Origin of the sequence: Nitratireductor sp. B36 (assembly GCF_020833685.1) — a bacterium.
Classification (GTDB): Bacteria; Pseudomonadota; Alphaproteobacteria; order Rhizobiales; family Rhizobiaceae; genus Nitratireductor.
Genome location: NZ_JACKZY010000001.1, coordinates 1,247,656 through 1,362,998 on the forward strand (window position 1 = coordinate 1,247,656; position 115,343 = coordinate 1,362,998).

A 115,343-nucleotide genomic window follows, 5' to 3' on the forward strand; every position below is an offset into this window, starting at 1 on the left:
GGGCATTCTACCCGTTCTGTTCGAAACGCTGCAAAGATGTAGACCTCAATCGCTGGCTTTCGGGCAGCTATGCAATCCCCGGTCGCGCGGTGGACGAGGAAGACGGCGACCCCGCCTGATCCGTTTGTTCCATTTCGGCAAAAAAAGCCCGGTCCGAGGGACCGGGCAATGTGCAGGCTGCCGGGGGGAAGCCGGCCTAGCGGGAGTCATGCCTGCATAGGGAGCTGAATCTTCTTGCTCTCAGAATTTCGGCGCTGTCAGGCTCCAGGCGTCGCCCCGCCGTGGAGCGCGCTCATGCGTGTGCGTTCATGTGCGATTTCCTGAAGAGCCTGCGTTGCAAGCTTTCGCGGTGCCCGCAAAGTCACCATGTCCACATCGCTTCGTGTCAGACCGATGTCGGCGAGTTGCCAGTCGGACATTTCCGACAAATGGCGCATCGCGGTTCGCGCCTGCCAGTAATTCTTTGTCTTGGCCAGAATCGACACTGCAATCGCGCGCACCACGCCGGCCGGCTGTGAAACAGCGGTCATGGCGAAGGTCTGGGTCTCGGCGCGGGTCATCGTTCTGATCCTTTGTGTCTTGAACGAAAGTGATGAGCGGGCATCCCATCCGGCAGATCCGAAGGGCCCGTCTCGTGAACGATGGCAGAGTGACAAACTGTTATTGATTAGTCGAACGAATGTTTTTAATCTCTGTCATCAACATCTATGATAGGTTCTACCATGGCGGCCCCGCTCGACCTCGACCAGCTCTCGACCTTTATTGCAATTGCCGACACGGGAAGCTTCACGCGGGCGGCCGAAGAAGTGCACCGCACCCAGTCGGCCGTCTCCATGCAAATGCGTCGTCTTGAAGAGCGGATTGGCAAGACGCTCTTTCAGAAGGATGGCCGGACCAATCGGCTGACCGAGGAGGGCGAGCGGCTCCTGACCTATGCGCGCCGCATGTTGCGCCTCAACCGCGAGACCTTGGCGGCCTTCGACGACGCCAGCCTTGAGGGCCACATCCGCATCGGTACGCCGGACGACTATGCCGACCGTTTTCTGCCCGAGATCATGGCGCGCTTTTCCCGATCCAATCCAAGGGTCGAACTTTCGGTTGCCTGCGAACCCACAACCAATCTTGTGGAGCACATCAGGCGTGGAAACCTTGATCTTGCGCTTGTGACCCATGACGATTCCAAGGGTGGTTCGGAGCCGGTCCGGCGAGAGCCGGTGCTATGGGTGAGCTCGGCAAATCACACGGTGCACGAACGCGATGTGCTGCCCATGGCGTTCGGACGACCCAACTGCCTGTGGCGACGCACCGCCTGCGCTGCGCTGGAAGAGGAAGGCCGGCAGTATCGAGTCCTGTTCACCAGTTTTTCGGCCACGGTGATCGCCACCGCCGTTCTGTCCGGGCTCGCCGTCTCTGTGTTGCCGGAATGCGCGTTGCGGCCCGGCATGCGCGTTCTGGGCGAGGCTGATGGTTTCAAGCCCCTGCCCGATTGCCATATCGGGCTCATGCGCGGACATACCGGACAGGTGGAGATCATCGATGCACTCGCGCGGCATATCAGCGAGAGCCTGGACAATCTCTCCGTCCCGGCATTCATTGAAGAAAACGGCAGTTTCGACTTTCAAGGCGCGTTTCTCAATTCGCGCAGCAAGCGGCTGCGGCCCGGTCAGGTGATGAACGGCTGGTAGGAGAGCCATGTGGATGGATTTGGCTTGCGGGCTTGACCCTGCGGGTGCGGCCCGTCTCAATTCCGTACCATGAACACATCCCGCCCAGCCGATTCGCAGAGCAATGTCGCGGAATTTTCCGTCAGTGAAATTTCCGGTGCGCTGAAACGCACAGTGGAAGACGCGTTCGGCCATGTGCGCGTGCGTGGTGAAGTATCCGGCTATCGCGGGCCGCATTCCTCCGGCCACGCCTATTTTGCCCTCAAAGACGATCGCGCACGGATCGAAGCCGTGATCTGGCGCGGGGTTTTCTCCAAGCTGAAGTTTCTCCCGCAGGAGGGCTTGGAGATCATCGCCACCGGCAAACTGACCACGTATCCAGGCTCCTCGAAATATCAGATTGTCATCGACAGCATCGAGCCGGCCGGCGCCGGCGCGTTGATGGCACTTCTGGAAGAGCGCAAGAAGAAACTTGCCGCCGAAGGCCTGTTCGATGACGCCCGCAAGAAGCCGCTGCCGTTCATGCCGCGTATCATCGGCGTGGTCACCTCCCCCACCGGCGCCGTCATCCGCGACATCATCCACCGGATTTCCGACCGTTTCCCCGTTCATGTCATGGTCTGGCCTGTGCGTGTGCAGGGAGAGACCACGGGCGAAGAGGTTTCCAATGCCGTTGCCGGCTTCAATGCTTTGCCACAAGAAGGCCCGCTGCCGCGGCCGGACCTTCTGATCGTTGCGCGTGGGGGTGGCAGTCTTGAAGATCTGTGGGGCTTCAACGATGAAGCGGTGGTTCGGGCCGTTGCTGCATCCGACATCCCGGTCATCTCCGCTGTCGGTCATGAAACAGACTGGACGCTGATCGACCTCGTTGCCGATCGACGCGCGCCCACGCCCACGGGAGCTGCGGAAATGGCAGTTCCGGTCAAGGCGGAGATGGAAGCCTCGCTTGCGCGGCTTTCGGCACGGTTAAAGGGTGCGATCTCCCGTGAGGGAGACCGCAAGCGGCAGGCTTTGCGGGCGCTTTCACGCGCCTTGCCTTCGCCCGACCAGCTTCTGGCCCTGCCCCGGCGGCGCTTTGACGAGGCAGCGGGCCGGCTAGGCCGCGCCCTCTCGGGAGCCACGCAGCGCAAGCGCATTGCCTTCAACAGCCTTCGCCTTTCGCCAGCGACCCTGGAACGCCGATTGAGCGAGGCGCGGCGTCGCACCAACGTCTCCGGCGAGCGGCTGCCGGGCGTTTTTCTCGCCCTTGTGCGCGCCCAAAGGACTCGCTTCGATCGCGACGCAGCCCGCGTGTCTCCCGTTGCCCTTAACCAGCGCATCGCCCATTGGCGTGATCGTCTTGCTCAGACAGGGCGGCGCGCGGACACTCAGGTCGATCTGCTGTTGAAACACGGGCGCGCCAGTGCGGATCAGGCCATGCGGCTTGCCAAGTCGCTTTCTCACGAAGGTGTTCTGGAACGCGGGTTTGCTCTCGTGCGGGGGCCAGACGACCTGCCGCTGAAGCGCGCGAGCGAGATTCAACCCGGTCTCGAACTGCAAATTCAGTTTGCCGACGGTGTGGCACGTGCCGTTGCCGCCAGCGATGGGCGAAAAACAGCGGCAAGCGCGAAGAAAATCAAAGCTTCCGAGGACGGACCGAAGGGTCAGGGCAGCCTCTTCTAGCGACGCCACAGGAAGCCCATGATTGGGGCTTCCTTTACCCCATGGAAACCTTGAGGGCCTACCGTTCCCGCAGAATGAGGGCGGTAGAATGACGACAGCGCTGCTGGTTTCCGGCGTATTGCAGAATTTGGGGATCGCGGCGATTGCCGCATTGTTTTACGATATCGTCCTGCGCAGTTGTCCTACGCCCAGTGTTCGTCACACGCTGGTTGCGATGGTTTTCGGTGCCGGCGCTGTCGGCTCGATGATGCTTCCGGTGGAGGTAGCCCCAGGCATTATTTTCGATCTGCGCAATGCATTCGTCATTCTTGCGATGACTTTCGGTGGATGGCTCGCCGTCGCTGTTACGACCCTTGCAGCCTTTTCCTATCGAGTGTGGCTGGGCGGCGCTGGCGCAGTTCCCGGTGGTGTCGGCATATTGATGTGCGCAAGTGCCGGCATTGCCTTCGCCCTCTACTTCAAGGGTCGACGCACTGGGCTGGTCGCCTTCGCCCTGCTCGGTGTTTTCTGCGCGGCTTCGCTGGTCTCGATGTTTCTTCTGCCATTCGAAACAGCGATAGCCATCTTGAAAAAGGTCGGCCCCGTGATGCTGGTCATGAATATTCTGGGCACAATGATTGTCGGAGGTATCGTTGATCGGCAAAAGCGTCAGTTTGAACGTGAGAGCGTCCTTAGCCAGGAAGCTTCCACGGATTCCCTGACGCGTCTGGCAAACCGGCGCGCCTTCGATCTGCGGGGGCCGGATCTGATGGAATCAGCGAATCAGCGGGGCGACGCCTGCGCACTCATGCTGATCGACATCGATCACTTCAAGCAGATCAACGATGCGCACGGGCACGATGTTGGAGACAAGGTCCTTCAGCACCTTGCCGTTCTCGTTCGCTCCAACGTCCGCAAGACGGATCTGGTGGCACGTTATGGCGGCGAGGAGATTGCCCTCGTCCTCCCCTCTCATGACGCCAAACGCGCGTTCAGCCTGGGCGAGCGGCTTCGCAAGGCTGTCGCCGGAACACCCTATCGCCATGAAGGAAAACTGGACATTACCCTCAGTGTGAGCATCGGGCTTTACGCAAATGACGGTTCCACGGAATCGGAAGCTTTCACTACCGCCTTCAAGCGCGCCGATATGGCGCTCTACCGTGCAAAGGAAGCGGGCCGCAACCGGGTCGAGATCGCCTTGGCAGCCTGAGAGGCCAAATCTTTGCCAAGCTCATGGGCGGTCGATGTTCCGCCATCTTTGAAGCAGTTCTGCTTCAATGCCCTTGAAGCAGAAATAGAAGATCACGATCAGCAGTCCTTTCGCGAGGATTGACAGGAGCTGCAGGAGGCCACCGTCTGCAATTCCCATGAGGCCATGCTTCAGGATGAATTCGAGATTCGCCATCGCGATGTTGACGAGCTGAAACGACAAAAATGCTGTGGCGAAGGCACACAGGGCCATCACCAGGAACAGAACCACCCAGTGGTAGCGCGACAATCGAAGCAGGTCTCGCATGCTTGTCCTCGTTTGCGCCGCCGCCCGCGGTCCACTCCCATCACGGGTCGAACTAGCAGTGTCGGCCCCTAAAAGCGCCGGCGCACGACGCCGAAAATCATCAGGCTACCGCCGATCACGGACGTGGCTTCCCATGCGGCCATATCAATGGCAATCATGGCGCCGGCCCCGACCAGTTCCAGCGCGTCGTCCACCAGCTTCCTGCGTTCTGCCGGCGTGGCCTGGATCGCATCATTCCTCGCCTTCTCAGCATAGCTGCAACAGATTTCCTTGGACACCTGAAAGAGGCGGTCGAGATCTTCGGTTTCGGTGATCCACCGCTCTGCCTCGGCAGTATGCGAGACGATGCCGCGGAGCGCCGCAAGAAGTCTGTCCGCGACCTGTTCATCCATCTGGGACTGGACGAGGAGTGCGCGTTCGCGCTGTGCAAATCGCTCGAAGAACCCGCGGAAATCCTCGAGCCACCCTGGTGCGTCGGTATCCACCGTGTCACGCAAGGCGACCACCTCTTCCAGATCGCGCGCGTATTCCGGATCGGCCAACACCTCCGAAAAGGTTCGACAGCCGATCTCCAAAATTTCTGAAAGCTCCTGGTTCGAAATCGGCCGGTCGGGTGGCGGAAAGCTCAACCACATCCTGTTTGTGGCCATTACCCAAAACTTCTCATCGACCAGAACACCCATCTCTTCCTCCCTGCCTCGGGCATGGTGGCAGTCTGGGAGAAGCAACAGAGATCGGCAAATGATAAAAAGGCGTAGGCTGCCACCAGGAAACCCGCAGCACCGGGCCTGAATTGCTGTAACGCGGCGAAGAAAGGATCGAGGCAGAAGAAATTGGGAGAAATGGTACGGTTGGGTGGATTCGAACCACCGACCTCAGGAGCCACAATCCTGCGCTCTAACCAACTGAGCTACAACCGCACGTGACCGGTGACCGGCGTCCGCGTCAATACGGGCAAATGATCGCTTTTTCAAGCCAAAAGAACAAAAGAAAAAAAGACCGGGGGGAGGATCCCGGTCTTTTTCACAAGGGACCGAAGGGAGGAGGTTTCGGGCCCACTCGGCAGCGACGGGAGGAGGAAGGCGCTGCCGGACTTTCTTTTGCGCTAAACGCCTCAGGCGACGCGAAGTTCCTTGACCGTTTTCTCGAAGACATCCTTCATCGGCTTTGCAACCGTTTCGGCCGACTTCTGCGAGGTAGCCTGGAAGTCCTTCATCTGGTCCACAGCCACTTCCATGCGCTTGCGCATGAAGTTGCTCTGCATCTCGATCAACTCTGCGAAGGAACGGGCGCCAGCCAGAGCCTCAAGATGGGCCAGATTGGCTTCGGTGCCCTCGCGCAGCGCAGCAATCGACTTGGTGGTGAACTCGTTGCCAGCCGATTTGGCATTTTCAAAGGTCGCCTCGAGAGCCTTCTGGGTCTCCTCGGCATTCACCTTCATGCGAGCGTAGACTTCCTTCGTCTGCTCGGCGCTCTTTTCGGCGAAAGCGCGAAACTGCTCGCTCGCCTGCGTCGCGTCAAACGCTGGGAACTCAACGGTTCCGTTGTCTTTCTGCGTGGTCTTGGTCATATCCAAGGTCCTTTGGTTCTCGTTCATGGCGGTCTCCGTCTGGTTGACACCCGCCCGACAATTCATGGAGCGTATATAGCACCTCCTATTGTGCATTGCAACATTCATGTTGCGATGCAGCATTTTTGCCCGCAGGCGATTAACCAATCAGCGAGAATTCATAGCCATCGGCCATATGCATTTGTGGACCTCGCCGCCACATGCTTTTATTAATAAGGTGTTAACGTCGTTGTCGGGATGCCGCGTTCTGCGGTTGAGGATGGCAGCCCGATGCTGTTTGAACCGTTGCGATTGCCGTGTCCTGCGAATCTCCGGCCGGCCCGCGTGAAGAAAATTGTTTGGCTCGTTTGAATGGCGTCTGTCTCATATTCCTTTGTTGACATAGCGGTTCTGGATCAGGTGCGGGAGCGCTTTGCGGCTGGCGACGCCCTGCTCATCCTCACCACCGCACTCGACACGGTAATCTGGGCGAACGGCCCGGGTGCCGCGCTGATCGGCCATCGCAATATCGATGAAGCCATTGGCGCCGAGAGCGGCCTCTCCACGACAACCCGGCGCCAGATTTCCGCCGCGCCAGGGTTTCCGAGGATTTCCGGGGAACGCGGTGTCGCCACCCGGCTTGGGCATGGCGTCAGATCTCCGATCGTCAATCTGAGTGCGTCGACGATTGTGTTGCCCGGCGGCGAGGCGGCAATATTGCTCGCGTCCAAGGCCATTTCCACCCGCATGCGCGACGACAGCTTCCGTGCCACGGCCGCGGTCCAGGGCTTTGACGCGGCCGACCAGTTTGCCGCCCTTGTGGACGAGAACGGCTCCATTGCCGCAGCTTCCAACAATTTTGAGGCTCTCGGCATCGAGCACGAGACGCTCCGCGCGCTCGTTGACGAAGTGCGCGGTGAGAAAGACCGGTTGGTCAAGCGCATGGTGGAAGGTGGCGCGCGCCGCCGCCCCGCGGCCTTCGCAAGGCTGACTGACGACCCCGCCTGGCATCTGCTCGTGGTTGTCGACGAGCAGAACGCGGCCTTGCAGCAGGACGGGCCGCCGAGCCTGGAACCGGATCTTGCGGGTGGAGACACCGCGCCGTCATTGCCGGATCCAGCGCTTGTCGAGGCCCCGGAGGCTGAGGATCCCGAGCCCGTTTCTGACACAGAAGCGCCGACGGAGACACCTGTTGCAACCGAAGGCGAACCCTCTGGCGAGAGCAGTGGCGACAGGGAAGCCCCGCAGGAAACCCCACCGGAAACCCCGCAGGTCATTGCGGAAGCAACACCTGACCGACCCGCTGCGCACGCGCTTGAAAACGCCCCATCGGCTCCGGCTGAACGGCCCAGAGGCACGGTCCGCTTTGCCTGGCGCACGGACGCTGAAGGCCGCTTCACCGCGTTGTCTGATGCTTTCGCCGAGGCGGTGGGACCGGCTGCAGCCGATGTTATGGGCCGCCGGTTCCGCGAGGTGTCCAACGCGTTCGGGCTGGACCCCGAAGGCCGAATTTCAGCCCTGCTGGAGCGTCGTGATACGTGGTCCGGTCGCACGGTCATGTGGCCTATAGAAGGAACAGACCTGAAGGTTCCCGTCGATCTGGCCGCCCTCCCCATTTATGGCCGTGGCCGCATTTTCGAAGGCTTTCACGGGTTCGGCCTGGCGCGCATGAACGACGCTGTGACAGACCCCGAGGGCATTGGTCTCGTGCTCGCACCCGGCGCGCCCCTACCCTCACACGAGGCAGCGGAGCCAACTGCGCTGGACGTAAGCCACGAATCCCAACCGCAGCATGACAGGGAACCGGCCGCAGAGCTGCCACAACCGCCAGCCGGTTCCGCCGACGCGGAGGTCGAAATTCCTGCCACGCCTCAGCCTTCTCAGAAGCTCGATGAAGCGCAACCCGAGCAGGTGAAGATAATCCGCCTTGCCGAACACCGCACCCCGCCGATCACCGAAGGCGGCCTCTCTCCAACGGAGACAACAGCGTTTCGTGAAATCGGCGCACGTCTGCGCCGGGAAAATCTCGCAGAGGAAGAATCCGGGCAGAGAGACACACCCGCAGGCGAAACTCCTTCGCAGGCGGGCGAACCGCCATCGGAAAACACCCCAGTCGAACTGGTGTCTGCCTCCGACAGTGCGCGCGTAGACGAAACCTCACCGGATCAGCAAGAGCCTGAAGCAGCCGCGACAGATGATGTGGCCCAGCACTCCACCGAAGGTGATAAACCTGCGCCTGCTCCGACTGCGTCACCGGCAATCGTTCCCTCGGCGTTTTACACCATGCCAGCAGGCAGCGACGAGAGCAGTCCCGGTTTGCTTGCCGGGCTACCACTGCCGATCCTCATTCATGCGGGAGACAGGCTCCATTACGCCAACAAGGCGTTTTTCGATCTGACCGGCTATCCGGATTTGAAAGCGCTTGAGGAAAGCGGCGGCCTCGACGTGCTTTTTCCGGAAAGCTACGGGGCTTCCGACACCGCAACCGACGCCCAGGCGTTGACAATTCGGACCGCCCAAGGGGACGAGCACGATGTGCATGCGCATCTCCAATCCGTTCCCTGGCGCGATGGAAAAGCCCTTCTTCTCGCGTTACAGCCCATCGAAAGCGAGATAGAGGCTGCTGCCACAACGGCAGAGGCCGGTGCAGCTGACACTCAGGCGGAAGCGGTAAACGATGCCGAACTCGAGGCGCAAACCGCCGAACTACAGATGCATCTGGCCGAGATGCGGGCGATTGTCGACACCGCGACAGACGGTGTGGTTGTCATCGACAACGACGGCAATGTCCGCTCGACCAACCGCCCGGCGGAAGCTCTTTTCGGTTTCGACGCCCAGGACGTGACCGGCAAACCATTTACCGCATTGTTTGCCATTGAAAGTCAGGGAGCGGTGCGCGCGCACCTGGAAAGCCTTTCCGACAATGGTGTCGCCAGCGTTCTCAACGATGGCCTGGAGGTAATCGGACGCGAGGCTCAAGGGCGTTTTATACCACTCTTCATGACGATCGGGCGCCTGCCTCACAGCAGCGGGTTCTGCGCCGTTCTCCGCGACGTCACACAGTGGAAGCGCGCGGCCGAGGAATTGACGCAGGCGCGCGCCGAAGCCGAACGCGCCTCCTCGCAGAAAACCGAATTTCTAGCGCGCGTCAGCCATGAGGTTCGCACACCGCTGAACGCGATCATCGGCTTTTCCGAGTTGATGCTCGATGAGAAGTTCGGCCCCATCGGAAATGACCGCTATCGCGACTACCTGCAGGACATCAACCGTTCGGGCAATCATGTGCTCGACCTGGTCAACGACCTGCTCGACATTTCCAAGATCGAAGCCGGCGAGCAGGAGATGCACTATGAGGCGGTGTCCCTGAACGATGTCCTGGGTGAAACCGTCGCCATGATGCAGCCGCAGGCCAACCGCGAACGCGTCATCATTCGTTCTAGCTTCGCTTCCAATCTGCCGGATGTGGTCGCCGACCCGCGCAGCGTCCGACAGATTGCGCTCAATCTTCTGTCCAATGCGGTGCGCTATACGCCCGCCGGCGGACAAGTGATCATCTCGACAGCCTATAGTTCGGACGGCTCGGTCATCATGCGCGTGCGCGACACGGGTATCGGCATGAGTCCCGCAGAGGTTGAAGAAGCGTTGAAACCTTTCAAGCAAATCAACAGCTTGAAGCGTAAGCGCGGGGATGGAACGGGCCTTGGCCTGCCGCTGACCCGCGCGATGGTGGAAGCCAATCGCGCGGCCTTTTCCATCAATTCGGTGCCGGGCGAAGGAACGCTGGTAGAGGTTTCATTCCCCCCGACGCGCGTCCTTGCCGACTGAGCTGCCGGTCAAGCCGACATTAGAAAAGATGACATTTGCAGTTTAGAATATTTCTAAACTAATGATATTGTTTGTATTTTTCTTGACGCACGGTGTTTTTTCCGCGAGATGTCCCCGCATTGCGGAGCAAGAGCTGCGCATTCCCTGGGACCTTTAATCCCACAGGTTTGGAGACACCAATGCTGACAAACAAATTGATCGCTGCCCGCGCCGGTCTCGCCGCGCTCGTCGCAGCGGGAACGCTTGCCACCACCCTGTATGCGGCCCAGGCCGAGGGAACGGTGAACATCTATTCCTATCGCCAGCCCTTCCTCATCCAGCCGCTGCTCGACGCTTTCACCGAAAAGACCGGGATTGCGACCGAAGTCCTGTTCCTCGACAAGGGTCTTGAGGACCGCATCGCGGCGGAAGGCTCGAACTCCCCAGCGGACGTCATCCTGACCGTCGACATCGGTCGTTTGATGAACGCCAAGGAGAAGGGCATCACGCAGCCCGTCGAGGACGAGACCGTCAATTCTGAAATTCCGTCCGAGTTCCGCGATCCGGAAGGCCACTGGTTCGGCGTCACCACGCGCGGCCGTGTTGTCTATGCCTCCAAGGAGCGCGTCGAGCAGGACACGATCACCTATGAAGAGCTCGCCGATCCCAAGTGGAAGGGCAAGATCTGCATGCGCAGCGGCCAGCACAATTACAACATCGCCCTGTTCGCCTCCATGATCGCCCATCACGGCGAGGAGAAGGCCGAAGAGTGGATGAAGGGCCTCAAGGCTAATCTCGCTCGCAAGCCGAGCGGCAACGACCGCGCGCAGGCACAGGCCATCTATGCCGGTGAGTGCGATCTGGGCATCGGCAACACCTATTATGTCGGCCTCATGATCAACAATGAGAAAGAGCCGGAGCAGAAGGACTGGGCCGCTTCGATGAAGGTCCTGTTCCCCAATTCCGAGGATCGCGGCACCCATGTCAACATTTCGGGCATGGCAATGGCCAAGCACGCGCCGAACCGTGACAACGCGCTCGAGCTGATGCGCTTCCTGGGCAGCGCCGAGGCCCAGTCGATCTATGCCGAGACCAATTACGAATATCCGGTTCTTCCCGGCGCCACGGTTTCGGAAACCGTGCAGTCCTTCGGCAAGATCAAGCCGGACAGCCTGCCGCTTGCCGAGATCGCAAAGAACCGCAAGGCGGCCTCCGAAATGGTTGACCGTGTCGGTCTCGATGACGGCCCGGCGAGCTGATCCATCTTTAACATGTAAAAGCCGGGTCCTTCGCGGGGCCCGGCTTTTTGCATTTGCGGGGACACCCGCAATCATATCGCACCTGTGGTCATGACCCTCCAGCCAGCGCCGACAGCACCTCTTCGTGAACACCGTTTTCCCCGCGTTCGGGGAGAGCGCCACGGTGCCGCGCGGCTTGGCAGTCTCATAATCGCGTTGACGGTCCTTCTTCCCGTCGCCACCATACTTTTCGTTGCTCTCTCCGGCACGGGCGAAGCCTGGCCGCATCTGTTGCGCTACGTGCTGCCGCAGTCGCTCGGCACCACACTTGTGCTGCTCGGCCTCGTAGCCATGGGTACGGCATTCATCGGTGTCGGATCCGCCTGGCTGGTGGTCGGCTACGAGTTTCCGCTGCGCCGGTTCCTCTCATGGGCTCTGGTGCTGCCGCTCGCCGTGCCCACCTATCTGGCCGCTTATGCCTTTGGCGAATTCTTCCACTATGTCGGCCCCTTGCAGACCGCGTTCCGTGCCGTCTTCGGTTTCGAAAGCGCGCGCGACTACTGGTTTCCCGACATCCGCTCCACCTGGGGGGCAGCCCTCGTGGTGACGTCCGTCACCTTCCCCTATGTCTATCTCACGGCCCGCGTCGTCTTTCTCATGCAGGGGCGCAATATCGCCGATGTGGCGCGCACGCTGGGCGCGCGGCCGGCGCGTGTCTTCTTCCGCATTCTTCTGCCCGTCGCCCGCCCGGCCATCGTCGCAGGCTTGGCGCTGGTGATGATGGAGACCCTCAACGACATCGGCGCGGTGGAATATCTCGGCGTTCGCACGCTAACGCTGTCGGTCTATTCCACCTGGCTCAATCGCGGGAGCCTCGAAGGGGCGGCACAGATCGCTTCCGTGATGCTCGTCATCGTGTTCCTGCTTCTGACAGCCGAGCAATGGGCGCGCCGCAAACAGCGCTTTCACAGCGCCCGCGGCACCCAGATGCATGTGCGCCCGCCTCGTCTGCCGCTCAGAGGCTTCAAAGGCATTCTCGCAACCGGCGCCCTCATCCTGCCCATTCTGTCAGGCTTCGGCGTTCCGCTTTTCGTCTTCGGTCGCTACGTCTCGAAGCGGCTCTACCAGTTTGCAGATCCGCAGGTTCTGCAGGCATTCCTGACCAGCGTTACGGTGGCCAGCATCACCGCGATCGCGACCGTCGTCATCGCGCTGCTGCTTCTCAATGCCATGCGTCTCTCGCGCTCACCCTACACCATGGCGCTCGTGCGGCTTGCCTCCATCGGATATGCCCTGCCCGGCACGATCCTCGGCCTCGGCCTGCTTCTCTCCCTCGCCGCCATCGACAACACAGTCGACACCGCTGCGCGCACCCATGGTGGTTTTTCGACCGGGCTTCTCCTGACAGGTACGGCAGCCTCCATCGTCATTGCCTGCACGATCCGCTTTCTCGCACTTGCTGAAAGCGCGGTCCGCTCGGGTCTGGAAAAACTGCCTCCCAATCTGGATCAGGCCGCCCGTAGCCTCGGCAAGACGGCAAACCAGAGCGCCCTGACCATTCTCCTGCCGCTTCTGAAGCCCGCCATCCTGACGGCGGCCATCCTCGTCTTCGTGGACACGGTGAAGGAACTTTCAGCGACCATTCTCCTGCGCCCATTCGGCTTCCGCACGCTCGCCACGCATGTTTATGAAAACGCGTCCCGTGGCGTGGTGGAGGATGGCGCCGTGGCCGCGCTCCTCATCATCGCCACGGCCATCGTGCCGGTGATCCTTCTGTCGCGCCCACTCATGCGCGACCACAACACCTGACACCCAATCGAGACACTGGTTCGCCCCGTTGATGCACCGCATCGGCGCACAAGAATCCGGGCAAAAAAAAGCGCCCGGAAAGGGCGCCTGAAGGATCTTGAATGCTGTCAAAAACGGGGCTTGGCGAACATCTGAATGAACAGTCGGAACCTGTGTCCGGCTCGTCAAGTTAGCCGACACTATCGCGGGCAAACCCTTAACAGAACCTTACCGGATCGCGGAGAAATTTACCGAACCGTACCACTTGTGAAGTCTCGGTAAATTTCAGCTTCATCATTTGTTTACCATGCCGACCCGGCCTCAGGCGCGAAGCTCGGGAAGGTCGCGGAATAGATCCAGCGCCTCGGGGTTGGCAAGCGCTTCCCTGTTTTTCACCGCGCGGCCATGAACGATGTCGCGCACGGCAAGTTCGGTGATCTTGCCGGATTTCGTGCGCGGGATATCCGCCACGGCAACAATGCGCGCGGGCACGTGACGCGGGCTTGCTCCTGTCCTGATCTTGGTGCGGATCGTTTTCTCCAGCGCCTCGTCAAGTGCTACGCCATCGGCAAGCCGCACAAAAAGAACGACACGCACATCGTCTTCCCACTCCTGACCGATGCAGATCGCCTCGAGGATTTCCGGCAGCTGCTCGACCTGGTTGTAGATTTCCGCCGTGCCGATGCGCACGCCGCCGGGGTTCAGCGTCGCGTCGGAACGGCCATGGATGACAATGCCGCCATGCTCCGTCCATTCAGCGAAATCGCCATGGCACCACACATTGTCGAACCGGTCGAAATAAGCCGCATGATATTTTTCGCCTTCCGGATCGTTCCAGAATCCGATCGGCATTGCCGGGAAGGCGCGGGTACAGACGAGTTCGCCCTTTCCCTTCTCAAGCGGACGCCCTTCATCGTCCCACACTTCGACCGCCATGCCGAGCCCGGCCGCCTGGATCTCGCCGACCCAGACCGGCAAGGTGGGCACACCGAGCACAAAGCAGGAGACAATGTCCGTTCCGCCGGAGATCGAGGCGAGATGGACGTCCTTCTTGATCCCCTCATAGACGAAGGCGAAGTTTTCCGGCGCCAGCGGCGAGCCGGTCGACGAGATCGTTTCGACCGTTGAGAGATCGTGGCTTTCCATCGGCTTCAGACCGGCCTTGCGTACCGCATCGATGAACTTGGCAGACGTGCCGAAATAGGTCATCCCCTCGGCATCGGCATAGTCGAACAGCACGTTGCCATTGGGATGGAAGGGAGAGCCGTCATAAAGCAGCAGCGTGGCCTCGGAAGCCAGTCCGCTCATCAGCCAGTTCCACATCATCCAGCCGCAGGTGGTGAAATAGAACAAGCGGTCGCCGGGCTTGAGCCCAGCGTGGAGACGGTGCTCCTTTACATGTTGAAGCAGCGTGCCGCCCGCCGAATGCACGATGCATTTCGGGATGCCGGTCGTGCCGGAGGAAAACAGGATGTAAAGCGGGTGCGAAAATGGGAGGCGCTCGAAGGTTGGCTCCCTTGCCTCATAGTGCTCCAAAACCTTGCCATAGGCCTCAGCCTTGCCCAGCTTTGCAGCAGATTCTTCCGCATGTCCTAGATAGTCGACGATCAAGGCCAGTTTCACGCTCGGCAGTTTGTCGAGGACAGCAGCTACCTTTTCTGTAACGTCGAAAGACTTGCCACCATACCAGTACCCGTCCGGCGCAATGAAAATTGTCGGCTCAATCTGACCGAACCGGTCGAGAACACCTTGAACGCCGAAATCGGGCGAACAGGACGACCAGACGGCACCAAGCGACGTGGCAGCGAGCATCGCCGCGAGCGCTTCGGGCATGTTGGGCATCATCGCCGCTACCCGGTCACCGGCTTTCAAGCCCCGGTCGCGGAAGAGCTGCTGCAGGCGCGACACCTGCGCACGCAGGGCATTCCAGGAGAGCCTTCGCTCTACCTTGTCTTCGCCCCGGAAAACCACCGCATCATCGTTGCCAGACCTTCGCAGAAGGTTCTCGGCAAAGTTCAGCCTCGCATCGGGAAAGAAGGAAGCGCCCGGCATTTGGTCGCCATTTTCCAGAATGCGCGCACCCTTGTCGCCGATGACATCGCAAAAGTCCCAGACAAGAGACCAGAACGCTTCACGGTCTTCTATCGACCAAGCATGGAGCGCATTATAATCGGGTAGGCTACGGCCAGCCACCTTCTCTGCCCGCCCGGCGAAAGCCGAGATCGGCGCTTCGGTCTTCCGATCCTGAGATGGTGTCCAAAGTGGCTCCGATGCCTTCATTCTTTCCTCCTCACTGCCCTCCAGGCGTCTGCTCTTCTTATGCATTTCCGCCTCGCAACGGCAATGGTCTCTTGAGAAACAATTCCCCTATCGTGCATCAAACCCGCCAGGAGGCTGCAGAAAGCGGTGCAATACCCTTCCGCTACGCGACAAGTCCTTGAAATGCCATACGTCATGTTTAAACCCGTAAGGAGCTGTGAAGTCGGTTTGCCGGCATAGCTGTGTTGTGGCATTTCCGGCCATCAAGTTGACCGCGTTCACTCTGGCCCCAAAGCTGCCGGGCGGAACGCCGAGGATGAGGTTCCATGCCCTCGTCGGCAATGAAGAAAAGCATTTGGGCTCTGTTGATCGCCGCCGTGGTTGCGGCGCTGGTGGTCGTTTGCCTGCCTATTCTGGCGTCCACCCAGATTGTGCGCGACAGTGTGGCCCAGCAGCTCAGCGCCTGGAGCGGATATCGCATTCGGCTGGACGATGCCCCCCAAATCCGCGTCTGGCCTTCCTTCAGCGCCGTGCTGAATGATGTCGTCCTGTCCGACTGGAACGCCGATGGCGCGCCGGTCATGGAAGCGGAGCGTGTCGAAATCGACCTTTCCGCACTCGCAGCCCTGCGCGGCAAGGTCGTGTTCACCAAGATCCGGCTGGTGAGGCCAGTGCTGCGGCTGGATGACACCGACGGTGTGATGCGCGTTCCGACCATACCCAATTGGGGCAAGCTCGCCCAATCGGTCGAGGCGGCACGCGAACTGCTTGCGGCGGATCCGGCAGCGCCTGACAAAAGTGCATTGCCAAGCGACAGTTTCGCGACCGTCGAAGTCGAGGATGGCCGGGTCATCGCGCTCAACGGGGCCAACAAACCGCCCTTTCTCAGCGGTCTCACGGGGACCTTCAATTGGCCTGCCCTCAACCGCGCGGCCACCCTGTCTGCCAAAGGCATCTGGCATGGCGAAAGCCTCTCTGTCGATGCCTCGACCGACGAGCCGCTCTTTCTGCTCGCGGGGGGGAAGACAGCTCTTTCACTCTCGCTGAAAAGCGCCCCACTGACGCTATCTTTCAAAGGTGAAGCCGATCTCGTCGACAATGCCTTCATCAACGGCACTCTGGAAAGCTCAGCCCCCTCCCTTCAGCGTGTGCTGGAATGGACATTGCTTGAGGACTGGCCCGGCAGCACGATCAAGGCCGCGAAGCTCCGGAGCACCGTCATAGGCGACGCCAAGCGCGTCAAATTCGAGGCCACGGCGTTCAGCCTCGGAGACAGCAGCGCAACCGGTGTCTTCGACGTGGCTTTCAATGATCCACGCCCGACCATTTCCGGCACTCTTGCCTTCAACGCTCTTGATCTTGGCGCACTTTTGAAAACCCTTGCGCCCGAGCCCGACACGCCGGCGCAGGCAGTAGCGGCTTCCTGGGCGCACGATCTCAACTTCGACCTCCGCCTCTCGGCCACGCAAGCAACAGCCGGTTCCGTGTCGATGAACGATGTGGCCGCAACCGCGCAGGTTCGTGACGGGCTCGTGAGCCTTGATATTTCCGATGCCACGGCTTTTGGAGGCATGCTTCAACTCGGTGTCCGTCTCGACAATGTGGAGGGCCGTGATCACGCCGAACTTCGCATTGCAGCCGAGAACATCGATGGCGGGCTGATGGGAGAGAAGCTCCATTTCACCGCCTTCATGCCGAAGGCCAAAGGGTCGTTTTCCGTGTTTCTGAAAGGGCATGGAGAAACGCTGAACCAGGTTCTTGAAACATCCGACGGTTCCATCTCGGCCAGCTTCGGCAAGGGCAGCATTGTCGGCCTCAATCTCGAGACCTTTCGGGAGCACAATGACAAGGGCAGCTTTTTCCCCTTGCAGGACATTGCCGATGGCGAACTCCCCATCGAGGGCGCGGATTTGAAGGCCACACTGGCAGGTGGCATTGCATGGATCGATACTGCGGAAGCGCGCCTGAGCACCGGAGAAAAGATCACAATTGGCGGGCTGGTACCGTTTGCTGGCCGGGGCATTGCCCTTTCCGGCAGCATCATGCCGCCGCAAACACCGGCCAGCGGGGAGACTGCCGCGGAGGAACACAGTCAGGATCAGGGACCGCGCGAAACCTTCTTCGTCGGCGGGTCCTGGAATGCGCCCTTTATCGCGCCGTTTCTGATCGAATAGCCGGGGTCCAGCGTCTGGCTCAGGCTGCCACTCTTATGGCCGCCTGCTCGTCGCGGCGCCGCTGAACTTCCTGCCGTTTGGTGACGATCGATGCGGCAATCACGCCCATCGCCACAATCCCGATCAAAATGGTACAGACCGCATTGATTTCCGGTGTCACACCGAGCCGTACCTGGCTGTAAATCTTCATGGGCAGCGTCGTCGCACCGGGACCTGAGGTGAAGCTTGCAATCACGAGATCATCCAGTGACAGAGTGAAAGCCAGCATCCACCCTGAAATCACCGCCGGCAAAATCACCGGAAGCGTCACCTGGAAAAACGCCTTCACCGGCGTCGCGCCGAGATCGAGCGCAGCCTCTTCAAGCGACTGGTCAAAGCTCATGAGGCGGGACTGAACCACCACGGCAACGAAACACATGGAGAAGGTGATGTGCGCGATGGTGACGGTGAAAAACCCGCGATCGAAATTGATCGCCACGAAGAGAAGCAGAAGCGAAAGGCCGGTGATGACTTCCGGCATGACGAGGGGTGCGAACACCATGCCGGAGAACAAGAGACGGCCGCGAAAGCGCGTGTAACGTGTCAGCGCTATGGCTGCCATCGTGCCGAGCACGGTTGCCACCGTTGCCGAAAGGAAGGCGACCCGTGCCGTCACCCAGGCGGCGTCCATCAGGCCACGATTGGAGAAAAGCTCCACATACCACTTCGTCGAGAAGCCCGCCCACACCGTGACGAGGCGCGACTCGTTGAACGAATAGATCACCAGCAGAAGGATCGGCAGGTACAGAAAGGCAAAGCCCAGCACGAGCGACACGATGTTGAAACGTCCCCAGCTTCCGGCCATGGCTAATTCCCTGCCTCGCGTGAGCGCGCCTGTGAACGCTGGAAAAGCATGATGGGCACGATCAGGATCAAAAGCAGGATCACCGCCACGGCGGAGGAGACCGGCCAGTCGCGATTGTTGAAGAACTCGGTCCAGAGTGTCTTGCCGATCATCAGGGTCTGCGATCCGCCGAGCAGATCGGGAATGACGAATTCGCCCACCGCGGGAATGAACACCAGCATGCAACCGGCCACCACACCAGGCAACGACATGGGAAAGGTCACTTTCCAGAACGCGGCCATGGGCGGACAGCCGAGATCGCGCGCGGCCTCGATCAGAGACCCGTCCATCTTTTCCAGCGTCGAATAGAGCGGCAGAACCATGAAGGGCAAATAGGAATAGACAATGCCGATATAGATGGCGGTCGTGGTGTTGAGGATGACGAGCGGCTCGTCGATCACCCCCAGGAACATCAGGAACTGGTTGAGCAGCCCCTCCGGCTTCAGGATGCCGATCCAGGCATAGACGCGGATCAGGAAGCTGGTCCAGAAAGGCAGGATCACCAGCATGAGCAGCGTCGGCCTTATGGAGGCCGGTGCACGCGCCATGCCATAGGCGATGGGATAGCCCACGGCCAGTGTGATCAACGTGGAAACGCCGGCAATCCAGATGCTCGACAGATAGGCATTCACATAGAGCGGGTCATCGAACAGCCACAGATAATTGCCGAACGAGAGCGCGCCCAGTTTCTCAAAAAGCGCCGGAAATCCTGCAAAGAGATCGAAAACCGGTTGATAGGGCGGCATGGAAAGCGCCGGTTCCGAAAGGGAAATCTTGAAGACGATCAGAAACGGCGCAAGGAAAAAGACAAGCAGCCACAAATAGGGCAGAGCGATAACGAAACGGGCAGCCACTGCTGAGATGAAACGCGCCATCGTCAGCTACCGCGTCAGCACGACGCCGGCATCCGCCGGAAAAGAGATCCAGGCGCGATCATGCCATGTGAGCACATCGTCCGCGGCGCGGCGGCGATTGATGCTGCTGGTCTTCACAATACGACCGTCATCGAGCTTCACATGGTGAATGGTCATGTCGCCCAGATAGGCGATGTCCCAGACCTCTCCCTCAACCGCGTTGATCGCGCTCTCAGGGCGATTGCGGGATATGTCTACCTTCTCGGGACGGACAGCGAACCACACATTCGCGCCCTTCTGTGCGCCGGCGCCATTGAACACCGAAAGTTCAAAGCCGGATGCGTCCGCAATGCGGGCCATCTCGCTGTCGGCAGCCGTCACGGTTCCCTCGAACATGTTGATGGAGCCGACGAAATCGGCAACGAAACGTGAGTTCGGCGCCTCGTAGATTTCAGCCGGGGTGGCCACCTGGATGACCTTGCCCCGATCCATCACGGCGATGCGGTCGGCCATGGTCATGGCCTCTTCCTGATCGTGGGTGACAACCATGAAGGTGAGGCCGAGATCGTATTGCAGATCGACCAGCTCGAATTGGGTTTCTTCACGCAGTTTCTTGTCGAGTGCACCCAGCGGCTCATCCAGCAATAAGAGCTTCGGCCGTTTGGCAAGTGAGCGGGCGAGCGCCACACGCTGACGCTGGCCGCCCGATAGCTGGTGCGGCTTGCGCTTGGCGAACGGTTCGAGCTTCACCAGCTTCAGCATGGCAGCCACGCGGTCAGCGATCTCGTCGGCCGGCATCCGGTCCTGCTTCAGGCCGAAGGCGATGTTCTTTTCCACCGACATGTGCGGAAACAGCGCATAGGACTGGAACATCATGTTGACCGGCCGCTTGTGCGGAGGGATGCCCGACAGATCCTGCCCGTCGAGGAAAATGCGACCGGAAGTGGGCTGCTCGAAACCCGCCAGCATGCGCAGCAGCGTGGTCTTGCCACAGCCAGAAGCGCCCAGGAGCGCGAAAAACTCGCGCTCATAGACATTGAGGGACAGGTCATCGACCGCCGTGAAGTCGCCGAACCTCTTGGTGACATTCTCGAACGAAATATACGGCTTCGCCTGGGGGTCGGCCCAGGGTGCAAAGCTGCGACGTGTGCTGCCGAGCGACTTCATCGGCGTCCCCTGCCCTGAAACGGCCTACTGGCCGGTCACCACCTTGGTCCACATGCGTGTCACCTGCCGCTGTGTGCGCATGTCATAGGGGAGCGGTGCCTGAAGTTTCTCCATGGTCTGCTCGTCGGGATAGACGGCTGGATCACCAACCACCTCTTCGTCCATCTCCGCTTGGGCCGCTTTGTTGCCATTGGCATAAACGACATAGTTGGACGCCTTCGCAATCACTTCGGGACGCATGATGTAGTTGAGGAATTCGTGCGCTTCCTCGACATTCTTTGCATCAGCCGGGATGGCCATCTGATCGAACCAGAGAAGAGCGCCCTCCTTGGGGATCGCATAGCCGACGGTTACGCCCTGATCGGCTTCCGCCGCACGGTCGCGCGCCTGGAAAATGTCACCCGAATAGCCGAGCGCCAGGCAGATGTCGCCATTGGCAAGACCGTTGATGTATTCGGAGGAGTGGAATTTGCGCACGTAAGGACGCACCGAAAGAAGCAGTTCTTCCGCCTTTGCCAGATCATCCGCAGAGGGTGCATTCGGATCAAGACCCAGATAGATGAGTGCCGAGCGCACGACCTCGCTGGCTGAATCCAGCATGTAGATGCCACAATCCTTGAACTTCGCGGCCAGTTCCGGCGTGAACATCACATCCCAGGTATCAACCTTGGAGGTGCCGAGGATTTCCTCAGCCTTGCCGACATTGTAGCCGACGCCTGTCGTGCCCCACATATAGTTGATCGAATATTCGTTGCCGGGATCGTAGACCGCCACGCGGTCGTTGATCATGTCCCACATGTTGGACAAATTGGGGAGCTTGTCCTTGTCGAGCTTCTGGAAAACGCCTGCGCTGATCTGCCGGCCGAGAAATTCGCCCGACGGCACCACCACGTCATAGCCCGAGCCGCCCGCGAGCAGCTTGGTTTCCAGGATCTCGTTGGAATCGTAGACGTCATAGACGACCTTGATGCCCGTTTCCTCGGTGAAATCCTCAAGGATGGAGTCATCAATATAGTCCGACCAGTTGTAGACGTTGACGACGCGATCCTGTGCATTCGCCGCCACCGAAATCGAGAGCGCAGCAAGGGAAACGCAGGAGGCTAGAAGGGTTTTACGCAGCATGGAAATTCTCCCCAAGGGACTGTTTTTGCCGGCACACAAATCGCCGCCGACACCCGCATGTTTTCATCAACCCTATTGTCGTTTCAGGGATGCGACAAGCGGCAAATTTCTGTTCGCGCTCAAAGATAAGTCGTGCGCTCCAACGGTGTGATCTCACTCCAGAAGGCGACGATTTCAGCGCGTTTCAAATCGCGATAGACTTTCGCCAGAAGCGGTCCGAGAGCCCGATCGATGAAACGGCTTCTTGAAGCAAGTTGCAGCGCGTCATCCATGTCGTCGGGCAGTTCTCTCCCGATATCAGCCCTTTCGTCATAGGCGCTGCCTTCCACCGGCGGCGGCGGCTGCGCCCCCGCTTCGATCCCCTCGATCATGCCCTGAATGATCGCCGCCATGACGAGATAGGGATTGGCGTCCGCACCTGATATCCGATGCTCCACGCGGCGGTTCTCCTCGGTCGACACGGGGATTCGCAGTGCCACAGAGCGGTTGTTTTCCGCCCACACTGCGTGGGTGGGTGCATAGGACCCGGGCGTGATGCGTCGGAATCCGTTCCAGGTATTGATGTAGAGAATTAGCGATTCTGGCATCGTGTCGATCAGACCGGCCACCGCTGACAGTAATCGTTCGCGGCCCGTCTCGCCGGCAAACACGTTTTGCCCGTCTGCATCGAGCATCGATGTATGCACATGCATTCCATTGCCCGCATAGTCGATGAAAGGCTTGGCCATGAAGGTGGCGGTCAGCCCATGCTCACGCGCGCAGCCCATCACGATGCGACGCAGAAGGATGACATCATCTGCCGCCCGCAAAGGGTCTGCCCGATGTTTCAGATTGACCTCGAACTGGCCGGGAGCGGCCTCCTTGATGATCGTGTCTATGGGCAGGTTCTGGGCATCCGCAGCATCGCGGATCATGTCGAAGAGCGCTGCATTTTCGGCCAGATCGTCTAGCCCGTACATGCGCAGCCGGTCCGGACCTTCACCCGCGCCAAGCGGTGCCGGCATACCGGCGGCATCCGGCTTTTCAGGGTCGAGCAGGTAGAATTCCAGCTCAAACGCGGCGACCGGAAAGAAACCCTTTGCATTTGCTTCCGCCACCTTGTGCTTCAGCACCTGGCGTGAATCCGCCATGAAAGGCTCACCCTCCGGCGTGAAGGTCTGGAGCAGAACCTGCGCCGTCTTGCGTCTGGCCCATGGGACGATCGCAAGCGAGCCACGCGTTGCCCGGCAATAGCCATCCTTGTCGCCGGTTTCGATGTGCAGCCCTGTTTCCTCAACCTCGCGGCCCCATACATCGAGGCCGTGCAGCGACATGGGAAAGTTCACACCTTCCTGAAACGCCTTTTTGAGGCTGTCGCCGGGCGCCCATTTCCCGCGAATGATTCCGTTGGGATCGACAATGAGAAACTCGACCGCCTCCAGGTCTGGATGCTGTTCAACAAAAGCGCGGTATTCGGCCTCGTGGTCGGCGGAGATGAAATCTCCACAGGCAGGATCAGCTTCTGTTGAAATTTCCTCGCCGACTTCTGGCGAAACGGCAGGACTGGGCTTAACGTCTGTATCGATATTCGTTTCGGGGCGGTTCAAGATTGGCCTGTTTCATGATTGCGGATGACAAAGCCTGCGCCGGATTTTCAAACCTTGTCAATGGCTGGAGCGGCTGGCGCTGTGGCGGCGATCGGTGCGGGAGTAAGAAGTGAGAGCAGCATGGTATGAGCGCAACGGCACCGCGCGCGACGTTCTGGAAGTGGGTGACATGCCTCTTCCCGCGCCCGGCCCCGGCGAAGTGCGTGTTCGGCTGGCCACCTCGGGCGTCAACCCGTCCGACGTGAAGGCGCGGCGTGGGCGGCCGCTCAATGCCGGGCGCGTCATTCCGCACAGCGATGGCGCCGGCGAGATAGACGCTGTCGGGCCCGGCGTGGATCATGGCCGTGTCGGCCAGCGTGTCTGGGTGTGGAACGGCCAGTGGCGTCGTCCCTTCGGCACCGCTGCCGAGGCGATCGTGTTGCCGGAAGCGCAGGCGGTTCCCCTGCCGGCGAATGTCGATTACGCGACGGGAGCATGTCTCGGCATTCCCGCATTGACAGCCATGCATGCCGTCAATCTCTTCGAGACCGTGGGCGGCAAGACAATTCTGGTCACTGGTGCCGGCTCTTCTGTCGGGCATTATGCCACGCAGATTGCCAAAGCCCGCGGCGCCCGGGTTATCGCCACCGCCTCGCCCAGCCGCGCCGCCCATGCCCGCGCTGCGGGGGCGGATTTCGTGATCGATTACAAGGCCAAAGACGTGGCCGCCACGGTGAAAGGCCTCACCTCCGGCAAGGGTGTGGACGGTCTCATTGATATGGACCTCTATTCCACCACCGCAATCATCTCGAATGGCGCGCTGGCGCCCCACGGCAAGATCGTCTGCTATGGTTCCAGCCTGGCAGGCGACATACCCGTTTCATTTCCCACATTGTTGTGGAACAGTCTGACACTCCAGGTTTTTGTGGTCTATGAACTGCTTGCCCGGGAGCGAGAGACCGCGATCGGCCAACTCACCGCCATGCTTGAGAAGAACGCGCTCAAGCATTCGATCGGCGAGCGCTTCGCCCTGCGCGATATCGTCAAGGCGCATGAAGCTGTAGAACGCGGCGACGTTGTCGGGAATGTGGTGCTGGACATCGCCTGACTGCGTCATTGAAAATCGAAGGCGCTCAAACCCGTCACCATTTCGTCAAGCCCCAGAGGCCGCGTCACGGGCGGCTCGGCACGGGCGAGGCAACCTGCACGCTCACACAGACGGCAGGCCGGACCCACCGGGGCCAGAGCGTGGGTGGGTGCAGCGCCCGCCTTGCCAGGGGCCCCGGGGAGCGCATCGCCATAGACCACGCTTTCCCGGAAGCCCAGATCGCACCCCAGCAAGATTGCGGTACGGCGCGGACGCTCGGCAAAGGCGCCCTGTGGCCCCTCCAGCGTACGTGCGATCGTGAGAAACTCGGCGCCATCGGGCATTTCGACAGCTTCCACCAGCACCTGACCGGGCTGCGCAAAGGCGGCATGGATTGCAAGCTTGGGGCAGCCACCTCCAAACCGTGCCTGTGGAAACCCCTGGGCGCCAGCCTTGCGGAAGCGGTTTCCCGCATGGTCGACCTCAAGCATGAAGAAGGGTACGCCCGAAGCGCCCGGCCGGGCGAGCGTGGTCAACCGGTTCGCCGCCTGCTCGAACGACACACCGAAACGCGATTTCAGCACATCCACATCGTATCGCGCGCGTTCTGCCGCCGACAGGAATGCCTGATAGGGCATCATCAGCGCGTGTGCCGCATAGCGCCCGAGTTCAAACCGCGCGAGCCTGCGCGCCTCGTTGCTTGAGAGCTTCAGCGCCTCGATTTCCGCGGCGATCGCGACTGACATACGCAGCAGGCACGCCTCCATCGCGATCTCGCGCAGCTGATCGGCCGGTGAAAGCCGTTCGGAAATGAAAAGGCGCTGCGAATGGCGGTCGTAGCGCCGGCGCCAGTTCGGCATAGTCGCCACGGGAAGCAGGCGCACCACGATGCCGTGCTCCTGTTTCAGCCAGCCTCTGATGGCTCCGGAAAGATCGTCGCCCGGACCGATCAGCTTGTGGAAGCTTTCCGCCTCTTCTTCGAGAGAGGCAAAATGGTTTGCATGCCGCTCGAATGTCTCGCGCACCTCGTCAATCGGCAGACGCGTTGCGGAAATGGCGGTGGTGCGCCCTTCCCGCGCAAGCAACTCCGACAGGTCCGACATGCGATCCGCCTGTTCGCGATAGGCGCGGTAGAGTTTTACGAGCGCTGCCGCGGCATTGGGCGCAGCCTCGGCCACATCCACCAGTTCCTGCTCGCCTGGTAGTTCACCGGCAAGAAGCGGATCGGAAAAAACTTCACGCAGTGCGGCAAGCGATAACCCCGCCTCGCCCTGCAGTTCATCCGGGTCGATCTTATAAACGGAAGCGAGCTTCAGAATAAGCGAGACCGTAAGCGGCCGCTGGTTGCGTTCAATCAGATTCAGATAGGATGGTGAGATGCCCAGACCTTCGGCCATCGCCGTCTGGGTCAAACCCTTTGCTGTGCGAATGCGCCTGATGCGCGGCCCGGCGAATATCTTCTGGTTGGCCATGATCGAATTCCGTTGTTCTCCGCGGCCCGGCGAGCGGCGAGCGTTCCGGCATGGTTCCTCGGGTCAAGCCCGAGGATCCATGCCGGAACGGTCGTCACTTTACACGACTTTACAAAATTGTTGCACAAATCCGTCCTTACATAATTTACAAATTTACACGCCTTCTCTGTCAAATTCCAGACATGCTGACACGAAATTTTCCAGAAAAATCGGGTTTTTTCTACATCTTCACTGCGCCGCAATGTAAATCCTGTAACGAAATCGGAGCGCAAAGGCAGACCGCCAGAATGCTCCGTCAGCGAAACAGATTCCGTACGGAGGCAATCATGACGGATTTTTACAACCTTGTTCCCGGCGCAGCGGAAGGCCGCTTCGATGGCATCGAGCGACCCTACACGCCGCAGGACGTGCAGCGTCTTCGCGGCTCGGTCACCATCCGTCACACGCTCGCCGAGGAAGGCGCAAAGCGCCTCTGGAAGCTGATCCACGAAGAAGACTTCGTGAACGCACTCGGCGCGCTCTCCGGCAATCAGGCCATGCAGATGGTCCGCGCCGGCCTGAAGGCGATCTATCTCTCCGGCTGGCAGGTTGCCGCCGACGCCAACACCGCTTCGGCCATGTATCCGGACCAATCGCTCTACCCGGCCAATGCCGGCCCGGAGCTTGCCAAGCGCATCAATCGTACACTCCAGCGCGCCGACCAGATAGAGACGGCGGAAGGCAATGGCCTTTCGGTCGATACCTGGTTCGCACCCATCGTGGCGGACGCGGAAGCCGGTTTTGGCGGCCCGCTCAACGCCTTCGAGCTGATGAAAGCCTATATCGAGGCGGGTGCAGCAGGCGTCCACTTCGAAGACCAGCTTGCGTCTGAAAAGAAGTGCGGTCATCTGGGCGGCAAGGTTCTGATCCCGACGGCCCAGCACATCCGCAATCTGGACGCCGCGCGTCTTGCAGCCGACGTCATGGGTGTGCCGAGCCTGGTTATTGCACGCACCGATGCCGAGGCCGCCAAGCTGCTCACCTCCGATATCGATGAGCGCGACCAGCCCTTCGTCGATTATGAGGCAGGCCGCACGGTCGAGGGCTTCTACCGCGTGAAGAACGGGCTCGACGCCTGCATCGCCCGCGCTGTCGCCTATGCGCCGCACACGGACCTGATCTGGTGCGAAACATCGAAGCCGGATCTGGAGCAGGCGCGCAAATTCGCCGAGGGCGTTCACAAGGCTTATCCGGGCAAGCTGCTCGCCTACAACTGCTCGCCATCTTTCAACTGGAAGAAGAACCTGGACGACGCCACCATCGCCAAGTTCCAGCGCGAGCTTGGCGCCATGGGCTACAAGTTCCAGTTCATCACGCTGGCCGGCTTCCATCAGCTCAATTTTGGCATGTTCGAGCTGGCGCGCGGCTACAAGGAGCGGCAGATGGCAGCCTATTCGGAGTTGCAGGAGGCCGAGTTTGCAGCCGAAGCCAATGGCTACACTGCCACCAAGCACCAGCGCGAGGTCGGCACCGGCTATTTCGACGCCGTGTCCATGGCCATCACCGGCGGCCAGTCTTCGACCACCGCCATGAAGGAATCCACCGAAACTGCCCAATTCCGCCCGGCAGCGGAATAACCCAATGGCCGAAAGGGCCAGGAAAGGAGAACGGAAATGACACCGAACACCCGCGTCAAGGAACGAGCAGAGGAACAGGCAAGCGCCATGTCGTCCGACCAACAGGCTCTGATCCGCATGGTGGCAAACGATCTGCACAGGCTTAATCAGGCGGTCATGAAAGCGGTCGATTCCGGTGTGTCCGTGGAACTGGTCCGCTCAGCACGCCACCATGGCGGTGAGGGAAACTGGGGCGACCTCTTGGTGCCGGTCATCGTCACCAATCGTCTGGCCGGCTCCTGACACCAGCCTGACGACCTCCAGTCGAACGCCCGCGCACGGTCTCCCGCGCGGGCGTTTTTATTTCACGGGGGAGCAGCCTCGTAGCATGATCAAACAATAGAATGATTCAACTTTGATTTAGATTTCGGCGCAAGGGCGGAAGGCGGCACCGCTAAACACACCAAGCCAAGAACATGTTGATTCTGACGGAATTGTAACTTGACTTCTCAACTACAGTAATAATGATTTCTTGAACAATTCAACTGGGCATTGAAGCCCGCATTCCAGTTGATGGCGAACGTCAGATGATAGAGAAAGACGCAATCGGCAGGCTTTCAGCCGACACGGAAGGCGCGGCAGCCAGAGTCTGCGTTGCCGACCCCACGCAGGCTCTGGTGGTTGCGGCTTCTCCGGTCAATCGGATCGTTCTTTCGAGGATTGCTCAACGCGCCTATCTGAAGGTTCAGGCCATGGAGCCGGCGGAAGCGCGCCGCATATTGTCATCTTCATCGCCGCTATCCCGTCCGGGTCTCGTGATCGTGGATATCGATGCACAGGTGCAGCCCTCGGACACGCTGTTCCTCCATCTGGAGCAGCATAGAAGCGCCTCGCCGCGCCGGCTTCCTTTTGTCATCACCATCATCCCTTCCCGCCTCGGGACGGCTCCTCAGGCTGACCATGTGGACGCGCAGGTGGTCCGACCGGTAACACCAGAGGCACTGCAACCGGTTATTCAACGCCTGTTGACCGCTGTCCGGCCTTGAGACTGGGCTCTTCCCTTTCCTTCAGACCCAAGTCTATACTCCGGCATCCAAACAATAATCCCTGGTGATTGATGCCTGACAGGAAGAAGCTAGCCCGCCGCGCCGGTCGAGGTGAATCCGTACGCGCGCCCGCATTTCTGAAAAACCTTCGCGGTGTGAAGGACTGGAAGCAGGCCACGGCCTGGCTGGAATGGCGCGGCATCGAGGACATTGAGTGCATCACACCCGATCAGGCCGGTGTTGCCCGCGGCAAGATGATGCCCTCCAAGAAATTCACGTCGAACACGTCGCTGGCGCTGCCCTCGGCCGTCTTCATGACGACGATTTCCGGCGAGTATCCCGAGAACAGCGGCGATTTCGTCTATCCGGAAGACGATGGTGACCTGAAGCTCCTGCCGGATCTCTCCACGCTCTCTTCGGTCCCGTGGGAGACCGATCCGACCGCTCAGGTCATTTGCGATCTCGTGCACCAGGATGGGCGCGATGTTGCGTTCAGCCCGCGCAATGTGTTGAAACGCGTGGTGGCCGAATATGCCAAACACGGCCTGAAGCCCATCGTCGCGCCCGAAATCGAATTCTATCTGGTTCACAAGAACCCCGATCCGGACTATCCGCTCACTCCGCCCGTCGGGCGCTCCGGTCGTCCCATCGGTGGCGGTCAGGGTTATTCCATTGCCGGCGTCAACGAGTTCGACGAACTGATCGACGACATCTACCATTTCTCCGAAGGCCAGGGTCTCGAGATCGACACGCTGATCCACGAAGAGGGCGCCGGCCAGCTCGAGATCAACCTGCGCCATGGCGACCCGATCGAGCTTGCCGATCAGGTGTTCATGTTCAAGCGCACGATCCGCGAGGCAGCGCTGAAGCACGATACCTACGCGACCTTCATGGCCAAGCCGATCCAGAACCAGCCGGGTTCGGCGATGCACATTCACCAGTCGGTGGTGTCGCTTAAAACCGGCCAGAACGTCTTTTCCGATGAGAAGGGCGAGGAGACTGACACGTTCCGCCACTTCATCGGCGGGCTGCAAAGGCACATTCCCAACGCCCTCATCATGCTGGCGCCCTATGTGAACTCGTATCGCCGGCTCACCCAGGGCACGGCGGTTCCCGTCAACACACGCTGGGGCTATGACAACCGCACCACGGCGTTCCGTGTGCCGCGCTCCGATCCCGCCGCGCGGCGCGTGGAAAACCGCATTCCCTCCTCCGATGCCAACCCCTATCTGGCGCTGGCGGCCTCGCTCGCCTGTGGCCTTATCGGCATTCTGGAGAAGAACAGGCCCGATGCGCCCGCCGGGACCGCCGTCAACCAGGATGAAATCGAACTGCCGCGGGGCCTTCTGGAAGCTGTCGCCCTGTTTGAGGATGACGAGAGCCTGAAGGAGATGCTTGGAGCCCCCTTCGTCTCCACCTTCGCGGCGATCAAGCGGGCAGAGTTCGAGACCTTTATGCAGGTCATCAGCCCGTGGGAGCGCGAATACCTGCTGCTCAACGTTTAGGGTCAGGACCCATGCCCTACCAGTCGCCCGTTTCACCCGGCCTCTCCTGGTATGAAGCGACCGTTGGCGCCCGTCCAGAATATCCAGCCCTTGATGGCGACAGTCGCGTCGATGTCGCCGTCATCGGCGGCGGGTTCACCGGCCTTTCCGCGGCTGCGCATCTTGCAAAGGCAGGCGTCAACGTTGCGCTGATCGAGGCGCACCGTTTTGGTGACGGTGCATCAGGCCGCAATGGCGGGCAGCTCGGCACCGGCCAGCGCGCCTGGGCCGAGGAACTGGAAGCCGAGCTCGGCTTTACCCGTGCAAGAGCCCTGTTCGACCTCGCCGAAGAGGCCAAGGCCCATCTGCTCGATTTCGCCGCCGCCAACGCCATCGAGATCGACTATCGGCCCGGCCAGCTTTCGGTGGTTCACAAGAGGCGCTATCTGGATGAATACCGCCGACACGCGGACATCATGCGCGACCGCTTCGGCTATCCCCATATCACCTATATGGACGAGGCCCAGACCGCCCAACGCCTTGGCTCGACACGCTATTTCGGGGGCATTCGCGACACCGGCACCGGCCATATCCATCCACTCAAACTGGTGGTTGGCACCGCACGCGTGGCAGCGGAGGCTGGCGCAAAGCTCTTTGAAAACACTCCCGCCACGAAGATCGCTTCAGATGCTGGCGGTGTGCGCATTGTGACGCCCACCGGCACAATCACCGCCGAAAAATGCCTCATCGCCACCAATGCCTATGGCGGCGATCTGGAACCGAAGAGCGCGGCCCATGTCATGCCGATCGGCTCCTTCATCGGCGCCACGCCGCCGCTCGGCGACGACAGTCCGGTCCTTCCGGGAGGCGAGGCAGTGGATGATTCCCGTTTCGTGGTGCGCTATTTCCGGCGCTCTGCCGACGGGCGCCTGCTCTTCGGCGGGCGTGAAATCTATGCGCCCGGCGAAGACAAGGCGATCCACCACCACATCCGCCGCCAGATCGCAGAGCTTTATCCGGCCTTGAGCGATGTGGAGCTCACCCATGCATGGGGTGGTTATGTGGGCATTACCATGCCCAGAAAACCCTATGTGCGTGAGGTCATGCCCAACGTGATCTCCGCCGGCGGCTATTCGGGCCATGGCGTCATGCTGTCGAACTTTGTCGGCAGGCTTTATGCCGAAACCGTGTGCGGAAACCGTGATCGGCTCCACCTTTTCGAAGAGCTGAAGATACCGCCCTTTCCGGGAGGTGGGCGCCTGCGCCCGATCCTGTTGTTCCTGGCGCTCAACTGGTACGCCCTGCGCGATCGCCTTTAGAGGCAGAATGCTCACCGTTGCATTGCGGTCGTGCGTGGTTCGACAAGCTCACCATGAGGGTGGGTAGAGACCTGCAGGAACAATCCCAGCATCGCGTGGCCAGCCATTCTTGCACGCGCCCACATCCCTCATGGTGAGCTTGTCGAACCACGCACCACGCACAACGTCGTCACCACGCTACAACGGCCAGAAGAACAGGATTGCCGGCACCGACACCGCAATGATCAGCACTTCCAGCGGCAGGCCCATGCGCCAGTAGTCACCGAAGCGATAACCGCCCGGCCCCATGATGATCGTGTTGTTCTTGTGTCCGATGGGCGTGAGGAAGGCGCAGGAAGCAGCAACGGCCACACCCATCAGGAAAGGATCAGGCGAAACATCGAGCCCCTTGGCGATGGAAAGCCCCACCGGGGCGGCGATCAGCGCCGTCGCCACATTGTTCAAAAAATCCGAAAGCGTCATCGTCACGATCATCAGGATCGCAAGGATCGCCCAGGCGGGCAGAGCGCCCGTGAGCGAAAGAATGGAATCGGCAATCAGCTTGGTGCCACCGGAATCCTCGAGCGCCAGCCCAAGCGGAATGAGCGATGCCAGAAGCACGATCACCGGCCATTCGACGGATTCATAAACTTCGCGCGCGCCGACCACGTTGAACAGCGCATAGATGGCGACTGCCCCGGCAAGCGCCACGGCAAGCGGCATCAGGCCCATCACGGAAAGCGCCACCGCAGCCGCAAAAACACCAACGGCAAACAGCGCCTTGCCGCGCTGGATCACCGTGTGGCTCTTTTCAGCGAGCGGCAGCACGCCCAGCCAGTCGGCTGCATCGTTCACCCGGCTTTCGGGACCCAGAAGAAGCACCACGTCACCCGGCTTGATGACGAGCTTTCGCACCCGCTCGCGAAATCTGCGCCCCTGACGCGAGACACCCAGTAGCGTCACGCCGCGGCGATAAAGCAGCCGCAGATCGTTCGCGGTGCGTCCCACCATATGGGCGTTGTCGGGAACGATGGCTTCCACCAGCACCAGAGACTTGCCGCGAATGCCACCGTGTTCTTCGGAACCCGGTGCATCGAGGTCAGCAGCGCCGATAAAAGCTTCAATGGATTTCGGATCGCCTTCGAGAATGACGTGATCGCTCTTGCGCAATTCCTCGCCGGCGGCAAATCCCGGCAGGCGCTTGCCGCGCCGCACAAGGCCGAGAACGGTCACATCGTGCTCATCGGCAAGCGGGTAGAGTTCGCTGACGGCCTTGCCGATGAAACCGGACTTTTCCTTTACACCCGCTTCCGCAACGAACAGGCCCGCCGCACCATCTTCACCGACAGCCGCCGCCTGTCCAGTATCGGGGATCAGCCGCCACCCGACCGTTGTCACGAACGCGATGCCGACAATGGCGCACACCAGCCCCACCGGCGAAAAATCGAACATCGAAAAGGATTCGCCCAGCGCCCGCCCGCGAAACTCGGCAATGACGATGTTGGGCGGCGTGCCGATCAGCGTGATCATGCCGCCCAGGATCGTCGCAAAGGATAGCGGCATCAGCGATTGCGAGACGGGGCGCTTGGCCTTTTTTGCCGCCTCGATGTCGAGGGTCATCAGCATGACCAGCGCGGCCACATTGTTGATGACGGCCGAAAGCCCCGCGCCAATCACCGACATGAAGCCGATATGCGTGGAAAGGGAACGTCCCGACGAGAGCACGAAACGTGCGATCAGTTCCACCGCGCCCGCGTTCATCATGGCGCGTGAGACGATCAGCACCAGAGCGATGATGACCACAGCCTCGTGGCCGAAGCCCATGAATGCGTCATGCGCATCCACAACACCCGCCACCACCGCGATGATCAGCGCCGCGAAGGCCACCAGATCATAGCGAATGCGACCCCAGACAAGGAAAGCAAAGACGACGCCCAGCAGACTGAAAAGAAAGATCTGCTCATAGGTCATGCATGTGCCCCCTGCCTGCGGACGCCGATTGTCTCAATCGCGCCCGGTTAAATGAACCGACAATAAGGAATTCCTCATGAGAGGTCTGGTTCCCCAGTTTGCGGAATCCCTTTTCAAGCCCGCATGTTCAGATGCAGCGTCCGCCGTCCACTTCCAGCGCAACACCGGTGATGAATTCCGCTTCATCGGAAGCAAGCCACAGGGCCGCATTGGCAATGTCGAGCGGTGTGGAAAGCCGGCCAAGCGGAATGGAAGCGCGGAACTGTGCGCGCTTCTCCGGCGTGTCCTCGCCCATGAACTGATCGAGCATGCCGGTTTCGCCCGCCACCGGGCAAAGGCAGTTCACGCGGATGTTCTGCGGAGCGAGTTCCACCGCCATCGACTTGGTCGCGGTGATCGCCCAGCCCTTCGAGGCATTGTACCAGGTGAGACCTGGACGCGGGCGCAGACCGGCTGTCGATGCGGTGGTGATGATCGAGCCGCCGCCCTGCTTGTCCATGATCGGCACCACGGCCTGGGCTGCGTGATAGATCGCCTTCATGTTGACGGCGGTGATGAGATCGAAGGTTTCCTCATCGACCTCGAGCATGGGGCCATTGCGATGCGTATAGCCTGCATTGTTGACCATGATGTCGAGCCGGCCATGGGCCTGCATGGCGGCATCCACCATCGCGTCCACATCGGCTTTCATGGACACATCGGCGGTGACAGGCAGCGCAGCCTCACCAATCTCGCCGGCGATCTTTTCCGCACCCTTCGCATTCAGATCGGCGACGATGACCTTCGCGCCTTCCTCGGCGAAACGCTTTGCCATTCCTGCGCCAAAACCGGACGCCGCGCCGGTGATGACGGCGACCTTGCCTTCAAGTCGTGCCATTTCAAAATTTCCTGTCAGTGTTAGCCGTGGTTGAAAACGATTGTCTTTGTGGCGGACATGTCGAACAGGGCTTCAAAGCCCTTTTCGCGCCCGTGGCCGGACTTCTTGAACCCGCCAAAGGGGAGTTCGATGCCGCCGCCCGCGCCGTAGCCATTGACGAAGACCTGACCGGCACGCACGCGTTTTGCCACACGGTGCTGGCGCGCGCCGTCGCGGGTCCACACGCCGGCCACGAGGCCAAATTCGGTATCGTTGGCAAGCCGGATCGCATCTGCCTCATCCTCGAACGGGAAAAGCGAAAGGACAGGCCCGAACACTTCTTCTTGTGCCAACGCTGCCTTCGGGTCGACCGCACCGAAAAGCGCCGGCGCCTGATAATAGCCGCCCTCCGGCGCATCCGGATGCACCGTGCCCTCGGCCAGAAGCGGGATGCCGGCTTCCTTTGCGGCCGCGATAAATCCGGCGACCTTGTCGCGCTGTGCCGGGTTGACCAGCGGGCCGATGTCGAGATCGGCATCATGCGGTCCGGCAACCAGCTTCGAGAAGCGCTCGGCCAGGGCCGAAGCCACTTTCTCGTAAATCGGCTTTTCGATCAGCACGCGGCTGCCGGCAGAGCAGGTCTGCCCGCCATTCTGGATGATGGCATTGACGAGCACCGGAAGCGCCGCCTCGATATCCGCGTCGGCGAACACGATCTGCGGGGATTTTCCGCCCAGTTCCATGGTCACGCCGCGATTGTTCACGGCGGCTGCCTGCTGGATTGCCGTGCCGGTCATCGGCGAGCCGGTGAAGGTCACGTAATCGACCAGCGGGTGCGCGGAAAGGGCGGCACCGGCGCTGCGACCATAGCCGGTGATCACGTTGAACACGCCTTCGGGGATGCCCGCCTCATGCGCCAGTTCTGCGATGCGGATCGTGGTCAGCGATGCGTCCTCGGCGGGCTTCACCACCAGCGTGTTGCCCATGGCAAGGGCCGCGCCCACAACGCGGGCCAGAATCTGCATCGGGTAGTTCCACGGCGTGATGCCCACCACCACGCCATGCGGCTCGCGCAGCGTCAGCGCCGTGTAACCGTCGAGAAACGGGATCGTGTCGCCGTGGATCTTGTCGGCCGCACCGCCGTAAAACTCATAATAGCGCATGGTGGCCGTCACATCCGCCTTGCCCTGGCGGATTGGCTTGCCGGTGTCGCGCGATTCAAGTGCGGCCAGTTCCTCGCCATGCTTCTCCACCAGATGGAAAAGCCGTGTCAGGCAGCGTCCGCGCTCGACCGCCGGCATGCGGCTCCATGGCCCCTCGTCAAACGCCTTGCGGGCAGATTTCACCGCCAGATCTACATCCGCCTCGTTGGATGCGGGGATGGAGGCGAAAATCTTGCCGTCGGACGGGCAGCGAACGTCAATCCGTTCGCCCGAGAGCGAATCGACGGAGCGCCCGTCGATGAACTGCATGAAAGCGCGGCCCTCAGCCACGCTGCGCGAAAAATGGGTTCCCATCCCTGCCGCTCCGGTTTGTAATGTCTGTGTGCAAGCCTATGCTCGCGAAGGGAACCATGGGAAACCCGCCATGCGAAGACATGTCAAGGCACAAATGGTTATGCAGGCTTGGCTCAGCCTCGACATGCGCGTGCGACGGAATCCCATCTGGCTTTCTTAAATCGATTAGACTATAGGAACGGCAAGCTCTACGGACGCAGACGGAGAAACCATGACCAGCCAGACAATTCCGGTCGAACCTTTCGATCTCGTGGTGTTCGGCGCCACGGGCGACCTCTCCGAACGCAAGCTCCTGCCGGCGCTCTATCAGCGCCAGCGGGCGGGACAATTCACCGACCCGACCCGCATTATCGGTTCCTCTCGCACCAAGCTCTCCGATGAAGAGTTTCGCACCTTTGCCGAGAAAGCGATCCGCGAGCATGTCGCCAAGGACGATATCGAGCCGAAGGAACTCAAGCATTTTCTGGCTCGTCTTTCCTATGTGCCGGCGGACGCGAAATCGGGAGAAGGCTTTGCCGATCTCAAAACCGAAGTCGGTGACAGCAAGAGCGTGCGCGCCTTCTACATGGCCGTCGCCCCAAGCCTTTTCGACGACATTGTCGGACAGGTGGACAAGCACGGCCTGTCGACAGACACGGCCCGCGTAATCGTTGAAAAGCCGATTGGCCGTTCGCTGGCCTCCGCGCACGAATTGAACGACGCCATCGCCCGCGTTTTCGATGAGCAGAACGTTTTCCGCATCGACCACTATCTCGGCAAGGAGACGGTGCAAAACCTGATGGCGCTGCGCTTTGCCAATGCGCTCTACGAACCGCTCTGGAACTCCGCCCATATCGACCATGTTCAGATCACGGTGGCCGAATCCGTCGGGCTGGAAGGCCGTGCCGGCTATTACGACAAGGCCGGCGCGCTGCGCGACATGGTGCAGAACCACATCCTCCAGCTTCTCTGCCTCGTTGCGATGGAAGCGCCCGCCTCGATGGATGCGGATACGGTGCGCGACGAAAAGCTGAAAGTGCTGCGCGCGCTGAAGCCCATCACCGCCGCAAGCGCGGAAAAGGCGACGGTGCGCGGCCAGTATCGCGCCGGAGCTTCCAACGGCGGCGCGGTGAAGGGTTATACGGACGAGCTTGAAAGCGGCGAGAGCAACACCGAAACCTTCGTCGCCATCAAGGCCGAGATCGAGAACTGGCGCTGGGCCGGAGTCCCCTTCTATCTGCGCACCGGCAAGCGGCTTGCAACCCGCGTCTCTGAGATCGTTATTGAGTTCAAGCCGATCCCGCATTCCATCTTCGAGGATGGTGCCGGCAAGGTCTTTGCCAATCAGCTCGTCATCCGCCTGCAGCCCGATGAAGGCGTGAAGCAATGGATCATGATCAAGGACCCCGGCCCCGGCGGCATGCGGCTGCGCCATGTGCCGCTCGACATGAGCTTTGCCGAATCCTTCAGCGTGCGCAATCCCGATGCCTATGAGCGACTCATCATGGATGTGATCCGTGGCAACCAGACCCTGTTCATGCGCCGCGACGAGGTGGAAGCTGCATGGCGCTGGATCGACCCGATCATTGCCGCCTGGGAAGACAACGAGCAGCCCGCACAGGGCTACACGGCAGGCACATGGGGGCCGTCTTCCTCCATCGCGCTGATCGAGCGCGACGGCCGCACCTGGCACGAGAGCACCTGACCATGGTGGACTGCAAATGGCATGAATTCGCCTCACCCGAGGCGCTGGCAAAAGAGCTTTCGGCCACTGTCGCCGGAAAGCTCACCGCCGCCGTCAAGGAGCGCGGCCGCGCGGCGATTGCCGTCTCCGGTGGCCGCACGCCTGCCCTCTTTTTCGACCATCTGTCACGGTGCGACATCCCGTGGAACAAAATCACCGTCCTCCTCGTGGACGAGCGTTTCGTTCCGGCGGAATCACCGCGCTCCAATGCCCGGCTGGTCGCCCAGCATCTCTTGCAGAACAAGGCCGCCCGCGCCGCTTTCGTCGGCCTTTATCATCCGGCAAACACCATTGCCGAGGCAGCCGAAAAAGCCGCAGACATGGTCGCAAAAATCCCGGCACCGCTTGATGTCGTGGTGCTCGGCATGGGCAATGACCGGCACACCGCGTCATTCTTCCCTGATGCCACCACCATCGAGACGCTGCTCAAACCGGTGGAAGGACCAGACGTGCTCCCCGTCTCTTCCGAAAGTGCCGGTGAGCCGCGCCTGACCCTCTCCATGAACCGCATTGCCGGCGCGCGTTTCCTTGCTCTCCATATCGAGGGAGACGACAAGCGCGAGACGCTTGAAGGAGCGCTTGCCATGCAACCCGGCCCAGCCGCGCCAATCACAGCGGTGCTTGCCGGGGCAAAACACCCGGCCCGGATCTTCTGGGCACCCGCCAGCCAGAGCTGAGGCGCGGGACCAAACGTAAAAACAGGACGCAACGCCATGACCGCAAGACCCGAAATCGAAGCCGTCACAGCCCGCATCCGCGAGCGTTCGCGCGCCAGCCGCGAAGCCTATCTGGAGCGTGTCGACCATGCTGCCGGTCAAGCGGTGCACCGCTCCGTTCTCTCCTGCGGAAACCTCGCCCATGGCTTCGCCGCCTGCGGCCCGACCGACAAGGCGGCCCTCTCAGGCGACCGCGTTCCCAATCTCGGCATCATCACCGCCTATAACGACATGCTCTCGGCGCACCAGCCCTTCGAGCCCTATCCCAACATGATCAAAGAGGCCGCGCGCGCAGCCGGCGGCGTGGCGCAGGTGGCAGGTGGCGTTCCGGCCATGTGCGACGGCGTCACCCAGGGTCAGCCCGGCATGGAGCTTTCGCTCTTCTCGCGCGACGTCATCGCCATGGCTGCAGCAGTCGGCCTGTCGCACAACATGTTCGATGCGGCCGTCTATCTCGGTGTCTGCGACAAGATCGTGCCAGGCCTTGTGATCGCCGCCCTCACCTTCGGCCATCTGCCTGCCGTTTTCATCCCCGCCGGGCCCATGACATCCGGTCTGCCGAACGACGAAAAGGCCCGCATCCGCCAGCTTTATGCGGAGGGCAAGGTGGACCGCGCGGCCCTGCTTGAAGCGGAATCGAAATCCTATCACGGACCAGGCACCTGCACCTTCTACGGCACCGCCAATTCCAACCAGATGCTGATGGAGATCATGGGCCTGCACACGCCGGGTTCCTCCTTCATCAACCCCAACACGCCCCTGCGCGACGCCCTGACGAAGGAAGCGGCCAAACGCGCGCTCGCCATCACGGCGCTCGGCAACGAGTTCACGCCCGTTGGCCGCATGATCGACGAGCGCTCCATCGTCAATGGCGTGGTCGGGCTCAACGCCACCGGCGGCTCCACCAACCACACCATGCACCTCGTTGCCATGGCGGCGGCAGCCGGTATAAGGCTCACCTGGGACGACATCGCCGAAATCTCCGACCATGTGCCGCTTCTCGCGCGCGTCTATCCCAACGGGCTTGCGGACGTGAACCATTTCAACGCCGCCGGCGGCATGGGCTTCCTGATCCGCGAACTGCTCGATGACGGTTATCTGCATGAAGATGTACGCACCATCTGGGGCGAAGGTCTGCGGCCTTACACGGTCGAGGCGAAGCTTGCCGATGACGGTTCCGTCGCGCGCATACCGGTGCCGGAGTCCAGCGGCAACGAAAAGGTGCTCACCACCGCCGCCAAACCGTTTCAGGAAAGCGGCGGCATCCGTGTCCTGTCAGGCAATCTCGGCAAATCCATCATCAAGATTTCCGCCGTGAAACCCGAGCACCGTCTCATTGAGGCACCGGCCATCATCTTCAACTCGCAAGATGAGATGCAGGAGGCCTTCAAGGCTGGCAAGCTCGACCGCGATTTCATCGCCGTCATCCGCTTTCAGGGTCCCAAGGCCAATGGCATGCCCGAACTGCACAAGCTCACGCCTGCTCTTGGCGTTTTGCAGGATCGTGGCCGGCGCATCGCGCTCGTCACCGATGGCCGCATGTCGGGCGCCTCCGGCAAGGTGCCGGCAGCCATCCACGTCACGCCTGAAGCGCTCGACGGCGGCATGATCGGCAAATTGCGTGACGGCGATCCGATGCGCCTTGACGCCGAGAAAGGCACAATCGAGGTGCTGGTCGACGCGAACGAACTCGCCGCCCGCGAAAGTGCTGCACCGGACCTCACCGCCAACCAGTTCGGCATGGGGCGCGAGCTTTTTGCAGGTTTCCGCCAGCTCGCGGGACGGGCCGATCAGGGGGCTGCCGTTTTCTGATCTGGAACCATAAGCCGGAACCGTGCATTCTTTCTTTGATCGGAGGGGCCGTGAACGGATACTGGTTTCTATTCAGACGATTTTCGCGGGCCCTGTGGTTCTTGCCGGCACTGTTCTGCGTATCGGCGCTGATCGTTGTCGCGCTTGCCTATCTTTCCGCCGGGTTCTTCCCTGAAGGGCTTGAAGAAAGCGCGATCCCGATCACAGTCTCGGCCGATGCCCTGCGCAACATTCTCAGCATTGTCGCTTCGAGCATGCTCACGGTGGCGGTGTTTGCGCTCTCCACCCTCGTGAATCTTCTGACCAGCGCCGCGCAGACCGGTTCGCCGCGCGCTGTCCCGCTCTTTTCGGGCAATCGTGCCGCGCGCACCACGATCTCCGTCTTCATCGGCGCATTCCTCTTCTCGATCATCGGCATTATCGGCCTGTCGAGCGGCATCTATACGCTGGGCGGACGTCTGATCCTGTTCATCGCCACCCTCTTTGTCGTCTTCGCGGTTGTCTGGGCTTTGATCCGTTGGGTACGCGAAATCTCGGTTGTGGGCCGCGTGGTGGAAATGACGAGCCGTCTGGAAGATGCCACCCTCCAGGCCCTCAACCGGCTTGGCCGCGACGGGCTCTATGGCTGCAGTGAGGGCGAAGGCGCGCCCATCGGGCACGAGGTTGCGGCAGGCAGCGTCGGTTTCGTGCAGCATTTCGACCCCCACGCGCTACAGGACCTGGCGGAAGACAAGGGACTTGTCATCCATGTGCGTGTCCGGCCCGGCGACTATGTCGACCATGCGGCAATCATTGCCGTGGTTGTCGGCGAAGCGGATGAGGCGGTGCTGAATGCCATTCGCGGCGACTTTATCATTGGCGAGGAGCGCACTTTCGATTCCGATCCCGGTTTCGGCTTTCTCGTTCTGGCCGATGTGGCGCGGCGGGCCTTGTCGCCGGGGGTCAACGATCCCTCCACCGCCAATCATGTCCTCACGGTGCAGACGCGTCTTCTGGCCAATTGGGCGCGGAAGGAGAAGGAAGAGGAACGGAAGGATCCACCTTATCCGCGCATCCGTTTTGTGCCGGTCAGTCCGGAGCGTTTGCTGGACGAGGCTTTTCGGCCGATCTCCTATGAAGCCGCATCTGCTGCACCCGATGTTCAACAGGCATTGGTGCGCGGCCTGACCTCGCTCGCCCGCGTTTCACCGGATGCGTTCGAAAGGGCCGCAGCGACCCTCGCGAAAGATTTCATGGCCCGCGCCGGCTCTGAAGGTTCGCACGAGCCCGACATTGTCGCTCTACGAAAGTTGGCAGCCGGTTTGACCGGAGGCACCGAGCGCCCTCGCCCTTCGACAAGCTCAGGATGAGGGCTGTTGAGACGCAAGACGCATGTCCCCAGCGACGCTATCCGTCAACGCTGTAGTAGCCCTCATCCTGAGCTTGTCGAAGGGCGAGGGCGCCTGGCACAACCATCAAAATGAGCCAGAACACCAATCTCAATAGGTGGTGCGCCGCTCTTCGGAGGGCGGTCGCCCGAACTGCTGGCGGTAGCTCTGCGCGAAATAGGAGTGTGAGGTGAAACCCGTGGCAATCGCCACGTCGAGGATCGCCATGTTGGTCTGACGGAGAAGCTCGCGCGCCCGCTCCAGCCTCAACCGCATGTAATAACGCCCCGGCGTCATGCCCAGATGCCGCAGAAACAGCCGTTCCACCTGCCGCACCGAGAGGCTTGCGGCTCGTGCGAGTTGCACCGCCGAATAAGGCTCGTCCAGATTGTCGGCCATCAGCTCGACGATCTTCTTCAGCTTTTCCGATTTTCCGGTAAGGTCACGCTCCGGCCCCGTCCGCTGGCGGTCGCCCGGCGAGCGGATGCGCTCGTGCTGGAACTGGTTGGCCACCTCGTTGGCTAGTTCCACACCCAGGTCATTGCGCACGATTTCCAGCATCAGGTCTATGGAAGTGGTCACGCCGGCGCAGGTATAGCGCTTCCGGTCGATCTCATAGACATTGCCAGTGCACTCGATCTCTGGAAAGCGCTCCATGAAGGAGGCCCGGTTCTCCCAGTGTATCGTGCAGCGATGCCCCTCAAGCTGGCCGGCCTCTGCCAGAAGATAGGATCCCGCCGCCAGTGCCCCAAGCGCCGCGCCCCGGCGCCCAAGCGCGCGCAAGCCTGCCAGAACCGTGCTCTTGCCTGGAAACTCCGTCGTCAGCCCCACGCAGACGAAGAGAATGTCGACCGGTGGCAGGTCGGCGATCGCATAGTCGATCTTGATCGGCAGACCGTTGGAGGCCATCACCGCTTCACCATCGGCGGAGACGGTGACCCAGCTATAGACATCCCGTCCCAGAAGACGATTGGCCGAGCGGACGGTGTCGATGGCCGCCGCCAGCGAAAACATCGAGAATTTGTCTACCAGCAGAAAGGCAAACTGCCGGGTATCCTGCCGTGCCTCGCCCATGGCCAATTGTTGTAAAGCAGGCTGTTCGGGCAGGAAAGACATGGCTGATGATCCAGACTGGCTCAGGCGCTAGAAAGCAGGAGGCTCAAGCCCCGCCTTGCGGAATGCCGATGTCAGCGTGTTCGCCATCAGCATGGCGATTGTCATCGGCCCGACGCCACCCGGCACCGGCGTGATCGCGCCGGCGTTTTCCTTCGCCTCGGCAAAAGCGACATCGCCGACAAGCCGGGTCTTCCCCTCGCCCTTTTCCGGTGCGGGGATGCGGTTGATGCCCACGTCGATCACCGTGGCGCCGGGTTTCACCCAATCCCCGCGGATCATCTCGGGGCGTCCGACCGCTGCCACAACAATGTCGGCGGTTTTTGCAAGCGCGGGAAGGTCCTTCGTTCGACTGTGGGCGATCGTCACCGTGGCGTTCGCTGCCAGAAGCAGGTTTGCCATCGGCTTTCCGACGATGTTGGAGCGTCCGATCACCACCGCCGAAAGCCCCGAAAGATCGCGGCCACGCACTCGTTCCAGCATCAGCATGGCGCCAGCAGGCGTGCAGGGCACAAAGGCGCTGTCCAGTTCGCCGGTGCCGAGGCGGCCCACATTGATGAAATGGAAGCCATCAACATCCTTGTCGGGGTCGATGGTCTGGATGATGCGGCCCTCGTCGATATGTTTCGGCAGGGGGAGCTGCACCAGAATGCCATGGATCGCGGGATCGGCATTGAGCTCCTCGACCAACGCCACCAATTCTTCCTCGCCGGTCTCCTCCGGCAGCGAATGCTGCACAGAGTGAAACCCACATTCCTTCGCGCGGCGCGATTTGGAGGCGACATAAACCTGGCTGGCCGGATCCTCACCGACGATCACCACAGCAAGCCCCGGCGTCACACCGGTTTCAGCGAGCCTGGCGGTCTCGGTCTTGACCTTCGCCACCACATTTTCCGCAAGGGCTTTTCCGTCAATGATTTCGGCCATGTCATTCCCCGGTGCAGCTATCAAGCGGTGCAAGGTGACTCTTCGCGGGAAGAGGTTCGCACATGAGCCCGCATAATGGGGAAAACACAGAACCGCAATCCCGTCACAGCGCCGTTCCCTGACGTTATTGGAAAAGGCGGTGTTTCAGATCAGTAACGATGCCTGTTTAACCGGCGTGCCGTCAGCGCATCCACTTCGCGGCGCACAGCCTTGAGGCGATCATGGATCTCATCGAAGCGTTCGCTGCCTTCATCTTGGTCCTCGTCTTCGACACGCTCCCGCGCTTGCTGCGGCATGACACCGAAATCAGCCTGAAACGGCATGGGAGCCTGCTGCCACATTGAATAGGGCTGCATCATCGGCATTCCCACGACCTGGGGCATCGGTGCCATCATCTGCATCGGCCCGGGAACCATCATGCCCGGCTGTATCGCCATCTGCGCTGCCGGCCAAGTCGGTGGGTAAGCCGGGGCGGTTACGGTTTGAAAATTCGATGCGGGTGCCTGCTGGGGCGGGTGCTGGGCCGCGACATGAGGCACTGGCTGAGGCTGTGCAGCCGGTCTGGCGCGTTTGCGAGGTTGCCCCTGCACCTGCTCGACGAGCTCCGCGCTTTCATTGGCATCGAACGCATCGGCAAACGCCTCCTCATTCTCCACCTCATGACTTGCCTGCGCGGTCGTATAGCGTTCGTTCGGTCGCGGACGCCGATCCTGCAAGTGTTCCTGCGAGACATCGTATCGACGGCTACGTTCTTCAATGTCACGCCGGCGCGTGCCGCCTCGCGGCGGGGTGGGGTCGGGTTCGGGATCGCCTTCATCGGCATCTCCTCCGTCGGCGTTCCATCGGCCACTGCCGCCGTCACGGTCGCCAGCCTGCCGCTCGGCCATATTTTCACGCAGGCTGCGAATTGCTCCACCTGTCGCGCCAAGCCCCACACCGAACATGAAGCCCAGGATCATCCCCGCCATCGCAATCGACGAACGCGAGGGGCCGGTGGGGTCCAGTGGTGGTACGGCCTGCGAAATCACGCTGACATTCGCTGTGTTCAGGCGCTCCTGCTGGCCGGTTTCACGTGCCCTTAAAAGCAAGGCCTCGTAGACTGATCGCTTGGCGTTGGCCTCGCGCTCCAGTTCGCGCAGCGTCACGCGCTCCGATTCCAGGTTCCCTTTCTGCACCTTTAGCCGGGCAAGCTGCCCCGATAGATCCTGTTCGAGTTGGACCGCGCGCTGCAATTCCACCTGATTGGAGGCGACCACACGGCGCAACTCGCGTGCAATCTCATCACGCGCGCCGGCCAGTTCCGCGTCCACGGCCTGCCGGTCCGGATGGCGCGGGCCGAACCGAACCGCCAGCCGTCCAGCCTGCTGTTTCAGGCTTGCATATTGTGCGAGCAGTTCCGTCATCACGGGTGAGGCAACCTGCTCCGGCAGAGCGCCGCCCAGCACCGTCTCCACATCCAGCGAGCGTGCTGCAGCCGCGCGCGCATTCAGCTCGGATGTGCGCGCCCGCGCGGCCGAAAGCTGCTCGTTGAGGCGCAGAATCTCTTCGTCAGTGATCAGGCGCCCCTGGGCATCCACGATGTCGTTCTTGGCCTTGAACTCGGCAACAGCGCGCTCGGCCTGTTCGACTTCGTCCCGCAGTGACTGGAGCTGATCGGTGATTTCGCGGTTGGCACGGCCTGCTGTCGCCGACTGCAATTCACCATAGGTGGAAAGGAAGACATCCCGCGTCGTTGTTGCGATCAACGCCGACTTTTCGGCATCTTTGGTGGTGGCGCCGATGGTGATGATAAATGTTTTCGCGTTCCGCCCGACATCCAGGGCCTCGAAGAGATTCTCGACCGCAATCGTATGCCGGGCCGAGCCACCATCCTCATCATTGCCGTTGATCAGCGCCGAGATCAGCGCACGCGGGCTCAACAGCAGGCTCAGAATACTGCCGCTACCTGAGCCGTTGAATTCCGGATCATCAGCGAGATCGAGCTCATCCACCACCCTGGACAAAACATTGCCTGAGGTTATGACCGCGACCTGGTTTTCGATGAGTGCCAGCGTTGCGTCGGAAGGCAGGCCGCCGCGCGTCAGGTCGCGTTCAACGATCTGCAGATCACGTGGATCAAACAGCAACTGCGTGGCCGCGTAATACATTTTCGGCGTGGAAAGCGCGATCATCACACCAATCACCGCGCCGAGGATTGTCGTCAGAAGAATGAGCCATTTGGCCCGCAGGATTCCGCCGATCACCTCAACGGGATCAATCAGCGGCCGCCACACCTGCTCGTCGGAGTTCGGTCGCTGCGCACCGGGGGTCGGCCGGCGATGCTTTTTCGTGTGATCAGGCTCTTCATCGCTGAAGGTTACGCGTTGCGTGGTCCCCCTTCCCTCCGGACGACGCGCGCGCTCAGCCCGCTGCGTTTTCTGAGGGGAAGATCCAACCTCGGGCAACGGGAAAAGCCGGCCGATCAGCCGCTCGCGCAAGGGCGGCTTGCCGGCATGTGTCGCTTCAGGCCGTATGGCGGGCTGCCGTTGCGTTTCCGCGCGCCTCGCCAATTCAGGGTCCGTTACATCTCTTTTGGCTTCCGCCCGCCGAAGATAGGCGTCCGCCGAAGATGCTCTTTCCCGTCGGGTATCCTGAGCGTCGCGCTCCTCTTGTGCGCGCGAGAGCAGCGATCCTCCGCCGCGATCCTTGCGCACCGAGCTCTGCTGTTGGCGGGGCAGCTCCGGAAGCTCCTCCTCCGGTGCCCGTATTGACAGCAGTGAACGCACCTGTCCGCCGCTCCGAGGCCTTTTCTTGCTTGGATTGTCGGCGTCGAACATTGTACGCGCAGCTCTCGCTCATGAACGGGAAGCGGGCGCATAAGCCCGCGATTATGTTAACTCAAGCTAAAGAGGCACGGGTAACAAAGAGTTAACGGTAAGCATTTCGAAACAGGTTTTTTGCCGGCGTGGGAATTTGCGGAACAGCGCATTAAGTTTTGTCGGATAGTGTCGCCGCAAACCGCTTATCGAAACCAGGCGATCCGGGGTCTTCTCATTTCGTTCCGTGACATCATATCCAGTCAGCGACAGGTGCTGCGCGACTATCTTGCGGCCGTCAGCGGGTCGGCCGGGCGGTTGGTCTTTTCTCTCGCCTATTTCGTCATTCTGGCTAACAGCCTGACGATTGCCGATTTCGGGTTGTTTGCGACAGCCTCCGCCGCCGGTGTGATGGTCGGGCGGCTGCTCGCGCTCGGCTTCACCGCCACGCTTTATCGGATCGCCACGGTGAAGCCTCGGCTTCTGGGAACCTATGCCGCCGGCTTCCTTGTCCTGGCCCTTGCCTCGCTGCCGCTGATCGCGCTCGCCAGCACCGTTCTGTATCTGGTGTTTTTCGCAGGTGACTTGCGGGTGCTTCCTTTCGCCCTCGTCATCGTTTCCGAGGCGGTCGCCTGGCGTCTGACAGAGACCGTGATCGTCGTCAACAATGGTCTCAATCGCTTCGGTCGGGCTGCAACGATCCTCATCGTCAGCATAGCCATCCGCGCGCTTGCGGCCTTTGTGTTTACGTTTCACACCAGCCAAGACTTGTTGAACTGGACCGTGTTCTACCTGGTTGCCAACATTGCCGCACTCATCTTTGCCTTGTTGTTCTATTGCCCCCGGCAACGCCTGCGGCTGCAAACCTCGCTCTATCTGCGCCGGCTCCCCGACGCACTTTACGTCGCCGGAGCGGAGGTGCTTTTCTATCTCCAGATGGAGCTCGACAAGCTCCTCGTTCTGGCCCTTGGAAATCCCACACTAGCGGGCATCTACGCGATCATCATGCGGCTGGTCGATCTTACCGCGATCCCGATCCGCTCCTTCTCCATGCTGCTCGTGCAGCGCATGATGCGGTCCCCTGAAATGCTCAGGAGCTGGGCGCTGCGTCTGGGGATCGAAGGTGGGGTTTTCGCCGTTTCGGTGCTTGCGCTGGCGACCATGGCGACCATCCTCGCCTTCTATCCGACCCTGCTCGGCAGCAATGTGGCGGAGGCCGCTCCCCTGGTCATCCTGGCGCTGGCTGTTCCCGGCCTGCGAAACCTGACCGAATATCAGGCAGATCTTCTTTTCGCCCGCGGTCAGACTTTCCTGCGGGCGGTCAATCTCGGCGTGCTCGCCGCTGCCAAGGCCGCCCTCCTCTCGCTGGTGCTGAAGTCATTCACCGAAACCAGCGACATCATCCTGTCGCTGAATGCCGTTTTTGCCGTACTCTACCTGTTGTCGATGGTGCTGACCTATCGCGCGCTCGCCATGCCGGCGAAACGGGTGTGAACCCCGTCAGCGGATCATCCGGCGCAGTGGCTCCAGATCGGTCTCGATGAATGACTGGATGCCAATGGCCACCTGGTGGGCTTCCATTTCGGCGATGAGTTTTTCCAGACCACCTGTGTCGAGCTCATGGCCGAACCAGAGAACATGACAGAACGCCCGGTCGTCGTGAAAGTGCCCGCGACCTGCAAGCACCTCGTCCACATAACGACCGTAGAGTATGCACTCGGAGAAACGCCGATCTGCAGCCACCGCGCGGATCCAGGGTTTTTCGTGCAAGGTCTCGATATGACGCAGCATGCCGACCACGCTGTCACGCCGCCACGAGATCAGCGTTGTGATATAGTCGTGCTCTGTTTCCTGCCCTGCAGGCAAACCAAGCGCCTGCCCGGCATTTGCCGACCATTGGCGATGACCGAGATCGACCAGCGCATTCATCCCGCCATCGCGGCGGTAGAGCCGCACCTTCTCTCCCTGCCAGAATGCGCTGCAATGGAAAGGTTTCAGGAACACGACATCGGAATCGCAGTAGACCAAAACCTCTTGCTCCGCCTTTTCGGCAAAGGCGATCCGCCGCAATTGCTGCACGTGCCAGCCGCGCAGGGGCGCCAGCCGTGTGCTCAACCATATGTGCCGTCTGAAGAACACGGTGGGGTCGCGCACCGCATGGAGCCAGGCAGGGAGAAGATCGCGCTCATCCACCACCACGCGCCGTTCTGATTCCAGAATCCGAAAGCGCTCGACATCGTGCCCTGCCACCAGAAGATAATGCCGGTCATATCCGGTCACAAAGCGATCCATCGATTCGCAAAGTAGCCGGCAACGCTCGAAGTCGCCCGCATAGCTTGGCGTCACGATCGCAGCGCTGTGCCCCACGGTCATGGTTATGCTCCGCCCCGCTTGCCCCGGAATTTCTGCCGGAAAACCCTGAGAAGAAAGATGGGATTGCCCACCACATAGCGGCGCCAGAGACGGCGTGGCTCCAACCCCAGACGAAAGAGCCATTCCAGCCTCAATCGCCGCATCCAGAGCGGTGCCCTCGGCACCGCGCCGCTCAGAAAATCAAACAGAGCGCCCACGGCGATCGGCACCTTGCAATGCTCGGGGCCGAGATGATCGGCAATCCAGAACTCCTGACGCGGCACACCCATGGCGACGAGCAGCACGTCGGGTCGCATCTCTTTCAATCTGTCAAGAATGACCTCTTCCTGCTCGGCGTTGAAATAGCCATCGTGCAGAAAGATGAAGTCATGCTGTGGCGCCTGCTCAGACAGTTTCTCGACAGCCGCGAGCGCGTTTTCACGCCGCGCACCGAGCAAGGCGACCGTCAGCTTGTCCTTTTGGGCGCGGAAAAATGCAGGAACGAAATCAGTGCCGTTGAGATTGTCGGGAAACGGCTCGCCGAAAAGAATTCTTGAGGCCAGATCGACACCAATGCCATCGGCCAACACGAGAAACCTAGGCAGGATCCCGCGAAAACGCGTGTCTGCGATAGCCACATTCGCATTGTGTGCGTTGAGAAACGTGACGGGTGTGAACTGACAGGTCGCAATGTTCTCCGACAGCAATGCCATCGCGCCATCCCGGCCGATGACTGTCACCGACGTACCAAGTATGTCGCGTCGCGGCAGCGTTGCGTGTGCAGTGTTTGAAGTTGCCACATTCATGCGGCTGCATCCCGCCTGCTGAAGCCGGCCTCATCAAGCCCATGAAGAATAGCTGTGTCGAGTGCTTTGCGCTGGGCCTCGTAGAATTTTCGCCCGTCCAGATCGACCGGATCCCTGGCCGCGCGCAGCAGAGCTTCCGCGAAGGTGCGGGGATCATCAGCCACAATACAGTTCTGCGGTTTATACGATATGCCTCGCAGCGCGCTCTGTGTCGCGACACTTGGCAAGCCGAGCTCGAACGTTTCGATGGTCTTGAGCTGGACCCCCGTGCCGGCGCGGCTGATCAAAGGCACCACCTTGCCGCTGCGTACGAATTCCACCGCGTCGGGGACACGCCCGACAAACGACACCCGCTTGTGTCTCTGCGCGAGATCTGCCGGTGCATCGCCCGCCACGGCGATGCGAAAGCTTTCGGGGAGATGCGGCACCACCTCTTTAAGGAACCAGTCGAGGCCGATCCGGTTCGGCGCCCAGCTCCAGGTGCCGATCAATGCGGCGTCATAACGCGTCTTGCGCGGCCCCGCGGAGACGCCCGCCGGTCCATGGGCCACCAGCGGCAGCACCGCCGAGCGTTTGTCACCGGACACGCCCAGAAGCTGGCGATCATCTTCCGACAGCGTGAAGACGAACCGCGCCTGGGCACAAAGTTCTGCTTCCAGCGTTTTGAGAAGGCGCGCCTCACGTCGAAACATGAAACCTCCAACGAAGCCCTGCGCGGCGGCCGCACTTTGCTGCGCGGAGAGGTGCTCCACATTGTGCGCCACATAAATGGACGGCAGCTCGGCAAAGATCTGACGAAACGCTCCGGCAAACTGGACGGAGTTGAAAATCACCCCATCGACCGTCCCAAGCTTGTCCAACGCTGCGCGGATATCTCCGGGTGAGGCGAGCAGCATCTTGGCGGACGAAAACGTCATGCCTCTCATTATCGCTTTGACGAGCCAGCCGAGCTTGGTCAATCCACTGGCGGCTTCCGTGCGCGGGTCCAGTTCTCCAAGCACCAATGATTCTTCGGTCGTGGCATGATCCGCACGTCCTTGCCACGCAAATCCCATCACCGAGATCCGGCAGCCAGCGCGCGCGAGTGCATCGAGAATGGCCGCGTTGGCAATCTCATATCCGCTTTTGGGTGTTCCGTCGGGAACGATGGATGTCGCAAAGACCAGATGCATGCACTATTCCTGTTTGGGACTTTTTTTTCAAAGAGCAATGAACTCTTGATTAAGGAATGGCGACGCCAATCGATTTTCGCTGGCAAATCAACAGTTCCACACCGCAAAAACCCGCCGTATTTAACGCCGCCTTAATTGCCTCGACCGCTTATAGAGCACGAATCAGCAGCGCGTGGCGGGATTGTGACGCAGGAAAAAACAGGCAGAGCGGTTTCAATCGTAGCGCGTACGCCCTCGCTTGACGCGCAATCCCTAGCGTGTGTCATCACCGTACCCACCTTCAAGCGACCGGACCAGCTTCTGAACACGCTTCACTCGCTGGCCTCGCAAGCAACGGAGCGCCCGTTCGCCGTGATTGTCATGGAGAATGAGGCAGAGGAACGAGCCGGAGCCAACGCCGCCGCACCGCTTTTTGCCGATGGAACCTTCGAAGGCCTCGTGATTATCGCCCATGAACGGGGAAATTGCTGCGCCTACAATGCCGGCTGGGAAACGGCCCTCACCGAATTCCCGAACTTCCGTTATCTCGCCGTTATAGACGACGACGAACTGGCATCCCCGCACTGGCTGGAAAATCTCTGTTCCACGGCCGAGCGCTTCGAGGCCGATATCGTTGGCGGCCCTCAGGTGCCCGTCTTCGCAAAGCCCGCGCATGAACGCTGGGCGACGCACCCGGTCTTTGCCCCGCCCTATGATAAAACCGGCCCTGTTCCCGCACTTTTCTCATCGGGCAATCTGCTCCTCTCACGGCGGGTTCTGGAGGCGATGCCGCGCCCCTTTCTCGATCTTCGGTTCAACTTCATGGGCGGGGGCGATTCGGATTTCCTGAGCCGCGCCAGTCAGAAGGGCTTCCGCCTCGCCTGGTCGGCGGAGGCCGAGACACAGGAGATCGTGCCCGCGCGCCGCGTCGAACGGGACTGGATCCGCGCCCGGGCGCTGCGCAATGGCGTCATCTCCACGCTTGTCGAGAAGAAGAAGCGGCGAGATCAGAGTTTTGGCAAGCTACTTGTGTTTGCAAAGAGCCTTGCGCTGCTTGCCGCCTCGCCGTTTCGCGGCGCGCTTCGCCTTGCCGCCACTGGCTCCGTCTCCACAGCCATGTATCCGGTCTATGTGGGGCTCGGCCGCGTCATGGCCGAATTCGGCTACGCCAACGAACAATACCGCGAGCCGGAAAAGAATTAGCCCCGCAGACGGTCGACTTCCCGCCGCCGATTGTGTATCGCTCCCCTCCCCCAATCGATCCACACTCCGGCAAGGACAATCCCCATGCGAGCGCTCAGCGGCGGCATCGACTTCGGCACGTCGAATTCCACAGTCGGCTTCATGGAGAACGGCGCACCCCGCCTCATTGCGCTCGAAGCGGGCGAGGTCACCATGCCGAGCGCCGTGTTTTTCAGTTTTGAGGATGACCGCACCTATTTCGGGCGCGGCGCCGTCAGCCGTTATACCGAGAATGTGGAGGGGCGCCTCCTGCGCGCGCTCAAGAGCGTTCTGGGTTCATCCCTCATCCATGAAAAAACGCGAATTAAAGCCCATTCCATCGCGTTTTCCGACATTATCGGTTCGTTTCTGCATTTCCTGAAAGAAAATCTCGAAAACCATCTCGGGGGTCCGGTCGACAACATCGTGCTTGGACGCCCGGTGCAGTTTGTCGATGACAATCCGCAAGCCGACAGGCGCGCGCAGGACGAGCTGGAGAAAGCCGCGCAACGCCGCGGCTTCGCCCATATCGAGTTTCAGTTCGAGCCGATTGCAGCCGCCCTCGATTATGAGCAGCAGGTTGACCGCGAAGAACTCGCGCTCATCGTCGATATCGGCGGCGGTACGTCCGACTTTTCCATTGTCCGCGTTTCCTCCGACCGTGCGAAACTGGCGGACCGCAAGGACGATATTCTCGCTAACCATGGTGTGCATATCGGCGGTACGGATTTCGACCGGCTTTTGAGCCTCTCCCGGCTGATGCCGGAATTCGGCTACCGCACGCAGACAAAAGACGGCAAGCGCTTTCTGCCGGCTGGCTATTTCAACGATCTGGCCACCTGGCAGCGCATTCACATGCTCTACACCAACCGCGCCATGACGGATTTGAAACAGATCCGCTATGAGGCTGCCCAACCCGAGCTTGTCGAGCGGATGATCGACGTGGTCGCCAACCGGCAGGGTCATGCGGCGGTCGGCGCGGTGGAACGGGCAAAGATTGCGCTCACGGACGAAACCGAAAGCGCCATCAAGCTTCCGCTTACCGACGAGACGCTCGACCTGCCGGTCACACGCGACCAGTTGAACGATGCCATTTCAGCCACGGTCGACCGCGTTCAGAATGCCGTTTCGGAAACGCTCGCCCTTGCCCGCATAGCCCCCGAACAGATCACCGCCCTCTTCCTCACCGGTGGTTCCTCTGCCATCCCGCTCCTGCGCGAGAATGTCCTGCGCATGCTGCCCGCGGCAACCGTCGTCGAAGGCGATATGTTCGGCTCCGTTGGACGCGGCCTTGCACTGGACGCAGGCCGCAGGTTCGGCACCTAGGGTCAGGACCCATTAATATGGCCGCAATGGCGATCGATAGACCAAGAGATGCAAGGAGAAGCCCGCAGAGCGGGGTCCTCCCCCCGGTCAAGGGGTTTGACGCAGCAGGTCGCCGGTCTATCGAACGTCCTTCGGATCGGCCTGATTTGCACGGCCTACTTTGTCGCAAGACCTTGAAAGACATGAAGTCTTCCTGCGGCCCTGCTTCGCGTATCCGCACAAATCAGGCCGACCATTGCGGCCATATTAATGGGTCCTGACCCTAGGCACGCTTCGCCATTGCATTCCAAGCCCGCACGCGGCATTCCTTTGCGATCATCAAGGGAGAAGTTTCATGGGCAAATCGGTCATCCTCGTCGGCTGCGGCAATATGGGTTATGCCATGCTGAAGGGCTGGATCGCCGCGGGCAAGCTGGCCTCGAAGGACGCAACCGTGGTGGAACCGAATGAGGGTCTGCGCGCCCGCGCTGCGGCCCTGGGTGTAACCGTTGCCGAAAGCGTGGATGAACTTGACGCAGGTGCCGACATGATCGTGTTCGCCGTCAAGCCGCAGGTCATCCGCGATGTCGCCCCGGCCTATGCCCGATTTACCGACAAGGCCACATTCGTCAGCGTTCTTGCCGGCACTGGCACGGCCACATTCGAGGAAATTCTCGGCCGCCATGCCGCGGTCATGCGCTGCATGCCCAACACGCCGGCCGCCATCGGCAAGGGCATGATGGTGCTCTTCTCCAACCGCAATGTGACCGGCGAGGCAAAAGCCTTCGCCGAGGAACTGCTGGCCACCAGCGGTGCTGTCACCACCATCGACAATGAAGAGCTGATGGACGCCGTCACCGCCGTTTCCGGCTCCGGCCCGGCCTACATCTTCCACTTCATCGAGTGCCTGACGGCTGCCGGCGAGAAGGCCGGCCTGCCGAAGGAAACCGCGAAGCTTCTCGCCATGCAGACGGTCTACGGCGCGGCCTGCTTGGCCAAAGAAAGCAATGACGAGCCCGGCAAGCTGCGTGAACAGGTGACAAGCCCCAACGGCACCACCGCCGCCGCACTCTCCGTTTTCATGGATGAAAACCGGCTGCTTGATCTTGTGAGCGAGGCCGTCGACGCTGCGAAAAAGCGCTCCATCGAACTGGGGAAGTAGAGGATCGGCGCAGGCCCCTCATCCGCCTGCCGGCACCTTCTCCCCGCCAGCGGGGAGAAGGAAGAAAATCGGAAAGGGAAGCGCCAGCTTCAAGTCCCCAAAGCACCGCCTCCCCTTCTCCCCGCAAACGGGGAGAAGGGGACATTAAAGGTGACACGCCTTCCGGTTAAGACGCGCTTCCTTCTCCCCGCCTGCGGGGAGAAGGTGCCGGCAGGCGGATGAGGGGCGAGCGCCCCACGCCATCACCCTTCGCCAAACACCATCGCATCCTGCCGCGACCTGAGCGCCACCAGCCGCGAAGCCGCGTCGGGCGCAACATTCGCATAGGTCAGAAGCGCGCCCTTTTTCACCGGGAGGTCACCGTGCCCCCTCCAAGCAACCCGCATGGCGCCGCCTCGCCTTCTCATCTCAAACGAGAGGAAGGGAACATGGAAGGTGACACGCCTTCCGGTTACGACGCGCTTCCTTCTCCCCGCCTGCGGGGAGAAGGTGCCGGCAGGCGGATGAGGGGCGAGCGCCCCACGCCATCACCCTTCGCCGAACACCATCGCATCCTGCCGCGACCTGAGCGCCACCAGCCGCGAAGCCGCGTCGGGCGCAACATTCGCATAGGTCAGAAGCGCGCCCTTCTTCACCGGGGCCGTCACCGTGCCGCCCTCAAGGAGCCCGCATGGCACGGCCTTCGCCGTGCGCGCCTCTTCCGCTGTCATGATCCACGAGCGGTAGGAATATTCGCCGATGGCGTCGAGCCGGTCGCCGGGGGCGAGATCCTTCTTGGCCACCGCGCAGACTTCCGCGACCGGCCTATCGAGCGGCACCATGTCCGCCTTCCCATAAAGCACGGCGCGGGCGCAGGTGAGCGGCACTTCCAGCGAGGTCAGGTGATAGGGCCGGAAGAAGGTGTAATACGGCCCCTCGCCGAGCTTCAGATCGTTCATGCGCTCGCGCAGGCGCGGATGATCCATCTCCGCCACCACGAACACGCCGGGCGCGACACCCTTGCCAACTGTGAAATCGACACAGCCCTTCTTCGAGAGCACGCCGCCATCGGCAATCGGGCAGAGAACGCTTGAAAGCTCCTCGCGGCTTGCCGCCGGGCCATGCATGCCCGGCCTGTCCGGCACGAGGCCCGTGGCATTGGCGATGGCCGCCATCTCCACCATGGTCTTGGAACCGTCGACGAACTCGACCAGCATGCGCACATTCATGTTGCGCCGTTCCGCTTCCTCGGCATAGTCGTCCGGCACGGCATCCACATTGAGCGGGTTGTTCTTGCCCTTGCCGGCGGCAACGATGTCATGCCCCATGGCCGAGACGAACTCGATCAGCTCCATGCAGGAAGACGGCTCGTCGCCCGCGCCCAGCGAATAGGTCACGCCCAGCCGCGCCGCCTCACGCTTAAGATAAGCGCCGATGGTCACGTCGGCCTCGACATTCATCATGACGAGATGCTTGCCGGCCTCCATCGCCGAAAGCCCGATCTCCGCGCCCACCGCCGGCTTGCCGGTGGCGTCGATCACCACGTCCACCAGATCGTTCTGCGCCACCATCAGAGAATCGCCGCAAAGCGCTGTCTTGCCGGCGCGGATCGCATCGGCGATCGCGCCAGACGTCGTCGCCTCGACAGCGCTTTCGGCAGCACGTCCGGCAATCTCGATGGCCCTTGCCGCGCGTTCAGGCCGCGTGTCGGCGATTGCCGCCACCTCGATGCCCTTCATGCGCGCCACCTGCGTGACGATGTCGGTGCCCATCTCGCCGCAGCCGATCAGGCCGATACGCACTGGCCGACCGTCATCCGCCCGCTGTTCCAGATCGCGCGCAAGGCCGGTAAGCGCCACATTCGTCATTCGAACTCCTCCTCATTTGGCGCCCGAAAGGGAAGTAACCGAACGCCGATTGTCAATTGGCCTTAAGCTGCACCGGAACAGGACTGTTCTTCTTGATATCTTTCAGAACGAGGTTGGTGCGCACATTGGCGATACCCGGCAGGCGGAACAGAAAATCTTCGAGAAACCGGTTATAGGCCGCCAGGTCCCGGCACACGACGCGCAGATGATAATCCGCCTCTCCCGTGGTGGAGTAGCAGTCGAGCACTTCGGGCCGCCGCCGCGTCTCGGCGATGAACGTGTCCACATGCCGGTGATCATGCCGCGTCAGCGACACATGCACGATGGCCTGAAAACCGAGCCCCGCCTTCTCCACGTCCAGCAGAGCCGCATATTGCGTGATCAGCCCCGCTTCCTCCAGCGCCTTCACCCGCCGCCAGCAGGCCGAAGCCGACATGCCGGCCCGCTCCGCCAGCTCCTGGTTCGAGAGCCGGCAATTGGCCTGAAGCGCATCCAGAAGCTTCCTGTCCTGCTCACTCAGCTTTTCGGGCATAGGTCCAATTCCTGAAAAATTCTCCGGCACGACCATCTATATCGGATAATTCTTTCAGAAACCAAACTCCAATCGCCAAATCTGGCAGGAAATTCCACCCCTGCCGGTTTAGAATTCTTCCAGTCTGCACCGGAGGAATTGCATGACCGTCCAACCCAAGGCCGGCGAACTCGCACGCTATCAGCTCGAGGACCGCTACACCCAGGAGAAGGGCCGCGTCTTCATGACCGGCACGCAGGCGCTCGTGCGCGCCGTGCTCGATCAGGCGCGCCGCGACCGCGCGAGCGGCCTCAACACGGCAGGCTTCATCTCCGGTTATCGCGGATCGCCGCTGGGCGCGCTCGACCTGGAATTATGGAAGGCGAAGGACCGGCTCGACGCCGCCCGCATCGAATTCCTCCCCGCCGTCAACGAAGATCTCGCCGCCACCGCCGTGCTCGGCAGCCAGCAGGTGGAGACCAATCCGAAGCGCGAGGTCGAGGGCGTTTTCGGCCTCTGGTATGGCAAGGGCCCCGGCGTCGACCGCTCGGGCGATGCGCTGAAGCATGGCAACGCCTATGGCTCCTCGCCCCATGGCGGCGTGCTGGTGGTTGCCGGCGACGATCACGGCTGCGTCTCCTCCTCCATGCCGCACCAGTCGGACGTCGCCTTCATGGCGTGGTTCATGCCGACGCTCAATCCCGCCAGCGTGTCGGAGTATCTGGCCTTCGCAGAATATGGCTACGCCCTGTCGCGCTTCTCGGGCATGTGGGTCGGCTTCAAGGCCATCTCGGAAACGGTGGAATCGGCAGCCTCCGTCGACATCCCACTCCCCCGCAAATTCGAGACGCCCGATTTCACCCCGCCACCCGGCGGGCTCCACTATCGCTGGCCGGACCTTCCCGGCCCGCAGATCGAGGAGCGCATGGAGGCGAAGAAGCACGCGGTGCTGGCGTTTGCCGAAGCCAATCCCATCGACCGGCACATCTATGATGTGAAGGATGCCCGTTTCGGCATCGTCACCACCGGCAAGGCCCATCTCGACCTCATGGAGGCGCTGCGTCTTCTGGGCGTCGGCGAAGCCGAATGCCGGCAGCTCGGCATCGACATCTACAAGGTCGGCATGGTGTGGCCGCTCGCCCGCCGCGCAGCACTCGACTTCGTGAAAGACAAAGAAGAAGTCCTCGTCATCGAGGAAAAACGCGGCATCGTCGAAAGCCAGTTCAAGGAATATTTCTACGACTGGCCGGGCCACAAGCCGCACGCCATGGTGGGCAAGCGCGACGAGGCTGGCGAACGCCTCGTTCCGTGGACCGGCGAGCTCTCGCCGCGCCTCCTACTCCCCATCGTGGCAAAACGGCTTGAAGGCATCTTTCCCGACAGCGGTTTTGTGGAGCGCGCTGAAAAGATCCTCGACACACCGGCCATCGCCCTACAGGTGGAAGGTGCGACCCGCACGCCCTATTTCTGCTCCGGCTGCCCGCACAACACCTCCACCAAGGTACCGGAAGGCTCGCAGGCGCTGGCGGGCATTGGCTGCCATTTCATGGCAAGCTGGATGGACCGCGAAACCACCTCACTCATCCAGATGGGTGGCGAGGGTGTGAACTGGGCGGCCTCCTCGCTCTTTACGGGCAAGGACCACGTCTTCCAGAATCTCGGCGAAGGCACCTGGTATCACTCCGGCTCCATGGCGGTCAGGCAGGCGATTGCCGCAAAGGCCAACATCACCTTCAAGATCCTCTACAACGACGCCGTCGCCATGACCGGCGGCCAGCCGGTGGACGGCCCCGTCAGCGTTCAGGCCATTGCGCATTCCTCGCGCGCCGAGGGCGTTGAACGCATCGCGCTCGTCTCCGACACACCGGACAAATTCCAGCCCGGCGAGCTGCCCGCCGGCACCACCATCCATCACCGCCGCGAGATGGATGCCGTCCAGCGTGAGCTGCGCGAGGTGAAGGGTGTTTCGGTCCTCATCTACGAACAGACCTGCGCAACCGAAAAGCGCCGCCGCCGCAAGCGCGGCCAGATGGAAGACCCGAAGAAATTCGTCGTCATCAACGACCTCGTCTGCGAGGGCTGTGGCGACTGTTCGGTGGAGTCCAACTGCCTCTCCGTCGAGCCGTTCGAAACCGAGTTCGGCACCAAGCGCAAGATCAACCAGTCGTCCTGCAACAAGGACTTCTCCTGCGTGAACGGCTTCTGCCCGAGCTTCGTCACCATCGAAGGCGCAACCCGCAAAAAGCGCTCCGGCATGGAGATCGACCTGACGCGGCTTGCCGCCGACCTCCCCGATCCCGAGCTTCCGGCGCTCGACACACCCTTCGACCTGATGATCACCGGCGTCGGCGGCACCGGCGTCGTCACCGTCGGCGCGCTCATCACCATGGCCGCGCATCTGGAGGGACGCGGTTCGAGCGTCCTTGATTTCACCGGCTTTGCGCAGAAATTCGGGCCGGTGCTCTCCTATGTCCGGCTGGCATCCTCTCCCGACGATATCCATCAGGTCCGCATCGACCAAGGTGCAGCGGATGCCCTGATCGGCTGCGACATCGTCGTCTCGTCCTCGCCCAAGGCGTCAGCCAGCTACCGCCCCGGCATGCGCGCGGTGGTGAACCTTGCCAAGATGCCCACCGGCGATATCGTGCGCAAGCGTGATGCGAGCCTTCGCGTCGACCAGCGGCTTGCCGCCATTGAAGGCGTGACGGGCAAGGATGCACTTGCGGCCATGGACGCCAACCGCCTTTCTGAAACGCTCATGGGCGACACGGTGTTCGCCAATGTCATGATGCTCGGTTTCGCCTGGCAGAAGGGCCTCGTGCCCGTCTCGCTCAACGCGCTTACCCAGGCCATCGTGCTGAACGGCGTCGCCATCGAGAAGAACCACCGCGCCTTCCTCATTGGCCGTCTGGCGGCGGAAAAGCCCGACGCTCTGAAGGGCCTGCTCGACCCGAAGCCGCGGAACGACGGAACGCTTGATGAGATCATCACCCGCCGCGAGGCCTTTCTGACCGACTATCAGAACACGGCCTACGCCGCGCGCTACCGCCGTCTGGTGGATCGCGTGCGTGCCGCCGAAGCCCTGCTGGGCAATGATGCCGTCAGCCGGGCCGTTGCCCGCTCGCTCTTCAAACTGATGGCCTACAAGGATGAATACGAGGTCGCCCGCCTTCACACTGAAACAGGTTTTTCTGCCCGCATCGCAGACGAGTTCGAAGGCGACTATCGCATCGTCCATCATCTCGCCCCGCCATTCCTTGCTTCCGGAAAAGATGCGCGCGGCCGTCCGCTCAAGCGTGAGTTCGGTCCGTGGGTGCGCCTGCCGTTCCGCATGCTCGCCCGCATGAAGCGCCTGCGCGGCACCATCTTCGATCCTTTCGGCTACACCGCCGAACGACGCATGGAGCGCGAGTTGATCGATTGGTACGAAGCGCATGTCGAGAAAGTGCTTGCGCAGCTCGACGCCGGCAATGCCGAAACGCTTGCCGAAACCCTGGCGCTGCCCATGCAGATCCGAGGCTACGGCCCGGTGAAGGAAGAAGCAGCCAAGCGCATCCGTGCCGAGATGGATGCGCGTCTTTAGGCACGCCTGAAGATCGCCCCACCCCGCTCCTTCGTCATCCTCGGGCCCGACCCGAGGATCCATGCCAGAACGCCGAAGACAAAGCCCAGCCTCTCAAAGAATGCGCGTCATTTTCCACGCCGGTGCAGGCGCCACCGCAACGGCACGGATCCTATGGTCAAGCCATAGGATGACTAGGGAGACAACGGATGCTTTCCATGGCATCCGAGGAGCCCGGCGCAAACGCTCATGAAACGCGCTTTGCACCCGGTTTTCCCACTTCGCGCGAACTTCCCATAAGGCTCTGATATAAAACAGTTTCATGAAATCTTTCGACCTTCTTGTCGTCCCATTTGCTTGCTCCGGTCCGCCGACTGTGCAAATAGCATTGGTCGAAGATATTCCGAGAGGTCCTCATGACTGTCATCACCCGCCGTGCGCTTGGCGCACTCGCCCTTTCCGCCGCCGTGGTCGGATTTGCACTACCGTCGCAGGCCGCCGACAAGATCAATGTCGGCATTCTGTCGCTCACATCCCATTCGCCCAGCATCATTGCCGAGGCGAAAGGCTATTTCGAAGCGCAGGATCTCGAGGTCGAGTTCGTCTCGTTCCAGGCCGCGCAACCCATGGCGGTCGCCATCGCATCGGGTGACGTCGATTTCGGCATGACGGCCATTTCCGGTGGCCTGATCAGCCTTGCCGACAAGGGCGTGGTCAAGATCATCGGCGGCGCCCTGCAGGAAACGCCGGATGTCGAGGGCCAGAAGATCCTCGCCTCCAAGGCCGCATACGACGCCGGCGTAAAGACGCCCGCCGACCTGAAAGGCCGCACCTACGGCATTACCACCACCGGCTCCTCCTTCCACTACATGGCGCACAAGATCGCCGACAAGGAAGGTTTCGACCGTTCGGAAATCCAGGTGAAGCCGTTGCAGAAGGTGCCGGCTGTCATCGCCTCGCTCAAAAGCGGCCAGATCGATGCATGGTCCATCGTGCCGAACATTGCCGGCGCGCTCACCAAGGGTCCGGAAGTGGTGGAGATCGGCAAAGTGTCCGATTACATCGACAATTATCAGGTCACCACGGTCTTCACTTCCACGAAAAACGCGACAGAAAAGAAGGATCTGGTCGAGCGCTTTCTCACCGGCCTTTCCGAGGGCATCAGCGATTACAATGCGGCGCTCGTCGACAAGACCATGAGCGAGGAAGACACGGCAGCCATCGTCGGGATGATCCACAAATATGTCTATTCCGACCAGCCGCTCGAAAAGGCCGATCCGCGCATCCGCGCCGGCGCGATGCGTATCAATGAGGGCGCGGCACTCAGCGTCGCAAGTGTCGAGGATCAGCTTGAGTGGTTCAAGTCTGAAGGCCTCGTGCCCGATGGCGTGACGATGGAAAAGCTGGTCGACACCAGCTTTGTGGAAACCCGCTAACAATGAAACCGCCCCGGCCCGCCCGGGGCGGCATTCTTTGAGCCGATGCAGCTTCTTCTCAGAAACATTACCCATCACTATGGCGGCAGGACCGTCCTCGACGACATTTCGCTCACCGTGGATGATGGAGAAATCGTCTGCATCGTCGGCCCCTCGGGTTGCGGCAAGTCCACGCTTCTGCGCATCGCCGGTGGGCTGGAAAAGCCGGATCAAGGACAAGCGCTTCTGTCCGGCCCGGCGCCGGAAGGCTCGCTCAATCCGCTGACCTACATCTTTCAGGATTTCGCCCTTCTTCCCTGGCGCAGCGTCGAAGGCAATGTCAGCCTTGTGCTGGAAGATCACGGCATCGCCGCTGCCGAGCGCAAGGCCATCATAGCCGATGTGCTTGCCCGCACCAATCTGTCCGATTTCGCAAAGGCGCTGCCGCGCCAGCTTTCCGGAGGCATGAAGCAGCGCGTGGCCATTGCCCGCGCGCTCGCCGTCAAGCCGGCCATCATGCTGATGGACGAGCCGCTTTCCGCGCTGGACAGCCAGACCCGCGAACTCCTGATGGACGATCTCGTGGCGTTATGGACCCGCGAGCGGTTTTCCGCCTGCTACGTCACGCACAACCTCAACGAGGCCGTGCGCCTTGGCAGCCGCATCATCGTTTTGTCCCGCCGGCCCGGGCGTATCCGCGACGTGGTGGAGATCGACATGCCGCTCGCTGAACGTGCCGACCGGCTGGCGGAGCTCGAACCCCTGCAACGCCGCGTTTGGGAAATCATGCGCGAGGAAGCACGCGAAGCCGATCGGGAGATTTCCGATGTCGCATGATACCACGCGCGACGTGCCTGCCGCTGGTGTTTCCGAAACAGGCAACCAGCGCCCCGTTCCATTCCGGGGCGGCGGTTTCGTCCACCGCTCGCTCGGTCCCGTCGCGCCGATTGTCTTTCTCGTCATTCTGGCGATCTGGGAGCTGGGCTCGCGTTCGGGCTTTATCAGCGCGATTGCCCTGCCAGCCCCTTCCGAGGCGTTCGGTGCGCTGGTCGATCTCTTCCAGACGGGCATGCTGTGGAAACATCTGGGCGCCAGTCTCTACCGGCTCATTGTCGGCTGGACGCTGGGCAGCCTTCTGGGCATAGCGGTCGGCCTGTTCATTGGCCTCTTCTCCCTTGCCCGCGCCGGGCTTCTGCCGCTCGTCTCCGCCCTTTTTCCGGTGCCGAAGATCGCGCTTTTACCGCTCTTCATCATCTGGTTCGGCATTGGCGAAGGCTCGAAGGTGGCGACCATCCTCTTCGGCACGTTCTTCCCCACCGTGATCGCCACCTATGGCGGGGTGGACAATGTCGACCGCAATCTCATCCGCATGGGCCAGTCCTTCGGCCTTTCGTGGCTGTCCATCGTGCGCAAGATCATCGTGCCGGGCGCGATGCCGGCCATCCTGTCGGGCTTTCGCATCTCGGCTTCGATCGCCATCGTTCTGCTTGTGGCGGCAGAGATGATCGGCGCTGAATTCGGTGTCGGGGCCTATATCCTGATGGCCGGAGCGCTTTTTGCGCTCGATCAGCTTATTGCCGGTGTGGCGCTTCTCTCGGTCATCGGCCTCATCATTGCCTGGCTGATCGGCAAGCTTGAAAAGCGACTTCTTTCATGGCGAACCTGACGCTTCGCGCGGGTTTTGAAAAAAGTCCCTGCAAATCGACCGAAGGGCGCTTGTCAGCGCAAAATCTCGTGCTATAACCCACGCGCTTCCGGCGGAGAACCAACCCCGCCACCGCCCGCAGAAATCTCTGCCCCGGCGATGCGAAGCAGGGTTTGCCCAGGTAGCTCAGTTGGTAGAGCAGCGGACTGAAAATCCGCGTGTCGGTGGTTCGATTCCGCCCCTGGGCACCATTTTCCACTGAACAATCCGTCGATAGCGGCTTCTGGTTCGTGCAGCCACGCGATTTTCGCGCATCTTGTTCTTGCAGTGCGCTTGTTTCCATGAATACGGTCCGCGCAGGCACGAACATCCTTGCCGCAACATCATTTTGGATGGAGCTCACTCCTTGAAGATCGCGCCAGCATTCCGGAATGCAAAGCGCACCATATTGATGGCGTTGGGGCTGATAATGCTCGGACTTGCGTTTATCGGCGCTTTCGTGCCGATCATGCCGAGCACGATCTTTCTCATCCTCGCCGCATGGTTTTTCGCGCGTTCTTCACCGAAACTCGAACGCAGATTGCTTGAACACCCACGGTTCGGACCCGTTCTGCACGACTGGCGCGTCCGTGGGGTTGTCCCGCGACGCGCGAAATTGTTCGCTGGAGCGGGCATGGCCGCCGGCTTCTGCCTGTTCGTCGTTCTTTACAGGCCCGGCCCGCTGCTCGCGCTGACGATTGCAACGACTATGGGTGCGGTGCTTGTTTGGATTGCGACCAGGCCTGAAGTCTGATGCGTAGCAGACCCGCCCTCGCTCATTCCTTCTCCTCCGCCACTGCGTCGCCATTTCCCCCTGCCCGGCGTTCTTTTGCCGGTGTGAAGCTGATGATCCGATCGTCGGTCGACGGCGTCCCTGTGGCCCCGGCCGCGAAAACGAGTTTCCCCGATGGCTTCACCCACAAAAGCACGATCGCCTCTTCCGCACGGCTATTCAGATAGGCATCGTAATCGAACTCTTCGGTGAGCTTCGTGGCCTGGAAGGTCCAGCCCTGCCAATGCCGCTCACGCAGGGTGCGGAAATCCACGCCCTCCTCGGTGAGGGGGCGACCGCCAAGGGTGAAGTTGAGGGACATGCGTTTGGACTGATCCGCCCCGCGTCCGAGCTGATAGACGTGCGAACGGCCAAGTTCCGGCGCGAAATCCGTACAGACGAGTGAATTGTAGGCATCATTGTCGGTCACGGCGATCAGTGTGGAAAAGCGCTTGGGATCAATGCTGTGGTGCGCCTCTTCCGAGAGGATATCGCCGTAGAAGACGGGGACCTCGGAAAGACGCGCCTCCGCGATGTGGTTCCAGTTCGGGTCCGCAATCATGACCGGGACATCCATGTCGCGGAGTTTGCGAGCCAGATCGATGGCCCATCTTGGCCCTCCAGCGATCAGCAGACCAGGTTTCTCGGCGCTTTTCAATTTCAACAGCGAGGCCAAGGGACCGAGTGTAAAGCCATGCAGCACAATTGTGGTGACGACCACGGCGAAGGTGAAAGCCACCATGCGGTTGGCATCGGCGATGCCGGCATCTGCCAGCGCACCGCCAAAAAGGCCGGATACGGCAACAGCCACCACGCCGCGCGGCGCAATCCAGCTTGAAAGCGTACGCTCGGCAAGTGTCGCACCGGATCCGGCCGTGGCAGTCATGATTGCCAGAGGGCGCACCACAAGGAGGAGCGACGCAACGAACAACGCTGCGCGCCAGTCGAGACTCTTGAAGTCTTCGACCGTGAGCGATGCCGTCAAAAGGATAAATATGCCCGAGACAAGGAAGACAGTGATGGTCTCCTTGAAACGCCGCATTTCGGCAAGGCTCGCAATACGCGTGTTTGCGAGCACGATGCCCATGACCGTGACCGTCAGAAGGCCGGCCTCCTCAAGAACGAGATTGGTCAGCGCGTAGGCCAACAGCACTGTGGCAAGCAGGATCGGCGCTTTCAGGAACTCCGGCACGACGCCGCGCACGAACGCCCAGTGAATGGCCCGCGCCGCCACATAGCCGCCAGCAACCGCGACAGCGAAGGCCGCCACCACCACATAGGCAAGGCTGCCCCCCTGGTGCTGCCCGATCAGAACCAGAATGACCTCAAAAGCGACCACTGCAAACAGTGCGCCGATCGGATCATTGACGATCGCCTCCCATTTGAGCAGCGATGCCGGCCTTGCAGCAAGCTGCGCCTGACGCAGAAGCGGTGTGATAACAGTTGGCCCCGTCACCACCAGGATGGCACCGAGCACCACAGCCGTCGGCCATGCGAGGCCACCAATATAGTGAGCGGAAAGCGCGGTCATCACCCAGACGAGCGGACCGCCGAAAATGATGATGCGCCGCACCGCCGTGGAGGTTTCGCTGATCTCCTTGAAATTCAGCGTGAGCCCGCCCTCGAATAGAATGATTGCGACGGCGAGCGAGACGAGCGGGCGGTAAATCGTGCCGAAATCCTCCGCCGGATTCACAAATCCGGTGGCTGGACCAGCGAGAACACCGGCAAGCAGCAAAAGCACGATAGCGGGCAAACGTAGTCGCCAGGCGAGCCACTGCGCGCCCATGCCCATCACGCCGATAAGCGCGATTTTCAGTCCGATATCATGCATGAGACGTCCGTTTGTTTAAGAGGGGCGGGGAACGCAATTCCTCAGGCAGAATAGTCGCTCCCGGGCAAGCATCCAACACACCAATTGCACAGAGGAGAAAACACTCGGACGCGCGGGCGGCAGCATCGTCGGGCGGCCTGCACCGCACCAGATCCGCTGCCTCCACAAAGTCGCTTACGCATTCTCTCTAAAGGTCGTATTGACAGATCGGTTCCAGCAACGAAACTTCAACCATGATCAGCAACAGGCCCGGCAACTGCAATGGTGTGGAGGGCACCGACGGGTCATGGGGAGGAAAACCATGAATGGACGGGGTCTGATTTTTCATGCAGACCGGGTGCTGGCAGCGGTGGATTCGGACCATGCGGCGAAGTCTGCGCTGGTCGCCTCGTGGCAGCGCTCGTTTCGCCTGCATCGGCTTGACCCGGCTCAAACACGCGGGCCAGAGCGGATTTCAGACTTCGAACTTGCTGAGGCCCGCGCTCGGTGCGAACCGTTGATCCGCTCTGCGCAGGCTTCGCTGGACCAACTTTTCCTCGCCGTGGGTAGTTCCGGCTATTGCGTGCTCCTGGCCAATCAGAAAGGCATACCTGTCGAGCGTCGCAGCGCGGCAGGCGATGATGACACGTTTCGGCGATGGGGGCTGTGGACAGGCAATGTCTGGAGCGAGCAGGCCGAAGGGACCAACGGCATCGGGACATGTCTGGCGGAACGCCGTGCGCTGACAATACACCTCGACCAGCACTTCCATTCGCGCAACACACTCCTCTCCTGCACCACCGCACCTGTCTACGATCACGAAGGACAACTCGCGGGTGCGCTCGATGTCTCTTCATGCCGCGCTGATTTGACGGAGGGGGTCATTCATCTCATTGCGACGGCTGTCGGAGACGCGGCACGGCGCATCGAGGCGGAAGCCTTTCGCCTGGCCTATCCGCAGGCGCGGATCATGCTTTTGCCCGCAGCAGACACGACAGCCCTTATCGCGGTTGATCGCCATGATCTCGTGGTCGGTGCGACACGGACCGCCCGGGCCATGCTGGATCTACCGCCCGGTCCCATTTCAAGACCAATTTTTGCACGTGACCTCTACGATGCCTCGGAACGGTCTGTTGTTCCTGCTCTGGCAGACGCAGAGCGGAGTGCATTACAGCGAACGCTTCTGAGCACCGGCGGCAATGTTTCAGAAGCAGCGCGTCAGCTTGGAATATCTCGCGCAACCATGCATCGCAAAATGGCGCGGCTGGGAATAGGTCGTGACAGCTGACAGTTTCAGAACAGACCTGTTTCAGATTTGCGACAGGTCGTGACCACAGAACGCCCAGTCCTACTGCCCCGCAGCACGGCACCAGTCTACCATCCCTGCAAAATGCACAAGAATGCGGTCTGAGATCCTGATGGCTTCCAGAGTGGGCCATGCTGAACTCAGATCACTTTGATCGCGTCTGATCGATCGTCTCGAGCCAGGCGCTACAACTTGCCTCTTCTCATATTTTTGGAAGGGGCTGCCCCGGCAGGCGGGAGGCTCAGCCGCCAGCTAAAAGCCCCCGCCTGCTCCTTTTTGTTTCAGAAGCGGAGCAGATCGCAGCAAGGTATGCGCGGCAGGGAAAGCACCGTCTTGCTCGCCCGCATATATGAATTGCGGCCATACGCGCGCACCAAGCTCCCCTGCCAGTAGCCGACGTTATTCAGCAGCTTCCGAATAGGACGACGGGAGGTAGTTCAGCACCGGTCCGAGCCAGCGCTCCACCTCCGCCACATCCATGCCCTTGCGTGCCGCATAATCTTCCACCTGGTCCCGCTCGACCTTGGCGACGCCGAAATAGTAGCTTTCCGGATGCGAATAATAGAGCCCTGAAACCGATGAACCCGGCCACATGGCCATGCTTTCGGTGAGCTTCACGCCCGCGGTCTTCTCCGCATCCAGAAGCTTGAAGAGCGTCATCTTCTCCGTGTGATCCGGTTGGGCAGGATAACCCGGCGCCGGGCGGATGCCTGCATAGGGCTCGGCGATCAGCTCTTCGGGTGTGAAGTTCTCATCCCCCGCATAACCCCAGAATTCCTTGCGCACCTTCTCGTGCATACGCTCGGCAAAGGCTTCTGCGAACCGGTCGGCCAGCGCCTTCACGAGGATCGAGTTATAGTCGTCATTCGCGCGCTCGAAACGCTCGGCAATCGCCACTTCCTCGATGCCTGCCGTCACCACGAAACCACCAATCCAGTCCGGCTTGCCGCTGTCCACCGGCGCAACAAAATCCGAGAGGGCGACATTCGGCTTATCACCGCGCTTGGTGAGCTGCTGGCGCAGCGTGAAGAAGGAGCCAAGCTCCTCTTTCCGCTTTTCGTCGGTGAAGAGGCGCACATCGTCGCCCACGGCATTGGCCGGCCAGAACCCGATCACGGCGCGCGGCACGAACCATTTCTCGTCGATGATCTTTTTCAGCATGGCCTGTGCGTCGGCAAAGAGCTGCCGCGCGGCCTCGCCCTGTTTCTCGTCCTCGAGAATTTTCGGATATCGCCCCTTCATCTCCCAGGTCTGGAAGAAGGGTGTCCAGTCGATATAGCGCGCAAGCTCTTCCAGATCCCAGTTTTCGAAAACCTTCGTGCCGGTGAAGCTCGGCTTCGGCGGCGTGTACGCCGCCCAGTCGATCCTGTGCGGATTGGCGCGGGCCTTGGCGATCGGCAGGCGCTGCTTGTCACGCTCGGAGCGTTCATGCGCTTCCGTCACCTTGCGATATTCCTCGCGCAGATTTGCAACAAAACCGTCGCGCGCTTCCGGCGAAAGCAGGTTCGAGACCACGCCTACGGCACGGCTCGCATCGTTCACGTGAACCGCCTGCCCGCGCTGATAGCTCGGATGAATCTTCACCGCCGTGTGCACGCGGCTGGTCGTCGCGCCGCCGATCAAAAGCGGAATGTCGAACCCTTCACGCTCCATCTCGGCCGCCACATGCACCATCTCGTCGAGCGATGGGGTGATGAGACCGGACAGACCGATGATGTCGACCTTCTCTTCGCGGGCGGTCTCAAGGATCTTCGCCGCCGGCACCATCACGCCAAGATCGATGATCTCGTAATTGTTGCAGGCCAGAACGACGCCGACGATGTTCTTGCCGATGTCGTGCACATCGCCTTTCACCGTGGCCATCAGGATCTTGCCGGCGCTCTCGCGCTCGCCGCCGCCATTGGCACGTTTTTCTTCCTCCATATAGGGAAGAAGAACCGCCACGGCCTGCTTCATCACACGCGCCGATTTCACCACCTGCGGCAGGAACATCTTGCCCGAGCCGAACAGGTCGCCGACGACATTCATGCCAGCCATCAGCGGGCCCTCGATCACGTGGAGCGGACGCTCGGCCTTCTGCCGCGCTTCCTCGGTATCCGCTTCGATATATTCGGTGATGCCATTCACCAGCGCATGTTCCAGCCGCTTTTCGACCGGCAGTTCGCGCCAGGAGAGACCCTTTTCCTTGGCCTCGCGCCCGCCCGTGCCGCGATAGCGTTCGGCGATTTCCAGCATGCGCTCCGTCGCCGTGCCGCCGGCCTTGGGCGCGCGATTGAGCACCACATCCTCGCAGGCCTCGCGCAGCTCCGGATCAATGGCGTCATAGACGGCCAACTGTCCGGCATTGACGATGCCCATATCCATGCCCGCCTGAATGGCGTGGTAGAGGAAAACAGCATGCATCGCCTCGCGCACGGGCTCATTGCCGCGGAACGAGAAGGAGAGGTTCGACACGCCACCCGAGATATGGACATGCGGCAGGGTCTCAACGATCTCGCGCGTCGCCTCGATGAAGTCGACGCCGTAATTGTCGTGCTCCTCGATGCCGGTCGCGACCGCGAACACATTGGGATCGAAGATAATGTCCTCCGGCGCGACGCCGGCCTTTTCCGTCAGAAGCTTGTAGGCGCGGGTGCAGATTTCCACCTTGCGGGCCTTGGTGTCGGCCTGACCGGTTTCGTCAAAGGCCATCACGACCATTGCCGCGCCATACATCCGGCACAGCCTGGCCTGTTCCAGAAATGCCTCCTCGCCTTCCTTGAGCGAGATGGAGTTGACCACGGCCTTGCCCTGAACGCATTTGAGACCCGCTTCGATCACCTCCCATTTGGAGGAATCGATCATCACCGGCACACGCGCGATGTCCGGCTCCGCCGCCACGAGATTGAGGAACTCGATCATCGCCTTCTTCGAGTCGATCAGGCCCTCATCCATGTTGACGTCGATGATCTGCGCGCCGCCTTCCACCTGGTTGCGCGCGACATCCAGCGCAGTGGCAAAGTCGCCGGCAGTGATGAGCTTGCGGAACTTCGCCGAGCCCGTGACATTGGTGCGCTCGCCCACATTGACGAAGGGAATGTCGTCGGTGAGCGTGAAGGGCTCCAGCCCCGAAAGCCGCATCAAGGGTGGGCGCTCGGGGATTTCGCGCGGCGGATGGTTCGCAACCGCATCGCGGATCGCGGCAATATGTTCGGGCGTGGAGCCGCAGCAGCCGCCGACCACATTAATCAGCCCTTCGCGCGCGAACTCCGCGACCTGCTCGGCCATCATCTCCGGGCTTTCGTCATACTGGCCGAAGGCGTTCGGAAGACCGGCATTCGGATAGGCGCAGATCAGCGTGTCGGCCACGCCCGAAAGCTCCGCCAGATGCGGGCGCATGGCCGCAGCGCCCAGCGCGCAGTTCAGACCGATCGTAATCGGCTTTGCATGGCGCACCGAATGCCAGAAGGCCGTCGGCGTCTGGCCGGAAAGCGTGCGGCCGGAAAGATCGGTGATCGTGCCGGAGATCATCACCGGCAGGCGAATGCCACGCTCGGCGAAGATTTCCTCGCATGCGAAGATCGCCGCCTTGGCGTTGAGCGTGTCGAAAATGGTTTCGATCAGCACGATGTCCGCGCCGCCATCGAGCAGCCCGCGCAACTGCTCCCCATAAGCAATGCGCAGATCATCGAAGGTCACGGCACGATAGCCGGGATTGTTCACATCCGGCGAAATGGAGGCGGTGCGGTTGGTCGGCCCGAGTGCGCCTGCCACGAAACGGCGCACACCATCCTTTTCTTCGGCGCGCTTGGCCGCACGGCGGGCAAGTCGCGCACCGTCGCGGTTCAACTCATAGACCATGTCCTCCATGCCGTAATCGGCCTGGGCGATGGTCGTGGAGGAGAAGGTATTCGTCTCGAGAATGTCCGCACCCGCCATCGCGTAGCGAAAATGCTCTTCCTCGATGGCCTTGGGCTGCGTCAGGTTGAGAAGGTCATTGTTGCCCTGCTGGTGGCAGGCGCAGCCGATGAAGCGGTCGCCCCGGAAATGATCCTCGCCGAAGCCGAGCCCCTGGATCTGTGTGCCCATCGCGCCGTCAAGGATGAGAATGCGCTCGCGCGCGGCCTTGTGCAGCGCGGCGAAGATCTCGGAGCCATCCGGCTTTTCGCCGACGGGGCCAAACAGTTCATCGATAGACGACATAGGCGACGCTTTTCATCCTTGATACAAGAAAGGGCTGCATCACATAAAGATATCTTTATGTCAACATGCACACCCAGACCATATCACGGATCAGCCCTGCTTTCACGCAGCGTTTCGTCCGGCCCCTGAAGAACTCAACCAACCCTCGCCACCGCCTCGAAACTCTCTTCCAGAACGCCCAGAAGATGGTCCGCATTGGCTTTGGAGAAGATCATCGAAGGGCGCATCTTCAGCACATTGTCATAGGGGCCTTCCGTGCCCATCAGCACGCCGCGCGCCCGCGCCTCGTTGCAAATGGCACGCGCTGATGCCGTGGCCGGCATCTTTGTCTCGCGGTCTTCCACCAGCTCGATGCCAAGGAACAGGCCCATGCCGCGCACATCGCCGATCAGCGGATAGCGGTGCTGAAGCTCGATGAAGCCCGCCTTGAGATAGGCGCCGATGTCCGCTGCATTCTGCCTGAGGCTGTCACGCTCGATCGTGTCGATCACCGCCAGACCCACCGCGCAGGAGACGGGGTTGCCGCCGAACGTGTTGAAATACTCCATGCCGTTGTGGAAGGATTCCGCGATCTCCCGACGCACCACCAGCGCGCCCATGGGGTGACCATTGCCGATTGGCTTGCCCACCGTGGCGATGTCGGGCACCACGCCCTGTGTTTCAAAAGCCCACCAATGGCTGCCAACGCGGCCAAAGCCCACCTGAACCTCATCAGCGATGCAGATGCCACCTGCCGCCCGCACCATACGGTAGACCTCGTCGAGATATCCCTCCGGCATGAACACCTGCCCGGCAACGCTCGGGATGGACTCGGCAATGAAAAAGCCCGGAGCCTCGCCCTTCGCCGCCATCGTATCGATCTGCTCGGCAACACTTGCCGCAAACCGCTGCGCCAGTTCCTCCTGCGGCCAGTCGGCCGGCGCGCGATAGGCATCCGGCAGTGCGGCCACATGCACATGCGGCTTCGGCCCCTGCCCGCCCTTGCGGCGGAATTTGTAGGGGCTGAGGTCGACCAGTTCCTGCGTTGTGCCGTGATAGGACCAGTCGAGAACGATGGCGTTCTCCCGGCCCGTATGCGCCCGCATCATCCGCAGCGCCAGGCTGTTTGCCTCCGAGCCCGAGTTCACGAAGGCCGCGATGCCCAAGTCCTCCGGCATGGTCGCCGTCAGCCGCTCCGCATAGGCGACGATGTTGTCGTGCAGGTAGCGCGTGTTGGTGTTGAGCGTCGCCGCCTGCCGTGCCAGCGCCTCCACCACCGCCGGGTGGCAGTGGCCCAGATGGCAGACATTGTTGAAACAGTCGAGATAGGCGCGGCCACGGTCGTCGATCAGCCACACGCCCTCGCCCTTCACGAACTTGATCGGCTCCTCATAGGAAATCGACAGGTTCGGCAGAAGCAGCGACTGCCGCTTCTCCACGATCTCAGCCTTGGAAAGCCGCCCCGCATCCACCGCCACGAGCCCGGCGAAGTCGCTGGCATCGGGGAAAAGCTCGCCCCATGTTTCCAGATAGCGCGTTTCGCCGACGCCCAGAATATCGTCAGCGCTCATCGTCGTGTCGCAGGCAATCTGCAGATGCAGATGCGGCATCCAGCCGCCATTTTCCTTCGGCCCGCCCATATGCGCCAGGAACGCGCCGGCCTCGACCCGGTCACCCACCTTCAGCCGGTCCACCACCTCATGGGCAAGGTGCCCCCATAGCGAAAGGAAGGCCGGACCATTCTCCGGCGCATGCTCCAGCACCATCACCGCGCCATAGCCAAGCCGCGCCGGCTCTATGCTCACCTCGCGCACGGTGCCTCCCAGCGGCGCATAAAGGGCGGTGCCAGCCGGCAGAAAGAGGTCGAGCCCCAGATGCCGTGTGCGGCGGGTGCCGGCGATCAGACGGGATTCGAAAATATCGCTCGTATAGACACCGCGATCTTCACCCCAGGGCCCAATGCCCAGAATGCGTCTTGCGTCGCCCACCGCTTCTTCCCAGAGCGCCTGCGCCTCGTCTGGCCGCTCTTCGGCGGAGGCGATGGCAATTGCATCGCTCCGGTCGCCAAGCGGCACATGGGCAGTCGGATAGCTCGCAGCCGGTCGCGAAAGCACCGGCGCGAAATTGCGGCGATTTTTCGCCAGCCAGCTTTTCACCACGCCCGCACCCGGCATTGCCTCGAAGCCGCAGGCGTTTCGCAGGATGGCCGTCGCAAAGCGTGGGTCCATCGCGCCGAGCCGACGCAGAAGATCCCAAGCGGGCTTTTCGCTGACAGCAAGATAGGGATTGTCGGCCACTTCAGACTGACGGCTGGCCGAGATCGTCACCGAGGTGACAAGCCGCATGGCAACGAGATCGAACAGCAGGTCGACCTCTTCTTCACGCAACGGGTATTGCGCATGGAACCCCGCCGCCAGCGCACCGATGGCGCCCAGCGGGTCGTCGCAGTCGAGCGCGCCATAGGCCCCGGCAATCGCCACCTCGCAGATTAGCGCGCTGTAAAGCGCATCGCCGAAATCGATCAGGCCGCAGATCTTCGTGTGGTCTTCCGGGTCGACCAGCACATTCCAGTCATTGGCGTCATTGTGGATCACACCACCGCGCAGGCGCGAGAGCCGTGGCATAACATCGGCCTCAAATCTTGCGATGAAATGCTCAGCAAGCGCGCGATCGTCCGCATCGCGGATATGGTCAAGCCGCGCACGGCTGTTGCCGGCAAGGCGCAGATCCCAGTCGAGCGCCCGCACGGCGCCCGGATGCATGAAACCCTTGAGCGCATTGTTGAAGCGGCCAAGCAGTTCACCGAGGCTTTCCATGGCCGCCTCGCTGCGCGGCACTTCGGCAAGCGGCGTGCCCTCGATCCAGCTGACGAGCCGCAGCCGGTGCGTCGCACCGTTTGCGCCTTCAACTGAACCCAGCGCCTCGCCCTTTAGTGTGGGAAGAAGCTGCGGCACTGGCAGGTCAGGCGCGGCGGACTGGATATGCTGCAGGAGCGCCGTCTGGAAATCGCTCTCCTCCACCGGCTCAGCCGCATTGACAATCTTGAAGATGAACGCGCCTTCCGGCGTCTTCACCTTGAAATTCTGGTCCCGTTCGCTCGCCAGAGCCGAAAGCGCGCCCTCGATGCCATAGACATCTCTGAGCAGCCCTGCCGCCTCTTCCTCAGAAAAGCGCGGAACCGTGTCGAGAATTGCGGTCATGCTGAACCCTCCCGCGTGCCGTTTCCGGCCAGTCATTCATGCAGCAAATCAGGAGAGTTCCGCAATCAACTCTTCCGTCGTCACCTGTCGGCAATAGCCCTTGATGGTGCGCAGTGAGTTGTCGTGGCGTTCCTGGCTGTAGGTCAGGCAGGCATCGGTCACCTGTGTCACCAGATAGCCCAGATCGCAGGCATCGCGAATGGCGCTCTCCACGCACTGATCGGTGATCAGCCCGCAAATGATGAGCTGCTTCACACCCAGATTGCGCAGAATGTAGTCGATATGGGTCGACACAAAGACGGAGGAGGAAGACTTCGGCAGCACGATCTCGTCTTCGCCCGGCGCAATCTCGTCGATCACCTTGCCGTCCCACGAGCCCTTGGGCACATTGAAGCCCGTGATCTTGTAATCGAGGCTGCGGTCGCGGCCGTCGAGCGTCAGGCTTTCGATGGTGGTGTACATCACCTCCACGCCAGCCTTGCGGCACGCCGCCTGCAGCTTCTGCATGCGCGGGATCACCTCACCTTCAAGCCGGTCGAAATACCAGCCATATTTCTCGTTCAGCGTCTTCTCGTCGAGATCGACAAACTCTGCGCCCTTCTTCTTGGCGCTAAAGTTCTGCACATCCACATAGAGGATTGCCGCCTGTGCCGGCTCGATGGGAACGTTGCGCGTGAGTTCCATGTTTATAACTCCGTTGCGAAGCGATGCACGACGGCGGTCAAGAGCTTTGCCCATCCTGCCTGCCCGGCGGCATCTGAAATGAGATCGTTGCGAATTTCAATGAGGCTGTGCGGCAGGCCGCTTTCTTCCCCGTGACGCGGCACGAACCAGTCCGACTCATCATCGATCTGGTAGGGCTCGTTCATGCCAATGGTCAGGTCGGGTGCGTTCTCCAGAACGAGTTGCCGCAGCCGCTCGGATGTCGCGGTGTCCTTGCGATAAAGGAAACTGATTTCCCAGGGACGCTTTATCCCATCGCGAAGCTGCGGGTTGAAGCTGTGGATCGACAGAATTGCCCGGTAGTGCGGCTGGCTGCGCAATTCTTTCACGGCGGCATTAAAGGGATCGAAAATCTCCCGCCTGCGCATCGCGCGCCCTTCTTGCGTCACGCCCCGGTTTCCCGGCACCGGCACGCCATCGCTCACCTCCGGCATCGCATCGGGAGCTTCGGGCGGGCGGTTGCAGTCGATCACCAGTCGGCTGTAGCTCTGCATCACTGCGGTTGCGCCGATCCTGTCAGCGAGAAGCCGGGTAACTCCGGCTGCACCGATATCCCAGCCGATATGCGCATTGAGCGCGTCAGCCTTCAACCCCAGATCACCCAGAGCCCGGGGGACCGTTTGGCCCGCATGTTCGCAGACGAGAAGCACCGGGAAGGTGCTGTCCCCGTTGATGATCGTGACCGGATCCGGGTCGAGCGGTGACAGAAGCCGACCGCTTTCCCCGACAGATGTGTGAAGGCTCATACTTTCTCCGCCTTGAGGGCTGGCGACGGGATAAGGCCGTTTGGGCGGAAGATCAGCACGAGAACGACCAGGCAAAGGGCGATGGGATCGCGGAATTCCTGCATGCTGGCCGGCAGGTAGGCGGCCAGATAGATTTCGATGAAACCCAGCAGGAAGCCTCCGGCCACGGCGCCACGCAGCGAGCCGAGCCCGCCAAGAATGGCCGCGATGAAGGCTTTGAGAACCGGCGTGAAGCCCATCAGCGGATCGACAGAGGCACGCTGGCTCACCCAGAGAACCGCGGCAACGCCGGCCAGAAAACCCGACAGCGCGAATGCACCGGCAATCACGGTGTTGGCGCGGATGCCCATGAGGCGCGCGACGGAGAAGTCTTCCGCCGCCGCCCGCATGGCAATGCCGATGCGGTGGTGCTTCATGAAGCGGTCGAGGAAGATCAGCATCACGATGGTGGTAACGATGGCGGCAATCTTGTTCACGCCGATCACAAGCCCGCCGAAACGCACGCTTTCCGACAGGATTTCCGGCACCAGAACAGCCTGCGAGCGGGCGGAAATGAAATTCTGGAACAGAACCTGCAAGATCATCGAGACCGCGAAACTCGTCACCAGCATGGTCGCGCCGGAGGCGTTTCTGACCGGTCTGAAGGCAATGCGTTCCATCACGATTGCCGCCAGAACCGCAGCCGCAATGGCAAGCAGTATGGAGAAGACGAACGGAACGCCGGCAAGGCCGCAGGCCATCAGAATGTAGCCGGCAATCGTCATCAGCTCGCCATGGGCGAAGTTGATCAGCCCCATGGTCGAAAAAACCATGGCAAGGCCTAGCGCCAGCAGCGCATAGGTGCCGCCCAGTGCAAACGCATTGACGGTTTGCTGTAGAAACAGATCCATTACTCGGCCCCCAGATAGGCAGCTTGCAGCGTGTCGGAATTGCGCAGTTCGGCGGCCGTGCCGGAAGCTGCGATGCGGCCGCTGGCCATCACGTATCCGCGATCCGCAACCTCGAGCGCCATCGAGACATTCTGCTCGACAACCACCATGGTCACCCCCTGCTTGCGCAACACGGTGATCAGCTCGAAAACCTGCTCGACGATCTTCGGCGCGAGCCCCAGCGACGGTTCGTCGAGCAGGAGAAGGCGCGGATTGCTCATTAACGCGCGGCCAACGGCCAGCATCTGCTGCTGGCCGCCCGAAAGCGTCCCAGCAAACTGCTCACGGCGCTCCCGCAGGATCGGAAACAGATCGAACACCCGATCAAAGGCCGTTTTCACCTTGGCCTTGTCCTGCATCGAGTATGCGCCCATGAGCAGGTTTTCCTGCACGCTGAGCGTGCCGAAGACGCGCCGCCCCTCGGGCGACAGCGTCATGCCAAGGGAGGCGAAACGTTCCGGCGCGCTGCCGGTCACGTCCTGTCCCTTGAAGGTGATCCTGCCTGCGCTGGCCGGTGCCAGACCGACCAGCGCATTGAGCGTCGAGGACTTGCCCGCACCATTGGCGCCCAGCAGCGCGATGATTTCGCCTTCACGCACCTCCAGGTCGACACCGCGCACCGCCTGCACGGCACCGTATTGAACCTGAAGCGACTGGACTGTCAGTAGCGCAGACACGTCATGACCTCACTGAACGCGGGGTTCGGGGATGAGCGAGGCGTCAGGCGTCGGCTGACCGATCAACTCACGCCCGCCATCCTTCACGCGGATCAGGCTCACCTCGCGCAACGGCATGCCATCCGTGCCCTTGTAGGTAATGGTGCTCGTCGCGCCCTGGACGTTCTCCAGATTGGCGATGGCATCGCGCAGCGTCTGCGCATCGGTGGAACCGTCCGCCGCGATCACCGCCGCCTCGATGACCTTGATGAGGTCGTATCCAACCGCGTTGAACACGGTTTCCGGTGCCTTGCCGTTCACCTCTTCGAACTTCTTGTTGAAGGCTTCGAGCGGGCTGCCCTCGGTCGGGTGACCTGCCGTGGTGAAGACAAGTCCTTCGGCCACAGCACCCAGCGAGAAGGTGGTCGGGCTGTCGATACCGTCGGAACCGATGATCTGGCTTTCCACACCGGCTGCGCGCAGCGCCTTCAACATGGAGGGGAAGTCCGGCTCATAGGTCGACGTCATGATCACGTCAGGCTGCGGGTCCAACGCCGCAATGCGCGTGGCAATGGCGGAGAAATCCTGCTGGCCGATCGTGTGCGTGTCCTCGCCCAGCATCTTGCCGCCAAGCTTCTCGAAAACTTCCGCGAAGTAGAGCGGCATCGTCGTGTACTGCGTGTCGGGCGAATAGATGATGTAGGCGCTGCGGTGGCCCTCGTCATAGGCCCATTTGGCCGAGACGGTGGCCTGCACATTGTCGCCGGGGAAGTTGGCGAACATGTAGTCGCCGCCGATCTGCGGCAGGGTGGGCGAAGAGGCGCAGGTGGAAATGGCCGGGATCTGCGCTTCGGTGACAACGCCGATTGCCGCCAGCGCCGGGTCGGCATCGCAGGGCAGCACGATCACGGAAACGCCCTCATCCACCAGTTCCTGGGTGGCGATGGAGGTCTGCGCCGCATCCGAACGCACATCCTTTTCCAGAAGCTCGATCTTGATCTTGCCGTCGATGCCGCCGGCCTCGTTGATTTCGTTTACGGCGATGTGGATGCCGTCGATCACGGGAGTATCAAAGGGCGCGAGCGCACCGGTCTGTGCGGTTGCGACGCCGACGCGCAGCGTTTCTGCCGCAGCCGGAAACGCCATCGCACTGGCGAGAAGCGTGGATATGAGCAATTTGTTCATGTCAGTTCCCTCTTTCTTGTTTGTTCGTTTGTCAGGCGGCCTTGCCCGGCCCGAGATATGCCTCGATGACCGCCGGGTTCTCCCGGATGGCAGCCGGGGCCCCATCCGCGATGAGCTTTCCTTCGTTGAGCACGACAATGCGGTCGCACAGTTCGTTGATCAGCTTCAGATCGTGGTCGACAAGCACGACGCCCAGTCCCAGATCGGCCGAAAGCACCTTCAGCCGTTCGATCAGATCGTCGGTCTCTTCGCGGTTCATGCCGGCAGCCGGTTCATCGAGCAGAAGCAGCGTCGGTTCGCAGGCAAGCGCGCGGGCAATCTCCACCCGGCGCTGTTCGCCATAGGAGAGCGTGCCCGCATCCTCGCCGGCGCGCTCCTCGATGCCGAGGCGGGCGAGTGCTGCACCGGCCCGCTCCTCCGCATTCTTTCCGCCATGGGTGGAAAGGGCCGCCGCCAGAACGTTCTGATAGACGGTCAGCGTCGGGAACAGACGGATGTTCTGGAATGTGCGGGCGATGCCTGCGTCGGCGATCTTCTCCGATGCCACGCCGGTGAGCGATTTCGAACCCAGCACCACATCGCCTTCGGTCGGCTTCAGCACGCCGGAGATGATGTTCAGAAGCGTTGTTTTTCCCGAACCGTTCGGCCCGATGAGGCCCAGGATCTCGCCCGGATTGACGGAGATGGTCACATCGTCCACCGCGCGCAGACCGCCAAACTGCATCGACACATGCTCGACCTTCAGACGGTCGTCGCTCGTGCGCTTGCCAAGCGCCTCGGCCCTGCCGCGCTTCGGCCTGAACGGGAAGACACGCTCTTCCCATTCTTTCAACCCCATCACGCCCTCCGACATGCGGAACATGGCAAACAGGATGAGCAGGCCAATACCGATCTGCGTCGTGCCAAACACCGCCGGCAGCTCGAAACCGCCAATGGAAAGACCGCTTTCAAAGCGGCGCAGGATTTCGGTGATCACCGTGATCAGGATCGTGCCGGAGATGGCGCCCGTCACCGTCGTCATGCCACCGACGATGAGCATCGCCAGAAGCAGGAACGTGTCGTGGAAATAGAATTTCTTGGGGCTGAAAGCGCCCAGAAAATGCGCGATCAGCGCGCCCGAGAGCGCCATGATCGCAGCGCTCAGAACCCATGAAACAAGGCGTTCGCGTTGCACATTGATGCCCACCGCCTTGGCCGCGATCGCGTTCTCACGGCCCGCCCGCAGGCGCAGGCCCGAAAGCGAATCGCGATACCAGCGGGCAGCGATCAGCGCGATCACGCAGGCCACTGCGGCGATGATCAGCGTCGTGTCGCGCGGAACGCCGAAAAAGGACTGCGCGCCGCGCGTCACATCGCGCCAGCCGATGATCACGCCATGCACGATCACCAGAAGGCCGAGCGTCGCAATCGACGCCGCCGACCCTTCCAGCCTGCCGATGGCAATGCCGATCAGAAGTGCAATCACCGCCGTCACCAGAACAGCAACGATGATGGCGGGGATGAGCGAGAGCTCGGTGGCCGCAAGCCAGTCAGGCAGCCCGCGCAGCGTCGCCATCTTCAGCCCCGCCGGCAGCGTCAGAAGGCCCGAAACATAAGCGCCAATGCCCATGAAGGCCACATGACCGAAGCTCAGGATACCGCTGTTGCCGCTGTAAACGCCAATGCCCGTGACGGCGATGAGCGAGATGAAGAAAACAGTCAGCACGCGCTCGGCAGCAGCGCCGAAAAGACCGGCAACGACAACCCCCGCCACCGCCAGAACGATAATGGCCAGAGCGGCTGCAATGAAATGCTGGCGCGATGACTTGAACATGAATTCCCCTTTTGCTCCCCTCTTCTAGCTTTGATATTATTTTTTCATAGTCAACCAGAAATTTTCATATTGACTTATGATTTTCAAAATCGTCTGTTTCGTTGGGAGGGGAATTCGATGCAAGTCAGACAAAGGCTGGAGAACCTGTCGAGCGAGCTCACGGCGACCGAGCGGAAGCTGTGCACCGCGCTGTTGCTCGACTATCCCTATGCGGGTCTCGACACGATCCAGGATCTGGCAAAGAAGACGGGCACCTCGCCGCCCTCCATCTCGCGCTTCGTCACCAAGCTCGGCTTTCAGGGCTATCAGGATTTCCAGCGTCATCTGATTGACGAGATACGGCAGTCGAACCGCTCGCCGCTCGATCTCCATGTGGGCGACCGCCCCATTCAGGGCGACTATCTGGAGGATTTCGTCTCCCGCGCCGTCAACCTCATCTCGGCCTCGGCATCCGCCATTACCAGCGCTCAGTTCGAGCGCGTCTGCGACCTTCTGGGCGATGAAAAGCGCAACGTCTATCTGATCGGTGGCCGCATAAGCGACGCCATCGCGCTCTATGTCTCGCGCCATCTGCGCCAGGTGCGCAGCGGCGTCTTCCATCTGCCGGCGGACCCCGAAATCTGGCCCGAATACATGCTGCGCATGCGCTCGAAGGACGTGCTGTTCATGGTGGATTATCGCCGCTATCAGCGCAACCTCGCCGAGCTTGCCCGGCGCGCCAAGGCGCAGAGCGGCGTCCAGATCGTTGTCCTGACCGACAAGTGGATGTCGCCCGCCGCCAACCACGCCAACGAGGTCTTCGCCACCCCCATCGAAAGCGGCACCGTCTGGGACAGCTATTCCGGCGCAATGGTGCTGATGGAGGCGATGCTGACCCGCATTGCCGAAACCAACTGGGACAAAACCCGCAAACGCATCGAAGCCTGGGACTCGCTCCGCTTCGATCATGGAGCACGCGACGATGATCAGTAATCCCTTGATGTTTGCCGCCACTTCGGACTTTTCCGGCGTGACGCGCGGCAAGGCCTTTCCATTGAAGGAGATGGAAAAGCGCTTCCGCCAGGGTGTCGGCTGGACGCCCACCAATGTGCAGATCACCTGTTTCGACACGATTGCCGAGAGCCCGTTCGGCTCCTTTGGCGATCTGATCCTCGTGCCGGATGCCGACACCGCCGTCACGCTCGATCTCGAAGATGGCGGCCCCGTCGAGCGCTTCGTGCTCGGCGACATCCTCCATCTCGACGGCGATCCGTGGAGCTGCTGCACACGCTCCATTCTGAAAACCGCGCTGAAGCGGCTCGAAGATGTCTCCGGCCTGCGTCTTGTCGCCGCCTTCGAGCACGAATTCCAGTCCCGCAATCCCTCGCAGGGACCCGGCGAGGCCTTCGGCCTTGCGAGCTTCGGCAAGCACCGCGCGTTCGGCGAGACGGTCATGGCCGCGCTTGAAGTGGCCGGTGTGAAGCCGGATACCTTCCTGAAGGAATACGGCACCGACCAGTTCGAGGTCACCAACGGGCCCGATCTCGGCGTCACCGCCGCCGATACTGCCGTCAAGGTGCGTGCGGTCACAAAGCTTGTCGGCGAGCGCATGGGCGAGCCCGTCACCTTCGTGCCCATCCGCGATCCCGCCGGCGTCGGCAATGGCGTCCATGTGCATATGAGCTTCGTCGATGAAAACGGCAAACCCGCCACCTACGACCCCGACGCACCGTGGGGCATGGCTGAAAAAACCGGCTCCTTCATCGCCGGCATCCTAAAATATATGGACAGCATTGTCGCGCTGACAGCACCGTCCGCCATCTCCTACACACGGCTCACGCCGCATCGCTGGAGTGCGGCCTTCAACAATCTGGGCTATCACGACCGCGAGGCCGCCGTACGCATCTGCCCGGTGACGAGCGCCAGTGCTGAAAGTGCCGCAAAACAGTATAATTTCGAGTATCGCGCAGCCGATGCCACCGCCTCTCCCTATCTGGTTCTGGCAGCCCTTGCCCATGCCGGCGCGCAGGGCATTGAAGAAGGCCTTGCCGCACCGCAGGTAACCGAGGAAGACCTCTCCGAACTGCCGGCAGCAACACTCGCCGAGCGCGGCTTGGTACGTCTGCCCCAATCGCTCGGTGAAGCGCTGGATCGCCTCGAACAGAACCCGCGCGTGGCTGAATGGATCGGTGCGGAGGCGCTCGACGTCTACTTGAAGCACAAGCGCGGCGAGCTCGCCCAGACCGCCGACCTCAGCGAGGCGGAACGCTGCGCCCGCTACGAAGCCGTCTACTGATCAACCGCTTAAGGGAAGAACCAGCATGACCGGTCTCTACGAACGCGAAAGCCGCAGCGTTTCCACGCTCGCCCATCTGCGCTTTTTCCCGCAGGCGGTGACAGGCGGCAAGGGATCGATGCTGCGTGGCGATGATGGGCGCGATTTGCTCGACTTCGCCGCCTCCTGGGGGGCGGCCAGCCTCGGCCACGGGCACCCCGCGCTTGCCGAGGCTGTGAACCGGGCGCTGACCGATCAGGCCGGTGCCAGCTACCTCTCCACCGCCAACGAGCCCAGCGTCCTCCTTGCCGAAAAACTGCTCTCGCTGGTGCCGGAGCGCGCCGCAGGCCGCGTTTGGTTCGGCCATTCCGGCTCGGACGCGAACGAAACCGTCGCCCGCGCCGTTGTTGCGGCAACCGGCCGCCCGCGCATCATTTCCTTCGAGGGGGCCTATCACGGCGGCACGGTCGGGTCCGTTGCTATTTCCGGGCACCCCGCACAGGGCGGCATCGAAAAGGCTTCCGGCCTCAGCCTCGTCCCCTATCCGGATTCCTATGCTTCGGGCAGCCCGGAAGCCGCATCGAAGGCAGCGCTTGCCCATGTCGAAGAGCTCTTCGCCACCTCCCTCTTACCGCAGGACGTGGCGGCCTTCTTCATCGAGCCGATCCAGTCGGATGGCGGAATGCTTGTGCCGCCGCCCGGCTATTTCAGAGAGATCGAGCGGCTCTGCCGCAAGCATGGCATTCTGCTTGTCTGCGACGAGGTGAAGGTGGGGCTCGCCCGCACCGGACGCCTCCACGCGTTCGAGCACAGCGGCATCGAGCCCGACATCGTCGTGTTCGGCAAGGGGCTTGGCGGCGGGCTGCCCATTTCGGCGGTCGTCGGCCCCGAAAGCATCATGAACCACGCCTCGACCTTCTCGTTCCAGACCCTGCACGGCAATCCGGTCTGCGCGTCGGCGGGCCTCGCCGTGCTTGAAACCATCGAGCGCGAAAATCTGGTCGACAACGCCGCAAAGGTCGGCGACACGATGCTTTCCGCCCTGCGCGTCCTGCAGGAAAAACACCCCCTCATTGGCCATGTGCGCGGCCATGGGCTTGCCATCGGCGTCGAGCTTGTCAGCGACCGCGAAGCCCGCACGCCCGCCATCGAGCAGACGGCGCTCACTGTCTACCGCGCCTTCCAGCTCGGGCTCGTCATCTACTATGTGGGCCTCAATTCCAACGTGCTGGAATTCACCCCGCCCCTGACGATGAGCGAGGAGGAAGCGTTGCGCGGGATCGCCATTCTCGATCAGGCCTTAAGCGATGTGGAAGCCGGCAAGGTGGATCCGCAATTGCTGGAGCGCTTTGCCGGCTGGTAAGTGCGTCAGCTCTGGGCGATGGCCGAAATCTGCTCCAGTTCGGCATAGCTGCCGCCGGTGGCCGCAAGCACGCGCGCCGGTGCATGAAAGCCATCGCGCGGGAAAGGCAGAACCGTGCCGCCGGCCTCGCTGACGAGGCAATAGCCGGCCATGCAATCCCAGGCATTCATGCTCGGCTCCGCATAGCCGACCAGCCGGCCCGCCGCCACATAGGCGAGCATCAACGCACCCGAACCGTTGCGGATGAACGTTCCGCCGATCTCGAAGAGGTTTTCCACAATGCGCGCGGCGGCGGCAGGCTCGACGCGGTCATTGGAGCCAAGCCCCACCACGCCGTTGCGAAGATTGAGCTGGTCCGCAACACGGATCGGCTTTCCGTTCAGCGTTGCCCCACCGCCACGGCGGGCGCTGTAGCACTCGTCGAAGCAGGGCGCGACAATGACACCGAGCACCGGCTCGCCATCAATCGCGGCACCCACGGAAACACACCAGTTCGGCATGCCGTTCAGAAAGGCACTGGTGCCGTCAATCGGATCGATCACCCAGGTCAGACCGCTCGTGCCTTCGGTCAGCCCGTATTCCTCACCAAGCACGCCATCGGTGCCGAAGTGTTTCGCGATCTCGGCGCGGATCAGCTCTTCGACCTTCTTGTCGGCCTCGGACACCAGATCCTGCGGGTTGCGCTTGGTCTCGATGACCAGTTCATCGCGCCGTGTGAAATAGTCGAGGGCGGCTGCCCCCGCAGCCTTGGCCATGGTTTCGGCAAAAACCAGCCGTGCGGCAAGGTCGGTATCGGAAAGGGACACGCGGTTCTCCTGAATGGTCATTGTCATGCGGTAATCAAGGCTATGCCGCGATCGCGGAAGCCGATGGAAACATCGGTCGCCGGCGGCAGCGGGTCGGTCGTCGCGTTGTCCACGACAAAAATCGTTCCGGTATCGAGTTCCACCTCATATTCCACATGGTCGCCGAGATAGGCAGAGCTCTGGATCCGGCCCGGCAGGCTGGCATCCCCACCTTCCTCAAGGCGGATGGCATTCGCGCGCACGGCCAGCTTTGCAGGGCCGGGGCGTGCCGCTTTTCGCGTCGGCAGCGTGTGACGAAGGCCACCCACCTGCACGGTCGCGCGGCCCTCTGCAATGTCGAGCACCTCGCAGGCGAGCACATTGGCCTCGCCCATGAAGTCGGCGATGAATTCGGAGGCAGGCTCCTCATAGAGTTCGCGTGGCGGGCCTTCCTGCGCAACCAGTCCGCTCTCCATGACCACGATCCGGTCGGAAACGGCGAGCGCCTCTTCCTGGTCATGCGTCACATAGACGGCGGTGAAACCGAGCCGCTGCTGCAGCTCGCGGATTTCAGTGCGGACACGGCGGCGCAGCCTCGCGTCGAGATTGGACAAGGGCTCATCGAGCAAAAGCACCTGCGGTTCCAGCACCAGCGCGCGGGCAACGGCGACGCGCTGCTGCTGCCCGCCGGAAAGCTCCGCTGGCAGGCGCGCGCCATATCCTTCGAGGCCGACCAGCGCCAGTCCCGCATGCGCGTTTTCCCGCGCCTCGGCCTTCGACAGGCCGCCTGCCTCCAGCCCGTAGGCCACATTGTCGAGCACGCTCATATGCGGGAACAGCGCATAGGACTGAAACACCATGGCGACATCGCGCTCATTGGCCGGCAGGCGCGTGACATCATGCCCACCGATTTCGATGGCCCCCGCACTTGGCGTCTCCAGCCCGGCCAGCATCCGCAATGTGGTGGTCTTGCCGCAACCCGAAGGGCCCAGAAGCGTCACCAGCGTGCCCGGCTCGATCTCCAGATCGAGATCGTGGATCGCCGTGAACGAACCGAAATCCTTGCGCACTTTGCGAAAACGGACAGAACCGCGTTGCGAATTACTCATGCCTTTGCCTCCACAGTGGAATGGGCGCGTTTCTTGGCAGACGTGCGATGCACGGCGTTTTCCCGCCTCAGCCGGCGTTCGCCAACCAGAAGCTGGAACCCGCCTATCACCGCAATCATGACAAGGATGAGAACCGAGGAGTAAGCGATGGCGATGCCATATTCGCCGTTCTCCACTAGCCCCACGATATAGGCCGTTGCCATGTTGTATTTGGCGCTCACCAGGAAAATGACGGCGCTGATCGAGGTGATGGCCCGCACGAAGGAATAGACCAGTGCCGCCATGATCGCAGGGCGAAGCAGCGGCAGGATCACCCGGCGGATCGTGCGCGGGCTCCCTGCGCCCAGCGTGATCGACGCTTCGTCCAGGCTCTTGTCGAGCTGGCTCATCGCCGCCACGCCACCGCGCACGCCCACCGGCATGTTGCGGAACACGAAACAGGCAATCAGGATCAGCGCCGTGCCTGTCATTTCGATGGGCGGCAGGTTGAACGCCATGATGTAGCTGATGCCGATCACCGTTCCGGGGATGGCGAAGCTCATCATCAGCGCGAACTCGAAGGCGTTCCGGCCAAAGAAATTCTGCCGGACGATGAGATAGGCCGTCAAAAGCCCCACCGCCGCCGTCAGCGGCGCTGCGATCAGCGCAATCTCCATCGTGGTCCAGAAGCTGTCCCACGCAACGCCGGTCCATGCGAGCGCACCTTCGCGCCATTCGATGGAGAAGCCACGCGCATAGTGCTCCAGCGTCAGCGTGTGATCGAGCCCCCAGGTGGTCACGAAACCGCCAAAGATGATCATGCCGTAGACCGCCAGCGTGAAGATGATCCACGGCACCACGACCGCATAAAGAAGTGCCGCGAGCGGCGCCGGCAACGCCGCATGCTTGCCGGAGTCTCCCTTGCCTGTCACCGTCGCGAAATTGCGCCCGGCGAGCCAGACCCGCTGCAACAGGAAGGCGGAAAGCGTGAATGTCAGAAGAATGATCGCGAGCACTGCCGCGCGCGATGGATCGGTCTGCGCGCCGACGACCGCAAAGAATATCTCGGTCGAAAGAACCCCGTGGCTTCCGCCAAGCACCAAAGGATTGCCGAAATCAGCCATGCTTTCGATGAAGCCGATCAGGAAGGCATTGGCCAGCCCCGGTGCCATCAGCGGCAGAGAAACCTTGCGGAAGGTGCGCCAGCGCCCCGCCCGCAATGTCTGCGAGGCCTCTTCCATGGATGGGCTCACGCCTTCCACCACACCAATGAGAACGAGGAAGGAAATGGGCGTAAAGGAAAGCACCTGCGCGATCCAGATGCCGGTCAGGCCATAAAGCCAGCGGCCCAGCTCGATACCCGTCAGCGCCTCGATCCACCCGGTCACGAGCCCGGAGCGGCCAAGCATCATGGTCAGCGCCAGACCGATGACGAAGGGCGGCGTGATGATGGGCAGAATGGTGAGAAGCCTGAGACCCTTCTTTGCCGGAAAGCCTGTGCGGGTTGCCACCAGCGCGAAGGCGAGGCCCAGAAGCGTCGAGGCGCTTGCTGTCATCACGGCCAGAAAAAGCGTGCGCCAAGCCACGCCGCAGCGCGCCCCGCCAATCACACAGTCAAGGCTCCAGATCGCCGGATCCTGCATGTTGCGGATGAAGCCATCCGGATTGAAGGACCCGTCGAAATCCTGAAAGGAGCCGGCAAACATCGATATGATGGGGTAGAAAACAAAAACACCGACAAGCGCGATCAGCAGGATGATGGAGCCAAGCGTGAAGGCGTCTCCCTTCATCGCTCCGCGTTCGGCAAACCCATAGGCGATCAGGGCCAGAAACCCCAGAGAGAGAATGACAGCACCCGCGCCAAAGGCCGGCTGCCCCGGATCGAGGGGCCCGAACAGCGTTTCGTTCACGCTCCACGCCCAGCCCCACAGCGTGATGGCGAGCCCTTGCAAAATCATGAATCCGATACCGATACCGCCAATCAGGGCGAGCCGCGCTCCGCGCGCGTTCCCGGCAGGCATGGCAAACCGTGTCGCAATGGCCGCCGCGAAAAGGGCAAAGGCGATCAAGAGCCAGAAACGACCGAGAAAGAGCTGAAGCAACCCCGGATAGAGATCCGGTTCGCCGGCCATCTCCGCGATCCATTGAAGGGAGAAGAATCCGCCTTCGACCCGATACCATGGCAAGAAACAGATAGCGGCAAGGCCGAGCCCGAACATCACGTCGAGCCGCCGGTTTTCGCGCGTCATCATGTGCGGTCCTGTATGTTTAATGCGCCTCGGGTCTCAACCCCGATGAGACCCGAGGCTTTGGAACGCCGGATCAGTTGGCAATGGCACCAATCTCACGATCCCAACGCTCAAGCAGCGCCTTGCGCTTCTCCGAGCTGCCATAGGTCACGAAGTCGTAATCGATCAGCTTTACCTCATCGAGGCTCGGCGCCTCTTCGGGAACCTCTGCGGAGGCATTGGAGGGGAGCTGGAACGACTTGGCATCCTTCAGGAGCGACTGCACCTCCGCCTTCAGCACCCAGTCATACCAGGTCTTGGCGGCGTCTTCGTTTCGGGCGCGGTTGACGAGCGACATGGAGCCGATCTCGTAGCCCGTTCCCTCGCAGGGCGCGACCACACCGATGGGAAAGCCCTCGACCGCCTGGGCGACCGCATCATGCATGAAGACGATACCGATCCCGGTTTCACCACGGGCCGCAGCTTTTACCGGCGCAGAGCCCGACTTGGTGTATTGCGAAACATTGTCGTTCATCTTCTTGAGGAACTCGAATGCCTCGTCTTCGCCCATAAGCTGGACGAGCGTCGCAAGGGCCGTGTAGGCCGTGCCCGAAGAGTTCGGGTTCGCCACCTGGATCTCACCCTTGAGCGCCGGGTTCAAGAGATCGGCCCAGCATTTGGGCGGCTCGATGCCCTTGTTGGCCAGAAATTCCTTGTTGTAGCCCCAGCCAAGCGCACCGGAATAAACGCCCACCGTCTTGAAGTCGGCGCTTTCGGCCTGCTTCACCGCCCAGGGTAGCAGCTCATCCAGCATGGGCGACTTGTATGACATGGTCAGCCCGTCGGCCGCTGCCTGAAGATGCGGATCGCCGGTGCCTCCCCACCAGATATCCGTCTTCGGATTGCGCGCTTCCGCGCGAACCTTTGCATAGGCCTCACCAGACGAAAGGCGCACCATGGAAACGTCAATATCGTGCTCGGCCTCGAATTTTTCGACGAGCAGCTCACAGATGACCACATCGGCCGAGCAGATCAGGTTCAGCTCGTCCGCATTTGCCACGGCCTGGGTCGCCAGAACCGAGCCGGCCGCCATCGCAGCCACTGCCAGATAATTCTTCTTCATGAAACCCTCCCTCGGTGCTTATCGGATTTATTTTGCACACGTGTGCAATGTTCTTCCGACTTGAAGGAGCTGTCAATGGCGGTGATATAAAAATTTCATAATGCACGGCAATTTGATACTAACGTTCTGATTGAACAGCTGTGCAATCCGTTTATGATCCGAGCAACAAACACACCGTCAGGAGCAAACGTGCCGGCTCGAAAGGCTTCCGTCAGCGCCAAGGATGTTGCGGCCCGGGCCGGTGTTTCCCGCGCAGCCGTTTCACGCACCTTCACGCCTGGTGCGAGCGTTTCAGAGGAGACGCGCAGCAAGGTCATCGCTGCCGCCGAGGCGCTCGGGTATCAGGTCAATCACCTTGCCAGAGGCCTTATAAGCCAAAAAACAGGGATCGTCGCCGTGGTAGGGGCGGATCTGGCCACACCCTACCGATCCGAGTTGCTTCGCGCCGTGACCGAACGCCTGCAGGCCGTTGGCCGGGTCGCCATCCTCATCAACACGGATCGTTCGGACAGAAGCGTGGACATGGCCCTGCAACAGGCGATCCGCTACCGCGCGGAGGCAGCGATCGTTCTGTCCGGCATGCCCGACAAATCCATCAGCGACCTTTGCCATCGCAACGGGCTTCGCCTCGTGCTGATCAACCGTGACGATGCGCATTCACGCTCCATCCAGATACGCCTCAACGACGCCGACGCAGCCCGGCTCGCGCTCACCTCGTTTCTCAGAGCCGGTTGCCGAACGCTGGCCCTCGCGACATCCAATGCCGGCACCCCCAGTCTCGTCGCACGCGAGGAAGGTTTTTTTGCTGAAGCACACCGACGCGGACTGTCCGTGACCTGCGAGCGTTTCGGCCCCACCGGATATGAGAGCGGTCTGGCACTGGGCGAACGCCTGCTCGTGCTGCCGGAGAGGCCAGACGCCATTTTCTGTACAACAGACCTGATCGCCTGCGGGGTGATGGACGCCGCCCGTCATCGTTTTTCTCTCAAGATCCCGGACGATCTCTCCGTGATCGGCTTTGACGATATTCCACAGGCCAGTTGGGACAGCTATCAGCTCACCACCTTCCGGCAACCGATAGAGGAAATTGCCTCGTCCGCCGTGGACTGGCTGGCCGAGGAGGACGGAGACGGCGAAGCGCGCGTCATCCATCTGACAGCACCGATGTCCTGGAGAAAATCTGTCCGGGGCAGCAATGGAAAATAGCGCCCGTTCTCAGAGATAGTGCAGTCCCAGCCGGTGCCCATCCACCTCGCGCACCTTCACGACCGTGTCGTAGATGTCCTTGAGCATCGTCTCCTGCATGAGATCCACCGCCCCTCCCTCAAGCATCACCCGCCCATCCCGCATCGCCACCACATGGTCGGCATAGATGGAAGCAAAGTTGATGTCGTGGATCACCACGGTGATGGATTTGGTGAGCTCGTCAGCAGTGCGCCGCAACAGCTTCATCATCGCCGCTGCATGTTTCATATCGAGGCTGTTGAGTGGCTCGTCGAGCAGCACGTATTTCGTATCCTGCGCCAGAACCATGGCCACGAAGGCGCGCTGGCGCTGACCGCCCGAAAGCTCGTCCAGGAACCGGGTCCGTAAGTCATCAAGCCCCAGATAGGCGATCGCCTCGTCGACATGCCGCTTGTCCTCGACGGTGGGACGGCCACCCGAATGCGGAAACCGCCCGAACGCGACCAACTCGTTTACGGTCAGTCGCATACCGACCTGATTGTTCTGTTTCAGGATCGCCAGCCGCTTGGCGAGAACGGCGCCCGGCGTTGCCTGTACGTCGAGGCCATCGACCAGGACCCGGCCCGATGTCGGCGCAATCAGCCGGGCCATCATGGAGAGGAGCGTCGATTTCCCGGCTCCGTTCGGGCCGACGATCGCGGTGATGCCACTTTCCGGCAGCGTCAGGCTGACATTGTCGACCACCGCCGCCTCCTCATAGCGTTTGGTGAGATTGTGGATTTCGATCATCGGTTCAAATTCCGGTAGAGTAGCAGCATGAAGGCGAGGCCGCCGGTAAACTCGATGATGACGCTCAACGCAGTGTCGAAACCGAACACGCGCTCCATCACCGTTTGCCCCCCCACCAGCGCGATGATGGCGATCAGGGTCGCCGCCGGCAGCGTGTATTTATGCCGATCCGTGGCCACCGCCTGATAGGCAAGGCTCGCCACCAGAAGCCCGAAGAACGTAACCGGCCCGACCAGCGCAGTCGAAACGGAAACCAGAACGGCGATCACGGCGAACAGCATCATCACCACACGCTGGTAATCGATGCCAAGATTGACCGCCGTATCACGTCCCAGCATCAAAACGTCGAGCTTCGCCAGCAGCCGGCGGCTCAGCCAGGCCGTCACCAGCACAACCACCGAAGAGACCGCCAGCAACTGCGTATCAATGGTGTTGAAGCTGGCGAACAACATGTCCTGCAGGGCGATGAACTCATTGGGGTCGAGAATGCGCTGCATCATGTGCGAGAGGCTGCGGAAGAACACGCCGAACACCAGGCCCGCCAGCACCACAAGATGCAGGCTGCGCCGTCGTGAGAGAAACAGCCAGTAAAACAGCGCCATCGACAGCGCCACCATCAGCACCATCTCCAGAACGAAACGGAGGCGCATATCGATCGTCGCCAGATCCCGTGTGCCGAGAAAAAAAACGAGTGCGGTCTGGAGCGCTACATAGAGCGAATCGAAACCCATCACCGCCGGGGTCAGGATCCGGTTCTGCGTAATGGTCTGAAACAACACCGTCGCTGTCGCGACCGCATAGGCAACCAGAACGAGTCCCAGAAGCTTTCCACCGCGAAACGGCAGCACGAAGTCCCAGTTGCCTTTGGCCCCGATGGTCATGAAGGCCATCATCGCCGCGATTGCAGCCAATCCGAGACCAGCAAGCGCCAGGCGAGGCCTCTGCCATGAAGGAGCTTTAGCCAAAACGCGCCCGCCGACGAAGAAGGAGGAACAGGAAAACACCGGAGCCGAGGACACCTGCAACGGTGCCAACCGGGATTTCATAGGGAAAGCGCACCAGACGGCCGATAATGTCGCATGCGAGAAGAAACCCTGCCCCTGAAACAGCAACCCATGGCAGGGCGCGGCGCAGATTATCGCCCACTGCCAGACTAACGAGATTGGCCACGATGAGCCCCAGAAACGGCACCGTGCCCGCCGTTACCACCGCGGCGGCCGAAACCATCGAAACGATCGCCAGGCCCAACGCAACTATGCGCCCGTAATTGAGCCCGAGATTGCGGGTAAAGCTCTCGCCCAGCCCTGCCACGGTGAACCGGTCTGCCGCCAGATAGGACAAGACTGCGAGCCCCCCGGCGATGAAAAGCAGTTCATAACGCCCGCGCAGCACACCGGAGAAATCGCCATTGGTCCATGTCGCGAGTGATTGAAGCAAGTCGTAGCGGTAGGCAAAGAAGGTTGTGACTGCATTGATGACACCGCCGAACATCAACCCCAGAAGCGGCACGACCAGGCTGGAACCGGTCGGAATCTTCGAGACGAGCCGCAGAAACAGGAAGGTGGTTCCCAGCGCGAAGCTCGAAGCCACAACCATCTTGTAGAATATTGGCAGGCCCGGCGCGAGCAATGCCACCACCAGCAGGCCAAGACTTGCAGCTTCAACCGTGCCGGTGGTCGTGGGCTCCACAAAGCGGTTGCGAAACAGCATCTGCATGATGAGTGCGGCAACGCCCATCGACATGCCCGAAAGCAGCAGCGCCACCGTGCGCGGTATGCGGCTCACGAGAAGAAGCTGGATGGCCTGCGCGCCGCCATCACCGCGAATGAGGTCGCCTAGCGGCATGTCCGCTACACCGATGAACAGGCTGACGGCAGCCAGAGCAAGCACGCATCCCACCGCCAGCATCAGACCGGCGGCAGGGCGAACTCGAACGGACATGCTGGCAACGGCTTGCATGGTGCGGTCAGTCGGCTGCGCTCAGCGCCTTGGTGATCGCGTCAACTTCTGCCTGAAGGGCCGTCATGCCACCGCCAACGAGATACCAGCGAGCCGCGTCGGCATAGTAGATATTGCCTTCCTTTGCGGCGGTGGTTGCGGCAACGAGTTCGTTGTCGAGCGTCTGTTTCGCCGACTGGCCGTCATTTCCGACCGCCGAATCGCGGTCGACCACGAAAAGCCAGTCCGGATTTGTCTTGAGGATGAATTCAAACGAAACAGCTTCGCCGTGCGTGGCCGCCTCCACATCCGCGACGGCGGGCGCAATACCGAGATCGTCATGCAGCCAGCCGAAACGCGAGCCCGGGCCATAAGCCGAAACCTTGCCGCCATTGGTGAGAATGATCAGGCCTTTTCCGGCCCCCTTCGCGGTCTCCTGCAAGGTGGCAACCGACGTTTCGAGCTTGTCGATCAACGCCTCCGCCGCATCTTCCTTGTCGAAAATCATGCCCAGTTTACGCGCATTCTCCTGAGCACCTTTCAGAAAATTGTTCGGCTCAATTGTCAGATCGATTGTCGGCGCGATCTTTGACAACGCCTCGTATTGCGGAGCGGACCGACCTGCCACGATAATCAGATCCGGGCTCGCCGCATTCACTGTTTCAAAGTCCGGCTCGAAGAGAGAGCCGATCTTTGCGTATCCGTCGGCTTCATATTTGGACAGATAATCGGGGATCAGTGCGCTCGGTACGCCCGCCACCTCGACGCCCAGGGCATCGAGCGTGTCCAGCGCGGCGAGATCGAATGTCAGCACTTTCTTGGGCGTGTCAGGTAAAATGGTCTCGCCTTGAGCATGTTGGACAGCGATCTCCCCAGCATTGGCATAGCCCGGCAGGAAAGCCGCAAGCGCAATGGCGGAAGCCAGGAAACGTCCGGCCAGTGACGGTAAGTTTGCAATCATCGACACGCTCCAAATGTCCAGGAAATTGCAAGGAGGCGTCTGCCGTTCAGGGCTCGACCGGCCGACAACACCCTTGTCAGCATGTCGGTTAGCAAATATGATTATTGTAATCAACTTATCTGTATGGACAATCGACCAAACAGTTTCGACAATCCTTTTCCGGAGACATTTCTCATGCTGCAATCCAAGGCCGTCGTCACGACGGAAAACGCGTCGAAATATCTGCAGCAGCTTTGCAAGCACTTTGCTCACAAGGTAAGCGTCGACTTCGACCCATCGCGCGGCAAGGTGGATTTCCCGTTTGGTGACTGCGTCATGCGTGCAGACGAAGCAGCGCTGACCATCGAATGCAGCGCCAAAACGGACGAGGAGCTGGCCCGTGCCCAGAGCGTGATTGACGATCACCTCTCGCGCTTTGCCTGGCGCGAAAAGCCGGAGATTGCCTGGCAAGCCTGAGGGATCAGGCACTTGATTGGCGGAAAACCTGAAAGGCGGCGGAACGCGAGCAGTGAATTCCGCCGCCTTTCGTTACTCGGCTGCCTGAGGCAGCGCGAGTTGTTCATTGTCCTGAACGGTAACGCCGACGCCGGCCCGCTGTTCCTCACCCGGTCGCCGGACCCGGTAGAACGCGGCATAGAGCGCAGGCACGAACAGGATGGTCAGCACCGTCGCTGCGGTGAGCCCGCCCATAATAGCAAACGCCATCGGCCCCCAGAACACGTTGCTTGAGAGTGGCACCATGGCCAGAATGGCGGCAAGTGCGGTCAGCACCACGGGCCGTGTGCGGCGAACCGTTGCTTCGATAATCGCCGTCCATTCGGGCAACCCGTCTTCAAGGTCAGCCTTGATCTGATCCACCAGGATCACCGTGTTGCGCATGATCATGCCGGCGAGCGCGATCAGCCCGAGCAGGGCCACGAAGCCGAAGGGCTGGTTGAAGATCAGAAGCCCGAACGCAGCACCTATGAGACCGAGCGGGGCGGTAGCAAAAACCAGGGCGAGCCGCGAGAAGCTCTGGAGCTGGATCATCAGGATCGTCAGCATGGCCAGAACCATGACCGGGAACACCTCGAACAGAGCTGCATTTGCCTTGGCGCTCTCCTCAATGGAGCCGCCCATTTCGATGCGATAGCCCACCGGCAGGTTTTCCATCAGCGGCTGAAGCGTCGGCCATATCTGCGAGGAAACATCCGGCGGCTGTACGCCCGCGGGGACGTCGGCGCGCACCGTAATCAGCATGTCGCGGTTCTGCCGCCACAGGATCGGTTCTTCATGGCCGTAGACCACCCTGGCCACCTGCGACAGCGGCACCGGAGCCCCGCCGCGCGTGGCGATCGTCAGGTCGCCCAGATGCTCGATGTCGAGCCTTTCGCTCTCCACCGCGCGCGCCACCACATCCACCTGCTCGATGCCGTCGCGGACGGAAGTCACCGTCAGGCCTGAGAGCAGGGTCTGCAGCGTGCGTCCGATATCCTGCGGTGTCAGGCCGAGTGCGCGTGCACGATCCTGATCGACTTCGAGCCGGATGGATTTTGCCTGTTCGTTCCAGTCCAGATTGGGATCAAGCGCATTGGGGTTTTGCGCCATCACATCACGCACCTCATAGGCGATGCGGCGCACCTCCAGCGGGTCCGGGCCAATGACACGGAACTGGACGGGAAAGCCCACGGGCGGTCCGAACACGAGCTCCGTGACCCTCACGCGCGCTTCAGGCAGGCCGCCATCGGCGATGTAGGTCTGCAGCCGTTCCTTGACCCGGTCGCGGGCCGCTGCATCTTCCGTGTACATCACGATGATCGCGTAATTCGGCTTCGGCAATTCCGGGTTGGATGCGAGGAACCAGCGCGGCGCACCAGCACCTGTATAGGTGGAATAGGTCAGGACCTCGTCGTCAGCCGCAACCACCGCTTCCATGACAAGGGCAGACGCTTCGGTGGCCTTGATCGGTGCCCCCTCCGGCAGACGGATTTCCACCATCAGTTCGGGGCGGGGCGAGGTCGGGAAAAATTGCTGCTGCACGAAGCCGAAAGCATAGATGGAGACCGCAAAGAGCCCGACCACGGCCGCGATGACCACCCAGCGCCAGGAGACACACCATTCAACGATCCGGCGAAGCCCGTTGTAGAGCCGCGTGTCGTAGATGTCGTGGTGTTGTCCGCCCTCGGCCACGGCAGCGCCGTGTTTGTGAAAGTCGGGCAAAAGCTTGACGCCGATATAGGGCGTGAAGATCACCGCCACGAACCACGAGGCCACCAGCGCAATACCGACCACCCAGAAGATGCCGCCGGCATATTCGCCAGCCGTCGACTGGGCAAAGCCGACCGGCAAAAAGCCCGCCGCCGTCACCAGCGTTCCCGTCAGCATGGGAAAGGCCGTCGACGTCCAGGCAAAGGTCGCCGCCTTCAGCCGGTCATAGCCCTGCTCCATCTTCACCACCATCATTTCGACGGCGATGATCGCGTCATCCACCATCAGGCCGAGCGCGATGATGAGGGCGCCGAGCGTGATGCGTTCCAGGCTCATGCCCAGAATGTCGAGCACGATCATGACGATGGCCAGCACCAGCGGCACCGCCAGCGCCACCACGATGCCCGTGCGCCAGCCGAGCGACAGGAAGCTCACAGCCAGCACCACGGCCAGCGCTTCCAGAAACACCTTGATGAACTCACCGACAGAGTCCTGCACGACTTCCGGCTGGTTGGAGATCATGTCGAGTTCCAGACCGACCGGAAGATCGGCCTTGATCCCGTCCATTGCCTGATCGAGATTTTCACCCAGCGTGAGAATGTTCGCGCCTTCGGCCATGACCACGCCTATGGCGAGCGCCTGCTGTCCCTCATGGCGCGCCGTGAAGCTCGGCGGGTCCTCATAGCCACGCCGCACATCGGCGATATCGCCAAGACGAAACACGGTGCCGTTTACAGCAACAGGCACCGAGGCCACGGCCTCCACCCCTTTGAGCGCACCCTCCACGCGCAAAAACACCCGGTCGGATGCCGTCTCGATCTCGCCCGAAGGTGTCACCGCGTTCTGAGCCGCGATGGAATTGAAGATCACCTGAGGGTCGATACCCAGAGTGGCAAGCTTGGAATGGGAAAACTCGACAAAGATGCGCTCGTCCTGAGCGCCGTAAAAACGCACCTTCTCCACATCCGGCACGCGCAGAAGCCGCTGGCGGATGTCTTCGGCCGCGTCCTTCAGATCGCGCATCGTCGCGCCGTCGCCGGTCAGCATGTAGAGCGCGCTGTCCACATCGCCGAATTCGTCATTGAAGAAAGGGCCGATCACACCCTGCGGCAGCGAGGCGCGAATGTCGCCGACACGCTTGCGGATCTGATACCAGATGTCGGCCACCTCGCCCGGCGGCGTCGTGTCCTCCAGCTGCACCTGCATGAAGGTGGAGCCGGGTTTGGAATAGGTGCGCACCTTGTCGAAATAGGGCACTTCCTGCAGCGTCTTCTCGATCGGGTCGGCGACCTGTCGCTGCACCTCCTCAGCCGTGGCGCCAGGCCAGATGGCATTCACCACCATGACCTTGATCGTAAAGCTCGGATCCTCCGCACGGCCAAGCCGCGCATAGGAATAGGCCCCGCCAAGCGAGAGAACGATGATCAGGAAGAGAACAAGCGTCTGGTGGGTGACGGCCCACTGCGAAAGGTTGAATCGCTGCATGATGGCCCCCGGTCAGTCGGCGCTGGCGGACTGGATTTCGGCGAGCCTCACGCGCTCGCCCTCCTGCAATTTCTGGACACCGAGCGTGACGATCTTCTCGCCCTCCTCGAGCCCCTCTGCAATGATCGCATTGCGCGACTGATAGGCCTCGACGACGACCGGCCGGCGTTTGAGTTCGTTCGAGGGGGGATCGACTACGAACACGACCGGGCCCCGGCCATCGTCGAGAACCGCCGTCATCGGTATGCGAGCGACCGGTGACGGATCTCCTTTGGTGAGTGAAACGGTGGCGGTCATGCCGAGCCGGACACTTTCGTCCGCCTCCGGCACGGAAAAGCGCACCGGGTAGGTCCTGCTGGTGCCGTTGGCCTCCGGCGCGATCTCGCGCACCTTCGCGGCATAGATCCCGCCGCCGGCCCACAGCGACACTTCGGCGGTGGAGCCTTCCAGATCGGCGAGCCGGCTCTCGGGGATCGAAACCTCGACCTCCTTTTCATCCAGCCGCGCCACGCTCACCACCATCTGACCGGGCGAAACCACCTGGCCCGCCTCCACCCCCACGGCACTCACCACGCCGTCGAAGGATGCCGTCAGTTCGGCATAGCCCATCTGGTTTTCGGCAAGGGCAACCGCGCGCTCGGCCTGCTCGAAGCGCGAGCGCGTTTCGTCGACGGCCAGCGCCTGAGCATCGAGCGCTGCCTGAGTCACATGCCCGCGTTTGAAGAGTTTGCGCGCCCGTTCCAGATCGGTTTCAGCCTTTGTGAGGCTTGCGCGCGCTGCTGTAAGTGCCGCCCGCTGCTGCTCCAGCTGGAGGTTGAGATCGACAGGGTCGAGCCGCGCCAGAACCTCTCCGGCCTTGACCGCGTCCCCCACATCGACACGCCGTTCAGCCACCTTGCCGCCGACGCGAAAGGCTTCGGCCACTTCGGTGCGCGGGACGATCGTACCCGTGTAAGTGCGTGTTTCGGCGAGCGGAGAAAGCCGCACCGTCGCCACCCGCACGACCGGGTCAGGGCGCTCGGCCACTTCCTCATCCTGGCAGGCCGCCAGCGCGAGCGCCATCGCGCCCAGAAGAACAACCCGTTTCATCATTGTCAGCGGCATGGCAGCCCACCTTGTAAATACTATTAACTGATGATTCTCAATATTATTCACTCTTTAGGCGCACGAAATGGCGTCCACGTCCCCGCGCCGACCTATGTCCGCTTGCCCAGTGCTTTCAGGATAAAACGCAACTGCTCGCGCAGTCCCTGCTCGGTGTCTTCACCGTGCTGTATGCAATGTTCGATCAACAGAGGATGGAAGAATGGCACAAACGCTGTTTTCACGCAGCGCGCCGCCTCTGCCGGGTCCTCAACTTCAAACTCTCCGGCCTCGACACCCTCGCGGATGATTCCCTCGATAATCGTGGTGACACGCTCGATATGCGCCTTGATGATCGCCCAGTTTTCCTGCATCGCCACCGCGACCATCTCATGCGTCCGCTTTTCCTTGATCAGCGTGGCCTTGTGATGCTCGTGGATCGCCATCAGAAGCCGCGACAGCTTCTCGGGTGCCGGTGCATTGGTCCGCGCGATGGAAAAGGCGATTTCCGCCACTTCCTCGACAATCCGCCCGCAAATACACTCGTTGATCGCCCCTTTGGAGGGAAAGAACCGGTAGACATTGGCCGGACTCATGCCCACTTCCGCTGCGATATCGGCAACGGACGTCTTCTGATAACCAATGCTGCGGAAGAAATTCTCGGCCACTTCCAGAATGCGGCCACGGGTCTCTTCCGGATCGGTGCGTGTGCGGGCGGTCTGTTTCATCATCTTAATCCTGACGATTTTCAATAATCGTCAGCCTTCATCGAGTCAACAGGCAATTGCCCAGGCCATACCACAGTCCTCTCCTATCGCGCATCCTCGAGGATCATCGCCGCCGCCTTTTCCGCGATCATCAGCGTCGGCGAGTTCGTATTGCCCGAAACAATGGCAGGCATCACCGACGCATCGGCAATCCGCAAGCCTTTCAGACCGCGCATTCGAAGCCGTGGATCAACCACCGCCTCCTCATCCGCCCCCATCCGGCAGGTGCCGACGGGATGGAAAATCGTGGTGCCGATCTGCCCTGCCGCCTCAACGAGTTCTTCCTCGCTCCGGTAGTCCGGACCCGGCTTGAATTCTTCGGGCCGATAGCGCTGCAGGGCCGGCTGAGCGACGATACGGCGCGTCAAACGGATCGCATCGACAGCGACCTGCCGGTCGCTCTCGGTGGAAAGATAATTGGGCCGGATCGCCGGCTGCGCCCGAAAATCCTTCGAGGTGAGATGCACCGAGCCACGGCTGTCTGGCCGCAGATTGCACACACTCGCCGTGAACGCCGGGAACGGATGGACCGGGTCGCCGAACTTGTCGAGCGAGAGAGGCTGCACATGATATTGCAGATTGGCCGTTTCGCGCGTTTCATCGGAGCGTGTGAAAAGGCCAAGCTGGCTTGGCGCCATCGACATGGGGCCCGACCGTTTCAGAAGATATTCCAGTGCAATCGCCGCCTTTCCGGTCAGCCGGCTTGCCTGTTCGTTGAGTGTGCGAATGCCCGAAACCTTGTAGGCACAACGCAATTGCAGATGATCCTGCAGGTTTTCGCCCACCGAATTCTGCTCAAGGACCACTGGGATGTCCGCCGCCTGCAACACCTCCCCGCGCCCGATGCCCGACAGTTCGAGAATGTGCGGCGAGCCGATTGCGCCCGCCGACAGAACGACCTCGGCCCGGCAATGCGCCTCGCGCGCCACCCCGTTCTGCTCATAGGCAACGCCCGTGACGCGCCCCTCTTCCACGATAAGCCGGCGCACATGCGCGCCGGTCTCAACCCGCAGGTTCTGCCTGTGCCGCACGGGCTTCAGGAAGGCTTTCGAGGCATTCCAGCGTATGCCGCCGCGCTGGTTCACCCGAAAATAGGAAGAGCCCTCATTGTCACCCCGATTGAAATCGTCGACCTTCGGGATGCCGAGCGCTTCGGCCGCATCCTGAAACGCATCCAGAATGTCCCAGCGCACGCGCGCCTCTTCCACGCGCCACTCGCCGCCGGCGCCATGCATGTCGTCCGCGCCCCGGTAATAGTCTTCGGGCTTCTTGAAGAAGGGTAAGACGTCATCCCAGGCCCAGCCCGTGCAGCCCATCTGCCGCCAGCGGTCGTAATCGCGCGCCTGCCCGCGCATGTAGATCATGCCATTGATGGAGGAACAGCCGCCCAGCACCTTGCCGCGCGGATAGGCCAGCGAACGCCCCCCCAGCCCGGCCTCGCTTTCGGTGGTAAAGCACCAGTCGGTGCGCGGGTTGGAGATGCAGTAGAGATAACCGACCGGAATATGCACCCAGGCGTAGTTATCCTTGCCACCCGCCTCCAGAAGCAGCACCGAGACCTTCGGGTCGGCGGAAAGGCGGTTGGCCAGAAGGCAACCCGCCGTCCCCGCGCCGACGACAATATAGTCGAATGTCTCTTTCATGGCGGTCAGCGCGCATCGTCCTCCCCGCGCGAAAACCGCGCGAGGATTTCACCCACAATGCCGCGACGGAACAGAAGCACGCAGATCATGAAGATCGCGCCCGTGATCACCGTCACCGGAAATTCCGACGTCGCCAGATAGTTCTGCAGCGTCACCACCAGACCGGCGCCGACAATCGGGCCCAGCATGGTGCCGATGCCGCCCAGAAGCGTCATCAGGATCACCTCGCCCGACATCTGCCAGGTGACATCCGTCAGCGTTGCGAACTGGAACACCAGCGCCTTCATCGCGCCTGCCAGCCCCGCCAGCGTGGCCGACATCACAAAGGCGGCAAGCTTGTAGCGTGCCACGCTGTAGCCGAGCGAGGTCGCGCGGTTTTCATTCTCGCGGATCGATTTCAGGATCATGCCGAAAGGCGAATGCACGATGCGCCAGACGGCAAAGACGCCGATCAGGAAACCGCCCAGCACGAAAAAATACATGTTGAGCGGCACGCTCAAATCGATGAAGCCGAAGAGATGCCCGCGCGGCACGCCCTGAATGCCGTCCTCGCCCTTGGTGAAGGGAGCCTGCACGCAGAAGAAATAGAACATCTGCGCCAGGGCCAGCGTGATCATGGCAAAGTAGATGCCCTGCCGGCGGATGGCGAAAAAGCCGATGATCAGCCCCAGCACCGCCGCGCCGAACACGCCGAGAAGCACGCCGAATTCCGGCGTCCAGCCCCATTCCTTCACCGCATGGGCCGTGAAATAAGCCGCCCCGCCAAAGAAGGCCGCATGGCCAAAGGAAAGCAGGCCCGTATAACCAAGCAGAAGGTTGAATGCCGCCGCAAAGAGCGCAAAGCACAGCATCTTCATCAAAAAGACGGGATAGAGGAAGAAGGGCGCTGCAATCAGCGCGGCAATGCCCAGCCCCACAAGAAACCATTCGGTGCGGGCGCGGGTCTGCCGGTCGATGCCTGTGGTTGTCATGTCAGCCATGTCACGCATCCTTCCCGAACAGGCCGGCCGGCCGCACCAGAAGCACGATCGCCATGATCACGAAGATCACGATGTTTGAGGCTTCCGGATAAAACACCTTGGTCAGCCCTTCTGCGAGGCCGAGCATATAGCCGGTCACGATGGCGCCCAGGATCGAGCCCATGCCGCCCACAACGACAACCGCAAACACCACGATGATCAGGTTCGACCCCATCAGCGGGCTCACCTGATAGACCGGCGCGGCCATGATGCCGGCAAGACCGGCAAGTGCAGAGCCGATGCCATAGGTCAAAGTCAGAAGCAGCGGAACGTTGACGCCGAAGGCCTGCACCAGCGTCGGATTTTCCGTCGCCGCACGCAGATAGGCGCCCAGCTTGGTCTTTTCGATCAGAAGCCATGTGCCGATGCAGATGATGAGCGACGCCACCACCACCCAGCCGCGATAGTTCGGCAGGAACATGAAGCCGAGATTGGTGCCACCGGAAAGCTGCGGCGGCGGTGTGTAGGATTGCCCCGAAACGCCATAGAAATAACGGAACGCGCCTTCCAGAACCAGCGCCAGCCCGAAGGTGAAAAGCAGGCCATAGAGTGGATCCACATTGTAGAGCCGCGACAGGGCAACCTTCTCGATCGCCATGCCGCTCAGCCCCACCAGCAGAGGCACGAGGATCAGCGCCGGCCAATAGCCGATGCCCAGATGCGCCAGAAGCAGATAGCCGACAAAGGCTCCCAGCATGTACTGTGCGCCATGAGCAAAATTGATCACCCGCAACAGGCCGAAGATGATGGCGAGGCCGAGGCTCAGCATCGCGTAGAACGAGCCATTGATGAGACCGACCAACAATTGGCCGAGAAAGGCCTGGATCGGGATTCCGAAGATCATGGTCATGTCATCAAACTCCAATCACCTCGTGCAATTCCTCCATGCGCTGTTCCAGCTCGGATGCCGGGAAGCTCGCCGTTATCTGGCCGTGCTCCATCAGGTAGAAGCGATCGGCAACGCGGCTGGCAAAACGGAAATTCTGCTCAACCAGCAGGATCGTCATGCCGCGCGCCTTGAGCGTTGCTAGCACCTCGCCGATGCGCTCCACGATCACCGGAGCGAGGCCTTCGGTGGGTTCATCCAGCAGAAGCAGCTTCACGCCGGTGCGCAGCATGCGGGCGATGGCCAGCATCTGCTGCTCGCCGCCGGAAAGTTTCGTGCCCTGGCTGTTGCGCCGTTCCTTCAGATTCGGGAACAGCTCGAAAATCTCTTCAATGCTCATGCCCCCGTCAGAGACAACAGGCGGCAGAAGCAGGTTTTCGTCCACCGAAAGCGTGGCAAAGATGCCGCGCTCCTCAGGCACGAAGCCGAGCCCCGCATGCGCCGTGCGGTGCAGCGGCGTGTTCATCAAATCCTGACCGGCAAAGTCGATCACGCCCTTGCGCTTGCGGATAATGCCCATGATCGCGCGCAGCGTCGTCGTCTTGCCGACGCCATTGCGGCCGAGCAGCGTGACCGTTTCGCCCTCCGCCACGTCGAGGTTCACACCATGAAGTGCGTGGCTCTCGCCATACCAGGCATGCAGATCGCGAACGGAAAGAAGCGGCTTTTTGCCGTGCTCATGCGTCATGGGCCGTCCCCATATAGGCCACCTTCACCTGTTCGTCCTGGCTCACGGTCGCGTAGTCGCCGGCGGCAATGATCTCGCCACGCTGGAGCACCGTGATCCAGTCACAGAGATCGGCAACCACCTTGAGATTGTGCTCGACCATGAGAACCGCCCTATCCTTCGCTACATCGCGAATGATATCGGCAACGGTCTCCACATCCTCATGGCCCATGCCCGCCATTGGCTCATCGAGCAGAAGAACCTTGGGATCGAGCGCCAGCGTGGTGGCAATTTCCAGAACGCGCTTGCGGCCATAGGAGAGGTCGCCGGCCATCCTGTGGCGTTCGTTCTGGAGCCCGACCGTCTCCAGCAATTGTTCCGCGCGGGGCGTCAGGAGGTCGAGGCTGCCCAGCGAGCGCCAGAACTGATAGCCAAGCCCGCCCGGACGTTGCAGCGCAACCCGCACATTGTCGAGCACGCTCAGATGCGGAAAGATCGCCGAGATCTGGAACGACCGCACCAGCCCCATCCGCGCCACCTTGGCCGGCGGCGTGTTGGTGATGTCGCGCCCCATGAGCTCGATGCGGCCGGCACTGGGTGCCAGAAACTTGGTCAGAAGATTGAAAACCGTCGTCTTGCCGGCCCCGTTCGGGCCGATCAGGGCATGAATTTTCGCATGGTGCACGTCGAGATCGACATTCTTGACGGCAACGAACCCGGCAAAATCGCGCCGCAGACCGCGGGCGGTAAGCACCACCCGGGGCTCTGCATCATTGGCGGCGCCGGAAACCGGCGCTTCTGTCATGACAGCCCCCGTCACTGGCTAACCAGAGAGCAGCCGCTTTCAGACGGTTTGATGTAGGCTTCCTCGCCCGGAATGGTGGCAAGGACGTTGTAATAGTCCCACGGTTCCTTGCTGTCGGCGGGTGCCTTCACTTCCATCAGATACATGTCGTTCAGGAGGCGTCCATTGGCGCCAACCGTCGCGTCACGCGCGAAGAGGTCGTTGACCTTCATTTCGTGCAGCTTTGCAGCGACAGCTTCCGTTTCGTCCGTACCGGCTTCCTTGATGGCTTTGAGGTACTGCATCACGGCAGAATAGGTACCAGCCTGGATCATGTTGGGCATACGCTCGGTGCGTTCGTAATAACGGCGGGCGAACTCGCGCGATTCATCATCGCGATCCCAGTAGAAGCCTTCCGTCAGCGTCAGCCCCTGCGCGGCTTCAAGGCCAAGACCGTGAACCTCGGCCAGCGTGAACAGAAGAGCTGCCAGGCGCTGCCCGCCAGCCACGATGCCGAATTCGGCGGCCTGCTTGATCGCATTTGCCGTGTCGAGACCGGCATTGGCCAGGCCAATCACCTTCGCGCCCGAGGCCTGCGCCTGAAGCAGGAAGGAGGAGAAGTCGGTGGTGGCAAGCGGATGCCGCACGGCGCCCAGGATTTCACCGCCCTTGGATTTTGCGAAATTGCCGGTCTGCTCTTCGAGCGAATAGCCGAACGCATAGTCCGCGGTCAGGAAGAACCAGGTGTCCCCACCCTGCTCCACCAATGCGCCGCCGGTGCCAACCGCCAGCGCATGCGTGTCATAGGCCCAGTGGAAACCATAGGGCGAGCACTGCGCGCCGGTCAGTTCGGTGGTCGCCGCGCCGGTGACCATGTTGATCTTCTTCTTCTCTTTCGAGATGCCCTGCACGGCCAGCGCCACCGACGAGGTGGTCAGCTCCATGATCGCATCCACCGCTTCCGTGTCATACCACTGGCGGGCGATGTTGGAGGCGATGTCGGGCTTGTTCTGATGGTCGGCGGTGATCACCTCGATGGGCTTCTCCAGAACCGTGCCGCCGAAATCCTCAACCGCCATCAGCGCGGCTTCGTAGGACCATTTTCCGCCGAAATCGGCATAGACGCCCGACTGGTCGTTCAGGATGCCGATCTTCACCTTCTCATCGGAAACCTGTGCCATTGCGGGCATGGCGGTGGCCGTCATGAGGGCCATGGATGCAAGCGCAAGAACTTTCATAATCGATCTTTCCTCCCAAAACGGTGAACCCTGGCCAGCACGAGACGCGTGGCAGCGGCTATCCAGATCCGCAAGGCGCGTTCGTGCTCCTCCGCACGCCACCCTGCAGGAAAATCGGCATGATCAATCTGGATGGTGAAGCCGGTGCGAACCGGGCCTCCCTTCCCTCATGCACGACCATGCCTATAGTCATAGCATTGACCTTTCCGCACACAACTCTCTATTTTTGCACAAACACGGTGCAAAAACGTACAGATTGATGCGACCATTTTCCTGGGACGACCTTCAATACTTCCTGGCTGTCGCGCGGACAGGCCAGCTCTCGGCGGCGGCGCGTAAGCTCCGGACCAATCACGCCACGGTTTCCCGCCGCATCGACCGGCTGGAGCAGGCGCTGGGGACGCGTCTTTTCGAGCGCAATCCGCGCGGCTATCTCCTGACGGCGGCCGGCGAGAAAATGGTGGAGCGGGCCGAGGTGATCGAACGCGAAGCCTCGCAGGTTCAAAGCGAGCTTGCCGGCGATGCAACCTCCGTCAGCGGTGTCGTGCGCATCAGCACGCTGGAAGGGTTCGGCAATTTCTTTCTCGCCGACCGCCTGCCCGATCTGGCGCGTTCCCTGCCCAGCCTGTCGATCGAGCTTCTCATCATCCAGCAGATCGTCTCACTGTCACGCCGCGAGGCGGACATGTCGGTGACGCTATCGACAAACCGGGCGGGTTCCCACCACTATGAGAAGATCACTATGTACCGGCTGTTTCTGTATGGCACCCGCGATTATCTGGAGAAGCATCCTCCGGTGCGCCGCAAATCCGATCTGGCGTCCCATCGCATCATTGGCTACATCGAAGACATGATCTTCACGCCGGGCCTCGATTACCATCGGGAGATCCTGCCGGGCGCCCGCGCCTTCTATCAGAGCTCCAGCATTCACGCCCAACTCGCCGCGACGCGAAAAGGGCTGGGGCTGTGCGTAATGCCGAACTTCATGGCGCGACACTATCCCGATCTTGTTCCCGTCATTCCGAAGGAGATTCACCTTGAACGCTACTACTGGTGCATCGCCCATCAGGACGTCGCCCACACGCCCCGAATCCGGATGCTGACCGACTTCATCAAGACGGAAGCGGAGGCCGCGAAGGACGATTTTCACGGCCAACAGCTTTTGGCGTAAAAGCAAGGCGTTTTACCGAAAACGGCAGCGTTTTACTGCGAATTCCGGAATTCCGGGACTTTTAGGGAATTTTGTCGCAAGCTGAATTGTCACATGGCCATGCGGTCTTCATTCGATGAGACTGCGCCCCGAAATGGAGAGGCCGCGATGAAGAACGCCCAATACACGCCCACCGACAACCCGATGCTGACGGGGACCCTTGGCCGCTGCCCGCAATGCCAGCAGGGCCACATCTTCAAAGGCTATCTCCAGCTTGCGGAGAGCTGCGAAGTCTGCGGGCTCGACTATTCTTTCGCCGATCCGGCCGACGGCCCGGCCTTCTTTGCGATGACCATTGCCGCCGTTCCCGCGCTTGCCTTCGGCGTCTGGTTCCAGATGGCATTCGAACTGCCGCTTTGGGTCCATGTTTTCACGACCGTGCCGCTGACGATCCTGAGCTGTATGGCGCTTCTGCGCCCGCTCAAGGGCTGGCTTGTCTGCTCGCAATATTTTCACAAGGCCGAGGAAGGCTCCATCGACCACGCCTGGCACAGCGAGGCGGCGAAAAACAAGGGCGATCAGGCCTAGATCGCCATGCGTCCATCCGGACGCACAAAGGACGATCTAGGTAGTCTATAGTTGGAGCATCGGAATAATCCGAAAACCGGATTCCACTTTTCGGTCCGATGCTCTAAACCGTCAGGTTCTCCGCCATCATTTCCTGAAGCGCATCATAGGCGGCAAGCACCGTTCGGGTTTGCGCTTCATGGGCAAGCCGAAACGCGTCGCCATAGACCGTCTCGTCCGGATATTCGGTGATGAGCGTCATCGGCGCGTCGTGGCGGTCGACTTCCGTGATGGTGATCGGGAAGCCGTTCAACACCTCGAACTGAAGTGCACCGGCGTGGATCTCGTACAGCCGGATCTGCGCCGCGTTGAAGGCGACGAGGCCCGGAACCTTTGCAAGTTCAGCCGTTACCTTTTCGATGAGACGGCGCGTGCGCTCGGCCCAGCCGGGCTTGTGACGGGCGACCAGGAAAAAGCCCTTCGGCACGGTCCACATCTCGAATCCGCGCGGAATGTAGCCCGTCAGCGGCCGTGTCCATTCATGCGAGGGGTAGCCGTGCAGATTGACGTGGAGCACGGCCTTGGTGCGTGAATAGGCTTCGCGGCGAATGGCTTTTTCATAAAGCGGTTCAGCCTCACGATATTCCAGATCGTCGCCGAGCGCGGTGTAACGGGCGGCGTGGTGCATATGGTGCGGCTGGCTCTGGCACAGCGCATAATGCAGCGCATAACCGTCCGGGTTTTCCAGCGGCGAAACCGTGAAATGCGCGCCCTCGCGCTCAGAGAGCAGCGAAGCACCGCGCAGGGCGCCGGCAACGCCGGAGATCTCGTTGGGATGCTGCCCGCCGCTCAGCATGATCGGGTGGTCGGTTCCGCGCACATAGCGCGCCGGTACCGGGCGGCCGGAACGCGATGAAACCTCGAACGCCTCGCCGCCGATCTCTTCAAGCGTCTCGTTGACCATCGAGACGGAGAACGGCCCCTCCGCCTCGTGCAGCGGCTGCGCCGGCCAAAAGGCGGGTTCGGTGGTGAGCGGCCGGGTCTCGACCTTGACGGTGATCGCGCCTTCGCCTGCCGCTATCACCGGAATGATCTGACCGGGCTGGAGCCCGCGCGACCCGAGCTTGCGGCCCGACTTCTTCTGGAAGAGTTCAAGCAGCGAGAAATAGAAATCCTCGTGCAGCGCTTCATGCAGACTGATCGCTTCCTCGCCGACCGGGAGACGCGTGTCTGCGCCGGGCATGGACACAGCAATGTGCAGCGCTTCGAAAAAAGGCTCGTCTTCACCCCATGGATGGGCATCGATGGCGGCCATCGTTTCGTGGAACAGGCGCTCGAAATCGGTTGCGAGCGCTTCGTCAAAAACGCGGCCATCCGGGTGACGCACGCGCAGCCAGCCACAGGGCGAGAGAAGCTCTTCGCCAATGTGATCGTCGGCAAGCCGGTTGGGCGCGAAGACCGCATGGCGCGAAACGGCGCCGTCCGCCGCCGTGATCTCGACACCATATTCGAGCGGGCCATCGACCGGCGCGGAGGTGAAACTGATCTCGGCCTCGCCCACCATCCCTGCCAGAGGATAGGCCTCCAGAAGGAAACGCTGCTCGGCAGCGGCAGAGCTTACCGGATAGGTGATGGCGATGCGCGGCGCGGCGGGCACGTCTTCCAGAAAGAAATGAACCAGCGGCTTGTAAGCGCTGTGCAGCCGCGCCTTAATGCCCACTTCCGCAAAGCGCTTTTCGGCGGCGCGGCGCGCCGCCTCATCCTCGAAAAGCCATGCCTCCAGCTCGCCGCCGCGCCATGCCTCAATGGCGTATTCGGCAACCAGACGGTCGAGCGTGCGGTCGAAGGTCTTTTCGAAGATCGAGGTCATGTTTCTGTGCGTCCTGTTGGATCGAGAAGATCGCGCAGCCAGTCGCCAAGCAGGTTCAGGCCGAGCACGGTGAAGAGAATGGCAAGTCCGGGAAAGACGCTGACCCACCATGCGTTCTGCAGATAGGTGCGGCCATCGGCCAGCATGCCGCCCCAGCTCGGGATGGTCGGATCGACGCCGAGGCCAAGGAAGGTGAGCGAGCTTTCCAAGAGGATGTTGGTGGCGACGTTGAGCGTCATCAGAACGATGACCGGGCCGGCGAGGTTCGGCAGAAGGTGCTGAAACAGGATCTTGAAATCCGGCACGCCGATGGCCTTGGCCGCATGGATGAACTCACGGTCGTTGAGCGACAGGACCGAGCCGCGCACAAGGCGGGCATACTGAACCCATTGCGACACGATGAGCAGGATGATCGTGTTGGTGATGCCGCCACCCACAATGGCGATGAAGGTGATGGCCAGCAGGATGAAGGGAAGCGCGAGCTGCACGTCGGCAAAGCGCATGACGAGCATGTCCCAGAAGCCGCGATAATAGCCCGAGATCAACCCCATCACGACACCGACCACCACGGCGCCGGCAACGGAGGTGAAGCCCACCAGAAGCGAAATCTTGCCGCCGGTTATCACACGCGCCAGCACATCTCGGCCCAGCGGATCGGTGCCCAGAATGTGCGCCCAGTCGGTAAACGGTTTTGTGAGACGTGCCGTCAGATTGATCTGCTCGCCGCCATCGGGAAAGAGCAGCGGTGAAAGCAGAACCAGAAGCGTCATCGTTCCGGCAAGTAGAATGCCGAGAATGAACTCGATGTTCTTGAAGTGACGCAAACGCGAAACAGCCTGTGCCATGATTGCGTCCTTTCCTATCGGTTGCGGATGCGCGGATCGACCAGCCCATAGGCGATGTCGACCAAAAGGTTGACGCCGATGATGAGCAGCGAAAGCACGGTGATGACCGCCTGCAGGACCGGATAGTCACGTCCGGCCACCGCATCGAAGGCGAGCGTGCCGAGGCCCGGCCAGTTGAACACGCGCTCGATCACCACGATGCCACCCAGAAGGCCGCCGAACTGGAGGCCGAAATAGGTGATCAGCGGAATGGCGCAGTTTCTGAGCGCATGCTTGTAGAGCACCTTGCTCTCGCTCAGGCCCTTGGCGCGGGCGACCTGGATGTACTGCGAGCGCAGCGTCTCAAGCATGGCCGTGCGCACCAGGCGCACATTGGTGGCGGTGAGAATGACCCCCATGGTGACCGCCGGCATGATGAAGCTGGCAAACCCGCTCATGCCTGATGGCGGCAGCCATTGCAGCATGATCGAGAACACCAGGACGAGCATGATGGCGAGCCAGAAATTCGGAAAGGAAAGCCCGACCAGAGACAGGATACGGATCACCTGATCAGCGGTCTTGCCCTTGTTGACCGCCGCGTGGATGCCAAGCGGAATTGAAATCGCGATGGAGACCAGCATGGAGGAGAAGGCCAGCGCCAGCGTGGCCGGCAAAGCCTTGGAAATGAGCAGGGATACCGAGGTGCCTCCGAGGAAGCTGCGGCCGAAATCGCCGACAAACAGACCTTTGATGAAATCCCAGTACTGGGCGATGAACGGTTCGTTGAGGCCGAGCGCCTGACGGATATTCGCCAGGTCCTCTTCCGTGACGCTGCCCGCACCCTGGGAGAGCATGAGTGCAGGATCACCGGTCAGCCGGATGGCGAACGACACCGTGAGGGTGACGACGAAAACGACGAACACCGCCTGCAGGATGCGTTTGAGAAGAAAACTGGCCACCAGAGCCTCCGGGATAGGTTCTGCGCGCTCGCGCAAAGTTCACGGGCTCGGGGGCGGCACGGGCCGCCCCCGACATTCATGTCCTGGGAGGACTATTCGACTTCAACCTCGTTGAGGCGCATGCGGCTGTCCGGCGGCGCGATGAAATTCTTCACCCGCTTGTTGACGCCGTAAATCGCATTGAGGTTGTAGAGCGGCATTTCGAGCGCGCGATCGGCCGCATAACGGGCGATCTCCTGCAGCACTTTCTCGCGCTTTTCAGCGTCGATCATCGGGCGCTGCGATTCCAGAAGCGCATCGAGCTCCTTGTCGCTGTCATACGGGTTCCAGCGCTCGCCCGTGTGGTACATCAGGTAGGCGGTGTTGTCGTAGTCGAGCGTCCAACCGCCCCAGCTCTGCTGGAACATTTCGCCGGTCTTGCCCTGCGGGATGATATCGTTGAGCAGGACATTGGTCTCATACGGCTTGATGGTGGCGTTGAGGCCGACCATCTGCAGATAGCTGGCGACCGCCTGGGTGACTTCACCGAAGGTGGCATCATTGCCGCGAATGTCGATCTGGACCGGTGCGCCGGCAGCAACGCCCGCTTCCTTCAGAAGCTCCTTGGCCTTTGCCTGATCGAAGGGCAGCGGCTCCATCTCCGGGTCGTAACCGAAGGACAGTTCCGACTGGAAGGATGCGATCTGCTTGGCCTGTCCGCCGAGAACAGCGTCGATGATGGCCTTGCGGTCGACAGCCATGATCATCGCCTTGCGTACGCGCTCATCAGCGGTGATGCCGTTGCCGGTGTTGAAGCGCAGGGCATAGACCGTCGGGCTGGTGACCGAGCGGATTTCGAGCTTCTCATCCGCCTCGATGGTGGGAACCATGGAGATCGGAATGGTCGGCGGGATGACGATGTCGACACGGCCGGCCTGCAGCTCGGCAACGGCGGTGGCCGGCTCCGAGATGAAGCGGTACTCGACAGCGTCGAGCTTCGGTGCACCGCCCCAGTGATCGGCAAAGGCTTCAAGCTTCACGCCGACCTTCGGCTCGTAAGAGGTCATCTTGAACGGGCCGGTGCCAACGGGATTTGCGTTGACGAAGTCTTCTTCGTTCTCCGTGACGTATTTCGGCGGCACGATCATCGCGCCATAGCCGGCGAGCTTGGTGATCAGCACCGGGTCGGGTTGGGTCAGAACCAGATCCACCGTGAAATCGTCAACGATCTCGACCTTTTCGATGACGGCATAGTTGGAGCGCTGCGGGCCCTTCTTGCCTTCTTCGCCAAGCAGGCGGTCGAAGGTGAATTTCACGGCCTCGGCGTTAAAATCCTCGCCATTGTGGAACTTGACGCCTTCGCGCAGCTTGAAGCGGATGCGCTTGCCCTCGTCGAGCACGTCCCACTCGGTGGCCAGTGCGGGCACGATCTTCGTGTCGGGACCGCGATAGACCAGACCGTCATAGATGTTGGTGGCGACGGACGACCAGTTCACCAGGAAGGTGTCGATGGGGTCCCAGCTGCCCGGATCCTGCGGGGAAGAAATGGTGAGCGTGCCTGCGGCCTGCGCCGGCATCGCGCCGAACGGCAGCGCCGCCAGCACGGCGGCCAGCAATGCGCCGCGTGTTTTGCCGAATGTCATGGAAAGTCCTCCGTTTCTTTTGCGTTTGTGTTCCAGTGTTCAGCCCGTGGCGTCGCGCGCGACCAGATGGTCGGGCGCAATCTCCACCAGAGGTTTGATTTCCGGCTCGTCGCCCACCCGGCGAACCGGGCTTGGGATTTCACCTTCGAGCATGGGCCGGTCAGGCCGCTTTGTCGGGTCGGCGATGGGAACCGCCGAGAGCAGTTTCTTCGTGTAGGGATGCGTGGCGCGCTCGAACACGGCCTCGCGCGAACCCGCCTCCACGATCTGCCCCAGATAGAGCACGGCGACGCGGTGGCTGACCTTTTCGACCACGGCCATGTCGTGGCTGATGAAGAGATAGGACAGGCCTTCGTCAGCCTGCAGCTCCATCAACAGATTGATGATCTGCGCCTGCACCGACACGTCGAGCGCGGACAGCGCCTCATCGGCGATGATGAGCTTGGGCCGCGAGGCGAGCGCACGGGCGATGCAGATGCGCTGGCGTTGACCACCGGAAAACTCATGCGGGTAACGGCGCGCATGCTCGGCCTTGAGGCCGACGCGCTCAAGCAGTTCATCCACGCGCTTCTGCCGCGCGGCGGCGCCTTCGATCAGGCCATGTGTGACGATGGGCTCGGCGATGGAGAATCCGACGGTGCGGCGCGGATCAAGCGAGGCAAACGGGTCCTGGAAAACATACTGCACCTTCTGGCGCAGGCTGTGCCGCTCGGCCGAGGACATGGCGGAAATCGCCTTGCCCTCAAAGAGGATTTCGCCGCCGGTCGCTTCCTGAAGCTGCTGGATGGTGCGGCCGATGGTGGACTTGCCGGAGCCGGATTCGCCGACCAGCGACAGGGTCTCGCCCGGCCAGATGTCGAGGCTGACCTTTTCCACCGCGTGAACGCGATGGGTGACGCCGCCGAAGAAACCCTTCTTGATGTCGAAACGGGTTTCGAGGTTTTTGAGGCTCAGGATCGGGGGCTGATCGTAGCGGGCGGTGTCCTGCAGATGCTCCTCGCCCACGAGACGGGGCGTTTCGCCATCCATGACAGCAACCGGCAAACGCTTGGGATATTTCTCGCCGGCCATGGAGCCGAGGGTGGGAACGGCGGACAGAAGGGTCTGGGTGTAAGCATGCTTTGGGCTGGCGAAAACCTGTTCGACCGGGCCTTCCTCGACCTTCTGGCCGCGCCACATGACCACCACATCATCAGCCACCTCGGCCACCACGCCCATGTCATGCGTGATGAAGATGACAGCCATGCCGAGCTTTTCCTGCAGGTCGCGGATGATCGAGAGGATCTGCGCCTGAATGGTGACGTCGAGCGCGGTGGTGGGCTCGTCGGCGATCAGAAGTTTGGGCTTGCAGGCAAGCGCCATGGCGATCATCACGCGCTGGCGCATGCCGCCGGAAAGCTGGTGCGGATAGCGTGAAAGCAGTGCGCGGGCATCCGGCAGGCGCACCATTTCGAGCAAATCGCCGGCCTGACGCAGCGCCTCTTTCTTCGAGACGCCTTCGTGCAGCATCAGCACTTCGGCAATTTGGTCGCCGATGGTGAAGACCGGGTTGAGCGAGGTCATCGGCTCCTGAAAGATCATGGCGATGTCCTTGCCACGAACCTTGCGCATTGTGTCGACCGACGCCTTTGCCAGATCGACCGGGCCATTGCCGCCATCGAACAGGATCTCGCCACTGGCGATGGTTCCGTTCATGTGGTCGATCAGCCGCATGATGGAGAGCGAGGTGACCGATTTTCCGGAACCGGATTCGCCCACAATGGCCAGCGTGCGGCCGGGCGCGACCCGGAAGCTCAGATCGTCCACGACCCAGTTCGAGCCGAAGGCGACGGCCAGCGAACGAATGTCCAGTAACGTGTCCTGACCGAGCTGCGGCATAGAAACTCCCATCTGAAGGACAGGCCGATTTGCCCCATTGAACCCGGCGGCGTCTGGCCCTAGTCTTTAGACCAAGAGCGAAGGTAGACGCTTGGTTTCCGCGCTTTCTTGAGCGGCCCTGTCGGCAAAAGAAAACATTTCCAGACATTTTGTCAATAAATTATCATTGAAGAAACGTGAAATTGGTTTTGCCGTTGTGGGATCCGGCTCAGGGCCTGCTCGCCGCAGCCGATAAATTGATCACGCACACATGGCTTGACAGTTTCGTTTCGCCAGCTAGGCTTGAGCCATAATAAGATTTTGGCATCTGGGCCTCGCCGGGAATATTGTTGTTCCCGTCGGGGCCCTTTGCGTTTTTGGGGAACGGGTGTGAACACTTATCCGATCGGCGTTCTGTTTTCGCGTAGCGGTGGCTATAGCCGGCCGGCCGAGCAGGGCTACTTTGGCGCATTGGCGGCAGTGGCCGACATCAATGCCGATGAGACCTACCCTTTCCAGCTTGAAGCCCATCATGCGGACCCGAAAGGCAATGCCGACCGCTATGCCGAGCTTTGCCGCGACCTGATCCGCCAGACAGGCGCGCAGCATATTGTCGGCTGCACCACCTCATGGAGCCGCAAGGAGGTGATCCCGGTCGTCGAAAAACTCGATGCCCTCTTGTGGTACCCTTGCGTCTA

The 115,343-nt window shown here is 61.3% G+C and carries 90 protein-coding genes and 2 tRNA genes (2 of these 92 only partly in view); 37 read left to right on the plus strand and 55 right to left on the minus strand.

Translation table 11 applies throughout. The features are described from left to right. Positions 1-119, plus strand: the 3' portion of a protein-coding gene (gene yacG / locus H7H48_RS06125) for a DNA gyrase inhibitor YacG (protein WP_229447883.1). Its footprint begins 79 nt before the window's first position; 119 of the gene's 198 nt are visible here — the last part of the coding sequence; the start codon falls outside the window, past its left edge; it ends in the stop codon at positions 117-119. A 138-nt stretch (positions 120-257) separates the two neighbouring features. On the opposite strand, the gene H7H48_RS06130 is transcribed toward yacG, so the two are convergent. Next, a complete protein-coding gene (locus H7H48_RS06130) occupies positions 258-560 on the minus strand; it encodes a DUF1127 domain-containing protein (protein WP_229447884.1) in 303 nt (100 codons plus the stop codon). A 162-nt stretch (positions 561-722) separates the two neighbouring features. Here H7H48_RS06130 and H7H48_RS06135 point away from each other — a divergent pair, with 162 nt between their 5' ends. From H7H48_RS06135 to H7H48_RS06145, 3 genes are all read left to right on the plus strand, one after another. After that, on the plus strand, positions 723-1,685 hold the full coding sequence (locus H7H48_RS06135; RefSeq protein ID WP_229447885.1) for a LysR substrate-binding domain-containing protein: 963 nt from the start codon (positions 723-725) through the stop codon (positions 1,683-1,685). Positions 1,686-1,754: 69 nt separating this feature from the next. Further along, positions 1,755-3,326, plus strand: coding sequence for an exodeoxyribonuclease VII large subunit (gene xseA / locus H7H48_RS06140; protein ID WP_229447886.1), 1,572 nt, complete (start codon positions 1,755-1,757; stop codon positions 3,324-3,326). Between the two features lie 88 nt (positions 3,327-3,414). Next, the gene (locus H7H48_RS06145) at positions 3,415-4,515 is read left to right on the plus strand and encodes a diguanylate cyclase (RefSeq protein ID WP_229447887.1); all 1,101 of its coding nucleotides are present in this window, start codon (positions 3,415-3,417) and stop codon (positions 4,513-4,515) included. Positions 4,516-4,536: 21 nt separating this feature from the next. Here the strand turns inward: H7H48_RS06145 and H7H48_RS06150 are convergent, their stop codons facing one another. The 4 genes from H7H48_RS06150 to H7H48_RS06165 form a co-directional block, all read right to left on the minus strand. After that, positions 4,537-4,821 (minus strand): hypothetical protein, encoded by a 285-nt coding sequence (locus H7H48_RS06150; protein ID WP_229447888.1) that lies wholly within the window; start codon positions 4,819-4,821, stop codon positions 4,537-4,539. 68 nt (positions 4,822-4,889) lie between these two features. Further along, positions 4,890-5,504, minus strand: coding sequence for a hypothetical protein (locus tag H7H48_RS06155; RefSeq protein ID WP_229447889.1), 615 nt, complete (start codon positions 5,502-5,504; stop codon positions 4,890-4,892). 160 nt (positions 5,505-5,664) lie between these two features. Then, positions 5,665-5,741: transfer RNA gene (locus H7H48_RS06160), tRNA-His, on the minus strand. A gap of 194 nt (positions 5,742-5,935) precedes the next feature. Continuing rightward, the gene (locus H7H48_RS06165) at positions 5,936-6,391 is read right to left on the minus strand and encodes a phasin (protein ID WP_229447890.1); all 456 of its coding nucleotides are present in this window, start codon (positions 6,389-6,391) and stop codon (positions 5,936-5,938) included. Between the two features lie 351 nt (positions 6,392-6,742). On the opposite strand from H7H48_RS06165, the gene H7H48_RS06170 reads away from it, so the two are divergent. From H7H48_RS06170 to H7H48_RS06180, 3 genes are all read left to right on the plus strand, one after another. Next, positions 6,743-10,195, plus strand: coding sequence for a PAS domain S-box protein (locus tag H7H48_RS06170; protein ID WP_229447891.1), 3,453 nt, complete (start codon positions 6,743-6,745; stop codon positions 10,193-10,195). Positions 10,196-10,374: 179 nt separating this feature from the next. Beyond that, complete coding sequence (locus H7H48_RS06175) at positions 10,375-11,433, plus strand: Fe(3+) ABC transporter substrate-binding protein (RefSeq protein ID WP_229447892.1); 1,059 nt, start codon at positions 10,375-10,377, stop codon at positions 11,431-11,433. Between the two features lie 90 nt (positions 11,434-11,523). Next, the gene (locus H7H48_RS06180) at positions 11,524-13,221 is read left to right on the plus strand and encodes an iron ABC transporter permease (protein ID WP_229447893.1); all 1,698 of its coding nucleotides are present in this window, start codon (positions 11,524-11,526) and stop codon (positions 13,219-13,221) included. A gap of 300 nt (positions 13,222-13,521) precedes the next feature. Here the strand turns inward: H7H48_RS06180 and H7H48_RS06185 are convergent, their stop codons facing one another. Next, positions 13,522-15,480 (minus strand): acetoacetate--CoA ligase, encoded by a 1,959-nt coding sequence (locus H7H48_RS06185; protein ID WP_229447894.1) that lies wholly within the window; start codon positions 15,478-15,480, stop codon positions 13,522-13,524. A gap of 305 nt (positions 15,481-15,785) precedes the next feature. Here H7H48_RS06185 and H7H48_RS06190 point away from each other — a divergent pair, with 305 nt between their 5' ends. After that, on the plus strand, positions 15,786-17,633 hold the full coding sequence (locus H7H48_RS06190; RefSeq protein WP_229447895.1) for an AsmA family protein: 1,848 nt from the start codon (positions 15,786-15,788) through the stop codon (positions 17,631-17,633). A 19-nt stretch (positions 17,634-17,652) separates the two neighbouring features. On the opposite strand, the gene H7H48_RS06195 is transcribed toward H7H48_RS06190, so the two are convergent. The 5 genes from H7H48_RS06195 to H7H48_RS06215 all read right to left on the minus strand — a co-directional run bounded on the left by H7H48_RS06195 (position 17,653) and on the right by H7H48_RS06215 (position 23,245). Then, positions 17,653-18,477, minus strand: a complete 825-nt coding sequence (locus H7H48_RS06195) for an ABC transporter permease (RefSeq protein WP_229447896.1) — start codon at positions 18,475-18,477, stop codon at positions 17,653-17,655. A 2-nt stretch (positions 18,478-18,479) separates the two neighbouring features. Then, a complete protein-coding gene (locus H7H48_RS06200; protein WP_229447897.1) occupies positions 18,480-19,391 on the minus strand; it encodes an ABC transporter permease subunit in 912 nt (303 codons plus the stop codon). 6 nt (positions 19,392-19,397) lie between these two features. After that, on the minus strand, positions 19,398-20,537 hold the full coding sequence (locus H7H48_RS06205; RefSeq protein ID WP_229447898.1) for an ABC transporter ATP-binding protein: 1,140 nt from the start codon (positions 20,535-20,537) through the stop codon (positions 19,398-19,400). Between the two features lie 24 nt (positions 20,538-20,561). Next, on the minus strand, positions 20,562-21,659 hold the full coding sequence (locus tag H7H48_RS06210; RefSeq protein WP_229447899.1) for a polyamine ABC transporter substrate-binding protein: 1,098 nt from the start codon (positions 21,657-21,659) through the stop codon (positions 20,562-20,564). Between the two features lie 119 nt (positions 21,660-21,778). After that, positions 21,779-23,245, minus strand: coding sequence for a glutamine synthetase family protein (locus H7H48_RS06215; RefSeq protein WP_229447900.1), 1,467 nt, complete (start codon positions 23,243-23,245; stop codon positions 21,779-21,781). Between the two features lie 109 nt (positions 23,246-23,354). On the opposite strand from H7H48_RS06215, the gene H7H48_RS06220 reads away from it, so the two are divergent. After that, on the plus strand, positions 23,355-24,332 hold the full coding sequence (locus H7H48_RS06220) for an NADPH:quinone reductase (protein ID WP_229447901.1): 978 nt from the start codon (positions 23,355-23,357) through the stop codon (positions 24,330-24,332). Between the two features lie 5 nt (positions 24,333-24,337). Here the strand turns inward: H7H48_RS06220 and H7H48_RS06225 are convergent, their stop codons facing one another. Beyond that, entirely contained in the window at positions 24,338-25,783 is a 1,446-nt protein-coding gene (locus H7H48_RS06225) for a short-chain fatty acyl-CoA regulator family protein (RefSeq protein WP_229447902.1), read from the minus strand. A gap of 326 nt (positions 25,784-26,109) precedes the next feature. On the opposite strand from H7H48_RS06225, the gene aceA reads away from it, so the two are divergent. The 5 genes from aceA (at position 26,110) to H7H48_RS06250 (ending at position 31,227) form a co-directional block, all read left to right on the plus strand. Further along, positions 26,110-27,399, plus strand: coding sequence for an isocitrate lyase (gene aceA, locus H7H48_RS06230; RefSeq protein WP_229447903.1), 1,290 nt, complete (start codon positions 26,110-26,112; stop codon positions 27,397-27,399). A gap of 36 nt (positions 27,400-27,435) precedes the next feature. Beyond that, positions 27,436-27,681 carry a hypothetical protein gene (locus H7H48_RS06235; protein ID WP_223019696.1) on the plus strand — a complete coding sequence of 82 codons (246 nt, stop codon included), beginning with the start codon at positions 27,436-27,438 and terminating at the stop codon, positions 27,679-27,681. A 284-nt stretch (positions 27,682-27,965) separates the two neighbouring features. Beyond that, positions 27,966-28,424, plus strand: a complete 459-nt coding sequence (locus H7H48_RS06240) for a response regulator (RefSeq protein ID WP_229447904.1) — start codon at positions 27,966-27,968, stop codon at positions 28,422-28,424. A 71-nt stretch (positions 28,425-28,495) separates the two neighbouring features. Then, positions 28,496-29,929 carry a glutamine synthetase family protein gene (locus tag H7H48_RS06245; RefSeq protein ID WP_229447905.1) on the plus strand — a complete coding sequence of 478 codons (1,434 nt, stop codon included), beginning with the start codon at positions 28,496-28,498 and terminating at the stop codon, positions 29,927-29,929. Positions 29,930-29,940: 11 nt separating this feature from the next. Further along, positions 29,941-31,227, plus strand: a complete 1,287-nt coding sequence (locus H7H48_RS06250; protein ID WP_229447906.1) for an FAD-binding oxidoreductase — start codon at positions 29,941-29,943, stop codon at positions 31,225-31,227. A 177-nt stretch (positions 31,228-31,404) separates the two neighbouring features. Here H7H48_RS06250 and H7H48_RS06255 read toward each other — a convergent pair whose 3' ends face one another. The 3 genes from H7H48_RS06255 to H7H48_RS06265 all read right to left on the minus strand — a co-directional run bounded on the left by H7H48_RS06255 (position 31,405) and on the right by H7H48_RS06265 (position 35,550). Continuing rightward, positions 31,405-33,177, minus strand: a complete 1,773-nt coding sequence (locus H7H48_RS06255) for an SLC13 family permease (protein ID WP_065816414.1) — start codon at positions 33,175-33,177, stop codon at positions 31,405-31,407. Positions 33,178-33,304: 127 nt separating this feature from the next. Next, entirely contained in the window at positions 33,305-34,054 is a 750-nt protein-coding gene (locus H7H48_RS06260) for an SDR family oxidoreductase (RefSeq protein WP_229447907.1), read from the minus strand. A gap of 20 nt (positions 34,055-34,074) precedes the next feature. After that, entirely contained in the window at positions 34,075-35,550 is a 1,476-nt protein-coding gene (locus tag H7H48_RS06265) for an aldehyde dehydrogenase family protein (RefSeq protein ID WP_229447908.1), read from the minus strand. Between the two features lie 211 nt (positions 35,551-35,761). Between H7H48_RS06265 and zwf the strand changes: the two genes are divergently transcribed. The 4 genes from zwf to H7H48_RS06285 are packed head-to-tail and all read left to right on the plus strand — an operon-like array spanning position 35,762 to position 41,150. After that, complete coding sequence (gene zwf, locus H7H48_RS06270) at positions 35,762-37,234, plus strand: glucose-6-phosphate dehydrogenase (protein WP_229447909.1); 1,473 nt, start codon at positions 35,762-35,764, stop codon at positions 37,232-37,234. A 2-nt stretch (positions 37,235-37,236) separates the two neighbouring features. Beyond that, positions 37,237-37,950, plus strand: coding sequence for a 6-phosphogluconolactonase (gene pgl, locus H7H48_RS06275; RefSeq protein ID WP_229447910.1), 714 nt, complete (start codon positions 37,237-37,239; stop codon positions 37,948-37,950). 36 nt (positions 37,951-37,986) lie between these two features. Next, positions 37,987-39,801 carry a phosphogluconate dehydratase gene (gene edd / locus H7H48_RS06280; RefSeq protein WP_229447911.1) on the plus strand — a complete coding sequence of 605 codons (1,815 nt, stop codon included), beginning with the start codon at positions 37,987-37,989 and terminating at the stop codon, positions 39,799-39,801. A 50-nt stretch (positions 39,802-39,851) separates the two neighbouring features. After that, positions 39,852-41,150 (plus strand): DUF2254 domain-containing protein, encoded by a 1,299-nt coding sequence (locus H7H48_RS06285; protein WP_229447912.1) that lies wholly within the window; start codon positions 39,852-39,854, stop codon positions 41,148-41,150. Positions 41,151-41,279: 129 nt separating this feature from the next. Here H7H48_RS06285 and H7H48_RS06290 read toward each other — a convergent pair whose 3' ends face one another. From H7H48_RS06290 to H7H48_RS06300, 3 genes are all read right to left on the minus strand, one after another. Then, positions 41,280-42,242: a GlxA family transcriptional regulator gene (locus tag H7H48_RS06290; RefSeq protein ID WP_229448141.1), complete on the minus strand. Its 963-nt coding sequence runs from the start codon at positions 42,240-42,242 to the stop codon at positions 41,280-41,282. 69 nt (positions 42,243-42,311) lie between these two features. Then, entirely contained in the window at positions 42,312-43,208 is an 897-nt protein-coding gene (gene folD / locus H7H48_RS06295) for a bifunctional methylenetetrahydrofolate dehydrogenase/methenyltetrahydrofolate cyclohydrolase FolD (protein ID WP_229447913.1), read from the minus strand. A gap of 149 nt (positions 43,209-43,357) precedes the next feature. After that, positions 43,358-45,973, minus strand: a complete 2,616-nt coding sequence (locus H7H48_RS06300; RefSeq protein ID WP_229447914.1) for a GumC family protein — start codon at positions 45,971-45,973, stop codon at positions 43,358-43,360. Positions 45,974-46,258: 285 nt separating this feature from the next. Between H7H48_RS06300 and H7H48_RS06305 the strand changes: the two genes are divergently transcribed. Beyond that, positions 46,259-47,497, plus strand: a complete 1,239-nt coding sequence (locus H7H48_RS06305) for a lipopolysaccharide biosynthesis protein (RefSeq protein WP_229448144.1) — start codon at positions 46,259-46,261, stop codon at positions 47,495-47,497. A gap of 6 nt (positions 47,498-47,503) precedes the next feature. Here the strand turns inward: H7H48_RS06305 and H7H48_RS06310 are convergent, their stop codons facing one another. The 3 genes from H7H48_RS06310 to H7H48_RS06320 are packed head-to-tail and all read right to left on the minus strand — an operon-like array spanning position 47,504 to position 50,333. Beyond that, on the minus strand, positions 47,504-48,376 hold the full coding sequence (locus H7H48_RS06310; RefSeq protein WP_229447915.1) for a DUF6492 family protein: 873 nt from the start codon (positions 48,374-48,376) through the stop codon (positions 47,504-47,506). A gap of 2 nt (positions 48,377-48,378) precedes the next feature. Beyond that, positions 48,379-49,161: a WecB/TagA/CpsF family glycosyltransferase gene (locus H7H48_RS06315; RefSeq protein ID WP_229447916.1), complete on the minus strand. Its 783-nt coding sequence runs from the start codon at positions 49,159-49,161 to the stop codon at positions 48,379-48,381. Further along, a complete protein-coding gene (locus H7H48_RS06320; RefSeq protein WP_229447917.1) occupies positions 49,158-50,333 on the minus strand; it encodes a glycosyltransferase in 1,176 nt (391 codons plus the stop codon). Before H7H48_RS06320 ends, H7H48_RS06315 begins: the two co-directional genes overlap by 4 nt. A gap of 183 nt (positions 50,334-50,516) precedes the next feature. Between H7H48_RS06320 and H7H48_RS06325 the strand changes: the two genes are divergently transcribed. The 3 genes from H7H48_RS06325 (at position 50,517) to proC (ending at position 54,000) form a co-directional block, all read left to right on the plus strand. Beyond that, complete coding sequence (locus tag H7H48_RS06325; protein ID WP_370633318.1) at positions 50,517-51,515, plus strand: glycosyltransferase family 2 protein; 999 nt, start codon at positions 50,517-50,519, stop codon at positions 51,513-51,515. Between the two features lie 84 nt (positions 51,516-51,599). Next, positions 51,600-52,859, plus strand: coding sequence for an Hsp70 family protein (locus H7H48_RS06330; RefSeq protein ID WP_229447918.1), 1,260 nt, complete (start codon positions 51,600-51,602; stop codon positions 52,857-52,859). Between the two features lie 334 nt (positions 52,860-53,193). Beyond that, a complete protein-coding gene (gene proC / locus H7H48_RS06335) occupies positions 53,194-54,000 on the plus strand; it encodes a pyrroline-5-carboxylate reductase (RefSeq protein WP_229447919.1) in 807 nt (268 codons plus the stop codon). A 242-nt stretch (positions 54,001-54,242) separates the two neighbouring features. Here proC and H7H48_RS06340 read toward each other — a convergent pair whose 3' ends face one another. The 3 genes from H7H48_RS06340 to H7H48_RS06350 all read right to left on the minus strand — a co-directional run bounded on the left by H7H48_RS06340 (position 54,243) and on the right by H7H48_RS06350 (position 56,379). Next, positions 54,243-54,386, minus strand: coding sequence for a hypothetical protein (locus H7H48_RS06340; RefSeq protein ID WP_229447921.1), 144 nt, complete (start codon positions 54,384-54,386; stop codon positions 54,243-54,245). A gap of 141 nt (positions 54,387-54,527) precedes the next feature. Further along, positions 54,528-55,847 (minus strand): NAD(P)H-dependent oxidoreductase, encoded by a 1,320-nt coding sequence (locus H7H48_RS06345; RefSeq protein ID WP_229447922.1) that lies wholly within the window; start codon positions 55,845-55,847, stop codon positions 54,528-54,530. A 52-nt stretch (positions 55,848-55,899) separates the two neighbouring features. Then, positions 55,900-56,379 carry an Lrp/AsnC family transcriptional regulator gene (locus H7H48_RS06350; RefSeq protein WP_229447923.1) on the minus strand — a complete coding sequence of 160 codons (480 nt, stop codon included), beginning with the start codon at positions 56,377-56,379 and terminating at the stop codon, positions 55,900-55,902. 142 nt (positions 56,380-56,521) lie between these two features. On the opposite strand from H7H48_RS06350, the gene H7H48_RS06355 reads away from it, so the two are divergent. From H7H48_RS06355 to H7H48_RS06380, 6 genes are all read left to right on the plus strand, one after another. Next, complete coding sequence (locus H7H48_RS06355) at positions 56,522-59,941, plus strand: indolepyruvate ferredoxin oxidoreductase family protein (protein ID WP_229447924.1); 3,420 nt, start codon at positions 56,522-56,524, stop codon at positions 59,939-59,941. Between the two features lie 395 nt (positions 59,942-60,336). Next, positions 60,337-61,356, plus strand: a complete 1,020-nt coding sequence (locus H7H48_RS06360) for an ABC transporter substrate-binding protein (protein WP_229447925.1) — start codon at positions 60,337-60,339, stop codon at positions 61,354-61,356. Between the two features lie 45 nt (positions 61,357-61,401). Then, positions 61,402-62,172, plus strand: a complete 771-nt coding sequence (locus tag H7H48_RS06365; RefSeq protein WP_229447926.1) for an ABC transporter ATP-binding protein — start codon at positions 61,402-61,404, stop codon at positions 62,170-62,172. Then, positions 62,162-63,001: an ABC transporter permease gene (locus H7H48_RS06370; RefSeq protein ID WP_229447928.1), complete on the plus strand. Its 840-nt coding sequence runs from the start codon at positions 62,162-62,164 to the stop codon at positions 62,999-63,001. The genes H7H48_RS06365 and H7H48_RS06370 overlap by 11 nt, the downstream gene beginning before the upstream one ends. Positions 63,002-63,155: 154 nt before the next feature. After that, positions 63,156-63,231: transfer RNA gene (locus H7H48_RS06375), tRNA-Phe, on the plus strand. Positions 63,232-63,431: 200 nt separating this feature from the next. Further along, positions 63,432-63,773, plus strand: a complete 342-nt coding sequence (locus tag H7H48_RS06380; RefSeq protein ID WP_255663399.1) for a YbaN family protein — start codon at positions 63,432-63,434, stop codon at positions 63,771-63,773. Between the two features lie 22 nt (positions 63,774-63,795). On the opposite strand, the gene H7H48_RS06385 is transcribed toward H7H48_RS06380, so the two are convergent. Next, entirely contained in the window at positions 63,796-65,625 is a 1,830-nt protein-coding gene (locus H7H48_RS06385; protein ID WP_229447929.1) for a sodium:proton antiporter, read from the minus strand. Between the two features lie 301 nt (positions 65,626-65,926). On the opposite strand from H7H48_RS06385, the gene H7H48_RS06390 reads away from it, so the two are divergent. After that, complete coding sequence (locus H7H48_RS06390; protein ID WP_229447931.1) at positions 65,927-66,892, plus strand: helix-turn-helix domain-containing protein; 966 nt, start codon at positions 65,927-65,929, stop codon at positions 66,890-66,892. A gap of 417 nt (positions 66,893-67,309) precedes the next feature. Here H7H48_RS06390 and metH read toward each other — a convergent pair whose 3' ends face one another. The 8 genes from metH to H7H48_RS06430 all read right to left on the minus strand — a co-directional run bounded on the left by metH (position 67,310) and on the right by H7H48_RS06430 (position 80,323). Beyond that, on the minus strand, positions 67,310-71,092 hold the full coding sequence (metH, locus tag H7H48_RS06395) for a methionine synthase (RefSeq protein ID WP_229447940.1): 3,783 nt from the start codon (positions 71,090-71,092) through the stop codon (positions 67,310-67,312). Between the two features lie 134 nt (positions 71,093-71,226). Beyond that, positions 71,227-74,271 carry an aminotransferase class III-fold pyridoxal phosphate-dependent enzyme gene (locus tag H7H48_RS06400; protein WP_229447943.1) on the minus strand — a complete coding sequence of 1,015 codons (3,045 nt, stop codon included), beginning with the start codon at positions 74,269-74,271 and terminating at the stop codon, positions 71,227-71,229. Between the two features lie 48 nt (positions 74,272-74,319). Further along, on the minus strand, positions 74,320-74,955 hold the full coding sequence (locus H7H48_RS06405) for an isochorismatase family cysteine hydrolase (RefSeq protein ID WP_229447945.1): 636 nt from the start codon (positions 74,953-74,955) through the stop codon (positions 74,320-74,322). A 2-nt stretch (positions 74,956-74,957) separates the two neighbouring features. Further along, on the minus strand, positions 74,958-75,740 hold the full coding sequence (locus tag H7H48_RS06410) for an N-formylglutamate amidohydrolase (RefSeq protein ID WP_229447946.1): 783 nt from the start codon (positions 75,738-75,740) through the stop codon (positions 74,958-74,960). Continuing rightward, positions 75,737-76,630: a branched-chain amino acid ABC transporter permease gene (locus H7H48_RS06415; RefSeq protein WP_229447948.1), complete on the minus strand. Its 894-nt coding sequence runs from the start codon at positions 76,628-76,630 to the stop codon at positions 75,737-75,739. The genes H7H48_RS06410 and H7H48_RS06415 overlap by 4 nt, the downstream gene beginning before the upstream one ends. After that, positions 76,630-77,346: an ABC transporter ATP-binding protein gene (locus tag H7H48_RS06420; protein ID WP_229447950.1), complete on the minus strand. Its 717-nt coding sequence runs from the start codon at positions 77,344-77,346 to the stop codon at positions 76,630-76,632. Before H7H48_RS06420 ends, H7H48_RS06415 begins: the two co-directional genes overlap by 1 nt. Before the next feature lie 9 nt (positions 77,347-77,355). Next, positions 77,356-78,510 (minus strand): ABC transporter substrate-binding protein, encoded by a 1,155-nt coding sequence (locus tag H7H48_RS06425; protein ID WP_229447952.1) that lies wholly within the window; start codon positions 78,508-78,510, stop codon positions 77,356-77,358. A gap of 31 nt (positions 78,511-78,541) precedes the next feature. After that, the gene (locus H7H48_RS06430; protein WP_229447953.1) at positions 78,542-80,323 is read right to left on the minus strand and encodes an ATP-binding cassette domain-containing protein; all 1,782 of its coding nucleotides are present in this window, start codon (positions 80,321-80,323) and stop codon (positions 78,542-78,544) included. A 117-nt stretch (positions 80,324-80,440) separates the two neighbouring features. Between H7H48_RS06430 and H7H48_RS06435 the strand changes: the two genes are divergently transcribed. Genes H7H48_RS06435 through H7H48_RS06445 form a run of 3 tightly spaced genes read left to right on the plus strand, consistent with a single transcriptional unit; the run spans position 80,441 to position 83,940 of the window. Further along, positions 80,441-81,295, plus strand: coding sequence for a MurR/RpiR family transcriptional regulator (locus H7H48_RS06435; RefSeq protein WP_229447954.1), 855 nt, complete (start codon positions 80,441-80,443; stop codon positions 81,293-81,295). Beyond that, on the plus strand, positions 81,285-82,598 hold the full coding sequence (locus H7H48_RS06440) for a glutamine synthetase family protein (protein ID WP_229447955.1): 1,314 nt from the start codon (positions 81,285-81,287) through the stop codon (positions 82,596-82,598). Before H7H48_RS06435 ends, H7H48_RS06440 begins: the two co-directional genes overlap by 11 nt. A gap of 25 nt (positions 82,599-82,623) precedes the next feature. Next, positions 82,624-83,940 carry an aspartate aminotransferase family protein gene (locus tag H7H48_RS06445; protein ID WP_229447956.1) on the plus strand — a complete coding sequence of 439 codons (1,317 nt, stop codon included), beginning with the start codon at positions 82,624-82,626 and terminating at the stop codon, positions 83,938-83,940. A gap of 5 nt (positions 83,941-83,945) precedes the next feature. Here the strand turns inward: H7H48_RS06445 and H7H48_RS06450 are convergent, their stop codons facing one another. From H7H48_RS06450 to H7H48_RS06465, 4 genes are all read right to left on the minus strand, one after another. Further along, positions 83,946-84,773: an inositol monophosphatase family protein gene (locus H7H48_RS06450; protein WP_229447957.1), complete on the minus strand. Its 828-nt coding sequence runs from the start codon at positions 84,771-84,773 to the stop codon at positions 83,946-83,948. Continuing rightward, complete coding sequence (locus H7H48_RS06455) at positions 84,770-85,834, minus strand: ABC transporter ATP-binding protein (protein ID WP_229447960.1); 1,065 nt, start codon at positions 85,832-85,834, stop codon at positions 84,770-84,772. Before H7H48_RS06455 ends, H7H48_RS06450 begins: the two co-directional genes overlap by 4 nt. Next, a complete protein-coding gene (locus tag H7H48_RS06460) occupies positions 85,831-88,062 on the minus strand; it encodes an iron ABC transporter permease (protein WP_229448154.1) in 2,232 nt (743 codons plus the stop codon). The genes H7H48_RS06455 and H7H48_RS06460 overlap by 4 nt, the downstream gene beginning before the upstream one ends. 73 nt (positions 88,063-88,135) lie before the next feature. Continuing rightward, on the minus strand, positions 88,136-89,134 hold the full coding sequence (locus H7H48_RS06465) for an ABC transporter substrate-binding protein (RefSeq protein ID WP_370633328.1): 999 nt from the start codon (positions 89,132-89,134) through the stop codon (positions 88,136-88,138). A 219-nt stretch (positions 89,135-89,353) separates the two neighbouring features. Between H7H48_RS06465 and H7H48_RS06470 the strand changes: the two genes are divergently transcribed. Beyond that, on the plus strand, positions 89,354-90,370 hold the full coding sequence (locus H7H48_RS06470; protein ID WP_229447963.1) for a LacI family DNA-binding transcriptional regulator: 1,017 nt from the start codon (positions 89,354-89,356) through the stop codon (positions 90,368-90,370). Positions 90,371-90,379: 9 nt separating this feature from the next. On the opposite strand, the gene H7H48_RS06475 is transcribed toward H7H48_RS06470, so the two are convergent. The 4 genes from H7H48_RS06475 to H7H48_RS06490 all read right to left on the minus strand — a co-directional run bounded on the left by H7H48_RS06475 (position 90,380) and on the right by H7H48_RS06490 (position 94,037). Further along, positions 90,380-91,138, minus strand: a complete 759-nt coding sequence (locus H7H48_RS06475) for an ABC transporter ATP-binding protein (RefSeq protein WP_229447968.1) — start codon at positions 91,136-91,138, stop codon at positions 90,380-90,382. Then, on the minus strand, positions 91,135-92,028 hold the full coding sequence (locus H7H48_RS06480; RefSeq protein WP_229448155.1) for an iron chelate uptake ABC transporter family permease subunit: 894 nt from the start codon (positions 92,026-92,028) through the stop codon (positions 91,135-91,137). The genes H7H48_RS06475 and H7H48_RS06480 overlap by 4 nt, the downstream gene beginning before the upstream one ends. Before the next feature lie 67 nt (positions 92,029-92,095). Then, complete coding sequence (locus H7H48_RS06485; protein WP_229447969.1) at positions 92,096-93,079, minus strand: ABC transporter permease; 984 nt, start codon at positions 93,077-93,079, stop codon at positions 92,096-92,098. Between the two features lie 25 nt (positions 93,080-93,104). Beyond that, the gene (locus H7H48_RS06490) at positions 93,105-94,037 is read right to left on the minus strand and encodes a siderophore ABC transporter substrate-binding protein (RefSeq protein WP_229447970.1); all 933 of its coding nucleotides are present in this window, start codon (positions 94,035-94,037) and stop codon (positions 93,105-93,107) included. 174 nt (positions 94,038-94,211) lie between these two features. Here H7H48_RS06490 and H7H48_RS06495 point away from each other — a divergent pair, with 174 nt between their 5' ends. Continuing rightward, positions 94,212-94,493, plus strand: coding sequence for a DUF2218 domain-containing protein (locus H7H48_RS06495; RefSeq protein WP_229447972.1), 282 nt, complete (start codon positions 94,212-94,214; stop codon positions 94,491-94,493). Between the two features lie 72 nt (positions 94,494-94,565). Here the strand turns inward: H7H48_RS06495 and H7H48_RS06500 are convergent, their stop codons facing one another. The 9 genes from H7H48_RS06500 to H7H48_RS06540 all read right to left on the minus strand — a co-directional run bounded on the left by H7H48_RS06500 (position 94,566) and on the right by H7H48_RS06540 (position 105,796). Continuing rightward, positions 94,566-97,709 (minus strand): efflux RND transporter permease subunit, encoded by a 3,144-nt coding sequence (locus tag H7H48_RS06500; protein WP_229447977.1) that lies wholly within the window; start codon positions 97,707-97,709, stop codon positions 94,566-94,568. A 12-nt stretch (positions 97,710-97,721) separates the two neighbouring features. Next, positions 97,722-98,813, minus strand: coding sequence for an efflux RND transporter periplasmic adaptor subunit (locus H7H48_RS06505; RefSeq protein WP_229447978.1), 1,092 nt, complete (start codon positions 98,811-98,813; stop codon positions 97,722-97,724). A 92-nt stretch (positions 98,814-98,905) separates the two neighbouring features. After that, positions 98,906-99,520 (minus strand): TetR family transcriptional regulator, encoded by a 615-nt coding sequence (locus H7H48_RS06510; protein ID WP_229447979.1) that lies wholly within the window; start codon positions 99,518-99,520, stop codon positions 98,906-98,908. Between the two features lie 83 nt (positions 99,521-99,603). Continuing rightward, positions 99,604-101,202: a GMC family oxidoreductase gene (locus H7H48_RS06515; protein WP_229447980.1), complete on the minus strand. Its 1,599-nt coding sequence runs from the start codon at positions 101,200-101,202 to the stop codon at positions 99,604-99,606. A 5-nt stretch (positions 101,203-101,207) separates the two neighbouring features. Further along, the gene (locus H7H48_RS06520; protein WP_370633319.1) at positions 101,208-102,182 is read right to left on the minus strand and encodes a branched-chain amino acid ABC transporter permease; all 975 of its coding nucleotides are present in this window, start codon (positions 102,180-102,182) and stop codon (positions 101,208-101,210) included. Between the two features lies 1 nt (position 102,183). Next, positions 102,184-103,071 carry a branched-chain amino acid ABC transporter permease gene (locus H7H48_RS06525; RefSeq protein ID WP_229447981.1) on the minus strand — a complete coding sequence of 296 codons (888 nt, stop codon included), beginning with the start codon at positions 103,069-103,071 and terminating at the stop codon, positions 102,184-102,186. A 4-nt stretch (positions 103,072-103,075) separates the two neighbouring features. After that, the gene (locus H7H48_RS06530; protein WP_229447982.1) at positions 103,076-103,795 is read right to left on the minus strand and encodes an ABC transporter ATP-binding protein; all 720 of its coding nucleotides are present in this window, start codon (positions 103,793-103,795) and stop codon (positions 103,076-103,078) included. Next, the gene (locus H7H48_RS06535) at positions 103,785-104,579 is read right to left on the minus strand and encodes an ABC transporter ATP-binding protein (protein WP_229447983.1); all 795 of its coding nucleotides are present in this window, start codon (positions 104,577-104,579) and stop codon (positions 103,785-103,787) included. The genes H7H48_RS06530 and H7H48_RS06535 overlap by 11 nt, the downstream gene beginning before the upstream one ends. 11 nt (positions 104,580-104,590) lie before the next feature. Next, a complete protein-coding gene (locus tag H7H48_RS06540) occupies positions 104,591-105,796 on the minus strand; it encodes an ABC transporter substrate-binding protein (protein ID WP_229447984.1) in 1,206 nt (401 codons plus the stop codon). Positions 105,797-106,055: 259 nt separating this feature from the next. Here H7H48_RS06540 and H7H48_RS06545 point away from each other — a divergent pair, with 259 nt between their 5' ends. Both H7H48_RS06545 and H7H48_RS06550 read left to right on the plus strand, forming a co-directional pair. Further along, a complete protein-coding gene (locus H7H48_RS06545; RefSeq protein WP_229447985.1) occupies positions 106,056-106,967 on the plus strand; it encodes a LysR family transcriptional regulator in 912 nt (303 codons plus the stop codon). Positions 106,968-107,114: 147 nt separating this feature from the next. Next, positions 107,115-107,534, plus strand: a complete 420-nt coding sequence (locus tag H7H48_RS06550) for a DUF983 domain-containing protein (RefSeq protein WP_229447986.1) — start codon at positions 107,115-107,117, stop codon at positions 107,532-107,534. A gap of 103 nt (positions 107,535-107,637) precedes the next feature. Here H7H48_RS06550 and H7H48_RS06555 read toward each other — a convergent pair whose 3' ends face one another. From H7H48_RS06555 to H7H48_RS06575, 5 genes are all read right to left on the minus strand, one after another. After that, positions 107,638-109,383 carry a peptidase M14 gene (locus H7H48_RS06555; protein WP_229447987.1) on the minus strand — a complete coding sequence of 582 codons (1,746 nt, stop codon included), beginning with the start codon at positions 109,381-109,383 and terminating at the stop codon, positions 107,638-107,640. Further along, positions 109,380-110,228, minus strand: a complete 849-nt coding sequence (locus tag H7H48_RS06560) for an ABC transporter permease (RefSeq protein WP_065816482.1) — start codon at positions 110,226-110,228, stop codon at positions 109,380-109,382. The genes H7H48_RS06555 and H7H48_RS06560 overlap by 4 nt, the downstream gene beginning before the upstream one ends. Before the next feature lie 14 nt (positions 110,229-110,242). Then, positions 110,243-111,166 (minus strand): ABC transporter permease, encoded by a 924-nt coding sequence (locus H7H48_RS06565; RefSeq protein ID WP_065816572.1) that lies wholly within the window; start codon positions 111,164-111,166, stop codon positions 110,243-110,245. Positions 111,167-111,258: 92 nt separating this feature from the next. Continuing rightward, positions 111,259-112,788 (minus strand): ABC transporter substrate-binding protein, encoded by a 1,530-nt coding sequence (locus H7H48_RS06570; protein ID WP_229447988.1) that lies wholly within the window; start codon positions 112,786-112,788, stop codon positions 111,259-111,261. Between the two features lie 39 nt (positions 112,789-112,827). Then, a complete protein-coding gene (locus H7H48_RS06575; RefSeq protein ID WP_229447989.1) occupies positions 112,828-114,666 on the minus strand; it encodes a dipeptide ABC transporter ATP-binding protein in 1,839 nt (612 codons plus the stop codon). A gap of 369 nt (positions 114,667-115,035) precedes the next feature. Between H7H48_RS06575 and H7H48_RS06580 the strand changes: the two genes are divergently transcribed. Continuing rightward, a protein-coding gene (locus H7H48_RS06580; protein WP_229447990.1) for a transporter substrate-binding domain-containing protein crosses the window boundary here: on the plus strand, positions 115,036-115,343 show its start. Its footprint extends 853 nt past the window's final position; only the first 308 of its 1,161 coding nucleotides appear in the window; its start codon is at positions 115,036-115,038; its stop codon lies off the right edge, out of view.

Excerpts from the sequence above, each read along its gene's own strand:
- metH (WP_229447940.1), bottom strand. The coding sequence starts at position 71,092 with ATGTCGTCTATCGATGAACTGTTTGGCCCCGTCGGCGAAAAGCCGGAT.
- H7H48_RS06545 (WP_229447985.1), top strand. The coding sequence starts at position 106,056 with ATGCGACCATTTTCCTGGGACGACCTTCAATACTTCCTGGCTGTCGCG.
- H7H48_RS06255 (WP_065816414.1), bottom strand. The coding sequence starts at position 33,177 with ATGACCTATGAGCAGATCTTTCTTTTCAGTCTGCTGGGCGTCGTCTTT.
- H7H48_RS06440 (WP_229447955.1), top strand. The coding sequence starts at position 81,285 with ATGATCAGTAATCCCTTGATGTTTGCCGCCACTTCGGACTTTTCCGGC.
- zwf (WP_229447909.1), top strand. The coding sequence starts at position 35,762 with ATGACCAGCCAGACAATTCCGGTCGAACCTTTCGATCTCGTGGTGTTC.
- H7H48_RS06290 (WP_229448141.1), bottom strand. The coding sequence starts at position 42,242 with ATGGGCGAGGCACGGCAGGATACCCGGCAGTTTGCCTTTCTGCTGGTA.
- H7H48_RS06550 (WP_229447986.1), top strand. The coding sequence starts at position 107,115 with ATGAAGAACGCCCAATACACGCCCACCGACAACCCGATGCTGACGGGG.
- aceA (WP_229447903.1), top strand. The coding sequence starts at position 26,110 with ATGACGGATTTTTACAACCTTGTTCCCGGCGCAGCGGAAGGCCGCTTC.
- H7H48_RS06355 (WP_229447924.1), top strand. The coding sequence starts at position 56,522 with ATGACCGTCCAACCCAAGGCCGGCGAACTCGCACGCTATCAGCTCGAG.
- H7H48_RS06330 (WP_229447918.1), top strand. The coding sequence starts at position 51,600 with ATGCGAGCGCTCAGCGGCGGCATCGACTTCGGCACGTCGAATTCCACA.
- H7H48_RS06225 (WP_229447902.1), bottom strand. The coding sequence starts at position 25,783 with ATGGCCAACCAGAAGATATTCGCCGGGCCGCGCATCAGGCGCATTCGC.
- H7H48_RS06345 (WP_229447922.1), bottom strand. The coding sequence starts at position 55,847 with ATGACGAATGTGGCGCTTACCGGCCTTGCGCGCGATCTGGAACAGCGG.
- H7H48_RS06400 (WP_229447943.1), bottom strand. The coding sequence starts at position 74,271 with ATGACCGCAATTCTCGACACGGTTCCGCGCTTTTCTGAGGAAGAGGCG.
- H7H48_RS06535 (WP_229447983.1), bottom strand. The coding sequence starts at position 104,579 with ATGACAGAAGCGCCGGTTTCCGGCGCCGCCAATGATGCAGAGCCCCGG.
- H7H48_RS06165 (WP_229447890.1), bottom strand. The coding sequence starts at position 6,391 with ATGACCAAGACCACGCAGAAAGACAACGGAACCGTTGAGTTCCCAGCG.
- H7H48_RS06455 (WP_229447960.1), bottom strand. The coding sequence starts at position 85,834 with ATGAGTAATTCGCAACGCGGTTCTGTCCGTTTTCGCAAAGTGCGCAAG.
- H7H48_RS06240 (WP_229447904.1), top strand. The coding sequence starts at position 27,966 with ATGATAGAGAAAGACGCAATCGGCAGGCTTTCAGCCGACACGGAAGGC.
- H7H48_RS06155 (WP_229447889.1), bottom strand. The coding sequence starts at position 5,504 with ATGGGTGTTCTGGTCGATGAGAAGTTTTGGGTAATGGCCACAAACAGG.
- H7H48_RS06430 (WP_229447953.1), bottom strand. The coding sequence starts at position 80,323 with ATGTTCAAGTCATCGCGCCAGCATTTCATTGCAGCCGCTCTGGCCATT.
- H7H48_RS06385 (WP_229447929.1), bottom strand. The coding sequence starts at position 65,625 with ATGCATGATATCGGACTGAAAATCGCGCTTATCGGCGTGATGGGCATG.
- H7H48_RS06445 (WP_229447956.1), top strand. The coding sequence starts at position 82,624 with ATGACCGGTCTCTACGAACGCGAAAGCCGCAGCGTTTCCACGCTCGCC.
- H7H48_RS06370 (WP_229447928.1), top strand. The coding sequence starts at position 62,162 with ATGTCGCATGATACCACGCGCGACGTGCCTGCCGCTGGTGTTTCCGAA.
- H7H48_RS06520 (WP_370633319.1), bottom strand. The coding sequence starts at position 102,182 with ATGGCTGACATGACAACCACAGGCATCGACCGGCAGACCCGCGCCCGC.
- H7H48_RS06475 (WP_229447968.1), bottom strand. The coding sequence starts at position 91,138 with ATGATCGAAATCCACAATCTCACCAAACGCTATGAGGAGGCGGCGGTG.
- H7H48_RS06340 (WP_229447921.1), bottom strand. The coding sequence starts at position 54,386 with ATGCGGGTTGCTTGGAGGGGGCACGGTGACCTCCCGGTGAAAAAGGGC.
- pgl (WP_229447910.1), top strand. The coding sequence starts at position 37,237 with ATGGTGGACTGCAAATGGCATGAATTCGCCTCACCCGAGGCGCTGGCA.
- H7H48_RS06320 (WP_229447917.1), bottom strand. The coding sequence starts at position 50,333 with ATGCATCTGGTCTTTGCGACATCCATCGTTCCCGACGGAACACCCAAA.
- H7H48_RS06515 (WP_229447980.1), bottom strand. The coding sequence starts at position 101,202 with ATGAAAGAGACATTCGACTATATTGTCGTCGGCGCGGGGACGGCGGGT.
- H7H48_RS06265 (WP_229447908.1), bottom strand. The coding sequence starts at position 35,550 with ATGGGAACCCATTTTTCGCGCAGCGTGGCTGAGGGCCGCGCTTTCATG.
- H7H48_RS06350 (WP_229447923.1), bottom strand. The coding sequence starts at position 56,379 with ATGCCCGAAAAGCTGAGTGAGCAGGACAGGAAGCTTCTGGATGCGCTT.
- H7H48_RS06390 (WP_229447931.1), top strand. The coding sequence starts at position 65,927 with ATGAATGGACGGGGTCTGATTTTTCATGCAGACCGGGTGCTGGCAGCG.
- H7H48_RS06190 (WP_229447895.1), top strand. The coding sequence starts at position 15,786 with ATGCCCTCGTCGGCAATGAAGAAAAGCATTTGGGCTCTGTTGATCGCC.
- H7H48_RS06130 (WP_229447884.1), bottom strand. The coding sequence starts at position 560 with ATGACCCGCGCCGAGACCCAGACCTTCGCCATGACCGCTGTTTCACAG.
- H7H48_RS06555 (WP_229447987.1), bottom strand. The coding sequence starts at position 109,383 with ATGACCTCGATCTTCGAAAAGACCTTCGACCGCACGCTCGACCGTCTG.
- H7H48_RS06195 (WP_229447896.1), bottom strand. The coding sequence starts at position 18,477 with ATGGCCGGAAGCTGGGGACGTTTCAACATCGTGTCGCTCGTGCTGGGC.
- H7H48_RS06380 (WP_255663399.1), top strand. The coding sequence starts at position 63,432 with ATGGCGTTGGGGCTGATAATGCTCGGACTTGCGTTTATCGGCGCTTTC.
- H7H48_RS06145 (WP_229447887.1), top strand. The coding sequence starts at position 3,415 with ATGACGACAGCGCTGCTGGTTTCCGGCGTATTGCAGAATTTGGGGATC.
- H7H48_RS06500 (WP_229447977.1), bottom strand. The coding sequence starts at position 97,709 with ATGCAGCGATTCAACCTTTCGCAGTGGGCCGTCACCCACCAGACGCTT.
- H7H48_RS06405 (WP_229447945.1), bottom strand. The coding sequence starts at position 74,955 with ATGGAACTCACGCGCAACGTTCCCATCGAGCCGGCACAGGCGGCAATC.
- H7H48_RS06180 (WP_229447893.1), top strand. The coding sequence starts at position 11,524 with ATGACCCTCCAGCCAGCGCCGACAGCACCTCTTCGTGAACACCGTTTT.
- H7H48_RS06410 (WP_229447946.1), bottom strand. The coding sequence starts at position 75,740 with ATGAGCCTTCACACATCTGTCGGGGAAAGCGGTCGGCTTCTGTCACCG.
- H7H48_RS06485 (WP_229447969.1), bottom strand. The coding sequence starts at position 93,079 with ATGTCCGTTCGAGTTCGCCCTGCCGCCGGTCTGATGCTGGCGGTGGGA.
- H7H48_RS06560 (WP_065816482.1), bottom strand. The coding sequence starts at position 110,228 with ATGGCACAGGCTGTTTCGCGTTTGCGTCACTTCAAGAACATCGAGTTC.
- H7H48_RS06250 (WP_229447906.1), top strand. The coding sequence starts at position 29,941 with ATGCCCTACCAGTCGCCCGTTTCACCCGGCCTCTCCTGGTATGAAGCG.
- H7H48_RS06540 (WP_229447984.1), bottom strand. The coding sequence starts at position 105,796 with ATGAAAGTTCTTGCGCTTGCATCCATGGCCCTCATGACGGCCACCGCC.
- H7H48_RS06200 (WP_229447897.1), bottom strand. The coding sequence starts at position 19,391 with ATGGCGCGTTTCATCTCAGCAGTGGCTGCCCGTTTCGTTATCGCTCTG.
- xseA (WP_229447886.1), top strand. The coding sequence starts at position 1,755 with ATGAACACATCCCGCCCAGCCGATTCGCAGAGCAATGTCGCGGAATTT.
- H7H48_RS06425 (WP_229447952.1), bottom strand. The coding sequence starts at position 78,510 with ATGAACAAATTGCTCATATCCACGCTTCTCGCCAGTGCGATGGCGTTT.
- H7H48_RS06260 (WP_229447907.1), bottom strand. The coding sequence starts at position 34,054 with ATGGCACGACTTGAAGGCAAGGTCGCCGTCATCACCGGCGCGGCGTCC.
- H7H48_RS06435 (WP_229447954.1), top strand. The coding sequence starts at position 80,441 with ATGCAAGTCAGACAAAGGCTGGAGAACCTGTCGAGCGAGCTCACGGCG.
- H7H48_RS06570 (WP_229447988.1), bottom strand. The coding sequence starts at position 112,788 with ATGACATTCGGCAAAACACGCGGCGCATTGCTGGCCGCCGTGCTGGCG.
- edd (WP_229447911.1), top strand. The coding sequence starts at position 37,987 with ATGACCGCAAGACCCGAAATCGAAGCCGTCACAGCCCGCATCCGCGAG.
- H7H48_RS06575 (WP_229447989.1), bottom strand. The coding sequence starts at position 114,666 with ATGCCGCAGCTCGGTCAGGACACGTTACTGGACATTCGTTCGCTGGCC.
- H7H48_RS06510 (WP_229447979.1), bottom strand. The coding sequence starts at position 99,520 with ATGAAACAGACCGCCCGCACACGCACCGATCCGGAAGAGACCCGTGGC.
- H7H48_RS06450 (WP_229447957.1), bottom strand. The coding sequence starts at position 84,773 with ATGACAATGACCATTCAGGAGAACCGCGTGTCCCTTTCCGATACCGAC.
- H7H48_RS06245 (WP_229447905.1), top strand. The coding sequence starts at position 28,496 with ATGCCTGACAGGAAGAAGCTAGCCCGCCGCGCCGGTCGAGGTGAATCC.
- H7H48_RS06135 (WP_229447885.1), top strand. The coding sequence starts at position 723 with ATGGCGGCCCCGCTCGACCTCGACCAGCTCTCGACCTTTATTGCAATT.
- H7H48_RS06235 (WP_223019696.1), top strand. The coding sequence starts at position 27,436 with ATGACACCGAACACCCGCGTCAAGGAACGAGCAGAGGAACAGGCAAGC.
- H7H48_RS06150 (WP_229447888.1), bottom strand. The coding sequence starts at position 4,821 with ATGCGAGACCTGCTTCGATTGTCGCGCTACCACTGGGTGGTTCTGTTC.
- H7H48_RS06365 (WP_229447926.1), top strand. The coding sequence starts at position 61,402 with ATGCAGCTTCTTCTCAGAAACATTACCCATCACTATGGCGGCAGGACC.
- H7H48_RS06525 (WP_229447981.1), bottom strand. The coding sequence starts at position 103,071 with ATGACCATGATCTTCGGAATCCCGATCCAGGCCTTTCTCGGCCAATTG.
- H7H48_RS06465 (WP_370633328.1), bottom strand. The coding sequence starts at position 89,134 with ATGGCGGCCGGCTCGGTTCTGGCGACCCAGGCCGTGGCAAATGCGGAC.
- H7H48_RS06175 (WP_229447892.1), top strand. The coding sequence starts at position 10,375 with ATGCTGACAAACAAATTGATCGCTGCCCGCGCCGGTCTCGCCGCGCTC.
- proC (WP_229447919.1), top strand. The coding sequence starts at position 53,194 with ATGGGCAAATCGGTCATCCTCGTCGGCTGCGGCAATATGGGTTATGCC.
- H7H48_RS06360 (WP_229447925.1), top strand. The coding sequence starts at position 60,337 with ATGACTGTCATCACCCGCCGTGCGCTTGGCGCACTCGCCCTTTCCGCC.
- H7H48_RS06480 (WP_229448155.1), bottom strand. The coding sequence starts at position 92,028 with ATGGCCTTCATGACCATCGGGGCCAAAGGCAACTGGGACTTCGTGCTG.
- H7H48_RS06415 (WP_229447948.1), bottom strand. The coding sequence starts at position 76,630 with ATGGATCTGTTTCTACAGCAAACCGTCAATGCGTTTGCACTGGGCGGC.
- H7H48_RS06210 (WP_229447899.1), bottom strand. The coding sequence starts at position 21,659 with ATGCTGCGTAAAACCCTTCTAGCCTCCTGCGTTTCCCTTGCTGCGCTC.
- H7H48_RS06530 (WP_229447982.1), bottom strand. The coding sequence starts at position 103,795 with ATGACGCATGAGCACGGCAAAAAGCCGCTTCTTTCCGTTCGCGATCTG.
- H7H48_RS06185 (WP_229447894.1), bottom strand. The coding sequence starts at position 15,480 with ATGAAGGCATCGGAGCCACTTTGGACACCATCTCAGGATCGGAAGACC.
- H7H48_RS06170 (WP_229447891.1), top strand. The coding sequence starts at position 6,743 with ATGGCGTCTGTCTCATATTCCTTTGTTGACATAGCGGTTCTGGATCAG.
- H7H48_RS06505 (WP_229447978.1), bottom strand. The coding sequence starts at position 98,813 with ATGCCGCTGACAATGATGAAACGGGTTGTTCTTCTGGGCGCGATGGCG.
- H7H48_RS06495 (WP_229447972.1), top strand. The coding sequence starts at position 94,212 with ATGCTGCAATCCAAGGCCGTCGTCACGACGGAAAACGCGTCGAAATAT.
- H7H48_RS06315 (WP_229447916.1), bottom strand. The coding sequence starts at position 49,161 with ATGAATGTGGCAACTTCAAACACTGCACACGCAACGCTGCCGCGACGC.
- H7H48_RS06490 (WP_229447970.1), bottom strand. The coding sequence starts at position 94,037 with ATGATTGCAAACTTACCGTCACTGGCCGGACGTTTCCTGGCTTCCGCC.
- H7H48_RS06205 (WP_229447898.1), bottom strand. The coding sequence starts at position 20,537 with ATGAAGTCGCTCGGCAGCACACGTCGCAGCTTTGCACCCTGGGCCGAC.
- H7H48_RS06310 (WP_229447915.1), bottom strand. The coding sequence starts at position 48,376 with ATGACCGTGGGGCACAGCGCTGCGATCGTGACGCCAAGCTATGCGGGC.
- H7H48_RS06460 (WP_229448154.1), bottom strand. The coding sequence starts at position 88,062 with ATGACGCGCGAAAACCGGCGGCTCGACGTGATGTTCGGGCTCGGCCTT.
- folD (WP_229447913.1), bottom strand. The coding sequence starts at position 43,208 with ATGGCCGAAATCATTGACGGAAAAGCCCTTGCGGAAAATGTGGTGGCG.